Raw genomic sequence first — 112918 nt, 5'->3', positions numbered from 1 at the left:
AATTTTAACCGGCTGTTTACCACGTCGGCCAAAAGGTCGGGCTTGCGGATCGGCGTCATCGCTACGGCAACATTATCTTCAGGTGTCGCCACCCGCAGGAAGACAGCGGCGTACAGGGGCCTGCGTCTTCCGATGAAGGAAAGCCCCGTAGGCGAGCGTCATCATGGCCAATAGCTTGCCCTGGAGCGTGAAGGGCGTCGATCCCCGCACCCGCGATGCCGCCAAGGCTGCCGCCCGGCGCGCCGGCATGACGCTCGGCGAATGGCTCGACCACAAGCTGGGCGAAGAAGCGCCCGCGGATGCCACGCCGCCCGAACAGCTCGACATCGCCGCCCTGTCCGAACGCCTCGCGCGCCTCTCGCAAGGCCAGATGGACACGGCGTCGCAGCAAGCCGTCAGCGCACACAGAAGCGCGCCCATGCCTTCACGGAACGAGATCGACGCCGTTCTCGCCCAGGCCGCCAGTATCGAGCGGCTGACGCGAGAATCGAGCGCCAAGACGGTCGGCGCGCTCGATTCGATCGCGCGCTGGATCGAGAATACCGAGAACCGGATGAGCTCCGGCGAGCGCGCTGCGGCGGAGCGCCAGGACCGCGCGACCAGCGTGATCGCCGAAGCGATCAAGACGATGGGCGAACGCATCGCCGATATCGAGCGCCGGTCGAACGAGGCAAGGCACGCTCCTGCCCGCGCCGAACAGGCGCCGCGTCTTGCCTTCAGCCGCGACAATCTCGCCGCTGCCGTGACGGATATCCGCACCCGCCAGCGCATGCTCGACGAGGAGGAAGCGGCACCGACCGTTGCGAGCCGGCCCGCCATGGCCGAAAGCCGCATCTCCGCGCTGCGTGACGATCTGCGTGAACTCAGCGCCCGTATCACCCCCGTGACCGCGCGGGCCGTCCGGCCCGCCGCGCCGTTGCCGCTGGCCCGCACCGAACCCGATCCCCAACTCGCCCAGATCGAGGCGATGCTCGCCGAACTCGGCGGGCGCCTCGACCGGCTCGACAAGCGCGACCGGATCGAGCCGATCCTGAAGCCGCTGGCGCGCATCGAATCGGAGGTGTCGCGCCTCGCACAGGATCGCTCCGACGAGAGCTATCGGCGCTTCGAACTCGAGATCGCGCATCTCGCCGCCAAGGTCGATGCGCTGACCGCTCGCGGCAGTGACCGTACTCTACTGGTGCCAGTGCAGCGCGACATCGCGGAGCTTCGCGACATGCTGGCGGCGAACGGCAGCGACGCGCGCCTCGCCGAGCTGTCCGAACAGGTTTCGGCGCTGTCCTTCGACGTCAATCGTATCCGCGACGGCCAGCAGGACAGCCGCGAGTTGCGCGCGCTCACGCTAGCGATCGACGAAATCCGCGACACCATCCTGGCCGAGCGCGGGCAGGCGCGGGTTCAGGACCTCGCGCCGCTCGCCTCGCTCTCGCTCCAGATCGAGAGCCTGGCCGGCAAGATCGACACCCGGCCGAACCGCCAGATCGAAGAGCGCCTTGATGCTCTTCATGAGCGCATCGAGGCGCTGGCCGAAAAGGGCCCGGCGGCCGTTACGCGCCAGATCGACGCGCTCGCCGGGCGCATCGAGAACCTCGTGGCTTCGAACAACCTGACGCATCTCGTCGGCGAGGGCCAGGCGATCCAGGTCGCACAGGTCGATCTCGCGCCCGTCGAGCAGATGCTGCGAAACCTCGCCGCGAAGATCGACGAGGCCGGCCGTCCCGGTGCGGAAGCTGGAGCGTTCGATGCCCTCGAACAGCAGATCTCGGGTCTGGCCCAGCGGCTCGACGCTGCCGCCGCGACGCGCTCCGCAGAGACCGGGATGGAACGGACGCTGCAGGACCTGGTCGTGCATTTGCGCTCGCTGCGCGAGGAGACGACCGAGGCCGCCGAGCGTGCGGCGCGGGCCGCGATGTCGGACCATCTCGGCAAGGCCGCCCAGCCGCAAAGCGGCATCGCCGAGCTGAGCACGCTGGTGTCGGGCCTGCATGAGAGCCAGGCCTCGACCGGGCGCGAGACGCAGGACGCCATCGGCGCGGTGCACCAGACGCTCGAGACCATCATCGCACGGCTCTCCAGCCTGGAGGCCGAACTGGTCGCGGACCGGCAGGCCGCAACGATCGCCGCCCGCACACCGATGCCACCGCGCGTGGCTGCCGCCGAGCGCGCGGCCGTCAGGCCTCCGGCGATGCCCGCCGCCATGAACCTGGCGATGGAGGACCGGATCGCGCCGCCCGAATCTGCCGCCTTCGTGAAGGCCGAGGCGCCGGCGATCCCAGCGCCCTCCCCCAGTGCCGCTGCGACGCAGATCAATACCGCGCTCGATCTGCCGCTCGAGCCGGGCTCCGGCCGGCCGCGCGCCGATGCTGCGCTCGCCGGCGGCCACGATCCGCAGTCGGTCCGGCAAAACCTGATCGCGGCTGCCCGCCGTTCCGCGAAGGCTGCGACGGAGGCCGCCGCGGCTGCTCCTGCAGCGTCCCCCGAGGCCGCCAAGACCGGAGGCCGGCTCAAGGAGATCATGGAGAAGCGCAAGCGCCCTCTCCTGCTCGGCCTGGCCGCACTGGTCCTGGCGCTCGGCACAGCCCATCTCGTCACAGGAGCGCTGAAGGGACCCCGCACGGCCGCGACCGGCGACGCCGTGCAGAGTCCGATCGTCCCGAAGGAACAAGCCCCCGCCGAGACGCCCGCCAAGGACCAGACCTCGGCACTCCAGCCCGCCCCGGCGGCCCCCGCACCGGCGGCTCTCGCAGCTGCGCCGCCGCCGGCGGCGGACATCACCGGCTCGACGACGCAGCCGCCCGCGGTATCCGCTCCCGCCGCCGGCCCCGAGAGCAATGAGCCGATCCAGACCGTGACAGGCCTCGGCGAGCTTCCGGCCGGCCTCGGCAGCCCCGGCCTGCGCAAGGCGGCGCTCGACGGCAATGCCCGGGCCGTCTACGAGCTGGCGAGCCGTGCCGCTGACGGCCCGGCCGCCTCGCGCGACCCGAAGCTGGCGCTGCGCCTGTTCGAGCGGGCCGCCGTCGCCGGGCTCGCCCCGGCGCAGTTCCGCCTCGGCAACATGTTCGAGAAGGGCATCGGCACAGCCCGGGACCTCTCGCTCGCCCGGGTCTGGTACATGCGCGCCGCCGAGCGCGGCAACGCCAAGGCGATGCATAACCTCGCCGTGCTGCATGCGGAGGGCGTCTCCGGCAGGCCGGACTATGCGACGGCGACCGAATGGTTCCGCCGCGCCGCCGAATTCGGCGTGCGCGACAGCCAGTACAATCTCGCGGTCCTGCTCGGGCGCGGGCTCGGCGCCCCCACCGATCTCGCCCAGTCCTATCTCTGGTTCGCCGTCGCCGCGAGCCAGGGCGACGACGATGCGGCCAAGAAGCGCGACGAGGTCGCCCAGCGTCTCGGCGCCACCGACCTCGCCGCCGCCAAGGCCGAGGCCGCGAGTTGGAAGCCAAGGGCGCTCGAGCCGGCCGCCAACGAGGTCACGCCTCCCGCCAAGGGCTGGGACGAGACGCCCACCGCGGCTGCCACGAAGAAGCCGGTGAAGCCCGCGCGGACTTGACGGACGCCAGCCTCGCGACAGGCCCGGCCGTCATGGTTTCGACGCGTTGGCGCGCCATCACGACAGGCGGCCGGCCGGGCGCCGGCCAGGTCGTCCGCCAACTCGCCTCGGCATCTCCGCCGGCATCTTGCCTTAACCGGATCGATGCATAGTCGGACGAGCCGGCGTCGGCCCGTCGTTCGCCGCCGCGGCGCGTGAGGAGCAGAGGTGCAGATCTACTTACCGATCGCCGAATTGCCGATCAGCATCCTCACGGTGCTGGGGCTCAGCGGCGCGGTCGGTTTCATCTCGGGCCTGTTCGGCGTCGGCGGCGGCTTCCTGCTGACGCCGCTGCTGATCTTCCTCGACATTCCACCGGCGGTGGCCGTCGCCACCGTCGCCGCGCAGGTCGCGGGATCCTCGACCACCGGCGTGCTGACCTACTGGCGAAGGCGAGCGCTCGACTTCAAGCTCGGCGGCATCCTCGTCGCCGGCGGCATCCTCGGGACGCTACTGGGCGTGCTGTTCTTCAACTCGATGCGCCGTCTCGGCCAGCTCGAGCTCGTCATCACCCTGTCCTATGTGACGCTGTTCACCATCATCGGCGGGCTGATGCTCTATGATGCGGTGCGGGCGCTGATGCGGGCCAGGGCCGGCAAGCCGGCGCGGCTGAAGCGCCGGGCCGGTACGCATCCCTGGTGGATGGGGTTGCCCTGGCGGATGCGCTTCCCGCATTCCCAGCTCTATTGCAGCGTCATCCCGATCGCGCTCCTGGCCGTGGTGATCGGCTTCATCGGCGCGGTGCTCGGCGTCGGCGGCGGCTTTATTCTAGTGCCTGCTCTGATCTATTTCTTCCGCATCCCGCCTGCCGTCGTGGTCGGAACCTCGCTGTTCCAGATCCTGATGACGATGACGGGCGCCACCATCCTGCACGCGCTGACCAACCAGTCGGTCGACATCGTCCTGGCCGTGCTGCTGCTGCTCGGCGGCGTCATCGGCGCGCAGTTCGGCGGGCGCGCAGCGCGCAACCTCAATGTCGAATCCTTCCGGCTGCTGCTGGCGCTGCTGATCCTGTCAGTCGGCCTGCGCTTCGCGATCGAGCTGTTCATCCCGCCCAGCGAGCCGTTCTCGGTCGTACTGACGGAGGGAACGCGATGAAGCGGGTCGCGCGGATCGTCGCGATGCTGGCGCTGGCGGCCTGCGCCGCCCTGCCCGCGCGTTCCGAGACGCTGATCGCGGCGATGTCGAGCCATCAGATCCAGATCACCTCGAACTATACCGGCAGCCAGCTCACCGTCTTCGGCGTGGTCGAGCGCGATGGGCGGACGGTCGCCCGCGGCGACCCTTACGACATCGTCATAACCGTCCGCGGGCCGAGGCGCATGCTGCTGGTGCGCGAGAAGGAAAGGCTGGGACCGATCTGGATCAACCGCACGCAGCGGCGCTTTCCCGACTCATCGATCTTCCTGACGGTGGCGAGCAACCGGCCGCTGAACGAGATCATCAGCCCGGAGACCGCACGACGCGAGCGGATCGGACTGGAGAACGCCCAGCAACGCAGGGATGCCGCGCTCGAGCTCGATGTGACAACGGCACGGTTTCAGGAGGGGCTGATCCGCATCCTTTCCGAAAAGGGGCTCTATTCGGCCGAGGAGCGCGGCGTCACCTTTCTCTCCAACACGATGTTCAGTGCGCCGATCGACGTGCCCGCGACGGCACCGACCGGCCCCTATGAGATCGACATCGTGCTTTATGCCGGCGGCGTGCCGCTGGCACGCCAGACCACCAATTTCGAGGTGGTCAAGAGCGGCATGGAACAGCGCCTCGCTTCGGGCGCCCATGAACTGCCCCTGCTCTACGGGCTCGTCACGGTCGTGATGGCGCTCCTGCTGGGCTGGCTTGCCAGCGTGGTATTTCGGCGGGATTGAGCGACGGCCTTCGGCCTCAGCCGACCAGGAGCCCATAGGCCAGGAAAGGTACGACCGTGCCCTCCCCGATCACCGTCAATTCCTCGGCCAGTTCGACGAGGCCGTCGGTGCGGGTCAGCGAGGTCAGGACGCCGGCACCATCCTGCGGGTGCTTGCGCGCGATCATCATGCCGTCGGGCCCCGGCTCCAGCGAGACACGGAGATATTCGCGCCGCCCCTGCTTCTTGCGATGGGCGAAGCCGAGCCGCACCGGCAGGGCGACCGGCCGCGCCTGCTCCGTACCGGCCAGCCGTGCGATCATCGCGCGCGCGACGAAGGCGAAGGTCACGAAGACCGCGACCGGGTTGCCCGGCAGCCCGATGAAGGGGGTTTCTCCGACGCGGCCGAGCGCCACGGGCCGGCCCGGCTTGATGCCGATGCGCCAGAAGGCCAGCTCCCCAGCCTGCTCGACGGCCGCCTTGACGTGATCCTCCTCGCCGGTCGAGACCCCGCCGGAGGTGAGGACGAGATCGCAGGAACCGGCCGCTTCGGACAGGCGCCGGGCCAGGCTGTCGCGCTCGTCGCGCAGGATGCCGAGGTCGATCACCTCCGCACCGGCGCGGGCGACCATCGCGCGAAGCAGGGTGCGATTGGCGTCGTAGATCGCGGCCGGCGCCAGCGGCGCGCCCGGCTCGGTCAGCTCGTCGCCGGTCGAGAACACCGCGACGCGCGGCCGGCGACGCAGCGTGACCTCGGTCAGGCCGAGCGCGGAGAGCAGGGCGAGATCCTGCGGACGCAGGCGCTGGCCGGCCTTTGCCGCACGCGCACCGCGCGCGATGTCCTCCCCGGCGGGACGGGCATTCGCTCCCGGAGCAAGACCCGCGGGCAGGATCGCGACGCCGCTGTCGAGCGCGACGTCCTCCTGCATGAAGACGGTATCGGCACCGGGCGGCATCGGCGCGCCGGTGAAGACGCGGATCGCGACGCCTTGCGTCGTCACGCCGCCCGCATCGGCTCCGGCAGCAACCCGGCCTGCGACGGGCAGGCGCGTCTCGCCCGCAGCCGCGAGATCGCCGAAGCGCACGGCATAGCCGTCGACGGCCGAATTGGCGAAGGGGGGCAGATCGAGCGGGGCGACGACATCCTGAGCCAGGACGCGACCGTCGGCTTCAGCAAGCGCCAGACGTTCCGTACCGGCCACGGGCGCGACCAGCGCCGCGACGCGTGCGCCGGCCTCTTCCAGCGTTATCAGCGCGCCCCCGAACGCCTCGCTGTCGCGGCTCAACTGCGCCATGGCCCGGTCACTCCTGCCTGCCGGCATGCGCCAGTATGGAGGCAAGCGACTCGGCACTCGACAGCATGCTATCGGCGATGCCCGCGATATCGTCGATGTCGATCACCGGTCGCCCGGCATCCGGGAAGGCGACGTCACTGGCGACGGCGACGATCGTCGAATCGCCCGGATGCAGCGGCGGCTTGCCGTTGGCGGCGCGATGAATCTCAATCTTGACGTGCGGCTCGCGCTTGAAGCCCTCGACGATGACGAGATCGACCGGGGACAGACGCGCGAGCAGCTCCGGCAGCTTCGCCTCCGGCTCGCCACGCAACTCGCGCATCAGCGCCCAGCGCCGCTCGGAGGAGATCAGAACCTCGCGCGCGCCCGCCTCGCGATGGGCGTAGGAATCCTTGCCCGGCGTATCCAAGTCGAAGGCATGATGGGCATGCTTGATCGTCGAAACCGAGACGCCGCGGCCCGCCAACTCGGGAATCAGGCGGGTTAGCACTGTGGTCTTGCCCGCGCCGCTCCACCCCGCCAGACCGATCACGCGCATCGAGAGCCTTCACCTGCAAGAAAAACCGGATGCAAAAAACAAAACCGGGCGCCTGAGCGCCCGGCTGTCTTCCGTCAGGTTGCCCCGCCCGGTCAAGCTGGCATCACTCCGCCGGCTGCAGTCCCTGCCCGCCGGGAACATGTCCCTTGCGCATCTCCTCCTCGACCCAGAGCGAGTGATGCGCCCTGGCCCAGTTGAGATCGACCTCGCCCGAGCCCATCGCGTCGAAAGCGCCTTCCATACCGATCGTGCCGATATAGATGTGGCCGAGGATCATCGCGACCATCAGCACCGAGACGATGCCGTGGACGACGTTCCAGAACTGCAGGTTCAGGACGCCGCCGGCCAGTTGCGGGAAGAGGAGGTTGAAACCCGAGACCGACAGCGCCGCACCGCCCAGTACGACGCTCCAGAACACGATCTTCTGGCCGCCATTGAAACGCTTCGCCGGAGGGTGGCCGCTGCCGATGATGCCACCGCCGGCCGCGAACCAGCGCAGATCGACCATGCCGGGGATATTGTCCTTGATCCAGACCACGAACATCAGCGCGATGCCGAGCATGAAGGGCCAGGCGAGGAAGTTGTGCGCCCACTTGGCCACGACAGAGATGTTGGTGAAGGCCTGCGGCCCGATCAGCGGCAGCAGCAGGAGCTTGCCGAACGTGACGTTCAACCCCGAGAAGGCGAGCACGATGAAGCAGGCCGCCGTCAGCCAGTGCATGAAGCGCTCGAAGGCGTTGAAGCGAGTGATGGTGCGCCCGCTCGTGCCGCCGGCCGTGCGGATACGGCCACGGATCAGATAGAACGCGATCAGCGCAACGAGGGTGCCGAGCACCGCGATGGCGGCGATGCGCAGCATCGTGCCCTGGTGGAAGGCACGCCAGTCACGGCCGGCGGGCCGCTGCAGCGTCGCGGCTTTCTCGTCGGGAATGGTGATGCGGCCCTGCAATTCGGCCGAGGGATTGCCCTTCAGCACGTCCAGGAACTGCTGCTCCCGCACGGAATCAGCGGTGGGATTGACCTGCTGGGCCTGTGCCGGAACGGCTGCCGCCGTCGCGATGGTCAGCAGCAGGGCTACCGCGAGGAGGCGAAGGACAGCGCCGAGACGCATTGCGAAGATCCTTTTGCGGGCCCTCACGCCGAGGAGCCGTTTCGTTTCAAAGCCGCGGGTCGACCCGCGTCAGATGGCGATCGTTTCCTTGTAGGCGGTCTGCCAGCCCCAGGCGCCCGAGCCATAGCCGCGCTTCACCACCCGCTCCTTGTAGATCTGGGCGATAATCTCGCCGTCGCCCGCGAGGAGAGACTTGGTCGAGCACATCTCGGCACAGAGAGGCAGCTTGCCTTCGGCGAGCCGGTTCGAGCCGTATTTCTGGAACTCCGCCGGCGACAGATCGACCTCGGGGCCACCCGCGCAGAAGGTGCACTTGTCCATCTTGCCGCGCGAACCGAAGTTGCCGACCTTGGGATATTGCGGCGCGCCGAAGGGGCATGCGTAGAAGCAATAGCCGCAGCCGATGCAGAGGTCCTTGTTGTGCAGGACCACGCCATCGGCGGTGTTGTAGAAGCAGTCCACCGGGCAGACAGCCATGCAGGGCGCGTCCGTGCAGTGCATGCAGGCCATCGAGATCGAGCGCTCGCCGGGCTTGCCGTCATTGATGGTGACGACGCGGCGCCGGTTGATGCCCCAGGGCACCTCGTTCTCGTTCTTGCAGGCGGTGACGCAGGCGTTGCACTCGATGCAGCGGTCGGCGTCGCAGAGGAATTTCATCCGTGCCATGATTCAGTTCCTCCTCACGCCGCCGCGATCTGACAGAGCGTGACCTTGCCTTCGTGCATCGCCGTGACCGGGTCGTAGCCATAGGTCGTGACGATGTTGACGGACTCGCCGAGCACGATCGGATCGGTGCCCTTCGGGTAGTTCCCGCGCTGGTCGGCGCCCTGGTAGAAGCCACCGAAATGGAAGGGCATGAAGGCCACGCCCTTGCCGACGCGCTCCGTCACCAGCGCCTTGACGCGGGCCTTGGAGTTGTTCTCCGGGCCGCTGACCCAGACGAAGGCGCCGTCCTTGATGCCCCGCGCGGTGGCGTCCGCCGGGTTGATCTCGACGAACATGTCCTGCTGCAGTTCCGCCAGCCAGCGGTTCGAGCGGGTCTCCTCGCCGCCGCCCTCGTATTCGACGAGGCGGCCCGAGGTCAGGACGATCGGGAAGGACTTGGCGATGCCCTTCTCGACCGCTGCCTTCTGGACCGAAGTGTGCAGGTTGGGGATGCGCAGCGTGCGCTCGTCAGGACGCGCCGGCCATTTCGCGACGAGATCGACGCGCGGAGAGTAGATTGGCTCGCGATGGGTCGGAACCGGGTCGGGCAGGTTCCAGGCATTCGCGCGGGCCTTGCCGTTGCCATAGGGCACGCAGCCATGGGCGAGGGCGACGCGCTGAATGCCGCCGGAAAGATCGTTGGCCCAGTTCACCGCATCGATGGCGTTGCCGCCGATCCAGGTGATCGTCTCGAGTTCCTTCGGCGTCAGGTCGGCATCCCAGCCGAGCTTCTTCAGCACGCCCATGGTGAACTCGGGATAACCGTCCCGGATTTCCGAGTTGAGCGAGTAGGAGCCGTTCTCCGCCAGCAGCGTGTCGTTGACCTTGCTGCCGTCGGCCAAAGTGCGCTCGCGGGTCAGGCCGAAACGCGGACGGAAGGTGCCGCCGCCGTTCTTGGCCTCCAGCGAGGTGTTGTAGAGGATGTGCGTGCCGGGATGCTTGAGCTCCGGCGTGCCCCAGCACGGCCAGGGCAGGCCGTAGAAATCGTTCTCGACCGGGGAGCCGACGGCGCCGCGCAAGGACACCAGGTCGAACTTGTCCTGATGCTGCATGTGCAGCTTGAGGCGCTCCGGCGACTGGCCGGTATAGCCGGTCGACCAGCCACCCCGGTTGATTTCCTTGAGAATCGACTCGGCCGACGGCTCGGGGCCGTACTTGCCCTGTATCATCTCGAAGTTCTTGTGCATCGGCTCGGCGAAACCGAGCTTCTGCGCGAGCTTGTAGATGACGAAGTAGTCGCTCGCGGCCTCGAAGATCGGCTCGACGATCTTCTCGCCCCACTGGACCGAGCGGTTCGAGCAGGTGCGCGAGCCCGAGCATTCGAACTGCGTGCCGATCGGGAGCAGATAGGTGCCGTTCTTGCGCCCGCCGAGCGAGACGAAATTGGTCGGGTGCGGATCGGCGACGACCAGCAGTTCCAGCTTCTCGAGGCCCTTCACGGCGTCGGGCATGCGCGGGATGGTGTTGCCGCCATGGCCCATGACGAACATGGCCTTGAGATTGTCCTTCTGGTCGACCTGCTCGGCCGGCAGGTTGGCGGCGTCGAACCAGCGGGTCGAGGTGTGGCCCGAGGTTTCCATATTGGCCTTGCGCGTGCGCGCCGGGCGGCCGCCCTTGGCCGGAACCTCGTCGAAGCGGGTGACGAAATAGTCGTAAGGCACGTCCCAGACGCGGGCCCAATGGCGCCAGGCGCCTTCGACCAGCCCGTAATAGCAAGGCAGATTCGAGATATCGAGGCCAAAATCAGTCGCGCCCTGCACGTTGCAGTGGCCGCGGAAGATGTTGGCGCCATTGCCCATGCCGCCGACATTGCCGGTGGCGAGCAAGAGGTTGCAGATGGCGCGGACATTGGCCGTGCCGACCGAGTGCTGGGTCACGCCCATGCACCAGATGAAGGTCGCGGGCTTGACCTTGGCGAAGGTCTCGGCGGCGCGCTTGAGCTGCGCCTCGGGAACACCCGTGATGTCCTCGACCGTCTTGGGGTCGTATTTCTCGACCTCCTTGCGGACGTCGTCCATGCCGTGAACGCGAGCGGCGAGGAAGTCCTTGTCCTCCCAGCCGTTCTTGAAGATGTGCCACATCATGCCCCAGATCACCGCGATGTCGGTGCCGGAGCGGATGCGGATGTAATCCGTCGCATGGGCCGCGGTGCGGGTCAGGCGCGGATCGAAGACGATGACGTTGGCGCGGTTGAGTTCCTTGCCGGAGAGGATGTGCTGCATCGAGACCGGATGGGCTTCCGCCGCATTCGAGCCCATGAACATGATCGTCTTGGAATTACGGATGTCGTTGTAGGAGTTCGTCATCGCGCCGTAGCCCCAGGTGTTGGCAACACCCGCGACCGTGGTGGAGTGACAGATGCGCGCCTGGTGATCGACGTTGTTGGTGCCCCAGAAGGCCGCGAACTTGCGGAAGAGATAGGCGCCCTCGTTGGAGAACTTGGCCGAGCCGAGCAGGTAGACGGAGTCGGCGCCGGACTTGGCCCGGATCTCCATCATCTTGTCGCCGATCTCGTTGATCGCGACGTCCCAGGAGATGCGCTGCCACTGGCCGTCGACCAGCTTCATCGGATATTTGATGCGGCGGTCGCCATGGACCAGCTCGCGCACCGAGGCGCCCTTGGCGCAATGCGAGCCGCGGTTGATCGGGCTCTCCCAGGCCGGCTCCTGGCCGACCCAGACGCCGTTGGCGACCTCGGCCTTGACCGTGCAGCCGACCGAGCAATGGGTGCAGATGTTCTTGACGATCTTGGTCCCGGTCGCAGGCCCGAGGCCGGCCGCCTCGGCCTTGCGGACCGAGCCGATCTGGAGCGCGCCGGCGGCGGCGACGCCGCCCGCGACGAGTCCCGAACGACGCAGGAAGGCGCGGCGATCCATCACGCCGGAGGAAAGCCCGGCAATCGCCGACTGGAGCCGGCCGCGCTGCACATCGGCCGTTTTGCGCTTGATCAGCATGGTTTGCGCCTCTCAGTAACGGTTGACGCGGTAGAAGTCCTTGACGTGCTCCGACTCGCGGTAACGCGCCTTGGTCTCTTCCTTGCCGGGATCGACGGCAGCAGCAGGCGTCACCATCGCCGGTGTGGCCGCCAGCGTGGCGCCGGCGCCGAGCGCCTTGAAGAAGCTGCGGCGATCGACGGCCGGCTTTTCGTCAGCGGAGCCCTCGGGCTCTTTTGGCTTGTGCGACATCGTCGTCTCCCACGCATCGTGCTTCGCGATCGTCATCGTCTCAGTCTTCATGCCGGCAGCCTCGCGGCTTGCGCCTCGATCGACAGGAACAGGCTGCCGAGCCGGCCGACAGCCTTGTAGAATTTCGCCGCCTTCGCGACTTCGAGATCGGCGAAGAAGCGCTCGCCCCAGGGCTCGACATGCCGGGCGAAGAAGCGGTCGGCATCGACGCTTTCGGCCGAGACCTCGCCGCGGATCAGCTTGGCCATGATGTCGAGCAGGACAGCGATATGGTCCTCGGGCTCACCGGCGCGCTCGTCGCGGGCCAAGCCGAGCGCGCCCATGTCCTCGCGCACCAGCGCGAGCGGCCGCTCGTGCAGGAAGCCGGTGAGGTAATAGGAGGCGTAGGGCAGAAGCTCGCCACGGCCGACGCCGATGAAGAGCTCGAAGAACTCGTCGCGCAGGCTCTCAGGCGTGGCCTCGTCGGCCGCCTCGGCCAGGGCCAGATGCGCCATGCCGAGCGGCGAGGCATCGCCCTGCAGGTCGCGCAACGCCGCCAATGTCGCGACGGTCGGAGCGCGCCAGAGCAGAGCACCGATCAGCTCGCATTCGCGGGCGCGCGCCTCGTCGATCTCATCGACTGCGGGCGCGACAGCGATCTCCGAAACGCCGGCCATCCGGGACGAGCCCGAGTGCGGATAGAGATCGGGGCGCAGGTCGCTGCGAGAGACACCCGTCGTCGCCTCGACGGAGAGGACGCGGTCGGCCGGGACGCGCTTCCAGCTCGAGATCGCAGGCTGCGAAATGCCCAAGCTACGCGCCAAGGCCCTGACGCCACCAACGTTGTCGATCGCCTTTTCCAGTGCCGCGTCACGCATCGATTGCAGGCCGTCATCCAGTCCGGACGAGCGACCGGCGGCCGCTCAATCCTTGGGCAGTGATAATGCCTGCTTATCGCTAAGAAATACAATCATTCCAAACTTGATTCAGATTGGAACTGCACCACCGCCACGCTTGCGAATTCGCGTGGAAGCCCCTTCGCGATCAGGGTTATTTTGCACTGCAGCATAGACGGGCGATGCTGGCTCTACCGTCCTAGGTCCGATTTTTCCGGCCCCCTCGCCCTCCCCGCTCAAGCGGATCGCTGCGGGCTCCGTCAGCGGAGCGCTTTCTTCTTGCGGCGCAGCATCAGACTTCACAGATTCGTCATTAGACGAAAGTTGGTGCGACATGCGGTCGCTAGGCGTCTGAACGGAGGCGATGGCGGGGTCTTTCGCCTCCGGCTCGCCGCCGAAAATGCTGCGCACCATCGCCCCGACATCGTCCGATTCCGTCAGCGGGCCGTAGCCTGGCGCGCCGCCGGGCGTATTCCAGTCGAGCGCATAGTCGCGCGCCGGGTTCTCGAAGCCGGCGATCGCGGGATCGCTCTCCCAGGCCCGCCGCAGCGCCGCCAGCTTCCAGCTCTCCGGCACGTTCTGCTTGAGCCAGGGAGCCAGATCGAAATCCTTGTCGACGAGGTCGAGCGACGGAGGCTCGACCGGCTCCTGCTCCGCCGGGGGAGCGTCGGCCGCCTGCGGCTTCACGTCCGCGGGCAGGGATGGAGCCGGCGCTGGCGGTGCCGCCACCTCGGCCAGCTCGCGCTTCCTGCGCGACCAGCGACTAAGGAATCCCTCGTCCTCGGGAGCGCGGCTGCTCACGCTTCGCCCTCCCGCCGGCGCATGCCCGGCTCGGGGCGCGGGCCACCGCCCTTGCGCGGGTCGTGCTCGCTGCGCTGGCGCTTGATGAATTCGCGCTCGACGTGATGCGCCTCGAAGAAGGCCAGGACCTGCTCGGCGATGGCCAGCGGCATCGGCAGCGCCTCGACGATGTCGCCGACATTTTCGGCATAGACCTCGCCCTCGAAGGGATCGGCCGTGACGCCGACGAACTCGATCTCGGGTTCGATGCCGGTCGGCCTGATCGCGACCCAGAGCTTGGCGCGGCCGGCCTGGAAATTCTCGCGGAAATGGGCAGTATCGACCGAATGAAGCGTCAGCGTCGCCGGCCCTAGATAGAAGCTGCGCCGGTCCGGCGTGCCCGGCAGTTCCGTCCAGGGCGCCAGCGGCGGCGGCTCCGGCAGGACGGCGAGCGGCGCCCAGGCGTGGTCGATCCAGGGCGAATCCACCGCGCGGCGCTCGGCGACGATTCCGACCTCGATATGCGCTTGCGTCATCGGCTCGTCCTCAATTGGCCATCTCGCGGACGGCGAGCGGCAGGCCGGTGACGAGGTTCTGCGGCTTCAGGCGCAGCAGACGGTCCGGCGTCATCGCCATGACCAGATAGATCGGCTTGGCCCTGGCCGCAGGCAAGACCGGGACATCCTCCGGTAGGGTCATCGTATAGAGCGCGAGCACACGCGACAGCGCGTCCTCGCCGACCGCTTGTCCCTTCCAGAGCGCGTTGCCGATGGCGGTCGCCTGGGCATCGAGCCCGACGAACCAGCGCCAGTCGGCGTCCTTCACCTTCTCCAAAGGCTCGATCGCGACATCGAAGCCATGGATCTGGCGGACCCAGTGGCGCAGCGCCTGGCCGAGCGCTGCGCGGCCCGATGGCGAACCTCCGAGATCGAGCACCATGTCGAAGCCGTCAGAGCGCTGCCAGTATTGGTCCGCATTGGCGGGTTTCAGGATGTCGAGCGAGGTCGCGGCCGGGCCGCCAAGCATGGCGAGCAAGGGCGAGGCGTGCCGGTCGGCCTCATGCCCCTCGATGATGTCGGCATCGGCGAGCAGGATCGTGTTCTCGTGATGCGTGACGCGCTGCGGCCGGAACAGGCACTCGGCGGCGCGAACGACGAAGGGATCGTCGACCTCATCGAGCGCTGCGCGCAGGATGACATGGACGAGCTGGTCAAGGAACAGCGGCGGGATGTTGCCGGCGCCCTCGCGGACGATGCCGGCATAGGCGGCCTCCAGCGTCGGCGCCACCACCAGCCGATCGCGCCAGCCGAGCATGAAGGACCAGTTCTCGCGCGCATCCGCATCGGCGATCGCGGCGATCGCGGCCGGTGCGATCTCGGCCTGCGGCGTCTCCATCAGCTTCGCATGCAAATCGCGCTCGGCATCGCAGGCTTCATCCGGCGGCAGCAGCTCGGGCCGGGCCAGATAGGCCTTGAGGAAATCGTCGGTGACCCGCAGGCCGCCGCCCGGCTCGCGATCCAGCAGCAGATGGCCCGAGGTGGCCCAGAAATGCGTCATGTCAGCCTGGTCTTTTCGAGGTTGAGAAGATCGACCTCCTCGGCCGGCCCGTCATCCTCGCCCGCGACCTCCATGAACTCGAAGGCGCGGAAGCCTTCGGTCTGGCTGGCGTCGCGCGGGGTCAGGGTGCGGAAACGTTCGCGGATCTCGCCATCCTCCTGCACACGCTGCAGTGCGAGCAGCGTCTGGGGAGGATGATCGCAGAGCGAGGCGGCAAAGACCAACTCCTCGGCCGCTGCGGCACGGGCCGTGTCGAGATCGGGCGCTCCGAGCTTCTCGACGAGATGCTCGGCGAGCTGGACGATTGCTGCATCGCGCTCGGCCTCGGTCGCCTCCGTCACCACTGCGAGCGTGCTCCAGCCAAAGCTCGCGACGCCGAGGAAACCGGAGCGGAAGGCGGCCTTGCCCTTCGCGTCGAGCCCGTTCGGGTCAACCTCGCGAAACAGGAACGAGCCGCTGACGAGCCATTCGCCGGGCTCGGCCGCGCGCCGGAACACGAAGCTGTCGGAGGGGTCGAGCCGGATGGCGCGGGGGAGCTTGAGGCCGCTCACAGCTTCGGCCCGCCGCTGTCGCGATCGAGCCAGTCGACCCGCGCCAACGCCTCGATCAGGCTGCGCCGCTCCGTGCCGGCCTGAGTCGTCGCAACGAGGTCGCCATTGGCTTCGATGCCGTGGCGCGTGCCGGGAATCTTGTCCAGGCGATCGAGCCAGCGCAGTGCCGTGGCCTTCGGGCCGTCGCTCTGCCAGCGCGTGACGCCGAGCATGAGATGACGGGCGAAGGCCTCGATCAGGTCGACGGCGTCGATCTCCTCGAAGCCCTCCTCGGCCATGCCGACGCCCACCTGCCCGATCGCGAAGGGCGTCATCGTGGTCGCACGCAACATGGCGCCGAAGACCAGCCAGTCCGGCACCGCGTCCTCGCGGCAGCCTTCCGGCCAGGCGAGCCGTCCGCCCCCGATCAGCCCGAGATCGTAGATCAGCGCGTCGGGCCAGCGGAACAGGATCGGGCGCTCCGGCGGACTGTAGACGGCCAGCGCATCGGCGAGCGCGTTCATCGCGAGATAGTGAGCGAGACGCGCTTCGTAGAGCACGTTGTCGGGTTCGAGCACGACGGCGAACTCGATGATGTCGAATCGCCTCGTCCAGACCAGCGTCGCCGCCCCAGCCTCCGAGGCGATGGCGCAGGCATGAGCGAAGGCGTCACCCGATTCGCGCAAGGGCACGAGCGAGAAGCCCGGCGGCAGTACGGGCTCGCGACGCAGATCGTCGGGGTGCCGCGCACTCATCGCCATAATCGCATTATCCTCTGAAGGCGCGACGAATTGCTCATCGTCCGTTTCTTTTGAACCAATCCAATTCCATATAAGCATGGATTATCGCAAGAGAGGCGACACAACGCCGCCTGCCCGAGGATATGCCGACCATGCAAGACGCTGCCCGCACGCTGATGGTCTGCTCGTGCGAGGACACGATGCCGCTCGATGGTGCGGCGATCGCGCGCGGCTGCAAGAGCGGCGACATCCGCAATGCGCGCCATCTCTGTCGGACGCAGACCGAGCTGTTCACGCGGGCGCTGGCAGAGAGCGCCAGCATCACCGTTGGCTGCACGCAGGAAGCCCCGCTCTTCGAGGAGATCGCGGCCGACCACGACTATGCCGGCGACCTCGTCTTCGCCAATATCCGCGAGACGGCCGGCTGGGCACGCGAAGCCAAGGCTGCCGGCCCGAAGATGGCGGCGCTGCTCGCGGCCGCGGCCGAGCCCATGCCGCCAGTCTCCTTCACCACGCTGACCAGCAAGGGCGTGGCGCTGGTCTATGGCCGCGACGAGGTCGCGCTCTCGGTCGGGCAGCGGCTGGCCGAGCATCTCGATATTACGATCCTGCTCTCGCGGCCAAGCGACATCACGCCGCCACGCATTGACGAGACGCCGGTGCTGAAGGGCACGATCGTGGCGGCCACCGGCTGGCTCGGCGCCTTTGAGCTGCGGATCGACGATTATGCGGCGCCAGCGCCGTCCTCGCGGGCGAAGCTCGTCTTCGGCGAGCCGCGCAACGGCGCGACCTCGCATTGCGACATCGTCATCGACGTCTCCGGCGGGACGCCGCTGTTCCCGGCAGGGGAGTTGCGCGCCGGCTATTTGCGGGCCGATCCGCGCAGCCCGGCCGCGATCGAGAAGCTGATCGCGGAGGCCGGCCATCTCGTCGGCGAATTCGACAAGCCGACCTATGTCCGGCTGAACGAGGATCTCTGCGCGCATTCGCGTTCGAGGAAGACCGGCTGCACGCGCTGCCTCGAGCTCTGCCCGACGGGCGCGATCACGCCGAATGGCGACCATGTCGCAATCTCGGCCGAGATCTGCGCCGGCTGCGGCGCCTGCGCCGCGGTCTGCCCGACGGGGGCCGTTACCTATGCCCTGCCGCCGACCGACGCGCTGCTGCGCCGGCTGCGCACCCTGCTTTCGACCTATGCCGAGGCCGGCGGGCGCGAGCCCGTCGTGCTGCTGCATGACGGCGAGCATGGCGAGGCGCTGATCGACGCGCTCGCCCGCTTCGGCGAGGGGCTGCCGGCGCGTGTCCTGCCGCTGCGGGTCAACGAGATCACGCAGATCGGGCTCGATACCTTCGCCGCTGCGCTCTCCTTCGGCGCCGCCGGCGTGCGTGTGCTCGGCCGCGCCCGGCCGAAGCACGATCTGTCCGGCCTGCAGCGCAACCTCTCCTATGCCAATACGCTCGCATCTGCGCTCGGCTTCAGCCCCGCCGGTGCAGGCCTGATCGAGACCGACGATCCCGACCAGCTGGCGGCCGCGCTCGCCCGTCTCGTGCCGGGCGTGGTCTCGCCTGCGCCCGCGCGCTTCCGCCCGATGGGCGAAGGCCGGCCGCTGCTGCGCCAAACGATCGGCGAGCTGCATGCCGCAGCGCCCTCCCCCGTCGCCTCCGTCGCACTGCCCGAACGGGCGCCCTTCGGCACGGTCCATGTCGACACGGATGGCTGCACGCTCTGCCTCGCCTGCGTCTCCGCCTGCCCGGTGCAGGCGCTGTCGGACGATCCCGACCGGCCGACGCTGAGCTTCCAGGAGGATCTCTGCGTGCAATGCGGGCTCTGCGAGGCGACCTGCCCGGAGAAGGTCATCACACTGGAGCCGCGCATCGATTTCGCGGCCTGGAAGGGCGGAAGGCGCGTGCTGAAGCAGGAGGAGCCGTTCCACTGCATCAACTGCGCCAAACCCTTCGGCGTCCGCAGCACGATCGAGAAGATCGCGGCGAAGCTCGAGAACAAGCACTGGATGTTCAAGGGCGATGCGGCCAAGCGCATCTCGGTGATCAAGATGTGCGAGGATTGCCGCGTCGAGGTCGTGGTCAACGAGAGTTTCGACCCGCATCTGTCGCCGCAGCGCCCGCCGGTGCGGACAACCGAGGATTATCTGCGCGAGCGGGCCGAGCGCGGCGAGGACCCGTTGCGGTAGCGCGCACTGCAGTTGTCTCATCTGCCCCGTCATCCCGGATGGAGCGAGGCGGAACTCCGGGATCCATCGTAGAGCTCCGGAGCCCTCCGATAGATCCCGGAGCTGCGCCGCTGCGCGGCTTGTCCGGGATGACGGAGCGGGTGGGAAATACGTCGATTACTTTGCCGCCGTCACCTTCTCCAGCCAGTCGACCAGCGCCTGACGGTCCTCGGCTGAGCCGATGGTCTGCTCGGGCATCTTGGTTCCCGGCGTATAGGCATTGGGGCCGATCTCGAAGAGCCTTGCCACCGTCTCCTTGGTCCAGACGATGTCCAGCGCCTTGAAGGCCTCGGAATAGGCATAGCCCGGCGCGCTGGCGATCCTGCGGCCGAAGAGGCCGTGCAAGGTAGGGCCGGCGCGGTTGCCGCCGGACGGCATCAGCGTGTGGCAGGCGGCGCAGGCGCGGAAGACCTGCGCGCCGCGCTCGCCGTTGAAGGCGGCCAGCGGGTCTTCGCCGGCGCGCGGCACGACGGCGCCGACATGTTCGCCGGTAACGGCATTCCAGCGGCGGACCAGCCGGTCTGCACCGCCAGAGAGCAGTTGCTTTCCATCGGGCAGGAAGGCGAGCGACCAGACGGGCAGGCCCGGCCCGACCAGAGTCGCGCGGATCGTCCTCGTCCTGCGGTCCACCAGCGCGACCTGCCCGCGCAGACCGCCCGCCGCGATGGTCGCGCCATCGGCGGAGAGGGCGAGCGCGATCAGCGGCGTCTCGCCGATCGCGATCTCACCGCGCGCCTGCCCATCGGGGCCGAACAGACGCAACCGGCCATCGGCGGCCGTGACCGCGATCTCGCCATCGGGCGCGACCACGACGCCGTTGAGCGCAGCCGGCAGGGTGAGGATGCGCGCAGGCCCGGCATCGGCCGGCCAGATGCGCAGCGTCGCATCGTAGCCCGTGCTGACGACTTCGCCCGAGGGCAGGAAAGCCACGCCGTTCACCGGCCCCTTATGGCCCTCCAGAACTTTCTTGCTGCCGTCGCCCACCAGCGACGTCACCCGCACCGTCTCATCCCATGAGGCGGAGGCGAGGCGGCTGCCATCGGGCGCGATCGCAAGCGCCGCGACGGGCCCCTTGTGCCCCTCGATCACCTGCACGGGCTCGGCGGCCTTGCCGCGCCAGAGCGCGATGCGGCCATCCTCGGCCCCGGTGGCGAAAGCCTGGCCGGCGAGAGCAATGACCGCGTTCACGGCGCCCTGATGGAAGCGCAGCACCGCTTCGGCCGCACCGCCAGTGAGATCCCAGAGGATCGCCGACTGGTCGAAGGAGCCGGTCATGGCCGAGCGCCCGTCTGGCGAGACCGCGATGGCACGGACCGGGCCGCCATGGCCGCGAAGCTCCTGTGCCGATGCGGGGACAGCGCCGAGCAGGAGCGCGAGAGCGAGGTGTCGAAAAGGCTTCAGCATGGTCCCATCATGGATTGAGCCCGCGCCGTGACAAAGCGGCCAGTTGCTCCGGCATCAAAAGCCATCATATGAAGCGCTCCGATCCGCACACGATTCCCGCGATGACCACGACCTCCCTCAATCTGCGTGGCCTGAAATGCCCCCTGCCCGCGCTGCGGGTCCGCAAGGCGCTCAAGGGCGCGACCGCGGGAACGCTTTTCGTGGTCGAATGCACCGATCCGATGGCGGCGATCGACATTCCCAACCTGATGCGCGAGACCGGCGACACGATCGAGCATCACGAGCAGGGAGGCGAATTGCTCGTCTTCCATATTCGCAAGGCTGCGGCCTAAAGCCCGCGCCGACTGGAGTTTGCCGACGTGGCCGTGACCCAAGCCGACATCCTGCGTGCGCTCGAACTGGTCAAGCTGCCGGCGGGAGGTCAATCGCTGTCCGCCTCGGGACGCGTCGCCGACATCCTGATCGACGGCGGCAAGGTGATCTTCGCCATCGGCATCGACCCGGCGGAGGCCGGCGCGATGGAGCCGGTGCGCAAGGCGGCCGAAAGCGCGGTCTCGGGCCTGCCCGGCGTGACGCAGGTTCTCGTCGGCCTAACCGCCGACAAGGCGCCCTCCTCCGCCGCGGCGCAGGCACGCAGCCAAGCGCAGCGCCCCGCTCCGGGCGGGCCGACGCCGAAGGCCGCCGGCGTGCCGGGCGTGAAACAGATCATCGCGGTGGCGTCCGGCAAGGGCGGCGTCGGCAAGTCCACCACCACCGCCAATCTAGCGGTGGCGCTGGCGACGCTCGGCCTCAAGGTCGGCGTGCTCGATGCCGATATCTACGGCCCTTCGGTGCCGAAGATCTTCGGCATCACCGGCAAGCCGAGGCTTGTCTCCGGCCGGACGCTGGCGCCGATGGAGGCCTATGGCCTCAAGATCATGTCGATCGGCTTCCTGATCGACGAGGAAACGCCGATGATCTGGCGTGGGCCGATGGTGATCTCGGCGATCACGCAGATGCTGCGCGAGGTCGCCTGGGGCGAGCTCGACGTGCTGGTCGTCGACATGCCGCCCGGCACCGGCGACGCGCAGCTCACCATGGCGCAGCAGACGCCGCTGGCCGGCGCGGTGATCGTGTCGACGCCGCAGGATCTGGCGCTGCTCGATGCCCGCCGCGGCGTCGCGATGTTCAAGCGCGTCGAGGTGCCGATCCTCGGCATCGTCGAGAACATGAGCTATTTTGTCTGTCCGGAATGCGGCCACCGCTCCGACATCTTCGCCCATGGCGGGGCACGGCACGAGGCCGAGCGGCTCGGCGTGCCCTTCCTGGGCGAGGTGCCGCTGGCGATGCCGATCCGCGAGACCTCCGATTCCGGCCGCCCGATCGTGGCGAGCGATCCGGATTCAGCCCATGCCAAGGCTTACCTCTCGATCGCGCGGCAGGTGATGTCCGGGCTGGCGGGCGGAACCGTCCGGGCTGCGCCGCGCATCGTGATCGAGTGAGTCGCGTGCCGCTCAACCGGCGCGCTGATCGCGCTTAAGCAGGGCGACAATCGCCATGGCGTGGCCGTGGCCGAGCCCGAAATCAGCCTTCAGCCAGGCGACGACCTGGCCAGCCTTGATGCCCTTGGCGAGGCCGGCCGCGTCGGCAAGGCCCTTGTCGCGCGCCTTCTGCCGGAACTGCTCCGGCGACACACCGGTCTTCGCCTGGATGTTGTCGAGATAGGCCTGGAAGGACATCTGCGCTCTCCGTGCTGATCATGCCGCCAGCGGCGAGGTTCTGCGAAATGGCAGCACCGCACGCAGGCCGGGATCGCGCAGCCAGAGCCCGCCCCACATCGCCAGCCCAAGATAAACGCCAAACAGCGTGTGGCTGAAAACGGGATTGCCGACCCGGAGCTGCGTGGCAATGGCGCCGCCGAGCAGGGCCGTCATCAGGATCGAGCCCAGGATGCTGGTCTTCGGCAGGAGATACAGTACGAGGCAAGCGAGCTCCAGCACGCCGATCAGCAGCGTCAGCTTCGGATCCCAGCCCAGTTCGCGCATCGTGTCGGTCGCCACCGCGGCACCGACGAATTTCGGCGCGATTGACGCGGCCAGCAGGAAGATCGTGAAGACCCCGGTCAGGACGCGCCCGGTCCAACGCGCGGCATTCTCATTCATCGGTTTGCTCCTGGCTAAAACTAATTTATCTTGATCTCAAGATAATAAGGATTTATCTTTATGTCAAGACAATCGCATACGCTGCCTGACGATGAGCGTGACCGGGTCGCGATGCGACGGGCCCAATGGCGGCGTGAACTGCCGGAGGTCGATACGATCGGGATGGCGATCCTGGGGCGCGCGCGGCTGGTCACGCTGCAGGCCAGGCCCGTGATCGAGCAGGTATTCACCAGGCACGGGCTCGACACCGGCGAATTCGACGTGCTTTCAACGCTGCTGCGCTCGGGCGCCCCCTATCGGCTGCGGCCGACGGAGTTGTTTCGCTCGCTGATGATCTCGTCTGGCGGCCTGACGAACCGGCTCGACCGGCTCGAGCGCGCCGGCCTGATCGCGCGGTTCCGCAGCGAAGCCGATGCGCGCAGCATGCTTGTCGAACTCACGCCTGCCGGTCGCGCCAAAGCGGAAGCCGCCTTTCGCGAGGACATGGCGGCCGAGGCGCGGTTGCTCGACGGTTTGACCGAAGCGGAGCGGGAGGATCTGGCCCGGCTGCTGTCGCGCCTGGCCGTCAGCCTGACCGATCGAGCACCGCCTGCAGGAGAGGCCTGATCCTTGACGCTCGCGGCGTTTTGTTCTTTATTTGTTCTATATTCGAAGGAGCCTGTGATGCCGACGAGCCATGCCCGCCATATCGGCATCACGATCGAGCGCGCGGCCGACGAGGTCTACGCGTTTCTCGCCGAGCCGATTAACTTCCCGAAATGGGCAGGAGGGCTCGGCCACAGCTTCCGCCATGTCGAGGGTATGATCTGGCTGGCGCAGACGCCGATGGGGTTGATGCGCATCGTCTTCAGCGAGCCCAACAATCACGGCGTACTCGACCATGCCGTCATCCCTGAGCACGGCCCAGCGATGCACAACCCGATGCGGGTCGTGGCCAATGGCAGCGGCAGCGAAGTCGTCTTCACGCTATTCCAGCGCGACATGTCCGATGACGAGATGGCGCGCGACGCGGGAATGGTGGCGCGCGATCTCGCGACGCTGAAGGCGCTGCTGGAGCGTTAGAGCCGGACGCCGCTGGTGGCGAAGGCGACCTCGACCGGCTTCTGGAAGAAGTCGTTGAGCACGACGCTGGCACCGAAGGCCAGGATGGCGGCGACGGCAATGGCGACGACGAATGCCTTCATGATCTTCCCCCAAGTGAGCACGGCAGCGATAAGCCGCTCTTATCACGAGAGATAGCGAGCAGCGGGTGCGGGTTCAAGCCGGTGGAAGAGTGGCGAAAAGCCGCTCCGCCTCGGCCAGATCATCGGGCTTGTTGGCGTTGAAGAAGGGATCGACGGGCGTGACCGGCCATTCCGCGCTGGCGCAGCCATGGCGGGCGGTCCAGCGGTCGATCTTGCGCTCGTCTTCCACCGTCAAAGCATGGCGCAGTTCCTCGCGCAGCGAGACGGGCCAGAGCCCGATAACGGGATGCGTCCACCCGCCCGATGCTGCGCAGGCGAGCGGCACGTTTTCGGCCTCTCGCACCGCATGCAGGCGGGCGACGAGATCGCGCGGAATGAAGGGCGTGTCGGCGGCGACGCTGACCAGCCATTGCAGCTCCGGCCGGCGGCGCGCCATCCAGTCGAGCCCGGCGAGGATACCGGCCAGCGGCCCGGCGAAACCCGGCACGTCGTCCTGGACGACCGGCAGGCCATAGTCCGAGAAGCGGGCGGGATCGCCATTGGCGTTGATCAGGAGCCCGTCGCATTGCGGCGACAGGCGCTGGACGACATGGGCGAGGATGGTGCGCCCCGCGATCGTCCGCAGCGGCTTGTCGCCGCCGCCCATGCGGCGGGCGAGACCGCCGGCGAGGAGCAGGCCGAGGGTGGGAGCGTCAGTCATCGCCCGCCCCCTTGCGGCGATGGCGCTCGCCCTCCTCCTCGACCGCGGACGGATCGGCATCGAAAACGATGTTCTCCTCCCCCGACAGCGCGACGAAGCGCTTGCCGCGCGCCCGGCCGATCAAAGTCAGGCCCGCCTTGCGCGCGAGTTCCACGCCCCATTCGGTGAAGCCCGAGCGCGAGACCAGCACGGGGATGCCCATGCGTACGGTCTTGATCACCATCTCCGAGGTCAGGCGGCCGGTGGTGTAGAAGATCATCCGGGCGGGATCGACGTTGTTCCGGAACATCCAGCCAGCGACCTTGTCGACGGCATTGTGGCGGCCGACATCCTCCATATAGACCAACGGCTTGTCGGCTTCGCAGAGCACGCAACCATGGATCGCGCCGGCCTCGAGATAGAGCGAGGGCGTGGTGTTGATCTTCCTCGTCAGCGCATAGAGCCAGCTTGTGCGCAGTTCCGCCTTAGGCAGCTCGATCTCGTCGATCGCCTCCATCAGGTCGCCGAAGGCGGTCCCTTGAGCGCAGCCCGAGGTCAGCGTCTTCTTCTTGAGCTTGTCCTCGAAATTGGTGCGCTCCGGCGTGCGGACAACGACGACCTCGAGCTCCTCATCATAGTCGACGGCGTCGACGACATCGCCGCGCTTCAGCATGTTCTGGTTCAGGAGGTAGCCGAGAGCGAGATCGTCGGGGTGATCGCCGATCGTCATCATCGTGACGATCTCCTGCGCGTTCAGATAGAGCGTCAGCGCGCGTTCGGTGACGACGCGGGTTTCGACTGCGGCGCCGGTCTGGTCGATGCCGGAGACGGTCGCGCCGAGACGTGGCGCCTGCGGATCGGGCCGGACGAGGTAATCGTCGAGGAAGCTCATATCCTGCGCCATAGCGGCTGCTCCAGAGACGGCGTCAGGCGGCGGCGCGCGCCAGGGACAAGGCCCAGGCCTCGATCGCATCCGCCTCGGCAGGGAGTTCGAACCACTCCTCGCCGGCGAATTCGCGCCAGGCCGGCAGGACGTCCTGCCTGACGGCGATCAGCAGCGGTACACCAGCCATCAGCGCCATGCCGATTTCCTGGCGCAGACCCTGGCCCAGCATCTCCTGGCGGCCGAACTTGTTGACGATGACGAGTTCGGTGCCATCCGCCAGGGACGCCGTCAGCGCCGCACCGGCCGCGGCGAGGCCGGTGGCATCGAGCCTGCATCCGGCCGATGCGGCGCCGCGGTTTTCGCTGATCGGAAAGCGGGCGCCGCTGGCGAGATCTTCCAGCGCCATCGACCGGCAGCCCTCGTCGCAATCGCCGTCATTGTGCTGCACGACGCCGCCGAGGCGCAGACCGCTGGCCTTCAGGCGACGCGCGAGATCGGCCATGAACCGATCGATTTCGAACCCGGAAGCGTAGGGAATGGCGGCCAGCAGCGTCATGACGACGTCATCCCACGAAAATGCCCGCCATGAAAGCGCCGCTAGAGCCCGAGCGCTTTCGTCGCAGGTCATGCCGCGGCGCTCAGCAAGATGCGGCCGAAGTGTTGCGCGCGCCCTACAGTCGCGCCCGCCAGGTCCCGTTACGGTAAAACAGGTCTAATCTCCGGCGCGATGCCGGCAAGCCCTTCGTCCGGTTCTGTCAATTCATGTCCCGTCGTCGCAACCAGGCCCCGCTCGATCCCGCCGCCGATGCCGCGTTGCTGCTACGACGCATCGGCTTCGGCACGCTGGCGCTCGTCCTGCCGATCGCGTCTCTGGTCTCGCGCCGCGCTGCCGTGGTGCTGGCGCCGATCGGGGTCGTGCTGCTGGTCATCGCAATGCTGATCGAGGATCCGCGTGGCTTCGTCTCGACGTTGAAGCAGGCGGTCGTGAGCCTGCCGGGCATGATTCTGGTCGGCCTTGTCGCCTGGGCCGTCCTGTCTCTGGTCTGGAGCCCCTACACCACCTCGGCGACCGAGAAGGCCGGCAATCTCGTCCTGGCGATCGCCCTCGGCTTCTGCGGCATGGCCGCGCTGCCGGAGCGGATGCGGGCCTCGAACCTCAACCTTGCGGCGCTGGGCACCGGTATCGCCGGCGTCTTCGCGCTGGCGCTGATCGTGGTCGCGGCGCTGCGCCATGCCGATACGGATGCCGGCGTCGAGCGCGGTATCAGCGTCGTCCTGATCATGGCCTGGCCGGCGCTCGCCTGGCTGCTCTCGCGCGACCGGGGGTTGAGCGCTGTCGGGCTTGCGCTGGTCGTCGGCCTGCTCGCCCTGACGCGCTTCGAGGATGGCGAGGCCGTCGCCATGATCTGCGGCGCGGTCGCCTTCGGTGCCGTCAGCGCCAACCGCGAAAGGTCGTCCGCCATCATTGCCGCGATCATCGCCGGACTGATGCTGATCGCGCCGATCCTGCCGTTCCTGCTGATCCCGATCGTCTCGCGCTTTCCGCAAGGGTCGAGCGACCTCGCTCAATCGCTGTCGGTCTGGGCCGATGTGGTTAGCGGCGCGCCGGTCCAGCTCATCACCGGCCATGGCCTCGACACCGTGCTGCGCGGCCGCGTGATCGGGGCCCTGCCGCAATCGGCGCCGACGACGCTGCTCTTCGAGACCTGGTACGAGCTCGGCCTTGTCGGTGCGGCGGCGGCGGCGTTCTGCCTGTATTTCGCGATCCGCGCCGCAGGCCGCATGCCGAGCGCGCTGGCGGCGGGCGGCGTCGCTGCCTTCACCACAGCCTTCGCTCTGTCGGCGCTCGGCTTTGCGACGCTACAGCCCTGGTGGCTGATGACGCTGACGGCCGTGGTTCTGATGTTTGGAGCCATTGCGCGCGGGCAATACCGGACCGATCGGCCGATCGCGCCGCTGCCGTTGAAGCCCGCTGGCGTCACGCGCCCGAAGGCCGGAGGCACGCCCGGCCCGGCGTAAGGTTCAGGCCGCCGCCTCGCGACCCGCATTGACGGCGTGGCAGGCGACTCCGTCGATCACCGGCGGATTCTCGATCCTGCAGCGGTCGAAGACCAGCGGGCAGCGCGGATGAAAGGTGCATCCGGAAGGCGGCGAGATCGGATTGGGGATTTCGCCCTTCACGCCCGCACGTTCCTTGCCGATCATGGCGAGGTCGGGCACCGCGTCGAGCAGCATGCGGGTATAGGGATGGCGCGGCGCCGAGAAGAGCTGCCGCCCCTCGGACACCTCGACAAGACGGCCGAGATACATCACGCCGATGCGGCTCGCCATGTGCCGAACGACAGCGAGATTGTGCGAGATGAAGAGATAGGTCAGCCCGAGGCGCTCCTGCAGATCGCGCATCAGGTTGAGGATCTGGGCCTGGACGGAGACGTCGAGTGCGGAGGTCGGCTCGTCGCAGACGATGAACTCGGCATTCGAGGCGAGCGCGCGCGCGATCGCGATGCGCTGACGCTGCCCGCCGGAGAACTCATGCGGGAACTTGCGGCCGTCATCGGGATGCAGACCGACCAGCGTCAGCAATTCGCCGACGCGCTCGGCGATGGCCTGCTCGCCGTCGACGATGTCGAAGGCGCGGATCGGCTCGGCGATGATGCGGCCCACGCGCCAGCGCGGATTGAGCGAGGCGTAAGGATCCTGGAAGATCATCTGGATGCGGCGGCGCAGGCGCTGGCGCTCGTGGGCGGCCGCGGCGTCGTGCATCGAGACACCGGCGATCGTGACCGTGCCGTCCGAGGGCGGCAACAGCCCGACCACCATGCGCGCCACGGTCGATTTGCCGGAACCGGATTCGCCCACCAGCGCAAAGGTCTCGCCCTTGCGGATGTCGAAGGAGACGCCGTCGACGGCCTTGAGATATTGCCGCGGCGCATTCTCCAGCACGCGGTTGAGCCAGGGCTTCGAAACGTCGAAGACGCGCCGGAGGTCGCGGACCTCGACGAAGGGCGGCTCGGCGGCAGGGTTTCTGCTCACGCGGCGATCTCCACTCTGGCGCCGCCCAAGGGCGGTTCGTCATAGAGATGGCAGGCGACCTTGCGGTCGCCGACCTGAACGAGTTCGGGCCGCTCGACATGGCAGCGGGCAAAGGCGTGCGAGCAGCGCGGGTTGAAGGCGCAGCCCGGTGGGATCGCCGAGAGCCGCGGCATCGAGCCGGGGATCTGCACCAGCCGTTCCGCCTCGCCCTCGAGCGAGGGGATCGCCCCCATCAGCCCCTTGGCATAGGGGTGGAGCGGCTCTTTCACCACCTCCCGCACGGGGCCGATCTCGGCGACGCGGCCGGCATACATCACTGCGACGCGATCGGCCGTCTCGGCGATGACGCCCATGTCGTGGGTGACGAGCATGACCGAGGTGCCGCGCTCGCGGCAGAGCTTCTTGATCAGCGCGATGATCTGCGCCTGCACGGAGACGTCGAGCGCCGTCGTCGGCTCGTCGGCGATAATGAATTCCGGCTCGGCGCAGAGCGCGAGCGCGATCACCACGCGCTGGCGCATGCCGCCGGAGAATTCATGCGGATAGCCGTCGATGCGGCGCTCTGGCGCGGGAATCCCGACCTCGTCGAGCAGCGCGATGGCGCGGGCGCGCGCCTCTGCGGCGCTCAGGCCGGTGTGGACGCGGATCGTCTCGATCAGCTGCTCGCCGACCCGGTAGAGCGGGTTGAGGCTGGTCAACGGGTCCTGGAAGATCATGCCGATGCGCTTGCCGCGGATCTTGCGCATGGCATCCGGCGGCAGGTTGTCGATCCGCTCGCCCGAGAGCACGACCTCGCCGCCGGCGATCCGGCCGGGCGGGTCGATCAGGCCGATAATGGCCGCGCCCGTGACCGACTTGCCGGCGCCGGACTCGCCGACCACGCCTAGCACCTCGCCGCGCCCGACCTCGAACGAGACCCGGTCGAGCGCGCGCAACGTGCCGCGCCGCGTGACGAACTCGACGGTGAGGTCGCGGACGGAGAGGACGGGCTTGTCTGGCTCGGCAGGCATCGCTCACCTCAGCTTCGGGTTGAGCGCATCGCGCAGCCAGTCGCCGAACAGGTTGATCGACAGGGCAAGCAGCACCAGTACGAGAGAGGGGAAGAGCAGGATCCACCACTCGCCGGAGAAGAGATATTGCTGGCCGAAGCGGATCAGAGTGCCGAGCGAGGGCTGGGTCGGCGGCATGCCGACGCCGAGGAACGACAAAGTCGCCTCCTCGATCACGGCGAGCGCCAGATTGATCGTGGCGATGACCAGCACAGGGCCGGCGACATTGGGCAGGACGTGCTTGAGCATCACCGGCCAGGCCTTGAGGCCGATCAGCCGCGCGGCGTCGACATAGACCTTGTTCTTCTCGACCAGCGTCGAGCCGCGCACGGTGCGGGCATATTGCGCCCAGTTCGACAGGCCGATGGCGATGACGAGCACCAGCAGCGTCATGCGCTCCTGCAAGGCCGGCGGGATCAGCCCGCGCGCAACGCCGAAGACTAGCAGCGCCACCAGGATCGCCGGGAAGGAAAGCTGCACGTCGGCGACCCGCATGATCAGCGCTTCGGTGCGGCCGCCGACATATCCGGCGACGAGGCCCAGGCCCACGCCGATGACCAGCGAGAACAGCACGGAGGCCGCGCCGACCAGGAGCGAAACCCGCGAGCCGTAGAGAATGGCCGAGAGGATGTCGCGCCCCTGTGCGTCCGAACCGAGCCAGAAGACCTTGCCGGTGATCTCGTTTGGCTCCATCGGCCGCGAGAAGCCGTCGGAGAGATCGAGCGAGGCCGGATCGAACGGGTCGTAGGGCGCGATCAACGGGGCCGCGACCGCGGCCAGCACGAGCAGCAGCGCCATCAGCGTGGCCACCACCGTCACCGGCGAGGACCGGAAGGAGAAGGCGATGTCGGAATCCCAAAGCCGCGCGAAGCGGCCCGGAGGCTTCGATGTGGCAAGCGGGGCGCTGCTCATCGCTCGTCTCCCTACTTCGCCATGGCCGGATTGCCTGTCCGCAACCGCGGATCGAGCGCGACATAGACGAGATCGACGATGATGGAGGTCAGCACGAAGACGAAGGCGACGAAGAGCAGATAGGCCGACATCACGGGCACGTCGACGAACTGCACCGCATTGACGAAGAGCGCCCCCAGTCCCGGCCACTGGAACACCGTCTCGGTGACGATGGCGAAGGCGATGACGCCGCCGAGCTGCACGCCGGCGATCGTGATCACGGGGATCATGGTGTTGCGCAGCGCGTGGCGAAACTCGATGCGGTGTTCCGGGATGCCGCGGGCGCGGGCGAAGCGGATGAAATCGGTCCGCATCACCTCCAGCATTTCGGAGCGGACGAGGCGCATGATCAGGGTGAGCTGGAGGAAGCCGAGCGTCAGCACCGGCATGACCAGCGATTTCAGGCCGCTCGTCGTCAAAAGCCCGGTCGTCCACCAGCCGAGCGCGACCGTGTCGCCGCGGCCGAAGGAGGGCAGCCAGCGCAGTTCCACGGCGAAGATGTAGATCAGCCCGATGCCGATCAGGAAGGTTGGCAGGCTGACGCCGATCAGCGACAGCGACATCACCAGATTGGCGATCCAGCCATCGCGCCGGATCGCCGCATAGACGCCGAGTGCGATGCCGACGACGAAGGCGAAGATCGCCGAAAGCACGGCCAGTTCCACCGTTGCGGGAAGCCGTTCGAGGATCAGCGAGGAGACCTTGCGGCTCTGGCGGTAGGAGATGCCGAAATCGCCGCGCGCGGCATCCGCGACGAAGCGGGCGAACTGCAGCGGCACGGGATCGTTGAGGCCGAGCCTTTCAGTCAGTTCGGCGCGGTCCTGCAGCGTCGCTTCCTGCCCGAGCATGTTGACGACGGGATCGCCGACGAAGCGGAACATCGAGAAGGCGATGAAGGCGACGGCCAGCATCACCACGAGTCCCTGCATCAGCGAGCGCAGGATATAGGCGAGCATAAGGAAGCCCTGTTCCAATCAAGCGTGAACCGCTCCGTCATGCTCGCCCCTGTGGCGAGCATCCACGTCTTGAACACCGCCCTCGACCGGAGAAGGCGTGCATGGTCGGGACAAGCCCGACCATGACGGCGGTGTTTCGCGAGCATTCGCGAAACGACCTAGGATCCCTTGAAACTCACCATCTTCAGCTTCGGGTTGTTCGCCACATCGACCGGGATATCGAGCGAGGTGCTCATCGCGTAGCTCAGCGATTGATGATGGATCGGCAGGTAGATCGTCTCGTCCTTCAGCTTGGCCCAGAGCTTGGCGATGGTCGCGTCGCGCTTGGGAATGTCGACCTCCCTGGAGAGCGACTGGATCATCGTATCGACCTCGGCGTCCTTGTAGCCGGTGGCGTTCCAGGAACCCTGCGAGCCGGTGCGCGAGTGATACATGTAGGAGAAGATGTAGTCGGAATCGTAGGTCGGGACGCCCCAGCCGACGAGATAGAACTCGGTCTCGGGCGGGTTCTTCTGGATCAGGTTGAAGTGGATCGACTTCGACTGCGAGACGAGGTTCACCTTCACGCCGATCTGGCCGAACATGCCGACGGCCGCCTGGCAGATGCCCTCGTCATTGACGTAGCGATCATTGGGGCAATGCAGCGTCACCGAGAAGCCGGTGGGATAGCCTGCCTCCGCCAGCAGCGCCTTGGCCTTGGCGACGTCGGTCGGCGGCGCTGCGTCGAGTTCCTTCGTCCAGCCATTCACGAAGGGAGGCATGATCACGCCGGTCGGCACCGATTCGCCGCGCATCACGACGCGCTGGATCGCCGGGCGGTTGATCGCCATGTTGAGCGCCTGGCGCACGCGCTTGTCGGCGAAGGGGTTCTTGCCCTGGACATCGTCGCCCTTGAGATCGGCGGAGGCGACGTCCATGCCGAAGAAGATGGTGCGGTTCTCGGCGCCCGAATTGACCCGGAGCTTCGGCTGGCTCTTGAGGCGGGCGATGTCCTGCACCGGCACGTCCTGGACGAAGTCGACCTCGCCCGAGAGCAGTGCCGCGACGCGGGTAGCATCCTGCTTGATCGGGACAAGGGTCAGCTCGGTGATCTCGAGCGGCACCTTGGCCTTGTTCCAGTAGGCGTCGTTGCGCTTCATCACCGTCTTCACGTCGGTCTCGCGCGAGACCAGGATGAAGGGCCCGGTGCCGTTGGCGTTGCGGACGGCGAAGTTCTCTTCCTTGTTCTTGAAATCCTGGGCCTTGGTGGCGCCGTTCTTCTCGGCCCAGGCCTTGCTCATGATGCGGATCGAAGAGGTGTTGTTGACCAGCAGCGGGTTCGGCCCTTTGGTCTTGATCCGCACCGTCAGGTCATCGACCTTGCTGACCTTCTCGACCGAGGTCAGGTAGCCCTTGAAGTCGGAGGTCGGCTGCATGGCGCGCTCATAGGAGAACACCACGTCGTCGGCGGTGAAGGCGCTGCCGTCATGGAACTTGACGCCGGATTCGAGCTTGAATTCCCAGGTCGTCGGATCGTCCGGCAGCACGCGCCAGGACGAGGCGAGCAACGGCAAAAGCTTGCCGGCATGGTCGCGCTCGGTCAGGCTTTCATAGATGTGCTGGTTGAGCGAGGTCGTGGGGCCTTCGTTCTGGCCGTGCGGATCGATCGTCAGGGCGTCGCCCGCGGCGGCCCATTTCAGCGGCCTGGCCTCGGCCGCGCCGAGCGCCAGCAACGAAACCCCGAGCAACGCGGCAGCAAACCCGAAAACACGCGATTTCATCGGATGATACCTCCCCTTGCAGGCAGCGAGGGCGCCTGAAAGGAGGGGATGTTAGGGGCAGGCCGCGCACGAGTCACGGGTCTAATACGCGCAGGCTGCATAGCCGAAAGCAGCATGTGCGCGGTTTTGTGGCAGGCGGCCAGAGGAGTTCGCGGGCAGCGCAATTTGCTCGTGATCGCCTACCGGATATTGCCCATTGGCCGCCTTCGACCTTCGCCACCCCTACGAGTCTGCAGGGCGACGAGATCTGGTGCTGGTACGTTGTTTATTTCGTTGCGCCCCGCCATCGGTTTGAACGAAACACCGCGCGCCTTGGCCCATCGGGACGCAAGTGGTTGGCCCTGGGCTCTCGGCCTCGACTCCGGGCGCGAAGCTATCGTTCGGCAACTCTTCGAACGTTTGCGGAATGGAGCCCGCTGAGCAAGCGGACAAAAACGCGCAAAAGGCGATGACCGACGATAGCGGCAGAATGCGTCGCGCAATGAGGTTCATGTAGCCGTCTTATCCTGCCGAATCCCGTCGAGGAAGCCCACGATGCGCCGCAGCTCAGATGGGCTCGGAGGTCTGCTACGGGTGGCTAGCTGACTTTCACCGGTGCCAACGCACTGCTCCGTGTCGCGCCAACAAAAGACGTTGGCTCACCGCGGGATAGCGGACATTCGGCTTCGCATCTTGCAGCTGAGCGGCCACCAACTGGTTCTCTGAAGCGGACATTTTGAGGTCGTCGGTAGGACGCGTTCATAAATCCGGTTCGGTGAGCGCGACTCGCTGAGTTTCCGCTTCGCTTCGAAGCACGAATTGTTGCGTCGCGGCGAAAATGACGCGATGCCCGGGCCGGTAGCGGGAGGTATGCACGCCGCCAAACGTCAATTCACCTTCTCAATGTCTCCTGGCTTCCAGCTTTTGTTGATGGCCGCTTCTGTTGGGCCGTAAAGCCTGAGGATGGCAAAAAAACCTCTGCCGGGAATCGTCGCAAGCCAGTTTCCCTCTTTGCCAATCGGCGCTTGCGGACCGAGGTAAAGGTCCGTGCTGCCGTCGGCGTTCTGGACCGGCTTGTCGCGCGAGCCAAGCGAGGGGAATGGTTGCCCGTTGGCAAGGCCCGAGGCGTTCTCGGCTTCGTAGAGTGTCACCGACCAGAAGTTGGCAGCGGGAATGTTCACCGGTAGGTTGATTTTGTAGCTCGACCCGCCCGAAAGTGGCGCACCAGCAGCATCGGTAAAGGCGACAACGTATTTCGCGCCCTTGCCCGGAATCTGCGAGATCATGCCCGGGCTGATTGAGTAGTAATCGGTGAAAAACCAGATGCGTGTGTTCAGGTCGAGATAATTGCCGTCCTTGCGGTGCCAATTCAGATCGAACGGGCCACCCGGATTAGCGGGCGTGCCGTCTGCGATAGGATTGAGCCATTGGCGATCGGTATACTGACGGAATGACCTGCCGCTGACGGCCTCCTCAAACCCGATAACCCGGCTCATTTTGTAGCCAGTCTTGGCGGCACGATCCAGAATCTCGCGCGTGCGGTTATCGGGCGAAAACGCCTGATCTTTGACGATGCCAATCGATGCCAACATGCCGAGCCAATCGGGACCGGCGAGATTGTCGCCCTCACGGTCCAGCAACAGCTTGAGCTGATCAAAGGCGCTAGCATCACTGATCGGCAGCAAGTTGGCTGCAACGCCCGAGGCGTCGGGATATTTCATCTGCTTCGCGTTGGCCGCGCCGTTGAGCGGATAGATTTTTGTTCGTTCGAGGTGCGCCACAGCGGGCGCCAGGTTCTTTGGGTCTTGATAGAACCCGCGCAGAAAGACGAACACATTATTTGTTGCCGAACGATAGACAAAGTAGCCTTCAGGCACAGTGCCCTTGTAGCCGGGCGGAAGTATCAAAAATTTTCCCCCTTTGCCCTCATCCGGTCCAAACAGGCCGACGTCGCCGGCAAAGTTGCCGCCATCGACGGGTATGGGGCGCTGCCAATAATCGAGCAGGATGCCTTGCAGTTCCGGCGGTGCCTCCATCACCACTGGACCATCCTTGCCCAGGTCAACGTAGCTCATCGCGTAGAGGACGTCGGAATTGGGGGTCGTCACCAGGGTCTTGGCATCAAGTCGCTGCTTCCAGATCGGCAGAACGTCGTAGCCGGCGCCAAATGCTTTTTCCGATCCGACCTGCATGCCGAGCGTGTTGAGCAACGGCAAAGCCCAAAGGTACGTCTGCGTGGCGCGCTGGAAGAGCAGTTCGTCGCGCAGCGTTTGCGCGGTTTCCTTGGTGGGCCGGCCTTCCGCAAACGGCAGGTTGGCGAGCTTATCGAAGTGGCTCTCCTGAGCGCTAGTCAGCGTGGCAGAGCCGCTTATCGCTAGCGCACCTAACAGCGCGGCGGCAATGGGGGCGCGAGTGATTGTCATGATCTTCCCCGTTGCGCAGGACAAACTGTTCAGCTCACCACGGTGACCGTCGGCGGCTGCCAAGTGGCGTCAAGGATGGCTTTTTCGGGCCAGTAGGAGCGAATGTAGAGCGAGAACGTGCCTTCGGGCGCAGGCAGCCAGTTGGATTCCTTCTCCATGCCCGGCGATTGGGCGCCGGCATAAAGCGTCAACGACCCGTCCGCATTGTATTTAAGACTCTTGCTCTTGGTCCCCAGCGAATAGCGCTTCAGCGCATTAGGATTAAACATGTGCAAATCGTTATAGAGCGTCAAGGACCAGAAGCCTTTGACCGGCGGGACCTTAGAAAATGTGATCGTGTAGTTATTCTGGCCGTTTAGCTGCTTGCCCGCACTGTCGTCGTCCGTGTAGATGTATTTCGTCTCCTCGGGGAGATTGTCGTACATGTTCGACTTGGAGGTGGCCGCGCGGTTGACATAATCGGTGCCCCACTGGGCGCCGTTGACAGGCGAATTCCAGCCGTTGCCGGCGGCTCGGCCGTTGTTGCGCCAGTGAAAGAACGGGTCGATCAGCTCGCGCTCCGCGACCACAGCGGTTTCCTTCAGCGTCTGCTTGATTTGCGGGTCCTTGGCTGCAGCTTCCAGCACACTGCCGATCCAGTTGTAGAGGGCTTCCTCGCCGGGCAGGGGCGGCACCTGGTTCATGACTGTTGGCAACTCGTCGAAGAAGGTCTCCGGCACCACCCATTTGTGCTCGCCCTTGCCGCCAGACGCGGGCGCAGGAAAGTGTGGCAGCTTGCTCCAATCCTTGGTCTTCATCTTCCCGTCGAACTCCGAAAGCGGGTAGTAGAGGACCTGACTGATCAGCGGCTGGATCGCTTTGTGATCCGCCTCCGTGTCATCCATGAAGATGCGTGGGCCGACGAATGCCAGCGGCGTGGACGAGCGCACCACCGCGTTGATACCGGCAGGCTTGTTGCCCTTCCAGTTCGGGCCGACCATCAAATAAAAGCCGGGCTTGGTGCCGTATTGCTTGCCGATCTGGGAGAATTCGTCGGTGCGCGCGTCATAATGCGCATAGACCCAGAAGCGATCTCCGAAGTTCGGCACTTGAAAGACGACGGCCTCTTTGTCGAGCGGCATGAAGCCCGCGCCATAGACCACATCCTGATTGGTGCATGTGACAAACGTCTGCTCGGGACTGATGTAATTGGTCAGCATTGCGTTCCGGCCGAACGCGATTGGCAGCGCTCCGCCCAGCAAGCCGGGTTCGGGCGCTTGCGCGAACGCTTTGGATCGATTGAAATTGTTGACCAGCGGCCAACCCCAAAGGTAGGCGATGCGTCCCACCGATTGGACGTAAGCCGTGTTCATGGCAGTTCCGGGCGGCGGACCGGGAACGCGGGCGGCGGTTGTCGGGATCGGGACCTGCTGCGCTCTAGTCTCTCCCGCCAACATCATGAGGGCGGCTCCGGCGCCGACTAAGGGGAACAGGGTTCGACGATCCACTTCCCCGAGCCGGTCTTGGTTCTCTCCGGCGTCGCGATGCGGCGTTGCCATGGTATGGCTCCTGACAGTGCCATTTGGATCGCACCGAACACGGTAACCTAAACTGGTGGAGCCCGATAGTTCCCTTGAGGCACCTGCATTTTTAGCCGCGCTGAACCGCCCGAAACCGGAGACGCTACGAACGTCAGCAACGGGCCAACTCAGGGCTCTCCGAGCGCCCCCAGCAATGTCCGAGTTGGGTCGGAAACAGACCTCCGCGCATGTCGACAGTGGAACCAGCAGCAGCCCCCCGCACCCGCAGCAAGGGCGAAGGGGGTCCGTCGCCTCCCACCTCGCTCAATCGCGCTACCGCGCCATATCCGCGATCAGCCTCCGCACAAACTCCGTGCCCGCATCGAGCTGCGCCACGGTGATGAACTCGTCGGGCTGGTGGGCCTGGGCGATATCGCCGGGGCCGCAGACCACCGTCGACCAGCCGGCGCCCTGGAACAGGCCGCCCTCGGTGCCATAGGCGACGACATGGCGGCCGTTGTCGCCGGTCAGGCGGCGGCAGATCTCCTCGGCGGCGCCGTTCTCCTCGGGGCCCATGGCCGGGGTGTCGGAGGTGATGACGAAGTCGATGCCGGTCTCGGGGGCGATCGCCTGCATCTGCGCTTCCAACTCGGCGACCTCGGCGCGATAGCGCTGCGCATAACTCTCGAAGGTCTCGCCGGGAATGCAGCGGACCTCATGGGTGAAGCTGCAATGCTCGGCGGTGATGTTGACCGCCGTGCCGCCCTGGACGACGCCGACATGCAACGTGGTGTAGGGCGGTTCGAAGCCGTTGCCGGGGGCAGTGCGGGCCTTGTTCTCGGCCATCACCTTGTTGTGCCAGTCGATCAGCCGCCCGCCGATCATCACGGCGGGCACGCCGACATCGACGCGGCTGGAATGCACGGCGTGGCCGCGCACGATGGTGCGCATCCGCATGCCGCCCTTGTGACCGGTGACGACCTGCATCATCGAGGGCTCGCCGACGATGACGGCGGCCGGCTTCAGCCCGTCTTCGACCATCGCCTTGATCAGCACGCGCGCGCCCTGGCAGCCGACCTCCTCGTCGTAGGAGAGCGCGATGTGGATCGGACGCTTGAGCGGTGCCTTCAGCATCTCCGGCACCAAGGCGAGCGCAATCGCGTCGAAGCCCTTCATGTCGCAGGCGCCGCGCCCGTAGAGCTTGCCGTCGCGCTCGGTCAGCGTCCAGGGATCGGAGGTCCAGTCCTGGCCGGCGACCGGCACGACATCGGTATGGCCAGAGAGGACGACGCCGCCTTCAGCCTTCGGCCCGATCGTGGCGTAGAGATTGGCCTTGTCGCCATCGGCGTTGTGCGCCAGCGTGCTCTCGACGCCGAGCCCAGCGAGGTAGTCGCGGCAGAAATGGATCAGGTCGAGGTTGCTGCGCTGCGATTCCGTGTTGAACGAAACCAGCTTGGCCAGCATTTCCTTAGGCGTCATCGTCACGAGGCGGTTCTCCAGAGAAGGCGGCCCAAGGCAGGTTTCATACCGCGGCGCATCATTTGGCCCTTCTGATATATTTTGTAGGCTTCCTCGCCCCGCCTGCCAACCGCGCGTTTCCGTGGGCAGCGATGCGCCCCTATAAGGGAACGACGAAGCAAGAGGCGCAGGCATGAACTTCGACGTCACTCTGGGCGACATCCAGGCCGCCGCGGCGCGTATCGCGGGCAAGATCCGGCGCACCCCGACCTTCCACAGCGCCGGCCTCTCGGCCCGGCTCGGCGTCGAGACCGTGGTCAAGGTCGAGAGCCTGCAGCTCGGCGGCTCCTTCAAGGTGCGCGGCTGCTTCAACAAGCTGATGAGCCTGACCGACGGGGAATTTGCGCAAGGCGTCGTCACGGTCTCCGGCGGCAATCATGCCATCGCGGTCGCGCTGGTGGCGAAGACCATGGGCTGCCGCGCGCTCGTTCTGATGCCGAAGAATGCGGCGGCCTTCAATGTCGAGATGGCCCGCTCGCTCGGCGCCGAGGTCGAACTCTGCGACGACTCGATCGCAGCCTTCGCGAAAGCCGAGGACTACGCCGCGCGCGGCATGACCAATGTCCATTCCTATGACGACCCGGCGATCATCGCCGGCCATGGCTCGCTCGGCCTCGAAATGAACAACGATGCCGGCGGGCGGCTCGACCATGTCTTCATTTCGATCGGCGGCGGCGGCTTCGCGGCCGGTGTCGGCGCGGCGATGAAGGGGCTCGATCCGGCGCTGCGCATCCATGGCGTCGAGACCGAGGGCGCGACGACGATGACCCAGGCGCTGGCAGCGGGAAAGCCTGTGCCGATCCGGCCGACATCGATCGCCCGCACGCTCGGCGCCCCCTTCGCGACGGAGCGGACGATGGCCGCGGCGCGGCAGTTCGTCGAGGACATCGTGATCGTGCCCGATGCCGAAGCGGTGCGCGAGATCGGCTGGGTGCTGCAGAACGGGCGCGTGCTGCTGGAGCCCGCCGCCGCCTGCGTCGTCGCCGCAGCCGAGGCGCGCAAGGCGATGTTCAAGCCGGGCGAGCGCGTCGGCCTCGTACTCTGCGGCTCGAACGTCGCGCTCGACGACATCGCGGCCTGGAAGGCGCAGTTCGGCGTGTGAGGCCGCCGCCCGCCGTCGCCAGACGTGACGAGGGCGCAGGACCGGATCGCTGAGCTGAGCCTTGACGCTGCTCCGCGTTCGGGCTTCTGGAGGACATGCTGCCGCACCCGCCTCGATCGGCGGGGGGCCATCGCGGCGGGTGCGGACGAAATGCGAGGGGATGAAATGAAGGTTCTCGACCACAGGACGCAGCCGCAGGACAAATGGCGCGACGGCGTGATGACCGAGATGCGGGTTTCCGCGCTCGTGCAGAGCAAGCAGCTCTGCATCTTCGAGCAGTTCTGCGAGCCCGGGCTCGGCGCGCCGATGCATCTGCATGCCGTCGAGGAGGTTCTAGAGGTCATGGGCGGCACGGCGGAGATCTATCTGCGCGACGAAAAGATGGTCGTCACTGCCAACCAGTCGGTGCTGATCCCGGCCGGCGCCCGCCACGGTTTCAAGAACATCGGCACCGACACGCTGCATGTGCGCGCGACGCTGGCTGCCGCGATCTTCGAGGCGTCCTATGACGACCGCAACGAGCTGTCGCGCCGCTACGTTCCTGCGGACGCCTGAGCCGCACCGCGCAAGCCAACATCCCTGACCAGCCGTCACCGGCGGATCGCTTTCCGACATCCGAGGATCCCATGCCCAAAGCCGAACTCATCGCAGCGCTTGCTCCCGAGATCACCGCGATCCGCCGCGATTTCCACCGCCATCCCGAGTTGATGTACGACGTGCACAGGACGGCCGGCATCGTGGCGCAGAAGCTGACTGAATGGGGCGTCGACGAGGTCGTGGCCGGCATCGGCAAGACCGGCGTCGTTGGTGTGATCAAGGGCAAGAACCAGGGCTCGGGCAAGGTGATCGCGATGCGCGCCGACATGGACGCGCTGCCGATCCACGAGGAGACCAATCTCGAGCACCGCTCGACCGTGCCCGGCAAGATGCACGCCTGCGGCCATGACGGCCACACCGCCATGCTGCTCGGCGCCGCCAAGTACCTCGCCGAGACGCGCGATTTCGACGGCACCGCAATCGTGATCTTCCAGCCGGCCGAGGAAGGCGGCGCCGGCGCCAAGGCGATGATCGACGACGGGCTGATGACCCGCTTCGGCGTCCAGGAGGTCTACGGCATGCACAACAAGCCCGGGCTGCCGATCGGCCAGTTCGACGTGCGCAAGGGCCCGACCATGGCCGCAGCAGACCGCCTTCACATCAAGATCGAGGGCAAGGGCGGGCATGCCGCCGCGCCACACCGCGTCAATGACCCGATCGTCGCGGCCTGCCAGCTCGTCACCGCGCTGCAGACGATCTCCTCGCGCAATGCCGACCCGCTCGACTCGATCGTCGTTTCGGTGACGGCGCTCAATGCCGGCGAGGCCTTCAACGTCATTCCGCAGACGGTCGAGATCAAGGGTTCCGTGCGGACGCTGACGCCGCAGATGCGCGACCTCGCCGAGAAGCGCGTCACCGAGATCACTGCAGGGCTGATGAACGCCTTCGGCATGGCCTATTCCTGTGAATATCATCGCGGCTACCCGGTGACATTCAACCATGCGGCGCAGGCCGAGTTCGTGGTCGGCACGATCGAGGCCGCCTTCGGCGAGGGCAAGGTCGATACGACCGTGCCGCCGACCATGGGCTCGGAGGATTTCTCCTACATGCTGGAGGAGCGCCCGGGCGCCTTCATCAATATCGGCAACGGCGACTCGGCCGGCCTCCACCACCCGGCCTACGAGTTCAACGATGCGGTCATCCCGGTCGGCGTGACCTATTGGGCCAACCTGATCGAGACCGCGATGCCGGCGCGCGGCTGAGAGGCAAGGCGCGCATGCATGACATCGATTGCCTGGTGATCGGGGCTGGCGTCGTCGGCCTCGCGACGGCCCGAGCGCTGGCCCTAGCCGGCCGCGAGGTCGTGATCGTGGAAGCGGCCGAGGGCATCGGCACGCAAACCTCGGCCCGCAACAGCGAGGTCATCCATGCCGGGATCTACTATCCGCCAGGCTCGCTGAAGGCGCGCGTCTGCGTCGAGGGGCGCAAGCGGCTCTACGCCTATCTCCGGGAGCGCGGCCTGCCGCACAAGGCCTGCGGCAAGCTGATTGTCGCCACATCCGCCGCCCAGAAGCCGGCGCTGGAAACGATCATGGCCCGCGCCAAGGCGTCCGGTGTCGATACGCTGCGCTGGCTCGACGCCAGCGAGGCCAAGGCGATGGAGCCGGAGGTTCGCTGCGAGATCGCGCTGCTCTCGCCCGACACCGGCGTGGTCGACAGCCATGCCCTGATGCTGTCGCTGCTCGGCGAATGCGAGGCTGCCGGCGGCTCCCTCGCGCTGAATACGCCGATCGCCGGCTGGCGCCGCGAGGCCGACGGCTTCAGCGTCAATTTCGGCGGCGACGATCCCGCGACCTATTCCGTCAGGACGATCGTCAATTCGGCGGGCCATGGCGCGCCGCGGCTGCTGCACAGCCTCGAAGGCTTCCCGGCCGAGCACATCCCCAAGCAGTCCTTCGCCAAGGGCAACTATTTCGCACTGCTGGGCAAGCAGCCCTTCTCGCATCTGGTCTATCCGGTTCCGGAAGCGGCGGGCTTGGGCATCCATGCGACGATCGACATGGGTGGGCGGGTCAAGTTCGGACCCGATGTCGAATGGGTCGAGAACGATCAGGATCTCGTCGTCGATCCTGCACGGGCCGAGAAGTTCTATGCGGCTATCCGGACCTACTGGCCGAGTCTGGCCGACGGTGCGCTCGTCGCCGACTACGCCGGCATCCGCCCGAAGCTCCACGGCCCGAACGAGCCGATGCCGGATTTCCGCATCGACGGGCCGGACGTCCATGGTGTGGCTGATCTCGTCAATCTTCTGGGCATCGAGAGCCCAGGACTGACGAGTTCGCTCGCGATTGCGGAGATGGTCGTGGAGAAGCTTCAACGATGAACGCAGGTTCGCGGTATGTCGGCCGTATCATCGGAGCAGGACGAACGAAATCCGGACTGCCCGCCCTTGCCTACCGCGTGTCGAGCCGTTCCTTTCCCAACCGGGAAGCTTCGCGCCATGGCGACACCGTGCGGATCGTGCCGCGGGAAGGCTCCGCCGATGCCGCCTCGGACAGCCCATACATCGCCTATGAGTGCCTGCTCTGGAACGACAGGCACGCCGTGGCCAGCAACGGCACGCAGACGAGGCCGATCTTCGAGCGGCTGAAGGCCGGCAACTCGATCAGGGATGCCCTCGCCTCTGTTCTGCTGGGTCTCGACAGGGAGTTCGACAGCCAGGACACGCCCAGGATCTGTGCCGTGGTCGATCGCGCAGACGGCGCGATCTTTATCGGGAGCATCAGCGCCGAGGCCCTATCGATCTTGCCCATGGTCGTTCCGCCGGGACAGATGGCCTATGTGTCGACCTATGGCGGTCCCCTGCCCTGCCGTGAACAGATCGATACCGCCTTCTCCGCCACGAACGCCGCCGAAGCCTGCCGGCACCTGATCGAGGGCGCCGTCTTCGCCGGATTCGATAAACCCGTCTGTGCGACGGCATTCCTTCACGGCGCGGACGGCTCGGACGTGGCGGTTCTCAACCCGTAGCTGTCGATCAGCTCAGCCCCGAGCCGCCTTGAACGCCTCGCTGGCCTCCTTCGCGAGCTGCGTGATCCGCTTCCAGTCGCCAGCGGCGATGGCATCGGCCGGGACGAGCCAGGAGCCGCCGACGCAGATGACCTGCGGGAGCGCGAGGTAAGACGAGAGGTTGTTCAGGCCGACGCCGCCGGTCGGGCAGAAGCGCATCTGCGGGAAGGGTCCCGAAAGCGCCTTCAACGCGGGCGGCCCGCCCGCGGTCTCGGCGGGAAAGAACTTGGCGACCGTCCGGCCCGCCGCAACGGCACGCATGCAATCCGATGCGGTGGCGACGCCCGGCAGCCAGGGCAGCCCGGCCTGCTTCAACGCTTCATCGACGGTTTCGCTGAAACCGGGGCTGACCACAGCCTTGGCGCCGGCATCCCTGACCTGCGCGACCTGGGCCGGGGTCACGACCGTGCCGGCGACGGGCAGCGCGTTCGGGACCGATTTCGCAATGGCCTCGAGCGCGGCGAGGCCGGCCGGGCGACGCAGCGTCACCTCGACGACATCGATGCCGCCGGCCACCAACGCGTGAGCGAGGTCGATGGCGCGCCCGGCGTCCTCGATCACCACGACCGGAACCACGCCACAGGCCTTGAGCCGGGCAATCGCGGCAGTCTCGTCCATCGTCTCGTCTTTCAATCGATTTGAAGGCGTCGGAGGCGGTCTACTCTTTCGCCCAATAGACGTCGAGCCCCTGAGGACGCGCCAGCAACAGGTCGACCGGCAGCGGCGTCGACCGCTCGGAGGCCGCAGTCAGCACCGCTTCTTTCACCGTGCCGGAGATCAGGAGGCTCGCCCAGCCGGCTCCGGCCAGACGCGCCGGCGACAGCGACAGGCGCGGCGGCGAGCCGTTCGGTTGAGCAATGACGATGCCGCTGTCCGGTGCCGCCAGAAACGCTGGTTCGCCGCCGGGAAACAGCGAGGCGATGTGTCCGTCCGTGCCCATGCCGCTGACGAGCAGATCGAGGGGCGGCACCTGGGCCAGTTCGGCGCAAAGAACCGCCGCAGCCGACTCGATGTCGCTGCCATGGCCGTGGAAGGAGAGAAAGCCGACGCGGCCTTCATGCAGCGGCGCGAATTGCTCGCGGATCATGCGCTCGTTGGAGGCGACGTCGTCGGGTGCGACGAAGCGCTCGTCCGTCGGCATCAGCGTCACTTTTTCCCAAGCCAGATCACGCTCTCCAAGTGCGGCGAGGAAGCGCGCAGGCGTCGTGCCGCCGGGCACGGCGAGCGAGGCCCTGCCCTGCTCCTCCAGCAGCGCGCGCAGCCGGATGGCGACCGCCTCGGCCAGTGCCTCCGAGGCATCGGGCAGGCTGGCGAAGCGATGCCAGGCAACAGTGCCGAGAGGCTCCATCAGACGAGATCCGGATCGGCCCAGGAGCGGCCCTCGCGCTCGATCAAGCCGATCGCCTGCGAGGGGCCCCAGGAGCCTGCGGCGTAGCGGTGCGGATGCGGCGTGTAGTCCTGCCAGCCGGCGATGATCGGATCGACCCAGGTCCAGGCCTGCTCGACCTCGTCGCGATGCATGAACAGGGTCTGGTCGCCGCGGATCACATCCGTCAGCAGCCGCTCATAGGCATCGGGCGTACGCTCGTCGAAGGCGGTCGAGTAGCGCAGATCGAGCTGGCGCGGCACGACCTTGAGCCGGCCGGAGCCCGGCACCTTCATCATCAGCTGGAGCTGCACGCCGTCATTGGGCTGGAGCCGGATGACGAGGCGGTTGGCGTCGAGACGGTCGCAGGAGCCGCTGCCGAAGATCGAATGCGGCACCGGCTTGAAGGTGACCGCGATCTCTGAATAGCGCTGCGCCATGCGCTTGCCGGTGCGCAGATAGATCGGCACGCCGGCCCAGCGCCAGGTGTCGATCTCGCAGCGTATGGCGACGAAGGTCTCGGTGTTGCTGGCATGGCCGAGTTCCTCGGCATAGCCGCGCACCCGCTGGCCGTCGATCTGCCCGGCGACATATTGCCCGCGCACGGTGTAGCGCTGGACATCGGGCCCGACGATCGGGCGCAAGGCCTTCAGCACCTTGATCTTCTCGTCGCGGACGGCGCCGGCCTCGAGCATGTTCGGCGGCTCGATGGCGAAGAGCGTCAGCAACTGCATGAGATGGTTCTGGACCATGTCGCGCATGTGCCCGGACTTGTCGTAGTAGCCGGCGCGCTGCTCGAGCCCCACAGTCTCGGCGACGGTGATCTGGACATGATCGATGTCGCGGCTGGACCAGGAGCGCTCGAACAGCGTGTTGGCGAAGCGCAGCACCAGGAGGTTCTGCACCGTTTCCTTGCCGAGATAATGGTCGATCCGGTAGGTGCGGTCCTCAGGCAGGATGCGCGCGACGGCGTCGTTGATCTCGCGGGCCGAGGCGAGATCGCGGCCGAGCGGCTTCTCCAGGATGACGCGCGAGGTCGGCGTCAGGATGCCGCCCGCAGCGAGATTCTCGCAAATCGGGATGAAGAGGTCCGGCGGCGTCGAGAGATAGAAGGAGCGGACGCGGCCATTGTCGCCCAGTTCCTTCTTCAGTGCGGCATAGGTCTCGGGCTTGACCGCATCGAGGCACACCGTAGTGACGCGCTGCAGAAAGGCGTGGACGTCGCTCTTCGAAAGGCCTTCCTCGGTCAGCCGCTTGGCGATCTGCTTCGGCAGCCCTTCGATGTCCTCCGCCTTGCGGACAATGCCGATGATCCGGCTCTCCCCGGGCAGCACGCCCTCGCGGCTGCGCTGGGCCAGGGCCGGAAACAGCTTGCGCAAGGCGAGATCGCCACCCGCGCCGAAGATGACCAGATCGAAGGGCGGAACCGGGGTCCGCTCGGGGATCGTTTCGGGCCGGAGGGCGGGTTCGGCGATGGCGTCCATGTCTCTCACTTCCCCAAGCCTGTCGCGCTTCCCGGCCCGGCCGCGATTGCCGGGCCAAAGCTGCCGGGCGATGTCCATCAGGACGCCGGGCTTGCGACGAGAATGCGACCAAGGCGTGCGATTGCCAAACGCTTTGCGCGCAGAGCATCCCGGTCACCCGCGCCTGAAACCCTCGCTCGCGGTGAGCAATTGCTGCGCATAGGCCGTGTGCGGATTGCGCGCTGCCAGCGTCTGCGCCGTCATCTCCTCGACACCACGGCCGAACTGCATCACCAGCAGGCGCTCGCACATATGCGCGACGACCGCGAGATCGTGGCTGACGAGGATATAGGTGAGCTTTCGCTCCTTGCGCAGGGCTTGCAACAGATTCAACACCTCGGCCTGGATGGAGACGTCAAGCGCCGAGGTCGGTTCGTCGAGCAGCAGGATCGCCGGTTCGAGCACGAGCGCGCGCGCGATCGCGACGCGCTGGCGCTGGCCGCCGGAGAGCTGATGCGGGTAGCGGAAGCGGAAGGAGGGGGGCAACCCGACCTCCGACATCGCCCGGCCGATGCGCTTCTCGGCATCGCCGATGCCATGGATGGCCAGGGGCTCGGCCAGCGTGTCGTCGACCGTCTTCTTGGGATGCAGCGAGCCATAGGGGTCCTGGAAAACCATCTGGACGCGGGCATGGAAGGCCTTGCCGCGCCGCTTCGGCTGGGCCTGGCCCTCGATCTCGATCGCGCCGCTCCAGTCGCGGTTGAGGCCGGCCAGCACGCGCAGCACGGTCGACTTCCCCGAGCCGGATTCGCCGACGATGCCGTAGCTCTCGCCGGGCGCTACCGCGAAGGCGAGGTCTTTCACGACATGGGAATCGCCGAAGGAGACATTGAGCCCGTCGACCTTGATGGCGGGTTGCGGAGACATGCCAGACTTCATCATGCCAGCCATGCCGGATCACGCTTGAGAGTGGCGAGTTCGGCTCGCGGATGGTCGAGATCGGGCAGGCAGCCAAGCAGCCCCAACGTGTAGGGGTGGCGGCGGGCGCGCGCCGATTCGTCGGCGAGTTCGGCGGCCGGCAGCGTCTCCATCGCCTTGCCGCCATACATCACGATGACACGGTCGCAGAAGGACTGCACCAGATGCAAATCGTGGCTGATGAAGATCAGCCCCATGCCGCGTTGCGTCACGAGATCGTCGAGGATCTTCAGGATCTGGAGCTGGACGGTGACGTCGAGGGCCGATGTCGGCTCGTCGGCGATCAGGATATCGGGCTCGGCGATCAGCATCATCGCGATCATGACGCGCTGGCCCATGCCGCCCGAGACCTCATGCGGGTAGAGGTCGTAGACGCGGGCGGGCTCGCGGATCTGGACCTGCTCCAGCATGGCGAGGCTGCGCTGCTTCGCCTCGCGGGCGCTCGCCCTGTGATGGACGCGGTAGGCCTCCGCGATCTGGTCGCCGACCGTCCGGACCGGATTGAGCGAGAATTTCGGGTCCTGCATCACCATCGAGATGTGGCGGCCGCGCAGCTTGCGGCGGGCGCGCTTGTCCATCGTCAGCAGGTCCTGCCCGCGATAGCTCAGGCGATCGGCCGTGACCACGCCGGGATGCGGGATCAGGTCGAGGATGGCGCGGCCCGTCATCGACTTGCCGGAACCGGATTCGCCGACGATGCCGAGGCGCTCGCGGCCGAGCGTGAAGGAAAGGCCCCGCACCGCATGGACGATGCCGGTCGGGGTGTGGAAATCGACACGCAGATTGTCGAGCTCGAGGAGCGGCTGTTTCATGCCCTTGCTTGTGGTTTGTTCGCTCATGGCGCTCACCTGGCATCCATGACGTCGCGCAGGCCGTCGCCGAGCAGGTTGAAGCCCAGCGCGACGATGCAGATGGCGATGCCGGGGAAGGTCGCGACCCACCACTGATCGAAGATCTGCTCGCGGCCGGCCGAGATCATCGCGCCCCATTCGGGGATCGGCGGCTGGGCTCCCAGACCGAGGAAGCCGAGGCCGGCCGCGATCAGGATGACACCGGCCATGTCGAGCGTCGTGCGCACGATCAGCGAGGGCAGGCACATCGGCACGACGTGCTTCCAGACGATGCGCCATTGCGAGGCACCCTGCAGCCGGACGGCGGCGATATAGTCCTGCTGGCGGATGATCAGGGTCTCGGCGCGGGCGACGCGGGCATAAGGCGGCCAGGCGGTAATGGCGATGGCGATGACTGCGTTCTCCAGCCCTGGGCCGAGGGCGGCGACGAAGGCGAGCGCCAGCACGAGCCGAGGGAAGGCGAGGAAGACGTCTGTGATGCGCATCAGCAGGCGGTCGACCCAGCCGCCGAGATAGCCCGAGGTCGCGCCGATCAGGAGGCCGATCGGGCCTACGGAGACGACGACGAGCAGCACGATGACCAGGGTGACGCGCGTGCCGTAGACGATGCGGCTGAAGATGTCGCGGCCAAGGGAGTCGGTGCCGAAGAAGTTCGCTCCCGAGGGCGGCAGCAGGCGCTTGTCGAGGTTCTGGGCCAGAGGATCGGCGGTGGCGATCAGCGGCGCGAAGGCCGCGACCAGCAGCAGCGCGACGATGATGGCGAGGCCGAACATCGCCAGCGGGTTGCGGCGGAAGGCGAGCCATTTCCGATAGGCCTGCCCGAGGCGGGCCTGACGGCGCGAGGATGGGGAATCGGAGAGGAGATAGTCGGTCCAGGTGGTCATGCCGGCCTCATCGCGTCCGCGGGTCGACCAGCCGGCCGAGGATGTCGGACAGCAGGTTGACGCCGATGAAGACCGCCCCGATCACCAGCGTGCCGCCGAGCACGGCGTTCATGTCGGCGTTCAGCAGGGAATGGGTGAGATAGCGGCCGAGCCCCGGCCACGCGAAGATCGTCTCGGTCAGCACCGAACCTTCGAGCAGATGCATGTAGGAGACGGCGATCACCGTCACCAAGGGCACGAAGGCGTTGTGCATGGCGTGGCGCCAGACGACGCGGAACTCCGACAGGCCCTTCACGCGGGCGGCAATGACATACTGCTGCTGCAACTCGGTAATCATGAAGCTGCGGGTCATGCGGCTGATATAGGCGACGCTGAGGATGCCGAGCACGGCGGAGGGCAGGATCAGGTGGGACCAGGCGTCGCGGAACGCCTCCCAGTCGCCCTCGATCGCCGCGTCGATCACCAATATGCCGGTGATCGGCGTGATCAGGTCCTGGAAGGCGACGCCGGCGCGACCTGGGCCACCCACCCAGCCGAGCTTGGCGTAGAACAGCAGAAGCCCCATCAGCCCGAGCCAGAAAACCGGAATCGAATAGCCGAAGAGCCCGATGACGCGCGCGACCTGGTCCGGCCAGCGGCCCTGATAGACTGCGGCCAGAACGCCCAGCGGGATGCCGAGCAGGCAGCCGATCAGCGTGCCGAGCGTCGCCAGTTCAAGCGTGGCGGGGAAGACGCGGCGGATGTCATCGACGACGGTGTTGGAGGTCAGCACGGAGCGACCGAGATCGCCGGTGAAGACCTTGCCAGCATAGATCGCGAACTGCTTCCAGAGCGGCTTGTCGAGGCCGAGTTCGATCCGGGCCGCCTCATAGGTCTCGGGGCGGGCATTGTCGCCGACCACCGCCAGCACCGGGTCGATCGGGATGACGCGGGCGATGAAGAAAGTGATCAGCAGCAGGCCGAAGATAGTGATCGCCACCGTGCTCAGCTCACGCGAGGCGATCTTCGCCCAGCGTTGTGCCGTCCCGCTCCATGACCGCCGGCGAACCGGGCCTTGCGCCACGCTACTCATGCGATGTTTCCGTTTCCGGGGATCTTGTTCTGGGACCCTGGCGGGCCGGCCCTCGGGACCAGCCGGAAGCAAAAGCCCCGCCGCGGCCCTGGCTGGCCGTGGCGGGGCTTGGTGCCTGCTGCCTCAGTTCTTCGAGATCGGCGCGTAGAAGTTGGTGTCCGAGCTCGGTCCGATGACCCAGTTCTTGACGCCCTTGCGATCGGCCGAGACCTCGACCTGCTGGAACATGATCACGAAGGGCGAGATCTTCTGGTGCTCGCGCTGCAGGTCGCCATAGACGGCGGCGCGCTTGGCGGCGTCGGTCTCGAGCACATTGGCCTGCGTGACCTTGGTCATCTCCGGGATGTCCCAGGCGTTGCGCCAGGCGAGGGTCTTCGATTTGGCGTCCTCGCCATTGTTCTCGTTGATGGCGAAGGTCTCGGCATTGGTGTGCGGGTCGAGGTAATCCGGGCCCCACTGGCCGATATAGATGTCGTGGGTGCGGGCACGATACTTGGTCAGCGTCTGCTTGCCGTCGCCGGGGATCAGCTCGAGCTTGATGCCGGCCTGGCCCCAGCTCGACTGGATGGCCTGGGCGATATCGGTGATCGGATTGACCGAGCGGACGTCCATCGTGACCGTGAAGCCGTTCGGCAGGCCGGCCTTGGCGAGCAGTTCCTTCGCCTTGGCCGGGTTGTAGCTGTAGGGCTTGTCGTCGATCGCGCCGAGGAACCCCTTGGGCAGGAAGGACTGGTGGGCCTTGTAGGTGCCCTCGACGATGTTGCGCTCGATCGAGGCGTAATCGACGAGATATTTCAGCGCCTCGCGGACTTCCGGCTTGGCGAAGTTCGGGTTCTTGGTGTTCAGGCCGAGATAGAGGATATAGCCCTTGTCGCCCTGGACGATCTCGACGTCCTTGTTGGTCTTGACCGCGGCGAGCTGGTCCTTGGAGAGGTTGCGGGCGATGTCGACGTCGCCCTTTTCGAGCAGCAGGCGCTGCGAGGCCGGCTCGGCGACATGCCGCACGACGATGCGCTTGTTCTTCGGCGCGCCCTTGTACCAGCTCTCATTGGCGTCGAGCGCATATTGCTCGTTGGGGCGATAGGCGCGGACCTTATAGGCGCCGGAACCGGCGGAATTCAGCTTCAGCCAGCCATTGCCCCAGTCGCCGTCCTTCTCATTGGCCTTGACCAGTTTGGTGTCGACGATCGAGGCGACGCCCGAGGTCAGGCAGTTCAGGAAGAAGGTCGGCGCGAAAGGCTTCGAAACGGTGATGACGACGGTGTTGTCGTCGGCGGCCTTCACCTTCTCCAGAACGTTGTCCTTGGTGAAGCCGAACTGCGCCAGGATGAAGCCCGGCGACTTGTTCAGCGTCACGGCGCGCTGGAAGGAGTAAACCACGTCGGCGGCGGTCAGCGGGTTGCCGGAGTGGAACTTCACGCCCGGCCGCAGCTTGAAGGTGTAGGTCAGGTTGTCAGGGGAGACGCTCCAGCTCTGGGCGAGCTCGGGAACGAGCTCGTTGTTCTTGGCGAGGTCGACGCCCATCAACTTGTCGTAGAGGTTGGTGACGACCTCGACGCCCGAGAACTCGAAGGCCTCGGCGGGATCGAGCGAGATGATGTCGTCGATCTGCTTGGCCATGACGACCGTGTCCTTCGGCGTCTGGGCGAAGGATACGGTGGTCTGGGCGGTCGTCGCCAGCAACGCGGTGAAGGCCGACGCCACCATCAATTTCGCAACGTGACGCATGAGAATCCCCATCGGTTTATGTTTGCGGCCGTGGCTGCGGCCGTTCGGTGCAATGTGGAACCAGTTGCCGGCCTCTGTCCAGCAGGGCGATAGCGGAGTCCAGAGCCCGCTGCACAGTTCTTGTGCACGAGGCTCTTGCTATGGCGCAGACTGGGGCGAGTTGCTGCTTTGCGAGCCTCCCGCACGCCGCTAACGTGAGACCGCCCGGCGTTCCGCCGCGTCACGACCTGCAGGTGCTCAGCCCTTGGCCATCATCGCTGCGCTTCATCACGTCACCCATTACCGCTATGACCGGCCGGTCACGCTCGGGCCCCAGATCATCCGCCTGCGGCCGGCGCCGCATTGCCGGGCCGCGATCAACAGCTATTCGCTGAAGGTTTCTCCGCCGGAGCATTTCGTGAACTGGCAGCAGGATCCAAGCGGCAACTGGCTCGCGCGCTATGTCTTTCCCGAGCCGGTCACCGAATTCCGCATCGAGGTCGATCTCGTCACCGAGCTGTCGATCATCAACCCGTTCGACTTTTTCGTCGAGACCGACGCCGAGACCTTCCCCTTCACCTACCCGGACGAGTTGCGGGCGGAACTCGCGCCCTATCTCGTCACCGAGCCGGCCGGGCCGCTGCTCCAGGCCTTCCTCGCCACGATCCGGCGCGAGAAGACCAACACGGTCAACTTCGTCGTCGATCTCAATGCGCGGCTGGCCTCGGGCATTGCCTATGGCATCCGCATGGAGCCGGGCGTCCAGGAGCCGGAGCACACGCTTAACATCAAATCCGGCTCCTGCCGCGATTCGAGCTGGCTGCTGGTTCAGATCCTGCGCCATCTCGGCCTCGCGGCCCGTTTCGTCTCCGGCTACCTGATCCAGATGAAGGCGGATATCGATCCGCTGGAAGGCCCACGCGGCACCGACAAGGACTTCACCGACCTGCATGCCTGGGCGGAGGTCTACATCCCCGGCGCCGGCTGGATCGGGCTCGATCCGACCTCGGGCCTGCTCACCGGCGAAGGCCATCTGCCGCTGGCCGCGACGCCGCATTACCGCTCGGCCGCGCCGGTCTCGGGCGTCGCCAGCTACGCCGAGACGACCTTCCACTTCGACATGAGCGTGGCGCGGGTCCATGAGGTGCCGCGCATCACCCTGCCCTTCTCCGACGAGTCCTGGCAGAAGCTCGACGCGCTCGGCGAGCAGGTCGAGGCCGATCTCCAGGCGCAGGATGTGCGCCTGACCATGGGCGGCGAGCCGACCTTCGTCTCGATCGACGACCAGACCGGCGAGGAATGGAACACCGCCGCCGTCGGCCCGACCAAGCGCCAGCGCGCCGACGTGATGATCCGCAAGCTGCGTGAGCGCTTCGCTCCCGGCGGCATGCTGCATTACGGCCAGGGCAAATGGTATCCGGGCGAAAGCCTGCCGCGCTGGGCCTTCGCGCTCTATTGGCGTGCCGATGGCGAGCCGATCTGGCGGGACGCGGCGCTGATCGCGCGCGAGCCCGGCGCGCCGACCGGCGGCGACCGCGAACTGGAGGCGGGCGCGACGATCGCAGAGGCCGAGGCTCTGGCGGCGGGCCTGTCTGACAAGCTCGGGCTTGGGGCCGACTACGTCGTGCCTGCCTATGAGGACACCGGCTACTGGCTGCTCAAGGAGGCGCAGCTTCCCGACAATGTCGACCCGCTCGACCCGCGCCTGGCCGATCCCGAAGAGCGGGCGCGCATGCAGCAGGTCTTCCAGCTCGGGCTGGGCAAGCCGCGCGGCTATGTCATCCCCGTGCAGCGCTGGCAGAGCCAGGCCGGCGACAAGCGCTGGCGCTCGGAGAAATGGAAGCTCCGACGGGGCAAGCTCTTCCTCGTGCCGGGCGATTCTCCGGTCGGCTACCGCCTGCCGCTCGGTTCTCTGCCGGTGGTGCCGAAGGCGGAGTACCCGCATATCCATCCGCAGGACCCGATGGAGGAGCGGCCGCCTCTGCCGCGCGCGGCCGGCGGGTTCGGGCCGGCGGCCGATCCGCCGACGCCCGAGGCCCCGATCCGGCCGGAGCCGCCGTCGCCACAGCAGATGTCGCGTCCAGGCGAGACGCCAGCCGGTTCCGGGCCGCAGGACCGGACCGAGCAGGAGATCGGCGGCGAGCATGTCCGCACCGCGATCAGCCTCGAAATCCGCGACAATGTTCTGTGCGTGTTCCTGCCGCCGGTCGAGCGGCTGGAGGACTATCTCGACCTGATCGCCAGCGTCGAGGAGGTGGCGCGCGAGCGCAACCAGCCGGTCCATATCGAGGGCTACGCCCCGCCTCACGATCCGCGCCTCAACGTCGTCAAGGTGACGCCCGACCCCGGCGTGATCGAGGTCAACATCCACCCTGCCCGTAACTGGCGCGAGGCGGTCGAGATCACGCGCGGCGTCTATGAGGAAGCGCGGCAGTCGCGGCTCTGCGCCGAGAAGTTCATGGTCGACGGGCGCCATACCGGCACCGGGGGGGGCAACCATGTCGTGCTCGGCGGCGTCACCCCGCCGGACTCGCCCTTCCTGCGTCGGCCGGACCTCTTGAAGAGCATCGTGCTCTACTGGAACCGGCACCCCTCGCTGTCCTATCTGTTCTCCGGGTTGTTCATCGGCCCGACCAGCCAAGCGCCGCGCATCGACGAGGGGCGCCACGATGCGCTCTACGAGCTGGAAATCGCGCTCGCGAAGATCCCGCAGCCGGGGGAGCCCGCGATCCCGCTCTGGCTGGTCGACCGGCTGCTGCGGAACCTGCTGGTCGACGTCTCCGGCAACACGCATCGCACCGAGATCTGCATCGACAAACTCTATTCGCCGGACGGGCCGACCGGCCGGCTCGGGCTGATCGAGTTCCGCGGCTTCGAGATGCCGCCGGATTCGCGCATGAGCCTGGCGCAGCAGTTGCTCGTCCGGGCGCTGATCGCCTGGTTCTGGCGCGAGCCGCAGGCCGGCGGGCTCGTGCGCTGGGGCACGACGCTGCATGACCGCTTCATGCTGCCCGAGATGGTCTGGCAGGATTTCAAGGACGTGCTCGCCGATCTCGGCCGCGCCGGTTACGCGTTCGAGCCGGTCTGGTTCGAGGCGCAGGCCGAATTCCGCTTCCCGTTCTTCGGTAAGGTCGAACATGGCGGCGTCGAGATCGAGATCCGCCAGGCGCTCGAACCTTGGCATGTCATGGGCGAGGAAGGCGCGATCGGCGGCACGGTTCGCTATGTCGACTCTTCCGTCGAACGTCTGCAGGTCAAGGCGAAGGGGCTGGTGCCCGGCCGTCACCTGATCACCTGCAATGGCCGGCGTCTGCCGATGACCGCGGCCGGCGCCTCAGGCGAGAGCATCGCTGCCGTACGCTTCAAGGCCTGGCAGCCGGCCTCGGGGCTGCATCCGACGATTCCGGTGCATGCGCCGCTGACCTTCGACATCGTCGACACCTGGGTCGGACGCTCGCTCGGCGGCTGCGTCTACCATGTCGCCCATCCCGGCGGTCGCAATTATGAGACTCCGCCTGTGAATTCCTACGAAGCGGAGGCGCGCCGGCTCGCACGTTTCGAAGCGATCGGTCATACTCCCGGCGCGCTGGCGATTCCGCCCGAAGAGCGCAGCGCCGAATTCCCGCTCACACTGGATTTGCGGCGTCCCCGGGGAGTGTAGAGGCGCTAGACGCAGGCGATGGCATTGCAGGGGCGATCACCATCGGCGCGCACCAGAACGGAGCGTCGCAACGCTCTGCTGGCGGGCTATCGGCCGCTGCCCGGCGTTCATGACGAGCTGATGGGGTCCGATGGCCAGGTGCGCCCGCAATGGGAGCCTTTCCTCGCGGAGTGGTGCGGCTTCTCGCCCGACGAACTGAACCAGCGCTTCGGGCTGGCGGATCGGCATGTCCGCGACACCGGCGTCTCCTATCGCGTGCATGGCGATCTACATGACGGCGATCCGACTGCCGGCGAACGGTCCTGGCCGCTCTCCCATGTGCCGCTCGTCATCACCGGCGCCGAATGGCAGACCATTGCCGCAGGCGTGGCGCAGCGCGCTCACCTGCTCAGCACGCTGCTGGACGACATCTACGGCCCCGGCGAGATGATCGCGAACGGGTTGCTACCGGCCTCCGTCGTGACCGGCAGCCCCGATTATCTGCGCCCGCTGCAGGGGGCGCCGGGCGGCGGCGCGCTGCAGCTCTACGCCGCCGATCTCGGGCGCGGCCCGGACGGGCGGTGGTGGGTGCTGCAGGATCGCACGCAAGCACCGTCCGGCACAGGCTATGCGCTGGAGAACCGGCTCGCCCTGTCGCGTGCCTTCCCGGATATGTTCCGGACGATGAATGTCGAGCGGCTGGCGGCCTTCTTCCAGGGCTTCCGTGCCGGCCTCGTCGCGAGTTCCAAGCGCGTCGAGCCGCGCATCTGCCTGCTGACGCCCGGACCGCTCAACGAGAGCTATTTCGAGCAGACCTATCTCGCGCGCTATCTCGGCTTCCTGCTGGTCGAGGGCGGCGACCTCGTGATGCGCGAGGGGCGCGTGCATGTGCGCACCATCGCAGGCCTGAAGCGCGCCGACGTGATCTGGCGCCGTATCGACGGCGATTTCTCCGATCCGCTGGAATTGAACGCGTCCTCGGCGCTCGGCGTCGCCGGCCTGGTTCAGGCGGTGCGCAAGGGCAGTGTCCATATCGCCAACGGACTCGGCTCGGGCGTGGTCGAGGCTCGGGCGCTGATGGGCTTCCTGCCGGCGCTGGGCGAGCGCATCCTCGGCGAGGACATGATCCTGCCCAATGTCGCGACCTGGTGGTGCGGCCAGCCGCGCGAGCGCGCCGCCGTGCTCGATCGCCTCGACGAGATGAGCATCGCGCCGGCCTTCCGCAGCGCCGGGGGCGGCCATGACACCGGCCCGGTGATCGCCGGCGAGTTGCCGGCGGCCGAGCGCGAGGCGCTGCGCGCGCGGATCGAGGCCCGGGGCATGGACTATGTCGGGCAGGAGGTGGTGCGGCTCTCGACCATGCCGGTCTTCCAGAACGGCCGGCTGCAGCCGCGCCCGATGACGCTGCGCGTCTTCGCCGCCGCCACCCCGGATGGCTGGAAGGTGATGCCCGGGGGTTTCTGTCGAATTTCCGACGAACCCGATGCGCGCGCGGTGAGCATGCAGAGCGGCGTGCGCTCCAGCGATGTCTGGGTGACCTCCGACGCGCCGGTGGAACAGGTGACGCTGCTGCCAACGCCGGACCGGATTCCCATCCGCCGCATCACCGGGACGCTGCCGAGCCGCGCCGCCGATAATCTGTTCTGGCTCGGACGCTATCTCGAGCGGACGGAAGCGACGCTGCGGCTGGTGCGGGCTCTGCTCGGCCGGTTGATCGACACCGATCCGACGCAAGGGCGCAACGAGACATTGCGCCGGCTCGCCAACCTGCTGGTGGCCTGGGGAGCGTCGCCCGGCGGCAAGACGCAGACGCTGCTGGCCCAGGCCTCGGCGGCGCTGCACGGTCTTGACCATTACGGCTCGGCCATCGCCACGGTGCGCGAAGCACGGCGGACGGCTTCGGTCATCCGCGAGCGGCTCTCGATCGACGCCTGGCGGCTCTTCGGCGACATGCAGCAGCAGCTCACCCTCGAGGAGGGTCACGAGCCGAGCGAGGGCGAGGCCTATGAGATCGCCGACCGGGCGCTGAAGTCGCTCGCCGCCTTTTCCGGCCTCAGCCAGGAAAACATGGTGCGCGGGCCGGGCTGGCGCTTCCTCGATATCGGGCGACGGCTCGAGCGCGGCATCGCGACCTGCCGCTTCGCCCGCCACTTCGCCGAAACGACCGCCCCGACCGACGCTCTCGACGCGCTGCTCGACCTGACGGATTCGCAGATCACCTATCGGTCGCGCTATCTGCTCGGCGCGAGCCTGCAGCCGGTGCTCGATCTCGTCATGCTCGATCCCTACAATCCGCGCTCGGTCGCCTTCCAGATCGAAAGGCTAGACACCGAGATCCGGGACCTGCCGTCGCTGACCGAGGACGGCATGCTGGAAGCCCCACGCCGGCTGATCCTGAAGCTCGCCGCCGAATGCCGCACCGCGGAAGCTGCGCGGCTCGACCGCACCAGTATCCTGTTGTTCGAGCAATTGCTGATGGGCGTCTCCAGTGCCATCGCCGATCGCTACTTCCTCCAGAACAGCGGCCCGGAAGGTTCTAGGCTGACAGGCATCGCGTGATCTACGACGTCCGGCACATCACCACCTACGGCTATAGCCGCCCGGTCCCGTTCGCGCGCTGCATCCTGCGGCTGCAACCGCGCAACGACGGCGGCCAGAGCGTCCGGAAGAGCGAACTCAACGTGACGCCACGCCCGGCCGAGCGGGTCGATGGGTTCTGCTTTTTCGGCAACCGGATGACGACGGTGACGATCGCAAAGCCGCATCGCGAGCTCAAAGTCGAGATGCGCGCGCGCGTCGAGGTGCAGCGGACGCCACCACCCTTCCCCGGCCTGACGCGGCATTGGGAAGAGGTTGCGGCTCTGGCGCTGGCCTCCGACAGCCTGGCACCGGATTCACCGGCGCATCATCTCTATCCGAGCCGGCTGGTGCCGCCCGTCACGGCCGTCACCGACTATGCGCGCAAGAGCTTTCCGACGCTGCGGCCGGTGCTTGAAGCCGCAAGCGAACTGATGGCGCGGATCCGCGCCGACTTCACCTATGATCCGGAGGCGACGGAGGTCTCGACGCCGCTGGAAGAGGCCTTCCGCGAGCGCCATGGCGTCTGCCAGGATTTCGCGCATGTGATGATCGCGGGGCTGCGCGGGCTGGGTCTGCCGGCTGCCTATGTCAGTGGCTATATCCGCACCATCCCGCCGCCGGGTGAGAAACGCCTCGAAGGCGCCGACGCGAGCCATGCCTGGGTGATGCTCTGGTGCGGACCTGAGATCGGCTGGATCGGCCTCGACCCGACCAACGACCTGATCGTCGCCGACGATCATATCGTCACGGCCTTCGGGCGCGACTATGCCGATGTCTCGCCGCTCGACGGGGTGGTCATCGGGCCGGGTTCGCAAAAGATCGGCATCGCCGTCGACGTCATACCCGTCGGCTGATCCAGCGCGCGACGCCAAGCCCCACGCAGGAAGTGCTTCCCTTTAATTGGTTGCCATGGCAACTTGTTTCCCACAGAGGCGCCGGAGCGGCGCGAACCGGGACAACGCATGCGTACGCAGGTCGCCATCATCGGAGCCGGGCCTTCGGGGCTCCTGCTCGGACAGTTACTGAACCAGGCCGGCATCGACACCGTCATCCTCGAACGGAAGAGCCGCGACTATGTGCTGGCGCGGATCAGGGCCGGGGTGCTCGAACAGGGCACTGTCGGCCTGCTCGACAAGGCCGGCGCGAGCGCGCGGCTGCATGCAGAGGGCCTGCGCCATGACGGTTTCGACCTGCTGTTCGGAGACATTCGCCACCGCGTCGCACTCGACCACCTGACCGGCGGCAAGCATGTCACCATCTACGGGCAGACCGAGGTGACGCGCGACCTGATGGACCAGCGCGCCTCCCAGGACGGCGTGACCATCTTCGAAGTGGACGACGTGGCGCTCCATGGTTTCGACGGGATGAGTCCCTTCGTCACCTATCTCGTAGGCGGCGTTTCGAAACGGCTCGACTGCGACATCATCGCCGGCTGCGACGGCTATCACGGCGTCTCGCGCGCCAGCGTTCCCTCCGAGGCGCTGCGGATATTCGAGCGGGTCTACCCGTTCGGCTGGCTCGGCCTCCTCGCCGAAGTGCCGCCGGTCTCGGAGGAGCTGATCTATGCGCGCAGCGAGCGCGGCTTCGCGCTCTGCTCAATGCGCTCGCATACACGCAGCCGCTATTACATCCAGTGCCGGCAGGACGAACGGGTCGAGGACTGGTCCGATACGCGGTTCTGGGACGAACTGCGCCGCCGGCTCGACCCCGCGACGGCGGCGTCGCTGACGACCGGCCCCTCGATCGAGAAATCGATCGCGCCGCTGCGCTCCTTCGTGGCGGAGCCGATGCGGTTCGGGCGGCTGTTCCTGGCAGGCGACGCAGCGCATATCGTGCCGCCGACCGGGGCGAAGGGCCTCAACCTCGCCGCCAGCGACGTGCATTACCTGTTCGAGGCGCTGCGCGAATTGTTCCTCGACCGTTCGGAAGCGGGCATCGACGCCTATTCACAGAAAGCGCTGGCGCGGGTCTGGAAGGCCGAGCGCTTCTCCTGGTGGCTGACTTCGCTGATGCACCAATTCCCGGAGCAAGGGCCGTTCGAGCAGCGGATGCAGCAGGCCGAGCTGGACTATCTCGTCTCCTCCGAGCATGCGATGGCGGCGCTGGCGGAGAACTATGTCGGGCTGGATTATTGAGGCTGCCCGGGCATGGGTAGACCTGATGGGTAGTCAGGTATCGACCCATGGCGGACGTTGCTCCGTCGTGCGAGCCTGCGTCCAAATGGCCTTTGAGCAGGATCGTCCCGTGAAGCTTTTGACTGCCGTAGTCGTCGACTTCCTAGCCCTGCTCGCGCTCATGGTCGTGATCTACGTCGCTGCTGTCATCTACTCCAATGGGACGCCTTCAGGCTCGACATCGAAGTTCGTTGCGGGGCTGGCCTTCTGGGGCATCGCAGTAGTGCCGTGCTTGGCGATCACAGCGCGGTTGGCGATCTCAGCGGTTCGAAAGTGGGGACACTGAGCCTGGCTGTTCTCGCGGAGCCCGCTTTCGACCCGTAGCGGCCATGGCTGCTGTCCGAAAGGTCAGTCGAGCACCGGCGGAGGCGTGCGGGTCGGTTCGGTATTCCATGATGCAATCGCAACCTGAGATTTTGGCCTCGTCACGCAGGCCTCATAGTGCTGCCCTTCGGCCCCAACGCCCCGATCGAAATGGATAAAGTGCGCCTGGCCTTGCTCGTCAGTGAAGGCGACAAGCATTTCGAACTCTTCCACCGGAGCGGCCCGCCAACCAAGGGCTCTCGAGAGACGTTGGCGATCTGACGCGCTTACGGTAGCGCCAAGCGACAGCAACCGCTCTACGGGGCGCGTGAAGCCTCCGAACAGGCAAGCGCTTCGCCACGCACCGCCATTAACTGGAGCAAGGTCGATGACTGCCCAGTCCTGTCCGGCAGAGAAGGCTTTTTTGGCGCGCGCGAATTGCGAGGCGAAGGGTCCATAGTCTGGATGGTCGCGGTCGAAAACGGGGCGAGGCTCGAAAATGACCGCGGCGACTATGGCCAGTATGGTCGCGCCGATACAGCCGAGCAGAAATAGTAAGACGGTGCGCAGGGCGGTCATGCGAATGACATATCACAAGTGCCCGCTCACGGCTGTTAATGGCCGCTCCCGACCCATAGCTGACCTCAAATTCGGCGCCTCACTCGTCTCTTCGTCGAGTTGACTTATGGGGAGGGGGAGCCAGAATCGCGCCAAGCAAAGATGCTGGGGGGCCTCCATGCTTAAGGCTGCGATCGCGGCGCTATTCGTGATGACCGCAACGGCTGCCGTTGCGCAGCATTATCCGCGACCGGTCACGCGCGGTGCGCATTGCGCATGCGCCCGGATGCTGTTCGGGATTCAATCAGTCAACGGATATTGCCATTGGGACAACCGTTTCGCCGACGCCATCAACGCGTGCGCCGTGCGGCAAGAGCGGGTAGCGCAACGCCCGGTGCAAGCGAATGGTGCCGGCAGCATTCCTTATCGCATCGGTCTCGGTCTAGCAGCGCAGCGCGGCATTTACGGCGCCAGCGGAGGTTGCTTCGCTCGGGTCTTCGAGGCCTCCGCTTCTCAGGCGCCTTCCCCCGATCGTCGAATCCGATACGGCGTTAGCGGTCGGGACATGCCGGCATTTGGCCAAGAGCTGCAGCGGCGCTGCGGAATTTTGCTGTAGCGGCGACGCGAAGTCTCGATTGCCGCAGCCCGAACGGCACTATGCGACCCGAAGCCGCTGTTCAGCGATCTGGACCTCAATGGCGGCCTCCGCGCGTGGAGGCAAAGCGCAGGGTGGCAATTGCCCCGCCAATCGCGCGATTCTGACCGGCCTACAGCCATCCATTGCGGCGAAAGCGCCAATAGAGCCCACCGCAGATGACCGCGATTCCCGCAATCACGCCGAAGTAGGCATACTGCCATTTCAGCTCCGGCATGTTCTCGAAGTTCATGCCGTAGATGCCGGCGATCGCGGTCGGGACCGCAAGGATGGCTGCCCAGGCGGCAAGGTGTCGGGTTGTCTCGGTCTGCTGCGCCTGGCCAATCATCAGGCTGGCTTCGAAGGCGAAGGCCAGCACCTCGCGCAAGCTGTCGATCTCCTCCTCGACACGATGGACGTGGTCCGAGACATCGCGGAAGAGCGGCTGCATCTCGGGGTCGAGCGGCTGGACCTCGGCATGCTCCAGGCGGCGGCAGACCTCGACGAGCGGCACGACCGCGGTGCGCAGGCGCAGAAGGTCGCGACGCAGAAGATAGAGGCGCTCGACCTGCGACTGGGACAGGGTGCGCTTCAGGACACGGTCCTCGATGGCGTCGACCTCGGTGCTGATGCTGTCCAGCACCGGCCGATAGTCATCGACGATGAAATCGAGGACGGCGTAGAGAATATAGTCTGCCCCATGCGCGAGCGTCTTGGGGCAGGCCTCGCAACGCTGGCGCACAGCGCCATAGGAGCGCGACGCCCCGTGGCGGACCGAGACCACATAGCCGCGGCCGACGAAGAGATGGGTCTCCCCGAACGCGATCCGGCCCTCGATCATCTGCGCGGTGCGCGCGACGACAAAGAGGGCGTCGCCATACTGCTCGATCTTGGGACGCTGATGGGCGTTGTGAGCATCCTCGATAGCGAGTTCGTGCAAATCGAACTGGCGCTGTATGCGCCCGAGCAGTTCATCAGAGGGTTCGAAAAGGCCGATCCAAACAACGTAACCCTCGCGCTCGCGCCAGTCTGCCGCCTCCTCGACGCTGCGCAACTCCACGACCTTGCGCCCGCCGGCATACACGCCCGCAGCGACGACTCCTTCCTCGTGGGAGGGGGAGTCCTTCGCTACGGCACGTGGCGAGATTTGCTCGTTCATCGATGCATTATGCTCCTTTGCGGGGCGGGTGCCCATATCATGCGTTCGCGATGACCTGTCCTGCCGGTCATCTAAGCGGCGTGACCGCAAAGGCAGCTTCCACCCGAGCCAGACACTCACAGCCGGTGAGCGCAAAGTCCGCATCCGTCCCATCCAGGACCTTCGTCGTGCGTCGGGCCTTGAACACCTGCCCCAAAGAGGAAAGGCCGCGCCTTATGGCGCGGCCCCCTCACAAGGCGATATCCAGAACCCGCATCACGCCAGCGTGTAAGCCGTCTTCACCGTGGTGTAGAATTCCTTGGCGTAGGCGCCCTGCTCGCGCGGGCCGTAGCTCGAGCCCTTCCGGCCCCCGAAGGGGACGTGATAGTCGACGCCCGCCGTGGCGAGATTGACCATCACCATGCCGGCCTCGGCATTGCGCTTGAAATGCGTCGCATGCTTCAGCGAGGTCGTGCAGATGCCCGACGACAGGCCGAACTCGGTGTCGTTGGCGATGGCCAGCGCCTCCTCATAGTCCTTGACCCGGATGATGTTGGCGACCGGGCCGAAGACCTCCTCGCGCGAGATGCGCATGGCGTTGGTCGTCTCGGTGAACAGCGCCGGCTGGAGGTAAAAGCCGGGGGTATCGCGCTTCAGGAGTTCGCCACCGAAGGCGAGCTTGCCGCCCTCGTCCTTGGCGATCTGGATGTATTTCAGGTCCTGGTCGAGCTGGCTCTGGTCGACGACCGGGCCGATATGCGTGCCGGCTTTCAGTGCGTCATCGACGACGACGCCCTTGAGCCGCTCGATGCAGGCCTCGACGAAGCGGTCATGGATGCCGGCCTGGACGATCAGGCGCGAAGAGGCTGTGCAGCGCTGGCCGGTGGAGAAGAAGGCGCCCTGCACCGCGCATTCGACCGCGACCTTGAGATCGGCGTCGTCGAGCACGACGAGCGGGTTCTTGCCGCCCATCTCGAGCTGGACCTTCTTCATCGGCGAGGAGGCGATGCAGGCTTCCGCGACCTTGCGGCCGGTCGAGACCGAGCCGGTGAAGGAGATCGCGTGAACGTCCTTGTGCTGCAGCAGCGCCTGGCCGACGACCGAGCCGCGGCCCATGACGAGGTTGAGCACGCCCTTGGGCAGGCCGGCGCGCTGGAGGATGTCGACCAGCGCCCAGGCCGAGCCCGGCACCAGATCGGCCGGCTTGATGACGACGCAGTTGCCGTGGGCCAGCGCCGGCGCGATCTTCCAGGCCGGGATCGCGATCGGGAAGTTCCAGGGCGTGATCATGCCGACGATGCCGACCGGCTCGCGGGTGATCTCGACGCCGACGCCCGGACGCACCGAAGGCAGCGTCTCACCCGCCAGGCGCAGGGCTTCGCCGGCGAAGAAGGCCATGACCTGCCCGGCGCGGCCGGCCTCACCGATGCCCTCGGCCAGGGTCTTGCCTTCCTCGCGCGAAAGGAGTTTGCCGAGCTCTTCCTTGCGGGCAAGGATCTCGTCGGAGGCCTTCTTCAGGATCTCGTAGCGCTCCTGCGGGCCCGAGCGGCTCCAGGCCGGAAAGGCAGCCTTGGCGGCGGCGACCGCATCGTTGAGCTGGTCGACAGAGCCCTGCGCATACTCGCCGACGACGTCGTTGGTGTTCGACGGGTTGATGTTGCGCGAGGCATTGCCCGAGCCGGCCCACTCGCCGGCGATCAGGTTCTTGAAGATCTCTGTCATAGGCAGCCTCCCACGGCGTTTTAGAGTTCGTGCGGGATTTAGCGTCTTTGAAGCCGGAAGACCAATGCCGCTGCGGGATCGATCAAGTCCGTTGGTGCATGATGGGACGGCGCTCAGAACTCGGCGTCGAGCTCTTCCAGTTCTTCAGGCTCGGTTTTCGCGGCGTCGATCCAGCGCTTGAGGGCGGGCCAGGTGGAGATCGCCTTGCAATAGGCCTGGCTCGGGGCATCGAGCGGGACGTCATAGGTGATGAAGCGAAGGCAGACGGGCGCATACATGGCGTCGGCCATGGTCAGGGTCTTGCCGAAGAGATAGGGCCCGCCATAGGTGCCGAGGCATTCGCGCCAGATCTCGGTGACGCGGTCGATATCGGCCTGGGCGCCGGCCCAGACCTTGAAGCCAGGATAATGCGCCTTGAGGTTCATCGGCAGGGCCGAGCGCAGATTGGCGAAGCCGGAATGCATCTCGCCGCAGATCGCGCGGCAATGGGCCCGCGCCGCGGCGTCCTTCGGCAGCAGACCGGCATCGGGCCTGATCTCGTCGAGATAGGCGGCGATCGCGAGCGTATCCCAGACCTTGATGCCGTCATGCGTCAGGCAAGGCACCAGGAAGGAGGGCGAGAGCAGCAGGAGTTCGGCCCGTGCGGAGGGGTCGTCGACCGAAAGCATGTGCTCCTCGATCTCCAGCCCCGCCATCACGCAGAGCAGCCAGCCGCGCAGCGACCAGGAGGAATAATTCCTGCTGCTGATGGTGAGCGTCGCGGCGGTCATGGGCGTCGTCCTCGGCCAAGATGGCCCCAGCATAGCAAGAGATATTCCAAGGCGGGCGCATCGTAGAAAGATTCTTGCGAAAAACTGATTTTGCGGTGCAACATGAAATTCGCGGGAAGCCGCCTGACGGCATGGTCGCCGACAGGCGGCCAAATCTTGCCCGATCGAGGTCGCATATCGATGCTCTATCTCGCCTATCAGACCCAATCCGATTTCATGAATCCGGCCAAGCTGCTGGCGCAAGGGGCGCTGGCCACGCTCGGCGCCCGGGCGATGGCGGGCCACCCTGTCGATCTTCGTGCGGCCTCGGCCGCCTATGAGATGGTAAGCCGTGCGGGCCTCACCCATCACCGGCCGGCCTATGACATCGACAGCGTGCGCGACGGCAATCGCGACGTGCCGGTGACGGAGGAGGTCGTGCTCGGTCTGCCCTTCGGCAACCTGCTGCGCTTCCGCAAGGACAGCGACACGCCACAGGCCAAGGTGCTGGTGGTGGCGCCGATGTCGGGCCATTTCGCCACGCTGCTGCGCAACACCGTGGCGACGCTGCTGCGCGACCACGACGTCTATATCACCGACTGGCACAATGCCCGCGACGTCAGCCTGGAAGCCGGCGCCTTCGGCTATGACGACTATGTCGACACGCTGATCCGCTTCATCGAGACGCTGGGGGACCAGACGCATGTCGTCTCGGTGTGCCAGCCCTGCGTGCAGGTGCTGACGGCCGCGGCCGTGATGGCCCAAGCCGGCAATGCCTGCCAGCCGCGCAGCATGACGCTGATGGCCGGCCCGGTGGACACGCGCATCAACCCGACGGCCGTCAACAAACTTGCCAGCGACAAGCCGATCGAGTGGTTCCGCAAGAACCTGATCGCTACGGTACCGTCACGCTACGAGGGCGCCGGCCGCAAGGTCTATCCGGGCTTCATCCAGCTCGGTGCCTTCATGGCTATGAACATGACCAGGCACATCAACGCCCATATCGACCTCTTCACCCATATGGCGACGGGCGAGATCGAGGAGGCTCAGAAGATCAAGTCGTTCTACGACGAGTATTTCGCGGTGCTCGACCTGCCGGCGGAATTCTACCTGGAGACCGTGCAGTGGATCTTCCAGGAGGCGCGGCTCGCGGCGCGCACGCTGACCTATCGCGGCGAGACCGTCGATTGCCGTGCGATCCGCAAGACCGCGCTCCTGACGGTCGAGGGCGAGCGCGACGACATCTGCTCGCTCGGCCAAACCTCGGCGGCGCATGACCTCTGTTCGGGCCTGAAGCCGTTCCGCAAGCGCCACCACATGCAGGCCGGCGTCGGACATTACGGCGTGTTCTCGGGCCGCAAATGGGACGGCCAGATCTATCCGATCGTCCGCAACATGATCCTCGCAAACAGTTGATCCAAAGGGCCTGCCGCCTCACTTCTCCTTGATCGACAGCCCGTTCTTGCCGACGGAGATCTCGACGCCCTCGGGCTGCTTCTTCTCCTGATAAAGCGCGTATCCGGTGACAGCGAGGCCGGCGACGAGGACGACAACAAGAGCGACGAGCAGATTGCGGGATGCGAGCATGAGCGGTTCCAGATGACAGCCGCGGGCTGGGCGGCGGGTGCGAAACCGCCGACGCCCGGCTTTGTTCCGCGTCGCAGCAAGCATGGCACCGGCTTGCGGCAGCTGGATTGACAGCCGCACAGGCCGGCCCATAGTCGCGGAACGCCCTGCGAGCACCGGCGTTTCCAACCAAAACAAAACGCCGCGACCACCGCATCAGGAGTGCGCGCCATGCCGGAAACCGAACTCCAGCAGAGGATCTGGACCGCCCTCGACCGCCATCCGGTCTGCATGGTGACGACCGCCGCCGACGGCTCCATCCGGACGAGGCCGATGTCGGGCCATATCGACCGCGAGAACCACCGCATCCTGTTCGTGACCCATCGCCACACCGGTGCGCTGGAGGAGGCGCTGCGCTCGCCCGGCGTATCGATCGCGCTGAGCGACGAGAACCACAACTTCTATGCCGCCGTGTCCTGCGTGGCGGCGGGCATCGACGATCGCGATCTCATCGCGCAGATCTGGACGCCGATCATCGGCGCGTGGTTCCCGGGCGGGCCCGATGATCCCGACGCGATGTTGCTGTCGCTCACGCCGGTCTCAGCGGAGATCTGGGAAGGCCCCTCCAGCGGGGTGCTCGTCGCCTTCAAGCTGGCGACAGCGAAGATCCTCGGCCGCCAGCCCGATCTGGGCGTCAACGCCACGATCGACATGCGATAGGCCCGCCGCCTTCGGCAGAACCACCTGTCAGGCGGGTGCGCCGGGTCCGGCGTCGAGAGGATCGGCTTCTGCCATCTTGCGCCCGAGCAAAGCGACCGCGAGGCTCGACCAGGCGATACCCAGGCACCAACCGCCGATCACATCGGTCGGCCAGTGAACGCCTAGATAGACACGGCTGACGCCGATCAGGACGATCATCACCCAGGCGAGCCAGATGCAAAGCCGTGTGATGTCGTCGCGGCGCGAAGCCAGTCCGATGAAGCCCGCGATGCTCAGCATGGTGACCGCCGACAGAAAGGCGTGACCGCTCGGGAAGCTCGCGGTGAACGTCAGCGCGGCGTGCTCGACAATGTCCGGTCGATCCCGGCCGATCGCGATCTTCAAGCCGGTGCTGACAGCCGTCGCCGAGATCACCGTGACCGCCAGGCCGATGGCGAGATGCCGATAGCGGCAGAGCCAAAGGGTCAGGCTCGCCGCGATCGTCATCATGCCCAGCCCGACGAAGCTGCCGAGCGCGGTGACGTCACGCATCGCCTCGCGAAACCAGGCCGGGCCGAGCGGAATCGACGGGTCGCCGCTCTCGCGGAAGAACAGGACGATCGTGCGATCGAACGCGAAACTGCGACCGGAGGCGATGAACAGCGCCAGCCCCAGAAAGGTGAAGGCGGCGGCGACGGGCAGGAGGATACGCGGCTGAAGCAAGCAGGGTCTCCGGGACGACGGGGCTCGTCCGACATAGACACTGCGCCTGAGCTTTCAATGGGAGCGTTCACGCGCCGCGATCAGCCGTACCGCGCCCGGCAGCAGATTATAGACGAGCGGGCCGGCCTTGCGCTCCACCTCGCCATCGAAGGTGATGTGGCCGCGGCGCTTGTCGCGGCGCGTCAACGTCACCTCCGAGCCGGTCAGGGACATCAGGTTGGCGGAGGTGCGCCACGACCCCGAAACGATCGAGAACGCCGCCTTGCAACGCGACCAGAGCCCGCCCGCATTGAGGATATGGACCTCGAAGACGCCGCCATCCAGGCGTCGCCTGCGCCACTCGGCCCCGTCGAAGCTGTTGACCGTGACCAGCACGGCATCGGCCTCGACGACGCGGCGCTCCGAGCCGACGCCGATATCGACGGTGATCGCCCGGGTGAACAGGATCGAGCGCGTCGCGGCGACGAGGAAGGCCACCGTCCGGCTGAACGGAAAGCGACGGCGTGCATATTCGCGGTTGCGAGCCATCAGGCTGAAGAAGCCCATGCCTGAGATCGAATGGAAGAGACGATCGTTGACGCTGCCGACATCCATCACGACCGGCTCGCCCTCGCAGAGCGCTGCGATCTGATGCTCTAGGGTTCCGGCCAGGCCGAGATCGCGCCCGAGGACATTCACCGTTCCCAGCGGCAGGATGCCGATGGGGCGATCCGCCTGGACCAGCACGGGCAGCACGCCGTTGATGGTACCGTCGCCACCGGCGATCACCGGCACGCTGTCGGCATTCTCGATCGCGAGCGAAAGTGCGTCGTCCAGTTCGCGCGGATGCACCATCCTGACCTCGGCCGCGCAGCCACCGGCCTCGAAGGCCGCCATGATCCGCTCGGCAAAGGCTTCGGGCCCGGCCTCCAACACCGTTCCGGCGCGGGCATTGACGATGACAGTGTGATGCATGGCCGCACACAATAGGGACCGTGTCCGGCCCGGGGCAAGGAATGCGTCGCCGGCAAGGCACCCTGCCGCGCGAACCTCAGGCGCCGACCGACGCCAGCCGCCGCGGGCCGACGCCGGTCGATCTCGGCGCCAATTCCGGCAGATCCTCCTCAATCTCCTCGGTCGCCACCTCGAAGCGTTGCAACAGGTGCGGGCCGAAGGAGCTGACCATCGCCACGTCGGTAGCGTCGCGTCCCCTCGCAATGACGATACGGCCGATGCGACGCATGTTGTGTCGCGCATCGAAGGTGTACCAGCGCCCGCCCAAAAAGACCTCGAACCAGGCGTTGAAGTCCATCGGAGCCGGGTCGCGCGGCACGCCGATGTCGCCCAGGTAACCGTTGCAATAGCGCGCGGGGACGTTCATGCAGCGGCATAGCGCGACCGCCAGATGCGCGAAGTCGCGGCAGACGCCGACGCGCTCCTCGAAGGCTTCCGCGGCCGTGCGCGTGTTGCGCGCGAAGTCATAGCCGAAGGTCAGGTGGTTGTGGACAAAGTCGACGATCGCCTGCACCCTCGGCCAGCCGGCCGGGATATGTCCGAACAGGCTCCAGGCCTGGCCCGCCAGCTTGTCGGTCTCGCAGTAGCGACTGCCGAGCAGGTAGATCAGCGCTTCGTCCGGCAGGCGCGCGGGAGGCACCTCCCCAGCGGCCGGATTGACCGCGTCGAGTTCGCCCGAATCGTAAATGATGCCATCGGCTCTCAACGAAATGCCGCCAGCTGGCGCGGTGATGCGGCGGCAGATATTGCCGAAGGGGTCTATGAACTGGCTCGTCGGGACCCGTTGCGCCGGATTCAGCAGCGAGGTCACCGCCATCTCGTCCGGAGCCACGAGATCGTGCCGGCGTGACGGATGCACGTCGAGCAGGGTCATGAGGGGCAGGTCCTGCTGGCAGACGATCTCGATGTTGTAGCCGTAGCGGATGCGCATGTCGCTCTCACAGGTTCGCATCGATCGGCCTTGCGGCCCCTCGATGCCGGACGCGGCGGTCCGGAGCTCTGGCGGTGCTCAATCTGGCCCGGGGCTGGTTTGCATTACTCCCGGCGCCTCGGGCGAAGCGGCGCCCTCACAAAACGGAAGATGCGGGCCTTTCGGCCCGCATCCCGCCGCCACGACGGTTCGGCTGGGGGGATAGCAACCGCCGCGACCAGCAGCTTTGGCCTGACCTACATCATCCAGTAGGGCATCGTGCCGTAGTAATCATGGACGCGCTTGCCATAGACGCGGTCGTCCCAGTCGGGCTCGCCCTCGCTGTCATACATCGGCGCCGCCTCGAGCTTTTCCTTCGTAAGCGGAACGACATAGCCGCCGCGATCAGTGTCGAAATCGAGCACGCTCCAGGGAATCGGATGGTATTTTTCGCCAAGGCCGAGGAAGCCGCCGAACGACATGATCGCGTAAGCGACCTTGCCGGTCTGCTTGTCCAGCATCACGTCGTAAATCTCACCGAGATGGTCGCCGGCCGTGTTGTAGACATCGGTACCGGCCACCCGCGCGCCGGCGATCAACGGATTCTTCGAGGGCGTGGCCCCGGAGGCCGGAGACGTGTCGTGCAGGGTCATGATCGGTTCCTCCGACAGGAGCAGCGTGTCGAGCTGCGGGATTGCCGGAACAACGTGGCCGGCCCCGGAAGGTTCCGCGAAAAACAGCGGCGGATATCGGCGACGAGGACGGCCGCCACGGCAGGGCGACAACCATCGCGGCGGCGGGATGCCATGGAAACGGGAGAGGAACTTTTGGGACGCGCGGACGTTGGGCTGGGACGGTCGGTCATGGCCGTGCCGGCGCAAACGCCTTACGTTGGCGATCGCGCGACCATCGACACGACTCTTGAAGCGCCAAGGAAAACACGATGAAAAAGATCATGATCATCGCTGCGATCGCAGCCTCGCTTGGTGCCTGCACCGCCCATGAGGAGCGCACCGCGGGCGGCGCCCTGATCGGAGCCGGAACGGGCGCACTTATCGGTGGGCTCGCGACGGGGCGCGCGGGAGGCGCGGCGGCGGGTGCCGCGATCGGTGGCGTGGGCGGCGCGATCATCGGTTCGGCCACGTCCCCGACACGCACCTGCGTGGGCCGTGACGAATGGGGCCGCCGCTTCCGCTACGACTGCTGATCGGCGGATCAATCCGAGAGCCGTTCCCGGAACGGCTCCATTGAAGCCTGGGCAGCGCACAATGCGCTCGACTCAGGCTTTTTTGTTTTCTGGATCGGACTGTTCCGTATCGAAGCGCCGCGTCAGGAGCGCCGGATCGGAGAAACCCCGTCACACTTGGCCATAGGGGCCGAAGCGCCCGACGAAGCGATGCCGGGTGCCGGGATAGAGCAAGCGTACCGAGGTGATCGGTACATCCTGATTCCAGGTGCGACGCTCGATTAGCAGGCAGGCCTCGCCCGGCTCGATCGCGAGAAGCCGGGCATCGTCGGGCTCGGCCGGCACCGCGCTGATCGCGTGCTCGGCCTGCGACCAGAGGCTGTTCTGCAGCAGCCAGTCGCCCGGCGGCGTCGTCGCGAAATCCTCATCCGCCACGGCCGGAACCGCCGCCAGATGGATCACCCTCTCTTCCAGCACATGCGGCCTGCCGTCGGCGCGATGCAGCGTGACGAGATGAGCGACGCGCTCGCCGCGCTTCAAGCCGAAACGGATCGCGAGTTCGGCGGAGGGCCGGCCATCCTCTCGCGACAGCACCTCATGCTCGTAGCGTTGTCCAAGCCGCTCGACCTCCTGGGGGATCGACAGGATGTCGAGCATCGCATGGCTCGCCGGCGGGCTCGCGACGATCGTCCCGGAGCGGCGCCGGCGCGTGATCAGCCCCTCGCGCGCGAGTTGCACCAGCGCGCGGTGGACCGTCATCCTGGATGCACCGAGCTGCTCCATCAGCGCATGCTCGGGCGGCACCGGAGTTCCCGGCGGCCAGGTTCCGTTCAGAACGAGATCACGGATCGCGCGCCGGATCTGATCATAGATCGGCCCGGCGCCATCCAGCTTCACTGCATCGAGCCTGGTCTGCGTCATGGCGGTCAAAGCGCCGCCAGCAGCTTGCGCATGACGGTGGCGAAACGCGCCTTTACGGCAGCGCGCGCCAGGTGGCGCCCCTCGACGACGACCTGCCTGCCGCCAACGAACACAGCCTGCACCGGCAGGGCGTTGGCCGCGAAGATCGCGCTGTCGAGCGCAGCTTCCCCTGTCTTTCCGATCAGCGCGGGATGATCGGCGTCGAGCGTGACCAAATCGGCGCGCAAGCCGGGGGCGAGAGCGCCCAGTGCGCGGCCACAGGCCTGCGCGCCGCCTGCCGCAGCAGCGCGCCAGAGCGCAACGCCGGTCGAGGCGTCGGCTTCTGCCATGAGCGCGCGGCGACGGTCGCGGAAGCGCTGCGAATATTCGAGCAGGCGCAGTTCGGCGCCGGCATCGATCTGGATGTTGGAATCGCTGCCGACACCATAGCTGCCGCCCGAAGCACGGTAGCGGACACCGTCGAAGATGCCGTCCCCCAGGCTGCCCTCGGTGATCGGGCAGAGGCCGGCTACGGCGCCGCTGGCGGCGATCGCGTCGCGCTCCCGAGCGTCGAGATGAGTGGCGTGAATCAGGCACCAGCGCCGGTCGAGCTCGACCGTCTCGGTCAGCAACGCGACGGGGCGACGGCCCGTGATCGCGACGCTGTCATGGACCTCGCGCATCTGCTCGGCGACATGGATGTGCAGGGGCGCCTCCGGACGCAGGGCCGAAAGCCAGCCGAGATCGTCGAGCGCGACCGCTCGCAACGAATGCGGGGCTAGGCCGAGCCTTGCATCGGGGAGGCCACGGATGGCGGCCTCGCTCGCCTCGATCAGCCTGAGATAGGAATCGCGGTCGTTGACGAAGCGGCGCTGGCCATGGACCGACGGCGCCTGACCGAAATTGCCGAAGCGGTATAGCACCGGCAGCAGCGTCAGGCCGAGCCCGGTCTCCTCGGCTGCGGCTGCGATGGCTACGCCCATCGCGGCGATATCGGCATAGCGCCGGCCGTCCTTGTCGTGGTGCAGATAATGGAACTCGGCGAGCGCCGTGAAGCCGCCCTCCAGCATCTCGACGAAGGCTTGGGCTGCAAGCGCCTGCACGTCGTCCGGATCGAGCCGGTCGAGGAAGCGATACATCACCTCGCGCCAGGTCCAGAACGAGTCCTCGGCCGCGCCGCGGCGCTCGGACAAGCCCGCCATGCCGCGCTGGAAGGCGTGGCTATGCAGGTTCGGCATGCCGGGCAAGGCGAGGCCAGCCAACCGCGCATCGCCGTCGCGCGCCGGCACACCCGCCTCGACGGAGGCTATGGTCCCGTCGGAGAGCGTCAGTCTCACATTGTCGGCGAAGCCGTCCGGCAGGAGGGCCTGCTCGAGATGCAGGGTCAGGGTCACGGCATCGCTCCATCCGCTAATTGCATATGCAATTAAGGCCTTGCTATTTGCATATGCAATTAGATAGCATATTCGCTATCAAAGGATAGTCGAGAGGATCTGACGTGGCGACGATGTCCGGCGAGACCCCGACCTGCGACAGGCTCTGGACGCAGGCGCGGCTGGCGACAATGTCGCCAGCTATCGATGCCCCCTATGGAGCCGTCGAGGACGGCATCGTGGCGGCCCGCGACGGGCGGATCGTCTATGCCGGTCCCCGCAGCGAGGCACCGGCCTTCCGCGCCACGGAGACGATCGCTTGCGAAGGCCGCTGGATCACGCCCGGCCTGATCGATTGCCACACCCATCTCGTCTATGGCGGCGACCGCGCCCATGAATTCGAGCTGCGCCTGCAGGGCGCAAGCTATGAGGAAATCGCGCGCGCCGGCGGCGGCATCCTCTCCTCGGTCAAGGCGACGCGGGCGGCGAGTGAGGATGCGCTTTTCGCGACGGCCGACCGGCGTCTTTCCGAACTCGTCCGCGAAGGCGTCACCACCGTCGAGATCAAGTCGGGCTACGGGCTCGACATCGACAGCGAAGTCAAGGCGCTCAGGGTCGCGCGCCGGATCGGCCGCGAGCGGCCGGTCACCGTTCGCACGACCCTGCTCGGCGCCCATGCCGTGCCGCCGGAATACAAGAGCCGCTCCGGCGACTATGTGGCGCTCGTCGCAGGGCCAATGCTCGATGCGGTCGCCGCCGAAGGTTTGGCCGACGCCGTCGATGTGTTCTGCGAGGGCATCGCCTTTTCGCCGGAGGAGACGCGCACCGTCTTCGCAGCAGCCAAGACAAAGGGGCTGGCGATCAAGATCCATGCCGAGCAGCTCTCCAATCTCGGCGGCGCCAAGCTGGCGGCGGAAATGGGGGCTCTCTCAGCCGACCATCTCGAACATCTCGACGAGGATGGCGTGATCGCGATGGCGAAGGCCGGCACGGTCGCGGTCGTATTGCCCGGCGCCTTCTATTTCCTGCGCGAGACGGTGAAGCCGCCGATCGAACTTCTTCGTAAGCATGGCGTGCCGATCGCGCTGGCGACCGACGCCAACCCCGGCACCTCGCCGCTGACCTCAGCCCTGATGACGCTCAACATGGGCTGCACGCTCTTCCGCCTGACGCCGGAAGAGGCGCTCGCAGGCATGACCCGCAATGCCGCCCGTGCGCTGGGAATGCAGGACGAGATCGGGACGCTCGAGGCCGGCAAGGCCTGCGATCTCGCGATCTGGGAGATCGAGCGGCCGGCCGAACTCGCCTACCGCATGGGCTTCAACCCACTTCACGCACGCATATGGAACGGCCAATGAGCACGCCCCTCGCGATCGAACCCGGCCATGCGGCCCTCGCGCAATGGCGCGACGTGCTCGACGGCACGGCCGTCACGCTATCGGCGTCGAGCGCTGCGACCATCGCCGCGGCTCAGGCGATCGTCGACGAGATCGTCGCGGCGGGAACCGTGACCTATGGCGTCAACACCGGCTTCGGCAAGCTCGCCAGCGTACGGATCGCCGATGCCGATCTCGCGACGCTCCAGCGAAACCTGATCCTGTCGCATGCGGTCGGCACCGGCCCTGCCCTGCCCGATAGCGTAGTCCGGCTGATCCTGGCGATGAAGGCGGCGAGCCTGGCGCGTGGGGCGTCTGGCGTGCGCCCCGTCGTGGTCGAGGCGTTGATCGGCGCACTGAAGGCGGACGCGCTGCCGGTGGTCCCCGCCAAGGGCTCGGTCGGCGCTTCCGGCGATCTCGCGCCCCTCGCCCATCTCACCGCCGCGCTGATGGGCGTCGGCGAGATCAGGCTGAAAGGCGTCGTCATGCCGGCGGCCGAAGCCTTGTCGCGGATCGGCCAGGCGCCGCTCGCGCTCGGCGCCAAGGAAGGGCTCGCCCTCATCAACGGCACGCAGGTCTCGACGGCGCTTGCGCTGGCCGGCCTAAACGCCATGGCCCGTGTCTTCGACGCCGCCCTCGTTGCGGGAGCGCTCTCGGTCGATGCGCTGAAGGGCTCGGACACGCCGTTCGATCCGCGCATCCAGCGCCTGCGCGGACAGCCCGGCCAGATCCGCGTCGCGGCCCATCTGCTCGACCTGATCGCCGGCAGCGAAATCCGCGACAGCCACCGCTTCGGCGACAGCAAGGTCCAGGATCCCTATTCGCTGCGCTGCCAGCCGCAGGTGATGGGCGCTGTGCGCGACCTGCTCGCCAACGCCGCCGCAACGCTTTCGATCGAGGCCAACGCCGTCACCGACAATCCGCTGGTGCTGGGGCCGGGGGAGATCGTCTCCGGCGGAAATTTCCACGCCGAGCCGGTCGCCTTCGCCGCCGACATGCTGGCGATGGGGCTGTGCGAGATCGGCAATCTCTCGGAGCGGCGGATCGCGCTGCTGGTCGACCCCGTGATGAGCGGGCTGCCGCCCTTCCTGGCGCGCGACGCCGGGTTGAATTCCGGCTTCATGATCGCGCAGGTGACGGCTGCTGCGCTGGCGTCCGAGAACAAGCAGAAGGCGTATCCTGCCTCTGTGGACACCATACCCACTTCGGCCAACCAGGAAGACCATGTCTCGATGGCGACGCATGGCGCTTATCGCCTGCTCGACATGGCCGCGAATGCCGCGAGCATCGTCGCGGTAGAACTGATGGCGGCGGCGGAGGCGATCGAGCACCATCGCCCGATGAAAACGAGCCCACGGCTCGAGCCGGTACTGGCGCTGCTGCACGGGCGGATCGCGCCGCTGACGGAGGACCGCTATCTGGCGCCCGATCTCGCGGCGGCGACGGCGTTCGTGCTGTCGGGGGCGGTGGGCAAGGCGGCTGGGCTGGATTCATTTGCGGAGTTCGGAGCTTGAGCGACATCGTCACCGTCACCCGGGGCCCCTCCCCGCTCATCCTCTCGATGCCGCATCCGGGCACCGGACTGCCGCCCGAGGTCGCTGCCGCGCTGAACGAGCGTGGCCGGCTGGTCGAGGACACGGATTGGCACATGCGCGAGCTCTACGCCTTCGCGGAGCGCTTCCAGCCGACCATCGTCGAGGCGGGGCTGTCGCGCTATGTCATCGACCTGAACCGCGACCCGTCAGGCGTCTCGCTCTATCCCGGCCAGGCGACGACGGAACTGGTGCCGACGACGACCTTCGACGGCGCGCCGATCTGGACGATCGCGCCGAACGATGCCGAGATCGCGAGGCGGCGCGAGGCCTATTTCCAGCCCTATCACGATGCGCTCGCCGCCGAGATCGAAAGGGTGCGCAAGACCCATGGCTGGTGCCTGCTGTGGGACTGCCACTCGATCAAGTCGGTCATCCCGCGGCTGTTTCCGGGCACGTTGCCGACGCTCAATCTTGGTACGAATTCCGGCCAGAGCTGCGCACCGGCGGTCGAGACGGCCGCCACGGCTGCGATGGCCGGCCATGAGCTGACGCAGATCGTCAATGGCCGCTTCAAGGGCGGCTGGATCACCCGGCATTACGGCCGCCCGCAGGACGGCGTCCATGCTATCCAGATGGAGATCGCGCTCAGCGCCTATCTCGCCGAGGAGGCGCCGCCCTGGCGTTTCGACGCAAGCCGCGCCCGCCCGCTGCAGACCGCACTCGACAGCATCATCGACGCAGCGCTGGCAGCCGCGATGGTCCAGTCCGTCGGCCTGCGCTGACGCCCGCCTGCGCCTCCTTTCTGACACCGTCCTTTTGCCCGCAACGGAGCCGTCCATGACCCGCATCGACAACAGCCGCGTCATCCGCAGCCCCAAGGGCAGCGAGCTTTCCGCCAAGAGCTGGCTGACCGAAGCGCCGCTGCGCATGCTGATGAACAATCTCGACCCCGACGTCGCCGAGAAGCCTAGCGAGCTCGTGGTCTATGGCGGCATCGGCCGTGCCGCGCGGACCTGGGAGGATTTCGACCGGATCTGCGCGAGCCTGCGCTCGCTGGAGGCCGACGAGACGCTGCTGGTGCAGTCCGGCAAGCCGGTCGGCATCTTCCGCACCCATGCGGACGCGCCGCGCGTGCTGATCGCGAACTCCAACCTCGTGCCGGCCTATGCGAACTGGGAGCATTTCCACGAACTCGATAAGGCCGGACTGATGATGTACGGCCAGATGACGGCCGGCTCCTGGATCTATATCGGCACGCAGGGCATCGTTCAGGGCACCTACGAAACCTTCGTCGAGGTCGGCCGCCAGCACTATGGCGGCAGCCTCAAGGGCAAATGGATCCTGACGGGCGGCCTGGGAGGCATGGGTGGCGCGCAGCCGCTCGCCGCGACCATGGCCGGCGCCTCGATGATCGCGGTCGAATGCAGGCCGTCCTCGATCGAATTCCGCCTGCGCACCGGCTATCTCGACGAGAAGGCCGACAGCGTCGACGAGGCCCTGAAGATCATCGAAGGCGCCCATGCCAAAGGCAAGGCGGTCTCGGTCGGCGTGCTCGGCAACGCCGCCGAAGTGTTTCCCGACATGGTCCGCCGCGGCATCCGGCCCGACGTCGTCACCGACCAGACCTCGGCGCATGATCCGCTCAACGGCTATCTCCCGGCCGGCTGGACGCTGGCCGAATGGGAGGAGCGCAAGGAGCGCGATCCCGCCGGCACGATCGAGGCCGCCAAGCAGTCGATGGCGACACATGTGCGCGCCATGCTGGACTTCCAGACGATGGGCGTGCCGACGCTCGATTACGGCAACAACATCCGCCAGATGGCCAAGGACATGGGCGTCCACAACGCCTTCGACTTCCCGGGCTTCGTGCCGGCCTATATCCGGCCGCTGTTCTGCCGCGGCATCGGGCCGTTCCGCTGGGCCGCGCTGTCGGGCGATCCGGAGGACATCTACCGCACCGACCAGCGTGTGAAGGAACTGATGCCGGACGACAAGCACCTGCACAACTGGCTCGACATGGCGCGCGAGCGCATCAAGTTCCAGGGCCTGCCGGCGCGCATCTGCTGGGTCGGCCTCGGCGACCGGCACCGGCTCGGCCTCGCCTTCAACGAGATGGTCGCCAAGGGCGAATTGAAGGCGCCCGTCGTGATCGGCCGCGACCATCTCGATTCGGGTTCGGTCGCCTCGCCCAACCGCGAGACCGAGGCGATGAAGGACGGCTCCGACGCCGTCTCTGACTGGCCGCTGCTCAACGCCCTGCTCAACACGGCGGGCGGCGCAACCTGGGTCTCGCTGCATCATGGCGGCGGCGTCGGCATGGGGTATTCGCAGCATTCCGGCGTGGTCATCGTCGCCGACGGCACGCCGGAAGCCGCCAAGCGGCTGGAGCGCGTACTCTGGAACGACCCTGCCACCGGCGTGATGCGCCATGCCGATGCGGGCTATGAGATCGCGCGGGACTGCGCGGTCGCGAAGGGGCTGAAGCTGCCGGGGATTTTGGGGTGAGCTACCCTGTCCTTCCGGGGCTCCGCGCAGCGGAGAACCCGGAAGGACAGGGGTGCGTGAACGCGGAGAAACATCCCATGCGCATTATCCGCGCCGCCGAACGCCGCGTCATGCCGTGGAAGAACGGCGGCGGTGTCACGACCGAGATCGCAGTGTTCCCAGAGGATGCCTCCCTGAGCGATTTCGACTGGCGCATCTCGATGGCCCATGTCGGACAGGACGGGCCGTTCTCCAGCTTCCCCGGAATCGACCGGACGCTTGCCGTACTGGACGGAGGCCGGATCCACCTCGCCTTCGCGGATGGCGAGACGGTCACGCTCGACCACGGTTCGCACCCCTTCGCCTTCGACGCCAACCGAGCCGTGTTGGGGGAATTGTTGGCCGGATCGATCCACGACCTCAACGTGATGAGCCGGCGCGGTCGCTGGCGTCAGGAGGTCCGGCGATTGGGGGCCGGCCCGCACGCGCTCGAAATCGATGCTGGCCTGCTCGTCCTCGTCGCCTGCGCGGGCGGCTGGACGATCAAGGCTGCGAGCGATGGCGCATCGCTCGCAGCGGGCGATAGCGTCATTCTCGACGGCCCGCAGAGCGTCGAGGTCGTCGCTGCCGAGGCGGACGCCGAACTGTTCGCGATCACACTGCGGCCGGTCGCGTGACACCCAGCGTTGTGCTCGCCCTTGTGGCGAGCCCCGCTATTGCGGCTTCTCCATATAGCCTCGCGTGATCGGCAATCCGTCCAGCCGCCTCGCGAGCTGGAGCTGGAAGACGACGAGGTCGTCGTGCCTGAAGCTCGCTTCCGAGCAGGCGAGATAGAATTCCCACATCCGCGCAAAGCGCTCATCATACATCGCGACGACCTCGGCGCGGCGGGCGAGAAAGCGCTCGCGCCAGGCCTTCAACGTCTCGGCGTAATGCAGGCGCAGCACCTCGACGTCGGTGATGACCAGCCCCTCCTTCTCGACGGCAGCAGTCATCTCCGACAGGGCCGGGATGTAGCCGCCCGGGAAGATGTATTTCGCGATGAAGGGGTTGGTGGCGCCCGGAGGCGTGCTGCGGCCGATGGTGTGGATCAGGGCGACGCCGTCGTCGGTCAGCAATTCGGCGATCTTGCGGAAATAGTCGCGGTAGAAGCCGACGCCGACATGCTCGAACATGCCGACGGAGACGATGCGGTCGAACGGCCCAGGCATGGCGCGATAGTCCTGCAGGCGGAAATCGACCGGCAGGCCCGAATCCGCAGCGCGCTCCTTGGCGACCGCGAGCTGTTCTTCCGACAGGGTGATGCCGGTCACGTCGGCGCCCGTCTCGGCGGCGATCGTCAGCGCAAGACCGCCCCAGCCAGAGCCAATGTCGAGCACCCGCTGTCCCGGCTCGATCGCAAGCTTTGCGATGATGTGCCGCTTCTTGGCGAGCTGGGCGTCCGCCAACGACATTCCCGGCCGCGCGAAATAAGCGCAGGAATATTGCATGTCGTCATCGAGGAAGAGCCGGAAGAACTCTTCGCGCAGATCATAGTGATGGGCGACGTTGCGCCGGGCGAGCGCAGGGGTGTTATGCTGATGGAAACGGCGCACGGCGGTCCGCAAACCCGCCAAAATCTTGCTCCATCCGTCCGGACGCGCCTTGTGCAGGCCCGCGATCAGCAGATCAAGCAGATCGTAGAGCGAGCCCTGCTCGACGACGACGCGCCCATCCATCACGGCCTCGCCGAGCGCGAGTTCCGGGTTCAGGGCCAGTTTGAACTCGGTCGACCGGTCGGCGATCCGCATCCGCACGGTGGGCACGGAGCCCCGCCCAACGGATTGCAGCGATCCGTCGGCAAAGACCACATCGATACGCGGCTCCTTCACCAGCCGCGACAACATCCTGGCGACAAAGGCATGCATCGGCTCCACCTCGATGGCAGCGCCCCTTTGCCCGAAAAGATGGTTCGTCGGAGGCCGAAACGCAACTCCGACCTCCGCGCAGGGCAAAGTGTCGCCTGAATCAGGCCGATTCAGACGGCTCGATGCCTATCGAATCATCCCCATCTGCCGCGGCAGCCACAGCGTCAGCTCGGGGATGAAGGTGATCGCGAACAGCGCGGCGAAGAGCGGGATCAGCCAGGGCAGGATCGCCATGGTCGTCCGCTCGACGGAGAGCTTGGCAACGCGCGAGAGCACGAACAGCACCATGCCGAGCGGCGGGTGAAGCAGGCCGATCATCAGGTTCAGCGTCATGATCAACCCGAAATGGATCGGGTCGACGCCGAGCTTGAGGGCGATCGGCAGCAGGATCGGCACCACGATGGTGATCGCGGCGATGGTGTCGAGGAAGCAGCCGATGAAGAGCAGCAGCAGGTTCACCAGGATCAGGAACACCCATTTGTTCTGGGTGAAGCCGAGGATGAGGTCGGACAGGGTCTGGGCGGTCTGCGAAACCGTCAGCAGCCAGGCGAAGATCGAGGCGGCGGTGACGATGAAGAGCACCGAGGCCGTGGTTTCGATGGTGTCGAAGGTCGCCTTGGTCAGGCTGCGCATCGTCATCGAGCGATAGCGCACGAGGCCCAGGAAGAGCGACCAGATCACCGCCGCTGCGGCCGCTTCCGTCGGCGTGAACCAGCCCATCGTCATGCCGCCGATCAGGATGACCGGCGTCATCAGCGCCATAACGGCCGAGAAATCGAAATAGTAGTCGAGCGCGAGCAGGGCCGCGAGCGCGAGGCCGATGGCGAGATTGTCCGGCAATCCGGCCCAGAGCAGGCCATATGCGACGACGGGGAAGCCGAGCACCACCGCAACTTCGATGCCGGCGGTGCCGATCTCGCGCAGCGAGAACGGGGTGTCGGAGCCCCATTTGTAGATGCGCGCGAAGATCGCGACGGTCGCCATCATGAACAGCGTCATCACCACGCCGGGGATGACCCCGCCCAGGAAAAGAGCGCCGATCGAGGTGTTCGACATCATGCCGTAGATGACGAAGGGCAGCGAGGGCGGGATGATCGGGCCCAGCGTGGCGGAAGCGGCGGTGACGCCGACTGCGACCTCGGCCGAATAACCGTGGTCCTTCATCGCCTTGATCTCGATCGTGCCGATGCCTGCCGCGTCCGCGATGGCGGTGCCGGACATGCCGGAGAAGATCACCGAGCCGATGATGTTGACCTGTGCCAGGCCGCCGCGCATCCAGCCGACGAGCGCGACCGCGAAGGCATAGATGCGGCCGGTGACGCCGGCGATGTTCATCAGGTTGCCGGCGAGGATGAAGAAGGGCACGGCGAGCAGCGGGAAACTCTCGACGCCGGCGATCATGCGCTGGGCCAGGATGACGTCGGGCACCGTGCCCGAAACCAGGATGAAGGCGAGCGAGGCGACGGCCATGGAGATCGCCACGGGCACGCCGAGGATCATCAGACCGAGAAAGGAACCAAGCAGGATCAGCATATTGGTCTCAGGCCTCCGAGCCGTCGAAAGCTTCCGGCTTCTCCAGCACGGAATAGCCGCGGCGCCAGTTCTGCCAGGCGACATGCAGCGAGCGCAGCGTCATCAGCGCGAAGGCGAGGACGACCGCATTGAAGATGAACGACTTCGGGAAATCGATCGTCGTCATCATCTCGTCGGGGATGAGCGAGGCGTATTTGTACATCAGCCAGGTGCCGTAGCCGAAGAAGCCGACACGCACGACATCGACGCCCGTCGCCATGATGCGGCCCATCCGGGGCGACATGTAGCGGTAGAGGAAATCGACCTGGATGTGCCGCGAGGCCCGCACGCAGAGCGAGGCACCGAGGAAGACGACGACGACGAGCGCGTAGATCGCGATCTCTTCCGTCCAGGCGAAGGAGTTGTTCAGCACGTAGCGGGTGAAGAACTGCAGGATGACGCAACCGACCATGACCCAGAAGGCGGCGAGCGTAATCCAGTCCTCGACGCCGTAGCCGGAGAGATCGGCCGGTGGCGGCGCCTCGTCGAAGACGTGAGCGATCTCCTCGCTCGTGACCTGGGTATGGATTTCCGGCGCAGTATCAGTGGCCACGGCAGACCTCGATGAAATCGGCCGCAGCGAGGCCGTAGGCAGGATGGATGCCCGGCAGCTCGCGCCGCCGGGCCGTTCGGTGGATTACTTGATCGCCTGGATGCGATCCCAGTCGGCCTTGCGGTAGCCGAACTGCTCGAAGGTAACGTTCTTCTGGACGTTGGCGAGGAAATCGGCCTTGTCGACCTCGGTGACGGTCAGGCCCTTGTCCTTGAAGAACTGCACGAGCTTGACCTCGTCGGCCTGGATCTTCTTGGTGGCGCGGGCGGAGGCCTCCTGGGCGACCTCGCTGAAGATCTTGCGATCCTCGGGCGAGAGCTTGTCCCAGAGCTGCTTGGCGACGACCGTGTTGAGGTGGTCGACGATGTGGCCGGTCAGGACGATGTGCTTCTGGACCTCGTAGAACTTCTTGGCCTCGATCGTGGTCAGCGGATTCTCCTGCGCCTCGACGGTGCCGTTCTGGAGCGCGAGATAGACCTCGGCGAAGGCGATCGGCGCGGTGTTGGCGCCGCAGGCGCGCGGCATGGCGAGATAGGCCGGCACGTCCGGCACGCGGATCTTGAGGCCCTTCATGTCGGCGCAGCTCTTGATCGGCTTGTTCGAGGTGGTGTGGCGCGTGCCGTAATAGGTCACAGAGACGATCTGGTGGCCGCTCTTCTCCTGATAGCCCTTGGCCATGTCGGTGAAGACATCGCTCTTGGTGTAGGCGAGGAGATGATCCGGGCCGCGGAAGGTGAAGGGGTAGTAGGTCACACCGATCGGCGGGAAGGCGCGCGCCGCGAAGCTCGAGCCCGAGATGATGATGTCCACGGTGCCGAGCGTGAGGCCCTGGTTGATGTCGGTTTCCTTGCCAAGCTGCGAGGCCGGATAGACCGTGATCTCGTATTTGCCATTGGTGCGCTTCTTGAACTCGTCGGCGGCCCAGACGGACTCCGTGTGGAAGGGCTCGGAGGTTTCGTAGACATGGGCCCATTTCAGCTTTGTCTGCGCCTGCGCCGACGCGCCGGCGGCGATCAGGCCCGCGGCTACAGCCGCCATCGTCAGATAGGTCTTCATCACTCTGTCCCTCCCTGGGATTGATCTTGTTGCTGTGCTTCCTGGGTCGGCGTCCTGCAGTCTTCTTCTTGTGCTTGCCTCGGTTCTTCCTGCCTCAGTTGCTCGTGCCTCACGTCTTGCTGGCCAGACGGGTCACGACGTTCTCCCGTTCGCCGGGCCTTGCCTTGGGCGGTCCCTCGCCGAAACTCTGCGAGAAACGCTCCTGCGAACGCTGCAGATGACGGCGCATCGCCACCTGCGCCGCCTCGCCGGTTCCCGCCGCGATCGCGTCGCGAATCTCGCGGTGCTCGGCCACCGCCTCGCGCCAGGAATCGGCGTTCTCGAAATAGCTGGCGAGCTGACGGAAGTAGGGGTTAATGCGCTGGTCGAACAGCAGGCCGACGAAGCGCGCCAGCACCGCATTGCCGAGGATTGAAGCGATCGCGACGTGGAAGGACCGGTCGAGGGCGACGAGTTCGTCTCCGGTCAGTCCGGGCAATTCCATCCGGCGGAGGATGTCGTCGAGAGCCGCCAGGTCATCGGGTCCCGCCGACACGCCGGCCTCGGCGCAGACCGCGCTCTCAACCAGTTCGCGTGCCTTCAGCACCTCGAACGGCCCTTCCGGGGCCTCGTCGAACGCCGCGATCAGGGCCGGCTGATCAACGGGGCGGTCGACGACATAGACGCCCGAGCCCATGCGGATACGGACGCGCCCCTCGACCTCGAGCGCGATCAGCGCCTCGCGGACCGACGGACGGGAGACGCCGAGCTTCTCGGCCAACTCGCGCTCGGGCGGCAGTCGACCGCCCGCCGGATACTCACGCCGATCGATGAGATGGCGGAGCTGGTCGGCGATCTGGCGATAGAGACGTGGCGACTCGACAGCTTCGAGCGGCACAGCTTGCTCCCGGTTTCCATCCCAAGGCCCCCTCTGGTGGGGAGCTCGATTTGGCCATGTGGTCAGGCCAATTGGAATGAAACCAATCATCATCGCGGCGGGCTGTCAATCGGCCCGTCGCGTTGACGTTACGCTGGGTCGCTCAATGCGGGCTCGCCATCACCTCCGAGCGGATTTCCTCGACCAAGCGCTCCTTCAGCGCGACGAATTCCGGGGTCGTCTTGATGGTGTAGGGGCGCGGATGGGCCAAGTCGACGGCGATGTCGGCCTTGATGCGCCCCGGCCGCGCGCTCATCACCACGACGCGCGAGCCGACGAAGATCGCCTCCTCGATATCGTGGGTGACGAAGAGCACGGTTTTGCGCTCGCGCTCCCAGATGCCGAGCAGCATCTCCTGCATCAGCGCGCGGGTCTGGTTGTCGAGCGCCCCGAAGGGCTCGTCGAGCAGCAGGATTTTGGGATCGTTGGCGAGCGCGCGGGCGATGGCGGTGCGCTGCTGCATGCCGCCGGAAAGCTGCTTGGGGAAATGATCGACGAAGTTCGACAGGCCGACGCGATCCGCCCATTTTCTGGAGATATCGAGCCGCTCGCGCTCGGCTAAGCCCTTCTCGCGCAGGCCGAAGGCGATGTTCTGCGCCACGGTCAGCCAGGGGAAGAGCGTGTAGCTCTGGAAGACGAAGCCTCGATCGGCGCCTGGGCCGGCGACGGGGGCGCCATCGAGCATGATCTTGCCTTCGCTCGCCGTCTCCAACCCGCCGATGATCCGCAGCAGGGTGGACTTGCCGCAGCCCGAGGGGCCGAGGATAGAGATGAAGTCGTTGTCGCCGACATTCAGCGAGGTCGGCATCAGGGCGCGGGTCGGCTGGCCGCCACGCTGGGCCGGGAAGATCTTCCCGACATTCTCAACAAGAAGCTTGCTCATCTTTGCGCCCAACTCATCTCTGCGCCCATGGAAACAGGCGCTGGTTGACCGCCTTGAAGAGGAAATCCGAGACCAGCCCAATCAGGCCGATGACGATGATGCCGAAGATGATCTGCCCGGTGTTCAAGAGCGCCTGGCTGTCGGTGATCATATGGCCGATGCCGGAGGAGGAGCCGATCAGCTCGGCGACGATGACATAGGTCCAGGCCCAGCCGAGCACGAGGCGGAAGATCTCGGCGATCTCGGGGGCCGCGTTAGGCAACAGCACGCGGCGCACGACCGAGGTATCGGTCGCGCCCAGCGTATAGGCGGCATCGACGAGGTCGCGGCGGATCGAGCCGACCGCGACCGCGATCATCAGGATGAGCTGGAAGACCGAGCCGATAAAGATAACGAGCAGCTTCTGCGCCTCGCCGATGCCGGCCCAGAGGATCAGCAGCGGGATGAAGGCCGATGCCGGAAGATAGCGCGCGAAGGAGACGAAGGGCTCGAGGAAGGCCTCGATCGGCTTGTAGGCGCCCATCATGATGCCGAGCGGCAGCGCGACGATCACGGCCAGCACGAAGCCGCCGACGACGCGCCAGATCGTCATGCCGATATCAAAGGCGAAGCCGTAGCGGACCAGCAGGTTGTAGCCCTCGCTGACCATCGTCAGCGGGTCCGCGAGGAACAGCCTCTGGACATAACCGCCGAAAGTCGCGACCGACCAGAGCGCTACGAAGAGCGCGAAGAAGGCGATGCCATAGCCGATGCGGGCGGGGGCGGAGACGGGTTGGAGTGGTTTCATCGCATTTCGGTTCCGGCCAGATGGGCGGCCAGTTCTCTCCAGGGTTCGATCGACCAGAAGCCCGAGGCGGCGCCCGAGGTCGAGGGCAGGACGAAGATGTCGGCTCCGGCGAGCCGGTCCGGTTGCAGGCCGTAAGCACGCAGCGGACCCAGCACCGCCTGCGCGGCGCGCTTGCCGTTGAAGGCGACGATGCGAGGACGGACGACCGCCATCCGCGTCAGGAAGCCTGCCGCATCGAAATGAGCGCTGCGAAGGTCGGTATCAGGTCCCGAGGTCAGCTTGGCGACGTCGGTGAGCCCGATGCCATAGTCCGGCAGCGCCCGGAAGGCTTCGGGCTCCAGCCTTTCCGGCGTCAGGCCGATCTCGTGCAGCGTTTTCCAGAACTTGTTGCCCGGCCCGGCATAGTAGGCGCCGCGGCGGGCGGAAGCCGCCCCGGCCTGCGTGCCGCAGAAGACGACGCGCAGGCCGGGGGCAAGGATGTCGGGAAGGACGATTTGCTCAACCGTCATGGTCGGGCTTGTCCCGGCCATCCACGTCTTCCTCCCGCGGGGGCGGTGTCCAAGACGTGGATGCTCGCCACAAGGGCGAGCATGACGGTGTCGCCCAGCCTCACTTGCCGGCGACGTACTTCGTCTCGACCAGGTCCTTGAGATCGGGCTTGGCCTTGATCAGGCCGATCTCGAGTAGCAGGTCGGCGGCCTTGGCCGAGAAAGCCTGCCAGTCACCCGAGAAGAAGGCCTTGTTCCCCTCCGCATCCGACCATTTCAGGAAGCCGGCCGACTTCCCGAACTGCTCGGCGGACTGCTTCACATCCGCTCCCATGATCCCGTAGGCCTTGGCCTGATCGGCCTTGATCAGGTCGAGAGCCCCGAAATAGCTCTTGGTCAGCGCGGCCGCCGCCGCGTCGTTGGCGGCGAGGAAGGCGGGCGTGCAGCCGAAGGTGTCCATCACCATCGGATAGTCGAGCGTGGTGGCGATGATCTTGCCGGCGTCGGGCTTCTCGCGCACGGCAGAGAGATAGGGCTCATAAGTCATGGCAGCGTCGTTCTGGCCAGCGATGAAGGCTTGCGCGGCCGGGCCGGGCTCCATGTTGACCACGGTCACGTCCTTCACGGACATGCCGTTCTCCTTCAGGAACCAGGCGAGCGCGAAATAGGGCGAGGTGCCGGGTGCGGAGGCCGCGACGGTCTTGCCCTTCAGATCCTTGATCGAGCCGGTGGCGTTGCGCGTCACCATGCCGTCGGCGCCATAGCTCTTGTCGAGCTGGAAAATCTGCTTGGTCTTCACGCCCGCGCCGTCCCAGACGATCCAGGTCTCGACGGTCGTCGCCGCGCACTGGATGTCGCCCGAGGCGATCGCCAGGTGGCGATCCTTCTGCGGGATCTTCTTGATGGTGACGTCGAGGCCGTTCTTGGCGAAGATGCCCGCCTCCTTGGCGAGGACGAGCGGCGCGAAGCCGGTCCAGCCGGAAATGCCGATATTGACCTTGGTCTGTGCCTGCGCGCCGCCCGCGAGCAGCGTAGCCGCGAGGCCGAGGCCCGCCACCGTTCCCAAACGCTTCAAAGCTGTCATGACGGAACCCTTCCCCTGTGTGATGTCCGGCTTCGCGCGAGGACTGGAGCCCATCGCACCGCATGGCGCGGCCAGATGCAACCTTCGTTCCACCCGACGTTAAATGCATATGCAAATCCGTCAAGCCGTCGATCACCGGGGCTGGGGACAGCGATGACATTCTCTTGTTTGACAGGGAGGGGAACATCCCTTCCCCTGCGCATGCATTGAGCGACATGCTTCTTCTTGCCTTTCAGGAATTATCCGAATGAACGGTGCCGACCGCCTCTGCGACACGCTGCTCGTCAACGGCGTGGACGTCTGCTTTGCCAATCCCGGCACGTCCGAAATGCATTTCGTCGCGGCGCTCGACCGCAAGCCTGAAATGCGCTGCGTGCTCGGCCTGTTCGAGGGCGTGGTGACGGGCGCCGCCGACGGCTATGCCCGCATGGCCGACAAGCCGGCAGCCACCCTGCTGCATTGCGGGCCGGGCATGGCGAACGCGCTTGCCAATATGCACAATGCCAGACGCGCCTGGACGCCGATGCTGAACGTGGTTGGCGACCACGCGACCTATCATCTGCAGCATGACGCGCCGCTGACCAGCGACATCGAGAGCCTGGCCCGGCCGATGTCGCATCATGTCCGGCGCATCGCGACGCCTGAGGATGTCGGACCCGCGATCGGCGAGGCCTATGCCGCCGCGATGTCGCTGCCGGGCGTCGCGACCGTGATCCTGCCGGGCGACTGCGCCTGGGGCAGCGTCGAGCCGGCCGAGGTCGGGGCTACCCCCGTGCCCGCCTTCAGGACCGTAGCCACTGAGACCGTGCGCGAAGCCGCCGCCGCGTTGCGCAGGCATGGCGCACGCGCCGCCCTGATGATGACCGGCTCGTCGCTGCGCGAGGGCCCGCTGGAGACAGCCGCGCGGATCTGCGCGGCGACGGGCTGCAAGATGTATGGCCAGATGTCGAACGGGCGCATCGAGCGCGGCGCCGGGCGCGTCGCGATCCCCAAGGTGTTCTACCCCGTCGACATGGCGCTGGAGCAGCTCAAGGACATCGACCTGCTCGTGCTGGTCGGTGCGCAGATCCCGGTCGGCTTCTTCGCCTATCCAGGCAAGCCCGGCCGGCTGATCCATGATGGCTGCGTCGTGACCACGCTCGGCGTGATGGGCGATGACCTCGTCGGCGCGCTCGATGCGTTGGCCGAGGAGACCGGCGCAGCAAAGGTCGAACCCGCCTTCATCGCCAAGGCCCAGACCGAGACGGCACTGCCATCAGGCGATCTCGACGCCGACAAGGTCTGCACCATCGTGGCGCGGCTGCTGCCCGAGAACGCAATCATCTGCGACGAGTCGGTCTCGTCCGGCCGGGTCTTCTACCAGCAGTGCCACAACGCGCCGCAGCACGACTATCTGCAACTTACCGGCGGGGCGATCGGCGAGGGCATCCCGATGTGCGTCGGCGCCTCCGTCGCCTGCCCCGACCGCAAGGTCATCGGCATGCAGGCCGACGGCTCGGGCATGTACACCGTGCAGGGTCTGTGGACGCAGGCGCGCGAGAATCTCGACATCATCACGGTGATCTTCGCCAACCGGACCTATGCGATCCTGCATGGCGAGATGCGCGCCGTCGGCGTCAATGATTTCGGCCGCAACGCCACGCTGATGCTGAACCTAGACGAGCCGGCTCTCGACTGGGTCGCGATGGCGCGTGGTATGGGCGTGGAAGCCGCGCGGGCGACGACGGCCGAGGAGTTCACCAGGCTGTTCAAGGGCGCGCTCGGTCGGAAGGGGCCGTTCCTGATCGAGGCGGTGATCTGAAGGGCCGACCCTGCCAAAGACAGGCGCGGGGAACCCTCTCCCGTAGGGAGAGGGTAGGGTGAGGGGTCGGCCGTTTGACGCTCTGGCCGCGACCTCACCGCTGCTTCGCTGCGGCGTTTTCAGTTTGCTGGTCCAGGGGCCGACACCTCTCCCCTGCCCCTCTCCTTACAGGAGAGGGGTTCCCCGCGCTTTGTCTTCGCGTCGCTGAAGCCAAAGTTGGCGGCGCCTGCGCCCGCCTCGTATGCCAAACCAAACCGGCACGACGTTGGTGAGGACACCGATCAGCAAAGTCGGCAGCCCCAAGAACAACCCGACGACCACAAGGATCACGCCGGTCACACAGGAGCGCCATATCGCGGCCCGGAAGCCTGGGACCTCGAGAAACCAAGAGCTTAAGGCATCATAAAGCGCGAGCATCTACCCATTTCACGGCACGGGCGATTAAGACTCATTTAAATCCTTCCAGGAACGCATCGAGGCACTCTCCGATCGCCTCGATGGCGTAACCACCCTCCTGCACCACCAGGGTCGGCAGGCCGAAGGCCTTCACCTTGCCGGCGATGGTGCCGAAATCGGCGGCGTCGAGCTTGAGCACGCCGATCGGGTCGTCCTTGTGGGCGTCGTAGCCGAGCGCGACGATGACGACATCGGCGCCGAACTCACGGATCGCCTCTCCTGCCTTGTCGACGGCTGCCGCCATCTCGACTCCGCCGGCGCCATGGGCCAAGGGCAGGTTGAGATTGAAGCCCTCGCCCGGCCCGTTGCCGCGCTCGTCCTCATAGCCCGTATAGAACGGATAATAGTTCGACGGATCGGCGTGGACCGAGATCGTCAGCACGTCGTTGCGGCGATAGAAGATCTGCTGCGTGCCGTCGCCGTGATGGGCGTCGACGTCGAGGATCGCAACCTTCCTGAACGACGAGCGCAGGCGCTGGGCCGCGATCGCGGTGTTGTTGAGATAGCAGAAGCCGGAGGCGCGGTCGGCGCGGGCATGGTGGCCGGAGGGGCGGCAGAGCGAATAGACGGCCCTTTCGCCCTCCAGGATCGCGTCGGCCGCGGTGACCGCCGTCTCGGCCGAAAGCAGGGTCGAGTGCCAGCAATGCTCGCCGATCGGCACAGACATGTCGCCGAGATACCAGCCGAGCTGGCCGATGAAGCCGGTCGGGCGGCAGGGCGGCCGGACATCCTCGTCGGGCCGCCCGCTCCAGTACGGGAAGGTGCTCGGCCAGACTTCGGGACCGCGCTCGGCCGGCAGGTCCTGCCAGCGTGCCCAGGCGGTCTGGAGAAACTCCACGAAGCCGGCGTCATGGACCGCGAGCACCGGCGCGGTGCCGTGCGAGACCGGCCGCTCCGGCGTGATGCCGTGCCTGGCCAGGGCCCCGAGCAGGCGCGCGGTCCGCTCCGGCAGGTCCTTCGGCGCGACGACGCGGCCGAAACGCAGATACTGCCGGGGATCGTGCAGCGACTGATCGGGATGATAGAAGGCGCGCATGGCTTGGAGGGTCTCCTGCAACGGACAAGTCAGCCGCCCGAGAGCGGACGGGCGGCCAAGCTAGCAAAGCCCGAGCCAGCGCGTCAGACCGCGACGGCGCCGCCCTGCCCTGCGCCAGCGACGGGCAACAGGCTTGGGTGTGCGGACAATGCCGGCACCATATCGGCCGGAACCGGGCGGGAATAGAGATAGCCCTGGGCCAAGTCGCAGCCATGGGCGAGCAGGAAAGCCTGCTGTTCCGGAGTCTCGATCCCCTCGGCGATCACCTCCAGACCAAGTTCGGCCGTCAGCGCGATGACGGCGCGCACGATCGCGGCATCCTCGCCCCCTTCCCCGACCCGGCTGACGAAGCTGCGATCGATCTTGACGACATCGACCGGGAAGCGCCGCAGATGCGTCAGCGAGGCATAGCCCGTGCCGAAATCGTCGAGCGCGACGCGGATGCCGGCGGCACGCAGATGCTGCAGCGCCGGCCCCGCCTGTTCGCCCTGGCGCGTCAGCAGCACGTTCTCGGTGACCTCGACCCCGAATTGCGCCGGCGACAGGCCGGCCTCGGTCAGTTTTCCGAGCAGGTCCTCCGGAAAGGCGGGATCTCGGAAGACGCCGGGGGCCAGGTTGAGCCACAGACGCGGAACCGCCACACCCGCATCCAGCCAGCCGCGCAGATCGACTATCGCGCGCCGAAGCACCGCCTCGCCGATCTGGCGCGCGGTCTCGGGGTCTTCCAACGCCAGAAGGAAGGCGGCGGCGGGAACGATCCCGCGCTCGGGATGATCCCAGCGCGCGAGCACCTCGAAACCTTCGACCGCTCCGCTGCGCAGGTCGATCTGGGGCTGGTAGAACGGCAGGATGCGATCCTGCGCCACAGCCTCGCAGATCGCGCTGCAGATCTCGACGCGGGCATGCAGAGCCTCGCGCATGGCGGGGTCGTAGACCAGAGCCATGTTCCGGCCGAGCGCCTTGGCCCGGTAGAGCGCGAGATCGGCATCCTTCAGCAGTTCGCCCGCGTCGTCATGATGATCAGGCGACAGCGCAAAGCCGATGCTCGCCCGCATCGGACCAATCACCTGATCGCCGGGGAAGGGTTCGCGCAGGGCGCCAAGCAACATTTCGGCCTTCGCCGCTGCCGCGTCGACGCCGCCGGAAACCGAGGCGATCACCACGAATTCGTCGCCGCCGAGCCTAGCGACGATCTCGCCGGGCTGAAGCCCTCTCGCCAGACGCTCCCCCACGGCGACGAGCAACTCGTCACCCACATCATGGCCGAGCGTATCGTTGATCGACTTGAAGTCGTCGAGATCGACGAGGAAAAGGGCGACGCTGCCATCGGCGCGACTATGCAAGGCCTCGACCAGCTTCTCCTGGAAGAGCAGCCGGTTCGGCAGCGCGGTCAGAGCGTCATGCGTCGCCTGCCAGCGCGTATGCGCCTCGGCGGCCTTGCGCTCGGTGATGTCGACGATGCCTGCGACGACCGCCCCGATCTGCCCGATCGGCAAGGAGGCTGCGGTGATGACGGCATCGCGGCGGCGGCCTTGACCGTCGCGAAGCGAGACTTCGAGCGCATCGATCCAGCCGCGATCGTCAAGGCCGGCCATCACATCGCGCCGGTCCACACTCCCGACGCAATCGGCCAAGGAGCGATTGCTCAGGTCGGCCGCCCCTGGCTCGCCGAGGTAGCTGACGGCCGCGTCATTGGCTCGCAGAAAACTACCGTCGGCGATCGTCGCGACGACCAGCGGGATCGGCACCGCCATGAAGATGCGTTCGATCAGGGCCTGGCTGTCCTCGAGGGCCTCCCGTGCCGAGCGCTCCGCCTGCGTCGCAAGCCATTCCAGACGACGCAGGCGGTTGGCATGGATCACGACGAGGCTGAGCGCGAAGTTCAGCATGGCGAGGACGAGCACGAGGCCCAGCAGCGTCGGCGGATAGGGCCCCCTGCCGAGATAGCCGACCAGCATCAGGACGCTCGCGCCGCCGCCCATCAGCAGCGTGAAACGGAACGAGGTCGGAGCGACCAGATAGAAAATGGACGGCAGCAGCAGGACGACGAAGAGCGCGAGATCGCTGCGCGAGCTGACGAGGAAGGCTACTGCGATCGCGGTCGTGACCTCCCAGAGCAGCGTCACGGCCTGCGCCGCCTCGAAGCGCGTGGCATGCCGCACAAGCACGAAGCACAGCAGAGAGAAGAACACCACGCAGAGCCGGGCGGGCACCGCGACGAAGAAATGCGGCGTGCCGGCAAAGCGCCAATCGCTCAGCAGAAACAATGTGTTGAGCGCTGCCGAAAGCAGAAAGAGTAGCCGGCACTGCCGCAGCGTCTCGTCCAGGCGCGCGATCCTGAACGCAGTTTCGCTCGCAGAATCGCGAAACTCGCCGCCAAATTTCAATCTTTCGCCGGTCATGGACCCGGTTGTGGACGGCCACTTCTCAAGGCTGAGTTAAGTTGCCGCGCGCGGAGGCGACGACCGGCCGCCTCAGCCTGGCGCGATCAGAGCGACGAACTCCCGGGCAAGGCTCTCCGTGTCGAAACGCTCCGGCCGGAACCAGTCGATCGAACCGTTCATGGCGCCGAGCAGCAGGTAGCGCAGCACGTCGGGAGCCCGTTTGCGTGACACAGCACCGCTGGCCTGCAACTCGGCGATGAGCTCGCGCCAGACATCCTCATAGGCCCGCCGGACGGCCCGTACGCCTTCAGGCGCTGGGGTCTCGCCGAAGGTGAAGACCTTGATGCTGGCGCTGGTGTAGTCACTGTTGCCATGAAGCGCCGTGAGATGGGCCCCGATCGCGGCCTTCAGCCGCACGCGCGATGCGGCGCCATCGACAGCGGCTAGAGCCGCCAAGACGGCCTCATGGACGAAGCGCACGCCGTCGTTGACCACGGCCTCGACGATCTCCTCCTTCGAGGCGAAGTGATAATAGAGGCTGGCCTTGCGGATGCCGACCGCCTCGGCGATCTCGCGCAGCGTCGTCTGGTGATAGCCGCCGGAGCGCAGCAGGCGGGCCGCCGTGTCGAGGATCAGCCGGCGCGAGCCGCCTTCAATGGTCTCCCTCTGCCCTCTGTCGACTGCCGCGCTCACAGCCGCTTCGCCACCTCTTCCAGCATCACCTCGGTGGCGCCGCCGCCGATGGACTGCACACGCGCGTCGCGGGTCATCCGCTCGATCGTGCTCTCGCGCATGTAGCCCATGCCGCCATGGAACTGCAGGCAGGCATACATCACCTCGTTGACCAGCTCGCCGCAGTAGGCCTTGACCATCGAGACCTCGCGGGTGGCATCGAAGCCCTGCGCGTCGAGCCAGGCGGCGTGATAGACGAGCTGGCGCCCGGCCTCGACCTTGCCCGCGAGCTCCGCGAGGCGCTGGCGGATGGCCTGCTTGTCCCAGAGCGCCGCGCCGAAGGCCTTGCGGGTCTTCACATAATCCAGCGTCAGGTCGATCGCGGCCTGCGCCTCACCGATCGCCATCGCACCGATCACCGTGCGCTCGTTCTGGAAATTGCTCATGATCGCGTAGAAGCCGCGCCCCTCCTGGCCGAGCAGGTTCTCGGCCGGGATCCGACAATCCACGAAAGACAATTCGGCCGTGTCCGAGGAGCGCCAGCCATGCTTGTCGAGCGCGCGCGAGACGTTGAAGCCCGGCGTGCCCTTCTCGACCAGGAAGATGGAGACCGATTGCGAGGGCTTGGCGGAAAGATCGGTCTTGGCGGCGACGCAGTAGAGATCGGCATGGACGCCGTTGGTGATGAACATCTTGGCGCCGTTGAGCACATAGGAATCGCCCTCGCGCCGCGCCGTGGTGCGGATGCCCTTCACGTCCGAGCCGGCATCGGGCTCGGTGACGGCGACCGCGACGATCTTCTCGCCGGCGATGATTGCCGGCATCAGCCTGTCACGCTGCGCCTGGCTTCCGGCATTGGCAATGTGGACGGAGGCCATGTCGGTGTGGACAAGCGCCGTGATCGCCACGCCCGAGAAGGTGGAGCGGCCGAGTTCCTCCGCCAGCACGACCGTCGCCATGGTGTCCATCTCGGAGCCGCCATACTCGGCGGGGTAGCGGATGCCGAGGAACCCGAGTTCGCCCATGCGGCGAAGCACCTCGCGCGGAACGAAGCCGGCCTCCTCCCATTTCAGGGCGTGCGGCTTGATCTCCGTCTCGACGAAGCGGCGGACCTGGTCGCGCAGCGCCTCGTGCTCTTCGGTGAAATAGGGCGAGCGGCGGGCACCTTCGCTGAGCTTCTCGACGGCCGACATGGCTTCCTCCCTGCTTGACCGCTGCATCTCGATCTGACTACCTACCGGACGGTAGGTGAATGAGGCAGCGAGATCAAGACGCCTTCGCTTCACCACGCAAGAGAAAATACGCCGATCCGGAGAGACCGCGATCCATTCGCGGCCCTGGATCGCGACCGGGATGGAAGCACCAGATGGCGAACATGGCAGTGCAGGCGGCAGCGCCTCCCCCGCTCTCGGACATGATCGAGACCCTGCGCGAGCGTCACGCGCTGATCGCGACAGGCGGAGGCGAGAAGCTACGGGCGCGCCACGAGGCCCGAGGCAAGATCATGGTGCGCGATCGGATCGACCTCTTGCTCGATCCGCAGACGCCCTTCCTCGAATTGTCGCCGCTGGCGGCATGGGGGCTCTATGGCAATGAGGTGCCGGGTGCCGGCATTGTCACGGGTATCGGCATCGTCCGGAACCGCGCCTGCATGCTCGTCGCCAACGATGCGACGGTGAAAGGCGGCTCCTTCTTCGCCGAGACGGTGCGCAAGCATCTGCGCGCGCAGGAGATCGCCGAAGAGCATCGGCTGCCCTGCCTCTATCTGGTCGATTGCGGCGGCGCCTTCCTGCCGGAGCAGGACCGGGTCTTTCCGGACCGCGACCATTTCGGCGGTTCCTTCTACAATCAGTGCCGAATGTCGGCCGCCGGCATCCCGCAGATCTCGATCGTCTTTGGGGCTGCGACCGCCGGCGGTGCCTATATACCGGCGCTGTCGGACGAGGTGATCATGGTCAAGGGCACGGGCCGCATCCATCTCGGCGGCCCGCCGATCGTGAAGGCGGCGATCCACGAGGTCGTCGATGGCGAGACGCTGGGCGGAGCGGAGATGCACACCCAGGTCTCGGGCGTCGCCGACCATCTCGCAACGACGGAGATGGAGGGTCTCGCCAAGCTGCGCGAGATCGTCGGCTCGCTGGGCGATGCCGGGACGCTGAAGCCGCCGCCGCACGCACCTGCTCCGCCGCATCTCGACCCCGCCGATCTCGTCGATCTCGTGCCGACCGATCTGCGCCGTCCTTACGACGTGCGCGAGGTCATCGCCCGGATTGTCGACGACAGCGCCTTCAACGCCTTCAAGGCGGATTACGGCGCGACCCTGGTGACGGGCTTCGCGCGCATCCACGGTCACCCGGTCGGCATCCTCGCCAACAACGGCGTGCTGTTTTCCGATTCGGCGATGAAGGGCGCGCATTTCATCGAACTTTGCGACCAGCGCCAGATCCCGTTGCTGTTCCTGCAGAACATCACCGGCTTCATGGTCGGTACCGAGGCCGAGCGCGGCGGCATCGCCAAGCATTCGGCCAAGCTGGTCTATGCCGTATCGAATGCGCGGGTACCGAAATACACCGTGCTGATCGGCGGATCCTATGGCGCCGGCAATTACGGCATGTGCGGGCGGGGCTTTCGGCCGCGCTTCCTGTTCTCCTGGCCGAATGCCCGGATCGCCACGATGAGCCCCGAGGTGGCGGCGAATGTCGTCACTGACCTGCGGCGACAATCCCTGAAGGGGGCGGCGGACGAGGCGGACATCGCCATGCTCGATGCGAAGACGCGCGCCCAGTTCGAGCAGCAGAGCGACCCCTATTACGCAACCGCGCGGCTCTGGGACGACGGCATCATCGAGCCGGGGCAGACACGCGACGTGCTGGGCCTGTGCCTGGCCCTGGCGGCCGGCGAGGCGCGCGATAACTCCTCGCGCCCTGTGTACAGGATGTGATGCACGCGATGTTCGAGACCGTCCTGATCGCCAATCGCGGCGAGATCGCCTGCCGCATCATCGGGACCTGCCGCCGGATGGGCATCCGCACGGTCGCCGTTTTCTCCGATGCCGACCGGGATGCGCTGCATGTGTGCCTCGCTGATGGCGCTGTCCGGATCGGCCCCGCCCCGGCCCGCGAGAGCTATCTGCGCGCGGACCGCATCATCGAGGCCGCGCTCGCGACCGGCGCGCAGGCGATCCATCCCGGCTATGGCTTCCTCTCCGAGCGGCTCGACCTGATCGCCGCCTGCGAGGCCAACGGCATCGCCTTCATCGGCCCCTCGGCTTCTGCCATTGACGCGATGGGCGACAAGATCCGCTCCAAGCAGATCGCGCGCGATGCCGGGGTACCGGGCGTTCCGGGCTATGACGGAGCCAACCAGTCGCCGCAGGTCCTGCGGGCGGAAGCCCTGCGCATCGGCCTGCCGGTCATGGTCAAGGCCTCGGCCGGTGGCGGCGGCAAGGGCATCCGCAAGGTCGAGGATGAGGCGGAACTGGATGGCGCGATCGTGGCGGCGGCCTGCGAGGCGCAGGCCGCCTTCGGCGACGGACGCCTGCTGATCGAGAAATTCGTGGCGCGGCCGCGCCATGTCGAGGTGCAGGTCGCGGGCGACAAGCACGGCAACATCGTCCACCTGTTCGAGCGCGACTGCTCGGTGCAGCGCGCCAACCAGAAGCTGATCGAGGAGGCGCCGGCGCCCAATCTGCGCGACGAGCCCCGCGCCGCGCTGCACGGGTACGCCCTGAAGCTCGCCCGGGCGATCGGCTACGACAATCTCGGCACCGTCGAGTTCCTTGTCGATGCGGAGACGCAGGAGGTCTTCTTCCTCGAGATGAACACGCGGCTGCAGGTCGAGCACCCTGTGACGGAGGCGATCACCCGGGTCGATCTCGTCGAATGGCAGATCCGGATCGCGGCAGGCGAGACGCTGCCGCTGGTACAGGACGAAATCACGTGCTCCGGACACGCCATCGAGGCTCGCCTGACCGCCGAGCGCGCCGATGAGGGCTTTCGGCCGGATGGCGGCCGGATCGCGCTCTGGCAGGAGCCGGGAGGGCTGCGCGTCGACAGTGGCGTCGCAGCCGGCAGCGTCATCTCCAGCCACTACGACTCGCTCCTCGCCAAGGTGATCGCCCATGCGCCGGACCGCATCGCGGCCGCGCGCAAGCTAGCGGACGGGCTTGACCGCATGGTCGTTCTCGGACCTGGCACGATCAGACCCTTCCTCATCGAGGCGCTACGCCACCCGGCCTTCGCCCAAGGGCGAGCGACCACCCTGTTCCTGAAAGAGACCTGGCCCGATGGCTGGCAGCCAAGGCAGGCGGCGAAGCCGGAACTCTGCGCCGTCGCCGCCGCGCTCTGGCTCGCGATCGAAGGTGCCGCCGCAGCGCTTGAGGGGCCGTGGCAGTCGCTCTCGGGCTTCAGGCTGCTCGCGCGGGCGGGACGGCCAGCGGTCGCCCATGTCTCGGTCGGCCTCGGCGCAGACCGGGCGCGGCTGCGGATCGAGAGCTGGAGCGGCTTCCTGCGCGTGCTGGGTCCGGACGGCTCTTGGGATATCGCCTCGCGACGCGCGAAGAACGGCGATGGCTGGACCGTCCAATGTGGTGGCGTGGCGTGGCCGGCCCAGGCTCTGCGCGCCGAGAACGGGCTGCTGCTGCGCTATCGCGATTTCGAAGGCCTGATCCGGGTGTCCTTGACCGTGGAGGCGGAGGCAGCGACGCGCCGCGAGAGCGGTGCGCAAAGCGGCAGCCTGCGGGCCGCGATGCCCGGCACGGTGGCGGCGATCCATGTCGCCGACGGAGACAGGGTGACCGCAGGGCAGGTCGTGGTCGTGCTCGAATCGATGAAGCTCTTCATGGATCTGAAGAGCCCCGCCGACGGCCGGATCGCGCGGATCGCAACCCGGACCGGCACGACGGTCGCCGCCGGCGAGCTGTTGCTGCAGGTCGAAACCAGCGAGGCGGCGTCGGGATAGATCGTCACCGTCAGTTCGCGCGGCTCCACAGCAGCCAGGCCGCCGCATCGCGCTTGACGATCGTCCTCAGGCGCGACGGCAGGTCGGTGCGCTTGTGGACATCCGAGATGTAGTAGTGCTCGAAGTAGAGACTGCAGACATAGTTGTTGAGCTCGAAGATCGTGTAGGTGGTCTGGTGCAGGCCCGGCACGGTCATGTCGCCGCGCGGCTTGTCGATGCAGCCGTCGCAGATGATCGGCGCATCGTCGAGGCAGGTGATCGCCTCCTGGAACAGGGTGATGCAGTCCTTGGTCTTCGGGCCGATGATGCCGTCGACCGCGAGGCGGCGGCTCCTCGTGGGCCCCGCCAACGCCCGAACGCGGGCGCTTTCGGGGTGCTGAAGCCAGAGGTTCAAGAGATACTGGACGACCATCACGTCGTCGCAATTGTTGGCCCGGCCGGGGCCGACGCCCATATCGACCGTGAACATATTGCCGAGATCGGTCTCGATCAGCCTCGCCATCACCGCCCCCTGTCCCAGATGCGCCGGACCAGTCCGCCGCTGGGATCAGGGATAGGCTTGTCGCGCCGGCCGCGCTGTTCCGTGCGGAACAGAGGCCTCAGCTCTTCGTCGGGAAGGTCAGCGGCGAGATCTCCAGATGGTCGCGCTTGGCCCAGTCGAGCCCCTGGACCTTGGGCTCGGCGCGGCGCTGGGCTTCTTCGAGTTCGGCGGCGGCGGCCGCGTAGTCCATGGTGAGCACCTTGCCGTTCTCGACCACCGTGACACCATCGACGATGACCGTCGTCACCGCGCGCTCGCCCGCCGCGTAGATCAGGCTGCGGATGGGGTCGCGCAACGGGCGCATCATCGGATGCGTCACGTCGACCAGCACGATGTCGGCCTTGGCGCCCTTGGCGAGGCGGCCGATGTCGTCACGGCCGAGCGCCTTGGCGCTGCCGAGCGTCGCGGCGTTGAAGGCGTCCGAGGTGCGCAGGTCGTAGACGTCCTCGGCCATCATGCGCGAGCCGATGCAGACGGCGCGCAGTTCCTCCAGCATGTGGTGGGGATAGGTGTCGGTGCCGATGCCGACATTGATGCCGGCGGCGACATATTGCCCGAAGCTCTGCATCGCGATGCCGCGGCGCTGGAACACGATCGGGCAATGGGCGACATGGGTACCGGTCTCGACGAGAGCGCCCATGTCGTCGGTCGCCGGCCATTTCACCGAGGAGTGATGGTCGAGGAAGATGCCGTGGCCGATGATCGAGAACGGCCCGAGCACATCAAGCGACTCCAGCCATTCGACCGGCGTCATGCCGTGGCGGCGGGTGATCTCATGGAACTCGACGACGCTCTGGGCGGCATGGATCTGGAAGGGAATTTTACGCTTCTCGGCCTCGGCGTAGCTCGCCTGGATCAGCTCAGGCGTGCAGGTGTCGATCTGCGAAGGCGAGACCATGCCCGAAAGCCGGCCTGAATCATCGGCGGCGACCTGGTCGAGCAGCTTCATCGCCGCAGCCATCGCCGCCTCGCCGGCCTTCTCGTCCCATTCATACTTCGCGAGATGGCCGTTGTCGGTGTACCAGCGGGCCGAGCGGTACATTGGCGAGAAGACGGCGCGCAGGCCCGATGCCTTGAAGGTCTCGAGCCAGCCATCCCAGGCGACGGACATGTCGACCAGCGTCGTCACGCCCGACATCAGCAGTTCGGAATAGGTCACCTGCGCGCAGGATTTGACCCCTTGGGCATCGCAGCGGAACAGCGGCATGAATTCGTAGAGCGCCGTGCCATACATCTTGGCGCTGCCGAGTTCGTCGTTCCAGCCCTTGCACATCGCCTCCGACGAGGGGTGCGAGTGGAGGTTGACGAGGCCGGGCATGACCATCTTGCCGCGCCCATCGATGGTCTGGTCGGCCTTGCCCTTGAACTCGCCCCCGACATGGATGATCCGGCCACCGTCATAGGCGACGTCGCCGTCGCGCAGATAGACATGGCCTTTGGCCTTGGCGTCGTAGCCGACGATCCAGCTCGCGTTGCGGATGAGGGTGATGGGCATGGGGAGGCTCCGGCTAGGCGGCATGGGTTCAAAGGCGCGGGGCCCCTCTCCTGTAAGGAGAGGGCAGGGTGAGGTGTAGGCCAGAACTCGCTAGCCTGAGCCGTCGCAGCGGATAGGCCAGCTCAACTGGTCGAGGGGCCGGCCCCTCTCCCTACCCCTCTCCCTACGGGAGAGGGGTTCCCCGCGCCTCGCTCGTCGACGGACTTAACGCACGAACTTCAAATCCAGGCCCTTGTAGAGCCCGCAGCCATAGATGTTGTGGGCCTTGAAGGGGGCGAGCCGCGCCGACGCCGCGATCTTCATCGGCTCGTGATAGAGCGGCAGCCAGACCGCCTCCTCATGGACCTTCTTCAAGACCTCGCCATAGGCAGCCGCGCGGTCGGCATCGTTCAGCGCGGTGATGCCCTTGTTCAGGAGGTCGTCCGTCTGGGCGTCCTTCCAGTTCATTCGGTTGGGCGTGGGGGCATTGGCTGAGGGGAAGTAGAGGTTCAGCGCGTCGCCGGCCGAGATGTAGGGGAAGCTCATCCCGAACATGTCGAACTCCTGCGTCGCCATCTTGCCCCAGGCGATGGTGGCGTCGAACAGCTGGACCCTGAGATCGACGCCGACCTTGCGCAGATCGCCCTGGATCGCCTCCATCAGCTTCTGCCAGGTCGAGCCGGTGAAGCCGTAGACGATCGGCGAGAGCTTCTTGCCGTCCTTGGTCCGGAAGCCGTCCGCGCCCTTCACCCAGCCGGCGGCGTCGAGGATCTTGTTGGCCTCGGCGACATTGGTCTTGATCGGGTTGACCGCCTTGTTCCAGTCGAGCGCCTCGGTCGAGATGTAGCTGTAGGCCGGCTCGACCTCGCCGAAATAGAGATTCTCGGCGATCGCCTTCTGGTCGACGGCCATCACCATCGCGCGCCGCACCGCCGGGTCGTTGACGCCTTCCTTGTCGATCTTGAAGCCGACGAAATAGGTCCAGAAGGCTTCCTTGGAATCGACCAGCTTGAGGTTGCGGTTGGCGCGGATCTGGGCGAGGCCGGAATAGGGCACGTACTGCGTGACCTGACTCTGGCCGGTCATCACGGCGGCGAGGCGGGTGTTCTCCTCCGGCACGATGCGCCAGACGATCTCCTCGACCTGCGCCGCGCCCTTGTTCTCGTAGATCGGCGGGCCCCATTTGTAGGCTGCGTGCTTCTTCAGCCGGAACTCGTTGCGCGGCTTCCAGTCGCCCCAGCAATAGGGCCCGGTGCCATTGAAGCCCTTGACGCCGAAATCGGCGCCGAGCGCCTCGACATTGGCCTTGTCGACGACGACGGCGAAGCTCTGGGTGAGCTGATAGAGCAGCTCGGAGAACGGCGCGGTGAGCTTGTATTCGACGGTGTAGTCGTCCGTCGCCACGATGTCGTCGACCTTGCCGGCGCGCCAACGCACGGGCGAGCGCGTGGCGGGGTCGATCCAGCGCTTGATCGAATAGACGACGTCCTGCGCCGTGAGCTTCTTGCCGTCGCAGAAGGCGACGTCGTTGCGCAGCTTGAAGGTGTAGGTCTTGCCGTCCGGGGACATCGTCCAGGACGAGGCGATGCCGGGCTTGATCGTCGACATATCGTGGTCGAGCGAAACCAGCGTGTCGGCCATCATGAAGATGACCTCGGAGGCGGCGCGGGCTGTCGAGCGATGCGGATCGTAGCGGTCGCTGTCGACCTCGCGGACGATGGTGAGGCTGTTGTTCGAGCCCTGCGCCGCGGCCGGCCCGGTCAGAGCCGCCAGGCCCAGCAGCGCGCCGGTGGCGATGGATGTCAGATGCTTCACGATCGTTCTCCCCTTTTGTCTTGAAACGAGCGGTCGGGCTTTTTGCCTCACTGGTTGCGCATGCGTGGATCGAGCAGATCGCGCAGGGCATCGCCCAGCAGATTGACGCAAAGCACGATGGCGATGATCACGAGGCTCGGCAAAAGCGAGATGTGCGGCGCGAAGAACAGCGCGTCGCGGCCGAGCGAGGCCATCATCCCGAGCTCGGCCTCGGGCGGGCGCACGCCGAGCCCGAGGAAGGACAGCGCCGCGCCGATCAGGATGATCTGGCCGAAGCGGAGCGTCATGAAGACGAAGACCGGCGACAGGCAGTTCAGCGCGAGATAGCGCCAGATCAGGATGCGGTCGGGCAGGCCCATGGCGCGGCCGGCCTCCATGTAGTCCTGCCCCATTATGACGATGGCGGCGCTGCGCGTGATCCGCGCCACGTCGGGAATCGTCGCGATCGACAGCGCGATGACGATCGCGGTCAGGCCCGGCCCGACGACGGCGGCCAGTGCAAGGCCGAGCAGGATCGCCGGGAAAGACAAGAGGATGTCGGCGCCGCGCATGATGTAGGGGTCAAGCCGGCGGTAATAGACGCCGAGCAAGGCGACCAGCGCGCCGATCCCACCGCCGATGACGATCGAGGCCAGGCCCATCACCAGCGTCAGACGTGTGCCGTAGAGCAGGCGCGAGAGCATGTCGCGCCCCTGCCCGTCCGTACCGAGCCAGAACTGTGGCAGCGAGCCCTCGCTCCAGCGCGGCGGGATGAAAGGCCGACGGGTCGTCTCGTAGGGGTCGAACGGCGCAAGCCAGGGCGCGAACAATGCAGCGCCCACGATCAGCAGCAGGATCAATGCCGCTAGCAAGGCGAGCTTGTCCTTGAGGATGCGTCGACCGAAGGCCTTGAGCGGACGGCTCGCGGCGGGGACCGATGCAGGGGCGGCGATGTCAGCCATGTTTTTCCACCCGCGGATCGAGCACGGCGTAGAGCATGTCGACGATGAGGTTGATCACCAGGAAGGCCAGCGCCAACACGAGGATTGCGCCCTGCGCCAGCGGGAAATCGCTCGCCAGGATCGCACCGACCGCGAGCCGACCGACGCCGGGCCAAGAATAGATCGTCTCTGTGACGACGGCGCCACCGAGCAGATAGCCGGCCTGCAGCCCGATCAGCGTCACCACCGGGATCAGCGCGTTGCGCAGGACATGGCGCAGCACCACGGCGCGCTCCGACAGGCCCTTGGCGCGGGCGGTGCGGACATGGTCGGCGCTAAGGACCTCCAGCGCGGCGGTCCGCGTCATCCGCGCGATCGGGCCGATGAAGACGAGGCCGAGCGTCAGCGCCGGCAGGGCGATCGCCGCGAGCCCTTCGAGGCTCCAGAGCGGTCCGCCGCGCCCGATGAAGGGCAGCAGGCCCCAATGGTAGCCGATGTACTGCATCAGAATCAGGCCGATGAAGAAGACCGGCGTCGATACGCCGGCCACCGAGATCGCGATCACGATCCGGTCGAGCAGGCGGCCGCGATAGACGGCGGCGATGGTGCCGAGCGCGATGCCGAGCGGCACGGCCCAGACCAGGCAGGCAAACATCAGCTCGGCGGTCGGGCCGATGGCCTCGCCAAGCTCGGCGATGACACTGGTGTTGGAGATCAGCGAGACGCCGAGATCGCCCTGCAGCACACGCCCGAGATAGATGCCGAACTGCACGAAGACCGGACGGTCCAGGCCGAGATCCTGACGGATCTGCGCGACGAGTTCGGGAGTAGCGGTCGGGCCGGCGACGATCGCGGCGGGATCGGCCGGGACCAGTTGCAGCAGCAGGAAGCCGAACAGCAGCACGCCGAGCAGCACCGGCACCGACATCGCAAGACGTTGGGCGATGTGGTTCAGCATGAGATGCTTATCAACCGCCCGCCTCGAACACGATCTTCCCCGCGATGATCGTCATGTCGCAGCGGGTCTCGTGCAAGAGCTGTTCCGGCGTCGCCTTGGAGAGATCGCGCGAGAAGATCGCGATGTCGGCGGCCATGCCGGGCAGGAGGCGGCCGCGGCTGTCCTCGCAGCGATTCACATAGGCGCCGAAATCGGTATAGGCGGCGATGACCTCGTCGATCGCCATCGTCTGGCCGGGCGAGATCACCGTGCCGCGCGAGGTCTTGCGCGTGAGCATGGTGTAGATGTTCGGCCAGATGTTCACGTCGCAGACAGGCGCATCCGAAGAAGCCGCGGGCTTCAGCCCGGCCGCGATCCAGTCCCGCATCGGATAGCAGGCGTCGACGCGGCCCTGCTCCAGCACCGACAGGTAGAGATCGCCGAAATCATAGATGAAGACCGGCTGCGGCACCGGCTCGATGCCGAGCCGAACCATGCGAGCGATCTGCTCGGCCGAATTGAAGCCGCAATGCTCGATCCGATGGCGGCGACCCGGATCGGGGTGGTCGTTCAACCCGTTTTCCATCGCGTTGAGGGTCTGCTCGATCGCGGCATCGCCAATGGCATGGACGGCGAGCTGATAGCCCTTGGCGTGATAGTCGCGCGTCAACGAGTCCATCTCGGCGTCGGTCAGGCAGAAGATGCCCTTGGTCTCGGGCTCGCCGAGATAGGGCAGGCTCATTGCCGCCGTGCGGCCGCCGGCCGAGCCGTCGGTGAAGATCTTGACCGGGCCGACGCTGAGCCAGTCGTCGCCGGCGCCCGTCACCAGCCCGTCGGCATAACATTGCTCGACGATGCCGTTATGGCCGCCGAGGAGGCACATATTGGTGCGCACAGGCAAACGGCCTGTGCGCTGCGCCGTGCGATAGGCTGCGACCTCGCGATATTGCGAGCGCATGCCGACGGCTGCGTCCATCACGCTGGTGATGCCGAAGGAGTTGCAGTAGCGCCCTGCCCGCTCGATCGCCGCGACGAGCTCCTCGTCGGTCGGATCCGGGATAATTTTCTTGATGGGATCGCGGCCGTTCTCGGCCATCAGCCCGGTGAGCGAGCCGTTGACCTGCTCGATCGCGCCGCCGGCCGGCACAGGCGTCTTCTCGTCGACGCCCGCGAGCTTCAGCGCCAGCGAATTGGCGACCGAGAGATGGCCGCAGGCGCGCACGATGTAGACCGGATTGTTCGGTGCTGCCCTGTCGAGTTCCGTCCGATGCGGATGCCGCTTCACGTCGAGTTCAAAATGATCGTAACCGCGCGCCAGGATCCATTCGCCGGGCTTCGCTTTCGCGGCGGCCTTCGCGATCATGTCGAGAAGGCCATCCAGCGTGCGCACGAAGCGCGGCCGGATGTCCAGTTCCTTCATGGTCAGGCCGAGCGGCAGCAGATGCAGATGCGCTTCGTAGAGGCCCGGTGTCGCCATGCGGCCGGCGAGGTCGATGACCTTCGTGCCGGGACCGATCAGCGGCTCCATGTCGCTGGCTGAGCCCGTCGCTAGAACCTTGCCCGACCAGAGCGCGACCGCGGTCGCGTAACCCTCCTTCAGCCCCAGATAGACTGGACCGTTCTGGAGAATGATGTCCGCTTCAGGCAGGCTGGGCATAGAATTAGTTCCTCCGGGAACCAATTCATTGCATCAATAAATTCTCCCGACAATCCGCCGCAACGCAGCAATTCCGGCCCGATCCACAGGACCGCGCCGGTGCTACAGATCGAACAATAGAAGACTGATGCGGGCGCGCCGCGCTTGGTTCACCGTAGCGTCGCATGGGGCGTGGCGGGGCGCGTTTCGACCGCCGGCTGCGGCAGCAGCAGCCAGCCGCCGAGCAGCGCCGCGACGAGCACCCCGAAACCCAGATCGAGCCAGCGCTCATAGGGCTTTCGCGGCAGGAAGTCGGCGATCTGGCTCGCCGCAGTGTCCTCGTCCCAGGCTGTCGTTCTCGCCATATCCGCAGCCTCCCTGTCGTCCGCGCCCAGACTCATTGCTTCAGCCGGCCGCGCCGCTCGACCCGAGCCGGGCAAGCCGGCGGCGGTCGAGGATGTTGCCCTCGCGGCGGTAGCCGCGCTGGTAGGTCTGGCTCAGCAGGCCAATCACCCGCTGCCATTGCTCGACGCTCTGACGGCCGGCGCTGGCTTCCGGCAGCTCGATCTCGTCGAAGCCGCAGGCCAGTGCATAGTCGAACTGGTCGGGGATCAGCGGTCCCGATGCACGCAGAGTGCCTTCGAAGCCCGCGCGCCGGATCGCCTTCGCCAGGCTGAAGCCACGGCCATCCGCAAAGGCCGGAAAGGCGATCGCGACGAGTGACAACCGCTGCAGGAAGGGCTCCAGCGCGGAGACCGGAAGCGCGTTGGGGATCAGCACGCCGAGTTCCTGCCCCGCGTCCAGTTGAGCCAATGCTTCCGGCAGTGCGTCGAAGCCGACAAGCGCCTGCGGCACATTGCCGATCGCGGCGCCCTCGCTGCGCGCCCAGCCGTCGGCGACGGCGCCCTTGCGATCAAGCAGCAGCATCGGCCAGCTCCCTGAAGGCAGCCTTGAACGGCACGAGCCCGACGCGCTTGACCGTATCGATGAAGCGCTCGCCGACATCGCGCTCGCTCTCATAGACGCCGACGATCCTCTCGATCGCGTCCGGCACGGCTTCGGCGGGCAGGCCCGGCCCGAGGATTTCGCCGATCGCGGCGTTCTCGGTCGCGTCGCCGCCGAGCGTGATCTGGTAGGATTCGATGCCGCGCTTTTCCAGGCCGAGAATGCCGATATGGCCGACATGGTGATGGCCGCAAGCATTGATGCAGCCGGAGATCTTGATGTTGAGCTCACCGATCGCCGCCTGCCGCTGGGTATCGGCGAAACGCTGGGCGATCGCCTGCGCGATCGGGATCGAGCGGGCCGTCGCGAGCGCGCAATAGTCGAGGCCGGGGCAGGCGATGATGTCGGTGATCAGGCCGAGATTGGCAGTGGCGAGCCCGGCCGGCACCAGCGCCTGCCAGATCGCGAAGAGATCATCCTGCCGGACATTCGGCAGGACCAGGTTCTGCGCATGGGTCACACGCAGTTCGTCGAAGGAGTAGCGCTCGGCGAGATCGGCGACGAGCCGCATCTGCTCGGAGGTCGCGTCGCCCGGAGCCAGCCCGATCGGCTTCAGCGAGATCGTGACCGCGGTGTAGCCGGGAACACGATGCGGCGTCAGATTGGTGTCGACCCAGCGGGCGAATTCGGGATTCGCCGCCTTCGCCGCAGCGAGCGCCGCGCTGTCCTGTGGCAGTGCCTCATAGGCCGGCGGCGTGAAGTAGCTGGCTATGCGGGCGAGTTCCTCGGGATCGGCGTTCACCGAGGGGCCGTCGAGCAAGGCAAACTCGGCCTCGACCCGGCGGCAGAACTCCTCCGTGCCGATCTCGTGGACGAGGATCTTGACCCGCGCCTTGTACTTGTTGTCGCGCCGGCCTTCGAGGTTGTAGACCCGCATGATCGCCTCGAGATAGGCGAGCAAATCGGCCTTGGGCAGGAAGTCGCGCACGACCTTGCCGATCATCGGGGTGCGGCCGAGCCCGCCGCCGACGCTGATCTCGTAGCCGACCTCGGCGGTATCGGGATGCTTCAGGATGCGGATGCCGATGTCGTGCGCCTTGATCACGGCGCGATCGTGCTGCGCGCCGGTGATGGCGATCTTGAACTTGCGCGGCAGGTAGCTGAATTCAGGATGGGCGGTCGACCATTGGCGGATCAGTTCGCAGACCGGGCGCGGATCCTCGATCTCGTCCTGCGCGACGCCGGCGAAGTGATCGGCCGTGACGTTGCGGATGCAGTTTCCCGAGGTCTGGATGCAGTGCATCTCGACATCGGCGAGCAGTTCCAGGATGGCCGGCACGTCGCGCAGCTTCGGCCAGTTGAACTGCAGGTTCTGGCGTGTGGTGAAATGGCCATAGCCGCGGTCGTAACGCTCGCCGATCAGCGCCAACTGGCGAAGCTGCCGCGACGACAACGTGCCGTAGGGGATCGCGATGCGCAGCATATAGGCGTGAAGCTGCAGATAGACGCCGTTCTTCAGCCGCAGCGGCTTGAACTCGTCTTCGGTAAGCGAGCCGTCCAGCCGCCGGGCGACCTGATCGCGGAACTGCGCGACCCGCTCGCGCACGAAGCGCTCGTCGAACTCGTCATAACGATACATTGCTCACGCACTCCGGCTGGCGATGCCTTCGCCGGCCTGCTTGCCCAGATCGGGGCGGTTACTGGGGCCGAGCGTCTTGAAGCGCTCGCGGAAATGCCGCGGCACCGGGCCGGCGGCAGTCAATTCCACATCGACGAGATAGGCATCGACGACCTGCTGCGCCGCAAGTTCGGCCACGGCGAAACCTTCGAGGCGCTCGGCCGCCGATTCATCGGCCGCTACTAGGGCGAGGCTCGGATCGCGCGTCCAGCCAAGGCCGCGATCGGCCTCGGCGACCGCGAAAACGACATCGCCGTCGAGCAAGTCGTTGGCGAGCAGGATCGCCGGCAGCGGCGGACGCTTGACGAGAACGGCCATCACAGACCTCCCGGACGGCGCATCAGGCCCTGTCTGTCGATGACATCACGCATAGCCAAGCCGCCGCCCTCCCGTTCTGTATTCCGAACAGAATCTAGGCGATCGGCTCTCGCGTATCAATTCACATCCAATGGATGTTTTTTCTAAATTTCCCATGACGAAGAGTGGAATAAACCCCGCCCCTCGCCTGTGCTTTGCTGCCGCGGAAGAAATTTCTCAGCCAGAACGCCGCCGTAGCTCAGGCCGTGGCAAAGGCTGTGGCATGGGTGATCTTGACCCGGACGCGCTCGCCGAGCGCGGGCGCGACCTGGCTGGTGAGGTCGAGGTCGAGCCGCTTCTGCAAGCCGGAGACCGCAATCTCGGCGCGCCGCAGCGCGCCGGTACGGCGGACCTGCTCTACCACGCCGGGGATGGAGAGCGGCGCCTCGTCGACGATCTTGAGATGGTGCGGGCGGACATAGAGCGCGGCCGGCCCGCCCTGGTTCTGCGTCAAACCGCCCAGCACGGGCCTGTCGTCAAGGAAAGCCTGGCTGCCGACGATCCTGACCGGCAGACGGTTGGCCTCGCCGAGGAACTCGCAGACGAAGGGCGTTGCGGGGTGATCATAGACGTCGTCGGGCGTGCCGACCTGTTCGAGGCGCCCCTCGTGCAGGATCGCGACCCGATCGGCCAGTTCGAGCGCCTCCTCCTGGTCATGGGTCACGAAGACCGTGGTATGCCCGGTCCGGCTGTGGAGGTCGCGCAGCCAGGCGCGCAGGTCCTTGCGGATCTTGGCGTCGAGCGCGCCGAAGGGCTCGTCGAGCAGCAGCACCTGCGGCTCGATGGCGAGCGCGCGGGCAAGGGCGACGCGCTGGCGCTGACCGCCGGAGAGCTGGCTGGGATAGCGCTTTTCGAGCCCGGGGAGCTGGACGAGGTCGAGCAGCGCGCCGACGCGCCGCTTGATCTCGGCGGAGTCGGGGCGTTCGGCGCGCGGACGCGAGCGCAGGCCGAAGGCGATGTTCTCGGCGACCGTCATCGTCTTGAACAGCGCATAGTGCTGGAAGACGAAGCCGATGCGCCGGTCGCGCAGCGACAGGTCGCGGGTGTCGACATCGCCGAAGAGGACACGGCCGGCCTCCGCCCGCTCGAGGCCGGCGATCAGCCGCAGCAGCGTCGTCTTGCCGGAGCCGGAGGGGCCAAGCAGCGCGACGAGTTCGCCGGGCTGGATATCGAGCGAGACGTTTCGGAGCGCCTGGAACGCCAGGAAGCGCTTTTCGATGGATTCGATGGTGACGGCGACGGACATGAGCGGTTCCCGCGATCAGTGGTGACGCGCGGCGGCGATCGCATCGCCATAGCGCCATTCCAGGAGGGTCTTGAGAGCAAGCGTCACGAGCGCGAGCCCCGCCAGCAGCGAAGCGACCGCGAAGGCCGCGGCACTCATGTATTCATTGTACAGGATCTCGATATGGAGCGGCATGGTGTTGGTCAGGCCGCGGATCTTGCCGGAGACCACCGCCACCGCACCGAACTCGCCCATCGCGCGGGCGTTGCAGAGCAGCACGCCATAGAGCAGGCTCCACTTCACATTCGGCAGCGTGATCGAGAAGAAGACGCGCCAGGGCGAGGCGCCCAGCGTCAGCGCCGCTTCCTCGTCGGTCGAGCCGAGCGCCTGCATATGCGGGATCAACTCGCGCGCGACGAAGGGGAAGGTGACGAAGACCGTGGCCAGCACGAGGCCGGGCAGCGCGAAGATGATCTCGATGCCGTTCGCCTTCAGGAACGGCCCGAAATAGCCCTGCGCGCCGAAGAGGAGCACATAGACCAGCCCCGAAATCACCGGTGAAACCGAGAACGGCAGGTCGATCAAGCTGATCAGCAGGCTCTTGCCGCGGAACTCGAACTTGGCGATGGCCCAGGCGGCCGCGAGCCCGACCACAAGGTTGAACGGCACCGCGATCGCCGCCACCAGCAATGTCAGGCGGATGGCTGCAAGAGCGTCCGGTTCGGTGATGGCATCGCGATAGGCGGCCCAGCCGCGCGCGCCGGCCTCGACGAAGACCGAGAACAGCGGCAGCAGCAGGAACAGCAACAGGAAGGCGAGCGAGACCGCGATCAGCAACATCTGCACGGTGAAGCTCTCGCCGGTGACGCCACGGTCGGCGTGCGGCTTCACAAGTGCGGACAGATCCGCTTCGCGCTGGGGCAAGGTCGCGTCAGACATTGCCGAGCCTCCGCCGGGCGCGCGCCTGGATCAGGTTGACCAAAAAGATCAGCGCAAAGGAGATCAGCAGCATCAGCGTCGCGATGACGGCCGCGCCAGCATAGTCGAACTGCTCGAGCTTGATCACGATCAGCAGTGGCGCGATCTCCGAGACCATCGGCACGTTGCCGGCGATGAAGATGACCGAGCCGTATTCGCCGACCGCGCGCGCGAAGGCGAGGACGAAGCCGCTGAGCAGCGCCGGCAGCACGGGCGGCAGCACGACGCGGAAGATCGTCCGCAGGCGGCTGGCGCCGAGCAGGGCCGCTGCCTCCTCGATGTCGCCCTGCGATTCCTCCAGTACTGGCTGCACCATCCTGACGACGAAGGGCAGGCCGATAAAGATGAGCGCCACCATCACCCCGAGCGGCGTGTACGCCACCTTGATGTCGAGCGGCGCGAGCAGGCCCCCGACCCAGCCGTTGGGGGCGTAGATCGCCGCGAGCGCAATACCGGCGACCGCCGTCGGAAGGGCGAAGGGCAGATCGACGGCGGCATCGACGAGGCGCCGGCCGGGAAACTCGTAGCGCACCAGAACCCAGGCCAGGATCAGGCCGAAGACGGCGTTGACCGATGCCGCGAACAGCGCACCGAGGAAGGACAGGCGCAAGGCCGCCAGCGTGCGCGGCGAGGTCGCGATCGCCCAGATTTCGGCGGGGCCGGCGCTCGCGGCCTTGATGAACAGGGCCGCGAGCGGAATCAGGACGATCAGCGACAGAGCGGTGACCGTGATGCCGAGCGTCAGGCCGAAGCCCGGCAGGACACTCGGCTGACGCCAGCCGGATAAGGCGACGCTGGCGGCCATCGCTCAGCGCGCCGGCTTGTAGAGCTGGTCGAAGGTGCCGCCATCGCCGAAATGCGTCGGCTGTGCCTTGGCCCAGCCGCCGAAGATGGCGTCGATGGTGACGAGCTCGACCTTGGGAAAATTGGCGATGTCCTTCTGGTCGGCCGCCTCGGGGTTGCGCGGGCGGTAGAAATGCTTGGCGATGATCGCCTGGCCCTTGGGCGAATAGAGGAAGTCGAGATAGGCCTGCGCCTCGGCCCGCGTGCCCTTCGCATCGGCATTGGCGTCGACGATCGTGACCGGCGGCTCGGCCAGGATCGAGAGGCTCGGCACGACGATGTCGAACTTGTCGGCG

105 protein-coding genes (1 of these 105 cut by a window edge) are annotated in these 112918 nt (G+C 66.6%); 32 read left to right on the top strand and 73 right to left on the bottom strand.

The window, feature by feature from the left end; all coding sequences use genetic code 11:
- The 4 genes from AC1RMY_RS11885 to AC1RMY_RS11870 form a co-directional block, all read left to right on the top strand.
- Positions 1–174: the 3' portion of a hypothetical protein gene (locus AC1RMY_RS11885; RefSeq protein ID WP_492864639.1), read on the top strand. 135 nt of this gene lie to the left of the window's left edge; only the last 174 of its 309 coding nucleotides appear in the window; the start codon falls outside the window, past its left edge; it ends in the stop codon at positions 172–174.
- Positions 164–3553, top strand: coding sequence for an SEL1-like repeat protein (locus AC1RMY_RS11880; RefSeq protein WP_492864637.1), 3390 nt, complete (start codon positions 164–166; stop codon positions 3551–3553). The genes AC1RMY_RS11885 and AC1RMY_RS11880 overlap by 11 nt, the downstream gene beginning before the upstream one ends.
- A 207-nt stretch (positions 3554–3760) precedes the next feature.
- The gene (locus tag AC1RMY_RS11875; RefSeq protein WP_492864635.1) at positions 3761–4690 is read left to right on the top strand and encodes a sulfite exporter TauE/SafE family protein; all 930 of its coding nucleotides are present in this window, start codon (positions 3761–3763) and stop codon (positions 4688–4690) included.
- Entirely contained in the window at positions 4687–5460 is a 774-nt protein-coding gene (locus AC1RMY_RS11870) for a TIGR02186 family protein (RefSeq protein ID WP_492864633.1), read from the top strand. Before AC1RMY_RS11875 ends, AC1RMY_RS11870 begins: the two co-directional genes overlap by 4 nt.
- 16 nt (positions 5461–5476) lie before the next feature.
- On the opposite strand, the gene AC1RMY_RS11865 is transcribed toward AC1RMY_RS11870, so the two are convergent.
- The 12 genes from AC1RMY_RS11865 to AC1RMY_RS11810 form a co-directional block, all read right to left on the bottom strand.
- Complete coding sequence (locus AC1RMY_RS11865) at positions 5477–6733, bottom strand: molybdopterin molybdotransferase MoeA (RefSeq protein ID WP_492864631.1); 1257 nt, start codon at positions 6731–6733, stop codon at positions 5477–5479.
- Positions 6734–6740: 7 nt separating this feature from the next.
- Positions 6741–7271 (bottom strand): molybdopterin-guanine dinucleotide biosynthesis protein B, encoded by a 531-nt coding sequence (mobB, locus tag AC1RMY_RS11860; RefSeq protein WP_492864629.1) that lies wholly within the window; start codon positions 7269–7271, stop codon positions 6741–6743.
- 103 nt (positions 7272–7374) lie between these two features.
- Positions 7375–8382: a formate dehydrogenase subunit gamma gene (locus AC1RMY_RS11855; RefSeq protein ID WP_492864628.1), complete on the bottom strand. Its 1008-nt coding sequence runs from the start codon at positions 8380–8382 to the stop codon at positions 7375–7377.
- 69 nt (positions 8383–8451) lie between these two features.
- Complete coding sequence (fdh3B, locus tag AC1RMY_RS11850; protein ID WP_492864626.1) at positions 8452–9048, bottom strand: formate dehydrogenase FDH3 subunit beta; 597 nt, start codon at positions 9046–9048, stop codon at positions 8452–8454.
- Positions 9049–9062: 14 nt separating this feature from the next.
- Complete coding sequence (locus AC1RMY_RS11845) at positions 9063–12041, bottom strand: formate dehydrogenase subunit alpha (RefSeq protein WP_492864624.1); 2979 nt, start codon at positions 12039–12041, stop codon at positions 9063–9065.
- 12 nt (positions 12042–12053) lie between these two features.
- Positions 12054–12308 (bottom strand): formate dehydrogenase, encoded by a 255-nt coding sequence (locus AC1RMY_RS11840; protein ID WP_492864622.1) that lies wholly within the window; start codon positions 12306–12308, stop codon positions 12054–12056.
- A gap of 11 nt (positions 12309–12319) precedes the next feature.
- Entirely contained in the window at positions 12320–13129 is an 810-nt protein-coding gene (locus tag AC1RMY_RS11835) for a Cro/CI family transcriptional regulator (RefSeq protein ID WP_492864620.1), read from the bottom strand.
- Positions 13130–13237: 108 nt separating this feature from the next.
- Positions 13238–13948, bottom strand: coding sequence for a DUF3306 domain-containing protein (locus AC1RMY_RS11830; RefSeq protein ID WP_492864618.1), 711 nt, complete (start codon positions 13946–13948; stop codon positions 13238–13240).
- The gene (locus tag AC1RMY_RS11825) at positions 13945–14463 is read right to left on the bottom strand and encodes a DUF3305 domain-containing protein (RefSeq protein ID WP_492864616.1); all 519 of its coding nucleotides are present in this window, start codon (positions 14461–14463) and stop codon (positions 13945–13947) included. Before AC1RMY_RS11825 ends, AC1RMY_RS11830 begins: the two co-directional genes overlap by 4 nt.
- Positions 14464–14473: 10 nt before the next feature.
- Positions 14474–15484, bottom strand: a complete 1011-nt coding sequence (locus tag AC1RMY_RS11820) for a DUF6352 family protein (protein WP_492864614.1) — start codon at positions 15482–15484, stop codon at positions 14474–14476.
- The gene (locus tag AC1RMY_RS11815; RefSeq protein ID WP_492864612.1) at positions 15481–16035 is read right to left on the bottom strand and encodes a DUF6505 family protein; all 555 of its coding nucleotides are present in this window, start codon (positions 16033–16035) and stop codon (positions 15481–15483) included. The genes AC1RMY_RS11820 and AC1RMY_RS11815 overlap by 4 nt, the downstream gene beginning before the upstream one ends.
- Entirely contained in the window at positions 16032–16775 is a 744-nt protein-coding gene (locus tag AC1RMY_RS11810) for a biotin/lipoate--protein ligase family protein (RefSeq protein WP_492864610.1), read from the bottom strand. Before AC1RMY_RS11810 ends, AC1RMY_RS11815 begins: the two co-directional genes overlap by 4 nt.
- Before the next feature lie 131 nt (positions 16776–16906).
- Here AC1RMY_RS11810 and AC1RMY_RS11805 point away from each other — a divergent pair, with 131 nt between their 5' ends.
- Positions 16907–18946, top strand: coding sequence for a 4Fe-4S binding protein (locus tag AC1RMY_RS11805; protein ID WP_492864608.1), 2040 nt, complete (start codon positions 16907–16909; stop codon positions 18944–18946).
- A 156-nt stretch (positions 18947–19102) separates the two neighbouring features.
- Here the strand turns inward: AC1RMY_RS11805 and AC1RMY_RS11800 are convergent, their stop codons facing one another.
- Positions 19103–20389, bottom strand: coding sequence for a c-type cytochrome (locus AC1RMY_RS11800; protein WP_492864607.1), 1287 nt, complete (start codon positions 20387–20389; stop codon positions 19103–19105).
- A 101-nt stretch (positions 20390–20490) separates the two neighbouring features.
- Here AC1RMY_RS11800 and AC1RMY_RS11795 point away from each other — a divergent pair, with 101 nt between their 5' ends.
- Both AC1RMY_RS11795 and AC1RMY_RS11790 read left to right on the top strand, forming a co-directional pair.
- Positions 20491–20721 carry a sulfurtransferase TusA family protein gene (locus AC1RMY_RS11795; RefSeq protein ID WP_492864605.1) on the top strand — a complete coding sequence of 77 codons (231 nt, stop codon included), beginning with the start codon at positions 20491–20493 and terminating at the stop codon, positions 20719–20721.
- 27 nt (positions 20722–20748) lie between these two features.
- On the top strand, positions 20749–21870 hold the full coding sequence (locus tag AC1RMY_RS11790) for an Mrp/NBP35 family ATP-binding protein (RefSeq protein ID WP_492864603.1): 1122 nt from the start codon (positions 20749–20751) through the stop codon (positions 21868–21870).
- Between the two features lie 12 nt (positions 21871–21882).
- Here the strand turns inward: AC1RMY_RS11790 and AC1RMY_RS11785 are convergent, their stop codons facing one another.
- Positions 21883–22107, bottom strand: a complete 225-nt coding sequence (locus AC1RMY_RS11785; protein ID WP_492864602.1) for a DUF4287 domain-containing protein — start codon at positions 22105–22107, stop codon at positions 21883–21885.
- Positions 22108–22125: 18 nt separating this feature from the next.
- Complete coding sequence (locus tag AC1RMY_RS11780; RefSeq protein ID WP_492864601.1) at positions 22126–22530, bottom strand: DoxX family protein; 405 nt, start codon at positions 22528–22530, stop codon at positions 22126–22128.
- A 162-nt stretch (positions 22531–22692) separates the two neighbouring features.
- Between AC1RMY_RS11780 and AC1RMY_RS11775 the strand changes: the two genes are divergently transcribed.
- Both AC1RMY_RS11775 and AC1RMY_RS11770 read left to right on the top strand, forming a co-directional pair.
- Complete coding sequence (locus tag AC1RMY_RS11775) at positions 22693–23136, top strand: MarR family winged helix-turn-helix transcriptional regulator (RefSeq protein ID WP_492864599.1); 444 nt, start codon at positions 22693–22695, stop codon at positions 23134–23136.
- A gap of 57 nt (positions 23137–23193) precedes the next feature.
- Complete coding sequence (locus AC1RMY_RS11770) at positions 23194–23592, top strand: SRPBCC family protein (RefSeq protein WP_492864597.1); 399 nt, start codon at positions 23194–23196, stop codon at positions 23590–23592.
- Here AC1RMY_RS11770 and AC1RMY_RS11765 read toward each other — a convergent pair.
- From AC1RMY_RS11765 to AC1RMY_RS11750, 4 genes are all read right to left on the bottom strand, one after another.
- Positions 23589–23714 (bottom strand): hypothetical protein, encoded by a 126-nt coding sequence (locus AC1RMY_RS11765; protein WP_492864595.1) that lies wholly within the window; start codon positions 23712–23714, stop codon positions 23589–23591. The two genes, AC1RMY_RS11770 and AC1RMY_RS11765, sit on opposite strands and share 4 nt — an antisense overlap.
- 73 nt (positions 23715–23787) lie before the next feature.
- A complete protein-coding gene (gene mobA, locus AC1RMY_RS11760; protein ID WP_492864593.1) occupies positions 23788–24414 on the bottom strand; it encodes a molybdenum cofactor guanylyltransferase MobA in 627 nt (208 codons plus the stop codon).
- Positions 24407–25297 (bottom strand): formate dehydrogenase accessory sulfurtransferase FdhD, encoded by an 891-nt coding sequence (fdhD, locus tag AC1RMY_RS11755; RefSeq protein ID WP_492864591.1) that lies wholly within the window; start codon positions 25295–25297, stop codon positions 24407–24409. The genes mobA and fdhD overlap by 8 nt, the downstream gene beginning before the upstream one ends.
- A gap of 22 nt (positions 25298–25319) precedes the next feature.
- A complete protein-coding gene (locus AC1RMY_RS11750; RefSeq protein ID WP_492864589.1) occupies positions 25320–25835 on the bottom strand; it encodes a DUF2478 domain-containing protein in 516 nt (171 codons plus the stop codon).
- Between the two features lie 206 nt (positions 25836–26041).
- Here AC1RMY_RS11750 and AC1RMY_RS11745 point away from each other — a divergent pair, with 206 nt between their 5' ends.
- Positions 26042–27298 carry a peptide ABC transporter permease gene (locus tag AC1RMY_RS11745; protein ID WP_492864588.1) on the top strand — a complete coding sequence of 419 codons (1257 nt, stop codon included), beginning with the start codon at positions 26042–26044 and terminating at the stop codon, positions 27296–27298.
- Between the two features lie 3 nt (positions 27299–27301).
- Here AC1RMY_RS11745 and AC1RMY_RS11740 read toward each other — a convergent pair whose 3' ends face one another.
- The 8 genes from AC1RMY_RS11740 to argE form a co-directional block, all read right to left on the bottom strand.
- Complete coding sequence (locus tag AC1RMY_RS11740) at positions 27302–28312, bottom strand: ABC transporter ATP-binding protein (protein WP_492864586.1); 1011 nt, start codon at positions 28310–28312, stop codon at positions 27302–27304.
- Positions 28309–29322, bottom strand: coding sequence for an ABC transporter ATP-binding protein (locus AC1RMY_RS11735; protein ID WP_492864584.1), 1014 nt, complete (start codon positions 29320–29322; stop codon positions 28309–28311). Before AC1RMY_RS11735 ends, AC1RMY_RS11740 begins: the two co-directional genes overlap by 4 nt.
- A 3-nt stretch (positions 29323–29325) precedes the next feature.
- Entirely contained in the window at positions 29326–30273 is a 948-nt protein-coding gene (locus AC1RMY_RS11730) for an ABC transporter permease (RefSeq protein WP_492864583.1), read from the bottom strand.
- An 11-nt stretch (positions 30274–30284) separates the two neighbouring features.
- Positions 30285–31268 carry an ABC transporter permease gene (locus AC1RMY_RS11725; RefSeq protein WP_492864581.1) on the bottom strand — a complete coding sequence of 328 codons (984 nt, stop codon included), beginning with the start codon at positions 31266–31268 and terminating at the stop codon, positions 30285–30287.
- Between the two features lie 158 nt (positions 31269–31426).
- The gene (locus tag AC1RMY_RS11720; protein ID WP_492864580.1) at positions 31427–33028 is read right to left on the bottom strand and encodes an ABC transporter substrate-binding protein; all 1602 of its coding nucleotides are present in this window, start codon (positions 33026–33028) and stop codon (positions 31427–31429) included.
- 866 nt (positions 33029–33894) lie between these two features.
- A complete protein-coding gene (locus AC1RMY_RS11715; protein ID WP_492864578.1) occupies positions 33895–35430 on the bottom strand; it encodes a DUF1254 domain-containing protein in 1536 nt (511 codons plus the stop codon).
- Positions 35431–35459: 29 nt separating this feature from the next.
- A complete protein-coding gene (locus tag AC1RMY_RS11710) occupies positions 35460–36968 on the bottom strand; it encodes a DUF1254 domain-containing protein (protein WP_492864577.1) in 1509 nt (502 codons plus the stop codon).
- A 294-nt stretch (positions 36969–37262) separates the two neighbouring features.
- Positions 37263–38408 (bottom strand): acetylornithine deacetylase, encoded by a 1146-nt coding sequence (argE, locus tag AC1RMY_RS11705; protein ID WP_492865299.1) that lies wholly within the window; start codon positions 38406–38408, stop codon positions 37263–37265.
- 172 nt (positions 38409–38580) lie between these two features.
- Here argE and AC1RMY_RS11700 point away from each other — a divergent pair, with 172 nt between their 5' ends.
- The 5 genes from AC1RMY_RS11700 to AC1RMY_RS11680 all read left to right on the top strand — a co-directional run bounded on the left by AC1RMY_RS11700 (position 38581) and on the right by AC1RMY_RS11680 (position 43116).
- Positions 38581–39549, top strand: a complete 969-nt coding sequence (locus AC1RMY_RS11700; protein WP_492864576.1) for a threonine ammonia-lyase — start codon at positions 38581–38583, stop codon at positions 39547–39549.
- Between the two features lie 165 nt (positions 39550–39714).
- Positions 39715–40104: a cupin domain-containing protein gene (locus AC1RMY_RS11695; RefSeq protein WP_492864574.1), complete on the top strand. Its 390-nt coding sequence runs from the start codon at positions 39715–39717 to the stop codon at positions 40102–40104.
- A 71-nt stretch (positions 40105–40175) separates the two neighbouring features.
- Positions 40176–41348, top strand: coding sequence for a M20 aminoacylase family protein (locus AC1RMY_RS11690; protein WP_492864573.1), 1173 nt, complete (start codon positions 40176–40178; stop codon positions 41346–41348).
- A gap of 14 nt (positions 41349–41362) precedes the next feature.
- Entirely contained in the window at positions 41363–42469 is a 1107-nt protein-coding gene (locus AC1RMY_RS11685) for an NAD(P)/FAD-dependent oxidoreductase (RefSeq protein ID WP_492864571.1), read from the top strand.
- Positions 42466–43116, top strand: a complete 651-nt coding sequence (locus AC1RMY_RS11680) for an IMP cyclohydrolase (RefSeq protein ID WP_492864569.1) — start codon at positions 42466–42468, stop codon at positions 43114–43116. The genes AC1RMY_RS11685 and AC1RMY_RS11680 overlap by 4 nt, the downstream gene beginning before the upstream one ends.
- A gap of 12 nt (positions 43117–43128) precedes the next feature.
- Here the strand turns inward: AC1RMY_RS11680 and eda are convergent, their stop codons facing one another.
- From eda to AC1RMY_RS11640, 8 genes are all read right to left on the bottom strand, one after another.
- Entirely contained in the window at positions 43129–43773 is a 645-nt protein-coding gene (gene eda / locus AC1RMY_RS11675; protein ID WP_492864568.1) for a bifunctional 4-hydroxy-2-oxoglutarate aldolase/2-dehydro-3-deoxy-phosphogluconate aldolase, read from the bottom strand.
- 40 nt (positions 43774–43813) lie between these two features.
- Positions 43814–44503 (bottom strand): 6-phosphogluconolactonase, encoded by a 690-nt coding sequence (locus AC1RMY_RS11670; RefSeq protein ID WP_492864566.1) that lies wholly within the window; start codon positions 44501–44503, stop codon positions 43814–43816.
- Positions 44503–46005 carry a glucose-6-phosphate dehydrogenase gene (zwf, locus tag AC1RMY_RS11665; RefSeq protein WP_492864564.1) on the bottom strand — a complete coding sequence of 501 codons (1503 nt, stop codon included), beginning with the start codon at positions 46003–46005 and terminating at the stop codon, positions 44503–44505. Before zwf ends, AC1RMY_RS11670 begins: the two co-directional genes overlap by 1 nt.
- Positions 46006–46158: 153 nt before the next feature.
- Entirely contained in the window at positions 46159–46911 is a 753-nt protein-coding gene (locus tag AC1RMY_RS11660) for an ABC transporter ATP-binding protein (RefSeq protein WP_492864562.1), read from the bottom strand.
- A gap of 11 nt (positions 46912–46922) precedes the next feature.
- Positions 46923–47774 carry an ABC transporter ATP-binding protein gene (locus AC1RMY_RS11655; protein ID WP_492864560.1) on the bottom strand — a complete coding sequence of 284 codons (852 nt, stop codon included), beginning with the start codon at positions 47772–47774 and terminating at the stop codon, positions 46923–46925.
- A 32-nt stretch (positions 47775–47806) separates the two neighbouring features.
- A complete protein-coding gene (nikC, locus tag AC1RMY_RS11650; protein WP_492864558.1) occupies positions 47807–48697 on the bottom strand; it encodes a nickel transporter permease in 891 nt (296 codons plus the stop codon).
- A gap of 7 nt (positions 48698–48704) precedes the next feature.
- The gene (locus tag AC1RMY_RS11645) at positions 48705–49769 is read right to left on the bottom strand and encodes an ABC transporter permease (RefSeq protein ID WP_492864556.1); all 1065 of its coding nucleotides are present in this window, start codon (positions 49767–49769) and stop codon (positions 48705–48707) included.
- Between the two features lie 123 nt (positions 49770–49892).
- Positions 49893–51497, bottom strand: a complete 1605-nt coding sequence (locus AC1RMY_RS11640; RefSeq protein WP_492864554.1) for an ABC transporter substrate-binding protein — start codon at positions 51495–51497, stop codon at positions 49893–49895.
- A 244-nt stretch (positions 51498–51741) separates the two neighbouring features.
- Between AC1RMY_RS11640 and AC1RMY_RS11635 the strand changes: the two genes are divergently transcribed.
- The 5 genes from AC1RMY_RS11635 (at position 51742) to AC1RMY_RS11615 (ending at position 60156) form a co-directional block, all read left to right on the top strand.
- The gene (locus AC1RMY_RS11635; RefSeq protein ID WP_492864552.1) at positions 51742–55137 is read left to right on the top strand and encodes a transglutaminase family protein; all 3396 of its coding nucleotides are present in this window, start codon (positions 51742–51744) and stop codon (positions 55135–55137) included.
- Between the two features lie 120 nt (positions 55138–55257).
- Positions 55258–57675 (top strand): circularly permuted type 2 ATP-grasp protein, encoded by a 2418-nt coding sequence (locus AC1RMY_RS11630; RefSeq protein WP_492864550.1) that lies wholly within the window; start codon positions 55258–55260, stop codon positions 57673–57675.
- Complete coding sequence (locus tag AC1RMY_RS11625) at positions 57672–58550, top strand: transglutaminase family protein (protein WP_492864549.1); 879 nt, start codon at positions 57672–57674, stop codon at positions 58548–58550. Before AC1RMY_RS11630 ends, AC1RMY_RS11625 begins: the two co-directional genes overlap by 4 nt.
- Positions 58551–58658: 108 nt before the next feature.
- Positions 58659–59831 carry a 4-hydroxybenzoate 3-monooxygenase gene (gene pobA / locus AC1RMY_RS11620; RefSeq protein ID WP_492864547.1) on the top strand — a complete coding sequence of 391 codons (1173 nt, stop codon included), beginning with the start codon at positions 58659–58661 and terminating at the stop codon, positions 59829–59831.
- Between the two features lie 85 nt (positions 59832–59916).
- Positions 59917–60156 (top strand): hypothetical protein, encoded by a 240-nt coding sequence (locus tag AC1RMY_RS11615; RefSeq protein ID WP_492864545.1) that lies wholly within the window; start codon positions 59917–59919, stop codon positions 60154–60156.
- A 62-nt stretch (positions 60157–60218) separates the two neighbouring features.
- Here the strand turns inward: AC1RMY_RS11615 and AC1RMY_RS11610 are convergent, their stop codons facing one another.
- Entirely contained in the window at positions 60219–60752 is a 534-nt protein-coding gene (locus AC1RMY_RS11610) for a hypothetical protein (protein WP_492864544.1), read from the bottom strand.
- A 157-nt stretch (positions 60753–60909) separates the two neighbouring features.
- Here AC1RMY_RS11610 and AC1RMY_RS11605 point away from each other — a divergent pair, with 157 nt between their 5' ends.
- Complete coding sequence (locus AC1RMY_RS11605) at positions 60910–61347, top strand: hypothetical protein (protein ID WP_492864542.1); 438 nt, start codon at positions 60910–60912, stop codon at positions 61345–61347.
- Positions 61348–61498: 151 nt separating this feature from the next.
- On the opposite strand, the gene AC1RMY_RS11600 is transcribed toward AC1RMY_RS11605, so the two are convergent.
- The 3 genes from AC1RMY_RS11600 to AC1RMY_RS11590 all read right to left on the bottom strand — a co-directional run bounded on the left by AC1RMY_RS11600 (position 61499) and on the right by AC1RMY_RS11590 (position 64995).
- Entirely contained in the window at positions 61499–62524 is a 1026-nt protein-coding gene (locus AC1RMY_RS11600) for a magnesium and cobalt transport protein CorA (protein WP_492864541.1), read from the bottom strand.
- A gap of 255 nt (positions 62525–62779) precedes the next feature.
- A complete protein-coding gene (locus AC1RMY_RS11595) occupies positions 62780–64225 on the bottom strand; it encodes an aldehyde dehydrogenase family protein (RefSeq protein WP_492864540.1) in 1446 nt (481 codons plus the stop codon).
- Between the two features lie 113 nt (positions 64226–64338).
- Positions 64339–64995, bottom strand: a complete 657-nt coding sequence (locus tag AC1RMY_RS11590) for a glutathione S-transferase family protein (RefSeq protein WP_492864538.1) — start codon at positions 64993–64995, stop codon at positions 64339–64341.
- Positions 64996–65175: 180 nt separating this feature from the next.
- Here AC1RMY_RS11590 and AC1RMY_RS11585 point away from each other — a divergent pair, with 180 nt between their 5' ends.
- Positions 65176–66390, top strand: coding sequence for a polyhydroxyalkanoate depolymerase (locus tag AC1RMY_RS11585; RefSeq protein ID WP_492864537.1), 1215 nt, complete (start codon positions 65176–65178; stop codon positions 66388–66390).
- Positions 66391–66408: 18 nt separating this feature from the next.
- Here AC1RMY_RS11585 and AC1RMY_RS11580 read toward each other — a convergent pair whose 3' ends face one another.
- Positions 66409–66561, bottom strand: coding sequence for a hypothetical protein (locus AC1RMY_RS11580; protein WP_492864535.1), 153 nt, complete (start codon positions 66559–66561; stop codon positions 66409–66411).
- A 210-nt stretch (positions 66562–66771) separates the two neighbouring features.
- Between AC1RMY_RS11580 and AC1RMY_RS11575 the strand changes: the two genes are divergently transcribed.
- Positions 66772–67260, top strand: a complete 489-nt coding sequence (locus tag AC1RMY_RS11575; protein ID WP_492864533.1) for a pyridoxamine 5'-phosphate oxidase family protein — start codon at positions 66772–66774, stop codon at positions 67258–67260.
- A gap of 27 nt (positions 67261–67287) precedes the next feature.
- Here the strand turns inward: AC1RMY_RS11575 and AC1RMY_RS11570 are convergent, their stop codons facing one another.
- The 4 genes from AC1RMY_RS11570 to AC1RMY_RS11555 all read right to left on the bottom strand — a co-directional run bounded on the left by AC1RMY_RS11570 (position 67288) and on the right by AC1RMY_RS11555 (position 70518).
- Positions 67288–67962: a phosphatase PAP2 family protein gene (locus AC1RMY_RS11570; RefSeq protein WP_492864532.1), complete on the bottom strand. Its 675-nt coding sequence runs from the start codon at positions 67960–67962 to the stop codon at positions 67288–67290.
- A gap of 54 nt (positions 67963–68016) precedes the next feature.
- Entirely contained in the window at positions 68017–68916 is a 900-nt protein-coding gene (locus tag AC1RMY_RS11565) for a diacylglycerol/lipid kinase family protein (protein WP_492864530.1), read from the bottom strand.
- 76 nt (positions 68917–68992) lie between these two features.
- Positions 68993–69886 carry a transglutaminase-like domain-containing protein gene (locus AC1RMY_RS11560; protein ID WP_492864529.1) on the bottom strand — a complete coding sequence of 298 codons (894 nt, stop codon included), beginning with the start codon at positions 69884–69886 and terminating at the stop codon, positions 68993–68995.
- A 236-nt stretch (positions 69887–70122) separates the two neighbouring features.
- The gene (locus AC1RMY_RS11555) at positions 70123–70518 is read right to left on the bottom strand and encodes a PRC-barrel domain-containing protein (protein ID WP_492864528.1); all 396 of its coding nucleotides are present in this window, start codon (positions 70516–70518) and stop codon (positions 70123–70125) included.
- 290 nt (positions 70519–70808) lie between these two features.
- On the opposite strand from AC1RMY_RS11555, the gene AC1RMY_RS11550 reads away from it, so the two are divergent.
- Positions 70809–71072 carry a YMGG-like glycine zipper-containing protein gene (locus AC1RMY_RS11550; RefSeq protein WP_327528862.1) on the top strand — a complete coding sequence of 88 codons (264 nt, stop codon included), beginning with the start codon at positions 70809–70811 and terminating at the stop codon, positions 71070–71072.
- 150 nt (positions 71073–71222) lie between these two features.
- On the opposite strand, the gene hutC is transcribed toward AC1RMY_RS11550, so the two are convergent.
- Both hutC and AC1RMY_RS11540 read right to left on the bottom strand, forming a co-directional pair.
- Positions 71223–71972 (bottom strand): histidine utilization transcriptional repressor HutC, encoded by a 750-nt coding sequence (gene hutC / locus AC1RMY_RS11545; RefSeq protein WP_492864526.1) that lies wholly within the window; start codon positions 71970–71972, stop codon positions 71223–71225.
- Between the two features lie 5 nt (positions 71973–71977).
- A complete protein-coding gene (locus AC1RMY_RS11540) occupies positions 71978–73345 on the bottom strand; it encodes a formimidoylglutamate deiminase (protein ID WP_492864524.1) in 1368 nt (455 codons plus the stop codon).
- Between the two features lie 113 nt (positions 73346–73458).
- Here AC1RMY_RS11540 and hutI point away from each other — a divergent pair, with 113 nt between their 5' ends.
- The 5 genes from hutI to AC1RMY_RS11515 all read left to right on the top strand — a co-directional run bounded on the left by hutI (position 73459) and on the right by AC1RMY_RS11515 (position 79396).
- A complete protein-coding gene (hutI, locus tag AC1RMY_RS11535; RefSeq protein ID WP_492865297.1) occupies positions 73459–74682 on the top strand; it encodes an imidazolonepropionase in 1224 nt (407 codons plus the stop codon).
- The gene (gene hutH, locus AC1RMY_RS11530) at positions 74679–76214 is read left to right on the top strand and encodes a histidine ammonia-lyase (RefSeq protein ID WP_492864522.1); all 1536 of its coding nucleotides are present in this window, start codon (positions 74679–74681) and stop codon (positions 76212–76214) included. The genes hutI and hutH overlap by 4 nt, the downstream gene beginning before the upstream one ends.
- A complete protein-coding gene (gene hutG, locus AC1RMY_RS11525) occupies positions 76211–77017 on the top strand; it encodes an N-formylglutamate deformylase (protein ID WP_492864521.1) in 807 nt (268 codons plus the stop codon). Before hutH ends, hutG begins: the two co-directional genes overlap by 4 nt.
- Positions 77018–77072: 55 nt before the next feature.
- Entirely contained in the window at positions 77073–78740 is a 1668-nt protein-coding gene (hutU, locus tag AC1RMY_RS11520) for a urocanate hydratase (RefSeq protein WP_492864520.1), read from the top strand.
- Positions 78741–78817: 77 nt separating this feature from the next.
- On the top strand, positions 78818–79396 hold the full coding sequence (locus AC1RMY_RS11515; RefSeq protein WP_492864518.1) for a HutD/Ves family protein: 579 nt from the start codon (positions 78818–78820) through the stop codon (positions 79394–79396).
- 36 nt (positions 79397–79432) lie between these two features.
- On the opposite strand, the gene AC1RMY_RS11510 is transcribed toward AC1RMY_RS11515, so the two are convergent.
- The 9 genes from AC1RMY_RS11510 to AC1RMY_RS11470 form a co-directional block, all read right to left on the bottom strand.
- Positions 79433–80626, bottom strand: coding sequence for a class I SAM-dependent methyltransferase (locus AC1RMY_RS11510; protein ID WP_492864517.1), 1194 nt, complete (start codon positions 80624–80626; stop codon positions 79433–79435).
- 126 nt (positions 80627–80752) lie between these two features.
- The gene (locus AC1RMY_RS11505; RefSeq protein WP_492864515.1) at positions 80753–82159 is read right to left on the bottom strand and encodes a TRAP transporter large permease; all 1407 of its coding nucleotides are present in this window, start codon (positions 82157–82159) and stop codon (positions 80753–80755) included.
- Between the two features lie 7 nt (positions 82160–82166).
- Complete coding sequence (locus AC1RMY_RS11500) at positions 82167–82751, bottom strand: TRAP transporter small permease (protein ID WP_492864514.1); 585 nt, start codon at positions 82749–82751, stop codon at positions 82167–82169.
- An 84-nt stretch (positions 82752–82835) separates the two neighbouring features.
- Complete coding sequence (locus tag AC1RMY_RS11495; protein WP_492864513.1) at positions 82836–83807, bottom strand: sialic acid TRAP transporter substrate-binding protein SiaP; 972 nt, start codon at positions 83805–83807, stop codon at positions 82836–82838.
- Between the two features lie 109 nt (positions 83808–83916).
- Complete coding sequence (locus tag AC1RMY_RS11490) at positions 83917–84684, bottom strand: FadR/GntR family transcriptional regulator (protein WP_492864512.1); 768 nt, start codon at positions 84682–84684, stop codon at positions 83917–83919.
- A 142-nt stretch (positions 84685–84826) separates the two neighbouring features.
- Positions 84827–85606, bottom strand: coding sequence for an ABC transporter ATP-binding protein (locus AC1RMY_RS11485; RefSeq protein ID WP_492864510.1), 780 nt, complete (start codon positions 85604–85606; stop codon positions 84827–84829).
- A 13-nt stretch (positions 85607–85619) separates the two neighbouring features.
- Complete coding sequence (locus tag AC1RMY_RS11480; protein ID WP_492864508.1) at positions 85620–86393, bottom strand: ABC transporter permease; 774 nt, start codon at positions 86391–86393, stop codon at positions 85620–85622.
- Entirely contained in the window at positions 86390–86902 is a 513-nt protein-coding gene (locus AC1RMY_RS11475) for a mismatch-specific DNA-glycosylase (protein WP_492864507.1), read from the bottom strand. Before AC1RMY_RS11475 ends, AC1RMY_RS11480 begins: the two co-directional genes overlap by 4 nt.
- A 100-nt stretch (positions 86903–87002) precedes the next feature.
- Positions 87003–87965 (bottom strand): ABC transporter substrate-binding protein, encoded by a 963-nt coding sequence (locus AC1RMY_RS11470; protein WP_492864505.1) that lies wholly within the window; start codon positions 87963–87965, stop codon positions 87003–87005.
- Between the two features lie 247 nt (positions 87966–88212).
- Here AC1RMY_RS11470 and AC1RMY_RS11465 point away from each other — a divergent pair, with 247 nt between their 5' ends.
- A complete protein-coding gene (locus AC1RMY_RS11465) occupies positions 88213–89766 on the top strand; it encodes an acetolactate synthase large subunit (protein ID WP_492864503.1) in 1554 nt (517 codons plus the stop codon).
- Between the two features lie 448 nt (positions 89767–90214).
- Here the strand turns inward: AC1RMY_RS11465 and AC1RMY_RS11460 are convergent, their stop codons facing one another.
- The 4 genes from AC1RMY_RS11460 to AC1RMY_RS11445 form a co-directional block, all read right to left on the bottom strand.
- On the bottom strand, positions 90215–91258 hold the full coding sequence (locus AC1RMY_RS11460; RefSeq protein ID WP_492864501.1) for a histone deacetylase family protein: 1044 nt from the start codon (positions 91256–91258) through the stop codon (positions 90215–90217).
- 83 nt (positions 91259–91341) lie between these two features.
- Complete coding sequence (locus AC1RMY_RS11455) at positions 91342–93660, bottom strand: putative bifunctional diguanylate cyclase/phosphodiesterase (RefSeq protein WP_492864499.1); 2319 nt, start codon at positions 93658–93660, stop codon at positions 91342–91344.
- A 72-nt stretch (positions 93661–93732) separates the two neighbouring features.
- On the bottom strand, positions 93733–94335 hold the full coding sequence (locus AC1RMY_RS11450) for a TetR/AcrR family transcriptional regulator (protein WP_492864497.1): 603 nt from the start codon (positions 94333–94335) through the stop codon (positions 93733–93735).
- Positions 94332–95507, bottom strand: coding sequence for an acyl-CoA dehydrogenase family protein (locus AC1RMY_RS11445; RefSeq protein ID WP_492864496.1), 1176 nt, complete (start codon positions 95505–95507; stop codon positions 94332–94334). The genes AC1RMY_RS11450 and AC1RMY_RS11445 overlap by 4 nt, the downstream gene beginning before the upstream one ends.
- Before the next feature lie 173 nt (positions 95508–95680).
- Here AC1RMY_RS11445 and AC1RMY_RS11440 point away from each other — a divergent pair, with 173 nt between their 5' ends.
- Positions 95681–97255, top strand: a complete 1575-nt coding sequence (locus AC1RMY_RS11440) for an acyl-CoA carboxylase subunit beta (RefSeq protein ID WP_492864494.1) — start codon at positions 95681–95683, stop codon at positions 97253–97255.
- Positions 97256–97263: 8 nt separating this feature from the next.
- Positions 97264–99273 carry an acetyl/propionyl/methylcrotonyl-CoA carboxylase subunit alpha gene (locus tag AC1RMY_RS11435; RefSeq protein ID WP_492864493.1) on the top strand — a complete coding sequence of 670 codons (2010 nt, stop codon included), beginning with the start codon at positions 97264–97266 and terminating at the stop codon, positions 99271–99273.
- Between the two features lie 10 nt (positions 99274–99283).
- Here the strand turns inward: AC1RMY_RS11435 and AC1RMY_RS11430 are convergent, their stop codons facing one another.
- From AC1RMY_RS11430 to AC1RMY_RS11365, 14 genes are all read right to left on the bottom strand, one after another.
- Positions 99284–99775 carry a hypothetical protein gene (locus AC1RMY_RS11430; RefSeq protein WP_492864491.1) on the bottom strand — a complete coding sequence of 164 codons (492 nt, stop codon included), beginning with the start codon at positions 99773–99775 and terminating at the stop codon, positions 99284–99286.
- A 97-nt stretch (positions 99776–99872) separates the two neighbouring features.
- A complete protein-coding gene (locus AC1RMY_RS11425) occupies positions 99873–101309 on the bottom strand; it encodes an amidohydrolase family protein (RefSeq protein ID WP_492864490.1) in 1437 nt (478 codons plus the stop codon).
- Between the two features lie 204 nt (positions 101310–101513).
- On the bottom strand, positions 101514–103103 hold the full coding sequence (locus tag AC1RMY_RS11420) for an ABC transporter substrate-binding protein (protein WP_492864488.1): 1590 nt from the start codon (positions 103101–103103) through the stop codon (positions 101514–101516).
- 47 nt (positions 103104–103150) lie between these two features.
- A complete protein-coding gene (locus AC1RMY_RS11415) occupies positions 103151–104044 on the bottom strand; it encodes an ABC transporter permease (protein WP_492864486.1) in 894 nt (297 codons plus the stop codon).
- Entirely contained in the window at positions 104037–104981 is a 945-nt protein-coding gene (locus tag AC1RMY_RS11410) for an ABC transporter permease (RefSeq protein WP_492864484.1), read from the bottom strand. The genes AC1RMY_RS11415 and AC1RMY_RS11410 overlap by 8 nt, the downstream gene beginning before the upstream one ends.
- Positions 104982–104991: 10 nt before the next feature.
- Positions 104992–106617, bottom strand: coding sequence for an amidohydrolase (locus AC1RMY_RS11405; protein ID WP_492864482.1), 1626 nt, complete (start codon positions 106615–106617; stop codon positions 104992–104994).
- 149 nt (positions 106618–106766) lie between these two features.
- Positions 106767–106961, bottom strand: a complete 195-nt coding sequence (locus tag AC1RMY_RS11400; RefSeq protein ID WP_492864480.1) for a hypothetical protein — start codon at positions 106959–106961, stop codon at positions 106767–106769.
- A gap of 40 nt (positions 106962–107001) precedes the next feature.
- On the bottom strand, positions 107002–107523 hold the full coding sequence (locus tag AC1RMY_RS11395) for a DUF934 domain-containing protein (RefSeq protein ID WP_492864478.1): 522 nt from the start codon (positions 107521–107523) through the stop codon (positions 107002–107004).
- Entirely contained in the window at positions 107510–109180 is a 1671-nt protein-coding gene (locus tag AC1RMY_RS11390; RefSeq protein WP_492864476.1) for a nitrite/sulfite reductase, read from the bottom strand. Before AC1RMY_RS11390 ends, AC1RMY_RS11395 begins: the two co-directional genes overlap by 14 nt.
- 3 nt (positions 109181–109183) lie before the next feature.
- Positions 109184–109537, bottom strand: coding sequence for a DUF2849 domain-containing protein (locus AC1RMY_RS11385; protein WP_492864475.1), 354 nt, complete (start codon positions 109535–109537; stop codon positions 109184–109186).
- A gap of 238 nt (positions 109538–109775) precedes the next feature.
- Positions 109776–110822: a sulfate/molybdate ABC transporter ATP-binding protein gene (locus tag AC1RMY_RS11380; protein ID WP_492864473.1), complete on the bottom strand. Its 1047-nt coding sequence runs from the start codon at positions 110820–110822 to the stop codon at positions 109776–109778.
- A gap of 15 nt (positions 110823–110837) precedes the next feature.
- Entirely contained in the window at positions 110838–111641 is an 804-nt protein-coding gene (gene cysW / locus AC1RMY_RS11375; protein WP_492865296.1) for a sulfate ABC transporter permease subunit CysW, read from the bottom strand.
- A 91-nt stretch (positions 111642–111732) separates the two neighbouring features.
- Positions 111733–112584, bottom strand: coding sequence for a sulfate ABC transporter permease subunit CysT (cysT, locus tag AC1RMY_RS11370; protein ID WP_492864471.1), 852 nt, complete (start codon positions 112582–112584; stop codon positions 111733–111735).
- A 3-nt stretch (positions 112585–112587) separates the two neighbouring features.
- Positions 112588–112918: substrate-binding domain-containing protein (locus tag AC1RMY_RS11365; RefSeq protein WP_492864469.1), on the bottom strand; the 331-nt coding region annotated here is incomplete at its 5' end.

This window comes from Allobosea sp. GW822-FHT03F07, from assembly GCF_058801345.1.
Note: the sequence above shows the minus strand (reverse complement) of the source record. Positions and strands in the feature narration are given on the sequence as shown.

Bases quoted from the DNA above. Each gene is read 5' to 3' on its own strand.
- AC1RMY_RS11750 (WP_492864589.1), bottom strand. From the start codon at position 25,835: ATGACGCTGCTGGCCGCCATTCCCTACGCTTCCGGGTTCGAAATCGAT.
- AC1RMY_RS11475 (WP_492864507.1), bottom strand. From the start codon at position 86,902: ATGACGGTTGAGCAAATCGTCCTTCCCGACATCCTTGCCCCCGGCCTG.
- AC1RMY_RS11630 (WP_492864550.1), top strand. From the start codon at position 55,258: ATGGGGTCCGATGGCCAGGTGCGCCCGCAATGGGAGCCTTTCCTCGCG.
- AC1RMY_RS11720 (WP_492864580.1), bottom strand. From the start codon at position 33,028: ATGAAATCGCGTGTTTTCGGGTTTGCTGCCGCGTTGCTCGGGGTTTCG.
- AC1RMY_RS11455 (WP_492864499.1), bottom strand. From the start codon at position 93,660: ATGACCGGCGAAAGATTGAAATTTGGCGGCGAGTTTCGCGATTCTGCG.
- AC1RMY_RS11690 (WP_492864573.1), top strand. From the start codon at position 40,176: ATGCCCAAAGCCGAACTCATCGCAGCGCTTGCTCCCGAGATCACCGCG.
- AC1RMY_RS11835 (WP_492864620.1), bottom strand. From the start codon at position 13,129: ATGCGTGACGCGGCACTGGAAAAGGCGATCGACAACGTTGGTGGCGTC.
- AC1RMY_RS11725 (WP_492864581.1), bottom strand. From the start codon at position 31,268: ATGCTCGCCTATATCCTGCGCTCGCTGATGCAGGGACTCGTGGTGATG.
- AC1RMY_RS11480 (WP_492864508.1), bottom strand. From the start codon at position 86,393: ATGAAACCACTCCAACCCGTCTCCGCCCCCGCCCGCATCGGCTATGGC.
- AC1RMY_RS11600 (WP_492864541.1), bottom strand. From the start codon at position 62,524: ATGAACGAGCAAATCTCGCCACGTGCCGTAGCGAAGGACTCCCCCTCC.
- AC1RMY_RS11405 (WP_492864482.1), bottom strand. From the start codon at position 106,617: ATGCCCAGCCTGCCTGAAGCGGACATCATTCTCCAGAACGGTCCAGTC.
- hutU (WP_492864520.1), top strand. From the start codon at position 77,073: ATGACCCGCATCGACAACAGCCGCGTCATCCGCAGCCCCAAGGGCAGC.
- AC1RMY_RS11730 (WP_492864583.1), bottom strand. From the start codon at position 30,273: ATGAGCAGCGCCCCGCTTGCCACATCGAAGCCTCCGGGCCGCTTCGCG.
- mobB (WP_492864629.1), bottom strand. From the start codon at position 7,271: ATGCGCGTGATCGGTCTGGCGGGGTGGAGCGGCGCGGGCAAGACCACA.
- AC1RMY_RS11495 (WP_492864513.1), bottom strand. From the start codon at position 83,807: ATGAAGACCTATCTGACGATGGCGGCTGTAGCCGCGGGCCTGATCGCC.
- AC1RMY_RS11660 (WP_492864562.1), bottom strand. From the start codon at position 46,911: ATGTCTCCGCAACCCGCCATCAAGGTCGACGGGCTCAATGTCTCCTTC.
- hutI (WP_492865297.1), top strand. From the start codon at position 73,459: ATGTCCGGCGAGACCCCGACCTGCGACAGGCTCTGGACGCAGGCGCGG.
- AC1RMY_RS11710 (WP_492864577.1), bottom strand. From the start codon at position 36,968: ATGGCAACGCCGCATCGCGACGCCGGAGAGAACCAAGACCGGCTCGGG.
- AC1RMY_RS11580 (WP_492864535.1), bottom strand. From the start codon at position 66,561: ATGCTCGCATCCCGCAATCTGCTCGTCGCTCTTGTTGTCGTCCTCGTC.
- eda (WP_492864568.1), bottom strand. From the start codon at position 43,773: ATGGACGAGACTGCCGCGATTGCCCGGCTCAAGGCCTGTGGCGTGGTT.
- AC1RMY_RS11865 (WP_492864631.1), bottom strand. From the start codon at position 6,733: ATGGCGCAGTTGAGCCGCGACAGCGAGGCGTTCGGGGGCGCGCTGATA.
- AC1RMY_RS11870 (WP_492864633.1), top strand. From the start codon at position 4,687: ATGAAGCGGGTCGCGCGGATCGTCGCGATGCTGGCGCTGGCGGCCTGC.
- AC1RMY_RS11780 (WP_492864601.1), bottom strand. From the start codon at position 22,530: ATGAATGAGAATGCCGCGCGTTGGACCGGGCGCGTCCTGACCGGGGTC.
- AC1RMY_RS11485 (WP_492864510.1), bottom strand. From the start codon at position 85,606: ATGAGCAAGCTTCTTGTTGAGAATGTCGGGAAGATCTTCCCGGCCCAG.
- AC1RMY_RS11795 (WP_492864605.1), top strand. From the start codon at position 20,491: ATGACCACGACCTCCCTCAATCTGCGTGGCCTGAAATGCCCCCTGCCC.
- AC1RMY_RS11550 (WP_327528862.1), top strand. From the start codon at position 70,809: ATGAAAAAGATCATGATCATCGCTGCGATCGCAGCCTCGCTTGGTGCC.
- fdhD (WP_492864591.1), bottom strand. From the start codon at position 25,297: ATGGCGCAGGATATGAGCTTCCTCGACGATTACCTCGTCCGGCCCGAT.
- AC1RMY_RS11430 (WP_492864491.1), bottom strand. From the start codon at position 99,775: ATGGCGAGGCTGATCGAGACCGATCTCGGCAATATGTTCACGGTCGAT.
- AC1RMY_RS11560 (WP_492864529.1), bottom strand. From the start codon at position 69,886: ATGCGCATCCGCTACGGCTACAACATCGAGATCGTCTGCCAGCAGGAC.
- AC1RMY_RS11845 (WP_492864624.1), bottom strand. From the start codon at position 12,041: ATGCTGATCAAGCGCAAAACGGCCGATGTGCAGCGCGGCCGGCTCCAG.
- zwf (WP_492864564.1), bottom strand. From the start codon at position 46,005: ATGGACGCCATCGCCGAACCCGCCCTCCGGCCCGAAACGATCCCCGAG.
- AC1RMY_RS11765 (WP_492864595.1), bottom strand. From the start codon at position 23,714: ATGAAGGCATTCGTCGTCGCCATTGCCGTCGCCGCCATCCTGGCCTTC.
- AC1RMY_RS11595 (WP_492864540.1), bottom strand. From the start codon at position 64,225: ATGACAGAGATCTTCAAGAACCTGATCGCCGGCGAGTGGGCCGGCTCG.
- AC1RMY_RS11670 (WP_492864566.1), bottom strand. From the start codon at position 44,503: ATGGAGCCTCTCGGCACTGTTGCCTGGCATCGCTTCGCCAGCCTGCCC.
- AC1RMY_RS11465 (WP_492864503.1), top strand. From the start codon at position 88,213: ATGAACGGTGCCGACCGCCTCTGCGACACGCTGCTCGTCAACGGCGTG.
- AC1RMY_RS11825 (WP_492864616.1), bottom strand. From the start codon at position 14,463: ATGACGCAAGCGCATATCGAGGTCGGAATCGTCGCCGAGCGCCGCGCG.
- AC1RMY_RS11800 (WP_492864607.1), bottom strand. From the start codon at position 20,389: ATGCTGAAGCCTTTTCGACACCTCGCTCTCGCGCTCCTGCTCGGCGCT.
- AC1RMY_RS11385 (WP_492864475.1), bottom strand. From the start codon at position 109,537: ATGGCCGTTCTCGTCAAGCGTCCGCCGCTGCCGGCGATCCTGCTCGCC.
- AC1RMY_RS11785 (WP_492864602.1), bottom strand. From the start codon at position 22,107: ATGTCCTTCCAGGCCTATCTCGACAACATCCAGGCGAAGACCGGTGTG.
- AC1RMY_RS11460 (WP_492864501.1), bottom strand. From the start codon at position 91,258: ATGCGCGCCTTCTATCATCCCGATCAGTCGCTGCACGATCCCCGGCAG.
- hutC (WP_492864526.1), bottom strand. From the start codon at position 71,972: ATGACGCAGACCAGGCTCGATGCAGTGAAGCTGGATGGCGCCGGGCCG.
- AC1RMY_RS11685 (WP_492864571.1), top strand. From the start codon at position 41,363: ATGCATGACATCGATTGCCTGGTGATCGGGGCTGGCGTCGTCGGCCTC.
- AC1RMY_RS11805 (WP_492864608.1), top strand. From the start codon at position 16,907: ATGCAAGACGCTGCCCGCACGCTGATGGTCTGCTCGTGCGAGGACACG.
- AC1RMY_RS11645 (WP_492864556.1), bottom strand. From the start codon at position 49,769: ATGAGTAGCGTGGCGCAAGGCCCGGTTCGCCGGCGGTCATGGAGCGGG.
- AC1RMY_RS11775 (WP_492864599.1), top strand. From the start codon at position 22,693: ATGGCGATCCTGGGGCGCGCGCGGCTGGTCACGCTGCAGGCCAGGCCC.
- AC1RMY_RS11505 (WP_492864515.1), bottom strand. From the start codon at position 82,159: ATGCTGATCCTGCTTGGTTCCTTTCTCGGTCTGATGATCCTCGGCGTG.
- AC1RMY_RS11605 (WP_492864542.1), top strand. From the start codon at position 60,910: ATGCTTAAGGCTGCGATCGCGGCGCTATTCGTGATGACCGCAACGGCT.
- AC1RMY_RS11655 (WP_492864560.1), bottom strand. From the start codon at position 47,774: ATGAAACAGCCGCTCCTCGAGCTCGACAATCTGCGTGTCGATTTCCAC.
- pobA (WP_492864547.1), top strand. From the start codon at position 58,659: ATGCGTACGCAGGTCGCCATCATCGGAGCCGGGCCTTCGGGGCTCCTG.
- AC1RMY_RS11400 (WP_492864480.1), bottom strand. From the start codon at position 106,961: ATGGCGAGAACGACAGCCTGGGACGAGGACACTGCGGCGAGCCAGATC.
- AC1RMY_RS11555 (WP_492864528.1), bottom strand. From the start codon at position 70,518: ATGACCCTGCACGACACGTCTCCGGCCTCCGGGGCCACGCCCTCGAAG.
- AC1RMY_RS11575 (WP_492864533.1), top strand. From the start codon at position 66,772: ATGCCGGAAACCGAACTCCAGCAGAGGATCTGGACCGCCCTCGACCGC.
- cysT (WP_492864471.1), bottom strand. From the start codon at position 112,584: ATGGCCGCCAGCGTCGCCTTATCCGGCTGGCGTCAGCCGAGTGTCCTG.
- AC1RMY_RS11715 (WP_492864578.1), bottom strand. From the start codon at position 35,430: ATGACAATCACTCGCGCCCCCATTGCCGCCGCGCTGTTAGGTGCGCTA.
- hutH (WP_492864522.1), top strand. From the start codon at position 74,679: ATGAGCACGCCCCTCGCGATCGAACCCGGCCATGCGGCCCTCGCGCAA.
- AC1RMY_RS11425 (WP_492864490.1), bottom strand. From the start codon at position 101,309: ATGCCCATCACCCTCATCCGCAACGCGAGCTGGATCGTCGGCTACGAC.
- AC1RMY_RS11435 (WP_492864493.1), top strand. From the start codon at position 97,264: ATGTTCGAGACCGTCCTGATCGCCAATCGCGGCGAGATCGCCTGCCGC.
- AC1RMY_RS11855 (WP_492864628.1), bottom strand. From the start codon at position 8,382: ATGCGTCTCGGCGCTGTCCTTCGCCTCCTCGCGGTAGCCCTGCTGCTG.
- AC1RMY_RS11440 (WP_492864494.1), top strand. From the start codon at position 95,681: ATGGCGAACATGGCAGTGCAGGCGGCAGCGCCTCCCCCGCTCTCGGAC.
- AC1RMY_RS11695 (WP_492864574.1), top strand. From the start codon at position 39,715: ATGAAGGTTCTCGACCACAGGACGCAGCCGCAGGACAAATGGCGCGAC.
- AC1RMY_RS11615 (WP_492864545.1), top strand. From the start codon at position 59,917: ATGGCCTTTGAGCAGGATCGTCCCGTGAAGCTTTTGACTGCCGTAGTC.
- mobA (WP_492864593.1), bottom strand. From the start codon at position 24,414: ATGACTGACGCTCCCACCCTCGGCCTGCTCCTCGCCGGCGGTCTCGCC.
- AC1RMY_RS11390 (WP_492864476.1), bottom strand. From the start codon at position 109,180: ATGTATCGTTATGACGAGTTCGACGAGCGCTTCGTGCGCGAGCGGGTC.
- AC1RMY_RS11735 (WP_492864584.1), bottom strand. From the start codon at position 29,322: ATGCCTGCCGAGCCAGACAAGCCCGTCCTCTCCGTCCGCGACCTCACC.
- fdh3B (WP_492864626.1), bottom strand. From the start codon at position 9,048: ATGGCACGGATGAAATTCCTCTGCGACGCCGACCGCTGCATCGAGTGC.
- AC1RMY_RS11515 (WP_492864518.1), top strand. From the start codon at position 78,818: ATGCGCATTATCCGCGCCGCCGAACGCCGCGTCATGCCGTGGAAGAAC.
- AC1RMY_RS11840 (WP_492864622.1), bottom strand. From the start codon at position 12,308: ATGACGATCGCGAAGCACGATGCGTGGGAGACGACGATGTCGCACAAG.
- AC1RMY_RS11585 (WP_492864537.1), top strand. From the start codon at position 65,176: ATGCTCTATCTCGCCTATCAGACCCAATCCGATTTCATGAATCCGGCC.
- AC1RMY_RS11820 (WP_492864614.1), bottom strand. From the start codon at position 15,484: ATGACGCATTTCTGGGCCACCTCGGGCCATCTGCTGCTGGATCGCGAG.
- AC1RMY_RS11880 (WP_492864637.1), top strand. From the start codon at position 164: ATGGCCAATAGCTTGCCCTGGAGCGTGAAGGGCGTCGATCCCCGCACC.
- AC1RMY_RS11395 (WP_492864478.1), bottom strand. From the start codon at position 107,523: ATGCTGCTGCTTGATCGCAAGGGCGCCGTCGCCGACGGCTGGGCGCGC.
- AC1RMY_RS11680 (WP_492864569.1), top strand. From the start codon at position 42,466: ATGAACGCAGGTTCGCGGTATGTCGGCCGTATCATCGGAGCAGGACGA.
- AC1RMY_RS11510 (WP_492864517.1), bottom strand. From the start codon at position 80,626: ATGCATGCCTTTGTCGCCAGGATGTTGTCGCGGCTGGTGAAGGAGCCG.
- AC1RMY_RS11810 (WP_492864610.1), bottom strand. From the start codon at position 16,775: ATGGCGATGAGTGCGCGGCACCCCGACGATCTGCGTCGCGAGCCCGTA.
- AC1RMY_RS11445 (WP_492864496.1), bottom strand. From the start codon at position 95,507: ATGTCGGCCGTCGAGAAGCTCAGCGAAGGTGCCCGCCGCTCGCCCTAT.
- AC1RMY_RS11380 (WP_492864473.1), bottom strand. From the start codon at position 110,822: ATGTCCGTCGCCGTCACCATCGAATCCATCGAAAAGCGCTTCCTGGCG.
- AC1RMY_RS11610 (WP_492864544.1), bottom strand. From the start codon at position 60,752: ATGACCGCCCTGCGCACCGTCTTACTATTTCTGCTCGGCTGTATCGGC.
- argE (WP_492865299.1), bottom strand. From the start codon at position 38,408: ATGACGCCTAAGGAAATGCTGGCCAAGCTGGTTTCGTTCAACACGGAA.
- AC1RMY_RS11415 (WP_492864486.1), bottom strand. From the start codon at position 104,044: ATGGCTGACATCGCCGCCCCTGCATCGGTCCCCGCCGCGAGCCGTCCG.
- cysW (WP_492865296.1), bottom strand. From the start codon at position 111,641: ATGTTGCTGATCGCGGTCTCGCTCGCCTTCCTGTTGCTGTTCCTGCTG.
- AC1RMY_RS11565 (WP_492864530.1), bottom strand. From the start codon at position 68,916: ATGCATCACACTGTCATCGTCAATGCCCGCGCCGGAACGGTGTTGGAG.
- nikC (WP_492864558.1), bottom strand. From the start codon at position 48,697: ATGACCACCTGGACCGACTATCTCCTCTCCGATTCCCCATCCTCGCGC.
- AC1RMY_RS11700 (WP_492864576.1), top strand. From the start codon at position 38,581: ATGAACTTCGACGTCACTCTGGGCGACATCCAGGCCGCCGCGGCGCGT.
- AC1RMY_RS11640 (WP_492864554.1), bottom strand. From the start codon at position 51,497: ATGCGTCACGTTGCGAAATTGATGGTGGCGTCGGCCTTCACCGCGTTG.
- AC1RMY_RS11590 (WP_492864538.1), bottom strand. From the start codon at position 64,995: ATGACCGCCGCGACGCTCACCATCAGCAGCAGGAATTATTCCTCCTGG.
- AC1RMY_RS11745 (WP_492864588.1), top strand. From the start codon at position 26,042: ATGTCCCGTCGTCGCAACCAGGCCCCGCTCGATCCCGCCGCCGATGCC.
- AC1RMY_RS11470 (WP_492864505.1), bottom strand. From the start codon at position 87,965: ATGACAGCTTTGAAGCGTTTGGGAACGGTGGCGGGCCTCGGCCTCGCG.
- AC1RMY_RS11770 (WP_492864597.1), top strand. From the start codon at position 23,194: ATGCCGACGAGCCATGCCCGCCATATCGGCATCACGATCGAGCGCGCG.
- AC1RMY_RS11410 (WP_492864484.1), bottom strand. From the start codon at position 104,981: ATGCTGAACCACATCGCCCAACGTCTTGCGATGTCGGTGCCGGTGCTG.